Genomic DNA, 115,343 nt, shown 5'->3' with positions numbered 1-115,343 from the left:
AAATTATATAAGTGTTCAGACGAAAATTAATATTTTAAAATAAGAGCATAAAAAAAGGAGGTCATTTAAAGGACCTCCCATTGTAGATTCTGATTTACCATTATCAACTTTACTTCTCAGTATCGCTTATTATCTGAATACGCTTCTATTGTACAGAAGACCGCACCCAAGTGATGAATCAAAACCACACTCAAAGATACAATAAATTAACATTCAACTACCTGACATTTAATTTTTTAACTCTCATTTAACGTATTGATTTATACGTAGTAACAACATATTCACTTTCAATACCACTCAAGTTAATCGCTATCCATTCCTTACAAAATACCTAAAAAAATGTATCTTTGAAGATTCAAATTCAAAACCAAAAAAATGCAGCTTGTCTTCGCTTCCAATAACAAAAATAAAATCCTGGAAATTCAAAGTATACTTCCTGAAACAATCAAAATTCTAAGCTTGGAAGATATTGGTTGCTTAGAAGAAATTCCAGAAACTTCCGATACGATTGAAGGGAATGCCATCTTAAAAGCTAATTATGTAACCAGCAAGTATGGTTACGATTGTTTTGCCGATGATACTGGACTTGAAGTCGCGATTTTAAATGGCGAACCAGGCGTTTACTCGGCGAGATATGCAGGGGAACAACGCAGTTCCGATGACAACATGAACAAAGTACTGGAAGCCCTATCCGATAAAAACAATAGAAATGCACAGTTTAAAACGGTGATTGCATTGAATATGAATGGCAAACAAGTGTTATTCACCGGTATTGCTGAAGGCGAAATCACTTTAGAAAAAACAGGAAACAATGGTTTTGGTTACGATCCTATCTTTCAACCTTTTGGTTATAAAGAAACTTTCGCTGAATTGTCATTGGAAATAAAAAATGAAATCAGTCATAGAGGAAAAGCGACACAACAACTAATCACCTTTTTAACAAAGACTACTTAATTTTTGATTTCATTCAATTTTAGCAACAAAAAGTTGAGGTGAGAATCCAAATTTAATCTAAATTTCCTTAATTGCAAACCCAAAATTTCAAAGCAATTCTATAACTTTCTGACAGTCAAATGGTAATAAATCATTAAATCTTAAAATAGCATTAGTTTATATCGATTATTAACAGTAATTTTGCACCCTATTTTAAAAATACATATGAATAAATTTGAACAATTAGGATTGAGTGAATCGTTACTGAAGGCGATTTTAGATCTAGGATTTGAAAATCCGACCGAAGTACAGGAGAAAGCGATTCCCCTATTATTGGAAAAAGACACAGATATGGTTGCGTTGGCTCAGACAGGGACAGGGAAAACGGCAGCATTTGGATTTCCAGTTATTCAGAAAATTGATGCCAACAACAGAAATACACAAGCATTAATTTTATCTCCAACACGCGAACTTTGTTTGCAGATTACCAACGAAATTAAAAACTACTCTAAATACGAAAAAGGTATTAATGTGGTAGCAGTTTACGGTGGAGCTAGCATAACAGAACAAGCGAGAGACATAAAGAGAGGCGCACAAATTATTGTAGCAACTCCAGGAAGAATGCAAGACATGATTAATAGAGGTTTGGTAAACATCTCTCAAATCAACTATTGTATTCTTGACGAAGCTGACGAAATGTTGAACATGGGTTTCTACGAAGATATCGTAAACATCCTTTCTACTACGCCAGACGACAAAAACACATGGTTATTCTCTGCAACAATGCCTGCTGAAGTAGCACGTATTGGAAAACAATTCATGAAAGATCCAATCGAAATTACGGTTGGAGCTAAAAATTCAGGTTCAGCTACGGTTTCTCACGAATTTTACCTTGTAAATGCGCGTGACCGTTACGAAGCTTTGAAACGTTTAGCTGATGCTAATCCAGACATTTTCTCAGTAGTTTTTTGTCGTACCAAAAGAGATACGCAAGCTGTTGCTGAAAAATTGGTTGAAGATGGATACAGCGCTGCTGCATTGCACGGAGATTTATCTCAAGCGCAACGTGATGGCGTTATGAAATCTTTTAGAGGTCGCCAAATCCAAATGCTTGTAGCTACTGATGTTGCTGCACGTGGAATTGACGTGGATAATATTACTCACGTAGTAAATTATCAATTACCTGACGAAATCGAAACCTACAATCACCGTTCAGGTCGTACTGGTCGTGCTGGTAAATTAGGAACTTCTATCGTAATTGTTACTAAAAGTGAATTGCGTAAGATTTCTTCTATTGAAAGAATCATCAAACAAAAATTCGAAGAAAAAACAATCCCTTCTGGAATTGAAATCTGCGAAATCCAATTGTTACACTTAGCTAATAAAATTAAAGATGTAGAAGTTGATCACGAAATTGACAACTATCTTCCTGCAATTAACAGCGTTCTTGAAGATCTTTCGAAAGAAGAATTAATCAAGAAAATGGTATCGGTTGAATTTAACCGTTTTATCAATTACTACAAGAAAACTAGAGATCTTTCTAATCAAGCTTCAGGTTCTGAAAGACGTGAGCGTGATGATAGAGATGGTGCTCCAAGAGAAAATAACAATGGTGGTGCAACAAGATATTTCGTGAACATAGGTTCTAGAGACAACTTTGATTGGATGTCATTGAAAGATTACTTGAAAGAAACATTAGACTTAGGTCGTGATGACGTTTTCAAAGTTGATGTAAAAGAAGGTTTCTCTTTCTTTAACACTGATCCGGAACATACTGATAAAGTAATGGAAGTATTGAACAACGTACAATTAGAAGGACGTAGAATCAATGTTGAAATTTCTAAAAATGATGGTGGCGGAAGACGTGACCATAACGGAAGAAGTTCTGGTGGTGGTTTTGGCGGAGGTCGCTCTGGTGGCGAAAGAAGCTCAGCACCAAGAAGAGAAGGTAGTTTTGCACCAAGAAGAGAAGGTTCTGGCGGTGGTGGTTTCAGAAGCGATAGAGGTTCAGCTCCAAGAGAAGGTGGCTTTGGTGGAAGAAGTAGTTCTGCACCAAGAGAAGGTGGATTTGGAGGAAGAAGTTCAGCTCCTAGAGAAGGTGGTTTTTCTGACAGAGCACCAAGAAACGAAGGTAGTTCTGATAGAGCACCAAGACGTTCTGAAGGCTTTGGTGATTCACCAAGACCAAGAAGACCAAGAAAAGACTAACAATCATTGTTAATTTTCTTATAATTATAATAGGAAACTACAAAATATTCAATCGCCTTTATTACTTTTAAAGTTTTAAATGAGTTTATGAAATATTTTGTAGTTTTCTTTTTTTTAGTACTTTCCACAGCTGCTATCGCACAAGATATACAGCCCTCTCAAAAGGTTAATGGTATTATTATTAACAACAATACGAGACAACCTTTGTCTAATGTAAATATCATTAACATTAATAAAGTAAGAGGGGCTACAACGGATTCGAGAGGATATTTCGAAATTGATGTTCAGCCAAACGACACACTACATTTTACCATTCTAGGATTCCAATCTTTAAGAGTCCGAGTTACTAACGACTGGATAAAAAACAAAAGCACCAAAATTCAACTTACTGAAAAAGCCATTGCGTTGGAAGAAGTAATCATAAGACCTTTTAATTTAACTGGATATCTTGAAGTTGATTCAAAATTAATCCCTACTAAAGAGAATTACCGTTATAGCATTTCGGGTTTAACCCAAGGTTATGAAGCGGGAGAATATTCACCAAATGCCTTTGGAAGAGTATTGGGCTCCATTTTTAATCCTGCAGATATGCTTTATAATTTCTTTGGTAAAAATCCAAAAGAACTCAAAAAGCTAAAAGAAATGAAGAAGGACGATACCGTGCGAAATCTGTTAGAATCTAAATTCGACAGAGAAACCATATCAGTACTTCTTGGAGTTGATAAAAATGAATTAGCCGAAATTCTACAACGATGCAATTATTCTGAATCGTTTATACAGACAGCAAATGATTTACAAATTATGGATGCCATTAGCGGTTGCTATGAAGAATATAAAATTCTAAAGAAGAAATAAAAAAAAGTAAAAACCATATTCCAAATTCCAAAAATAGGATTCCTCAATTGCGAAAGCAACTGGGGATTTTTTGTATAAAAAAAATTACTTAAATTTGAATTGCAGTAAGGACTCCAATTAATCTAAAAACATCATGAGTAACATACCTTTCCAAGCCATTGACTGGGACAAAATAGAAAGAACGGAACATAAAGGCGAAACAGGAACGGCTTTTTGGCAAACGATCCAATTAGGCGGACTTAGAATTCGAAAAGTTATTTATTCTGCAGGTTATTTAGCAGATCATTGGTGCCAAAAAGGCCATATTGTACATTGCCTCGAAGGTGATTTCATCAGCGAAATGGTGAACGGAGAACACGTTCAACTTTCCAAAGGAATGACTTACGTTGTTTCAGATGATTTAAGTTCTCATCGGTCTATAGCAGCTAATGGAGTTGAATTGTTAATCATCGACGGGGATTTTTTGAAATAATATTAAAATAAATCAAAATATTATATACATTTACTTACACCAAAATTAAAAACAAAATTTAAATCAAATATCATGGCAAAAAGTCAAGACGCAAAGAAAACGGCAAAGAAAGAGCCTTTAAAAACGGCTAAAGAAAAGAAAGAAGAAAAAAGAGACAAGAAAAACACTCCAAAAAGAGACTAATTTTTTAAAAATTTTCAGTCACAGTCTCAGTTTTCAGTTACCCTTACTATCACAAGTAGAACTGAAAACTGCGACTGAAAATTGAATACTATTTCACTGGAATATTGGCTAAAATTTCCAATACAAATTTCCAGAATTTCTGAGAAGAAGAAACACTTGCTCTTTCATCAGGAGAATGCGCTCCATGGATAGTTGGTCCAAAAGAAATCATATCCATTTCAGGATAATTAGTTCCCAGAATTCCACATTCTAATCCTGCGTGACAAGCCACAACTTTAGGCTTTTCAACATTCTGTTTTTCGTAAATACCCACTAAAACATCTAAAATTTCCGATTTCACATTTGGCGTCCAGCCAGGATAAGAACCTGATAGTTCTACCTCACAACCCACTAATTCAAAAGCGGAACGCAATGAATTGGCCAAATCAAATTTGGAAGTTTCTACAGAAGAACGAGTTAGACAACCAACAGAAATTTCACCCTCTTTGATAATTACTCGAGCAATATTATTTGAAGTTTCCACTAAGTCTTCCATATTAGCACTCATGCGATACACTCCATTATGAGCAGCATAAATAGCTCTTATGATTCCTTCCTGAACTCCTAAATCCATCACTTTTTTCGGTAAATCGCATTTCACGATTTCGATAGTCAAGTTTGGTTCAGTCGTTTTATATTCTGCTTTGATATCACTGATGATTTCCTGCATATCAAAAATATAGGCTTCATCAAACATTTCAGAAATAATTACTTTGGCAAAGCTTTCTCTAGGAATCGCGTTACGCAAACTCCCTCCATTGATTTCTGACACTTGCAAACCGAAGTTTTCGAATGCGTCAAATAACAAACGATTCATGATTTTATTGGCATTACCCAAACCTTTATGAATATCCATTCCTGAATGCCCGCCTTTTAATCCTTTTACGGTAATAAGATGCCCCACAGAACCATCTGGAACTTCTTCTTCGCGATAACTTCTTGTAGCCGTTACATCAATTCCTCCTGCACAACCAATGTCGATTTCATCGTCTTCTTCAGTATCTAAATTCAAAAGAATTTGTCCTTGTAAAATCCCTCCTTTTAAATTCAAAGCTCCTGTCATTCCAGTTTCTTCATCAATGGTAAACAAAGCTTCAATTGCTGAATGCGGAATATCTTTGCTTTCCAGAATTGCCATAATCGTGGCTACTCCAAGACCGTTATCTGCACCTAGCGTAGTTCCTCTAGCACGAACCCAGTCTCCATCGACATACATGTCAATTCCCTGTGTGTCAAAATCAAAAACGGTATCGGCATTTTTTTGATGTACCATATCCAAATGTCCTTGAAGAACAATCGCTTTACGATTTTCCATTCCCGGAGTAGCCGGTTTGCGTATAATTACGTTACGGATTTCGTCTTCAAAAGTTTCCAATCCCAGACTGTTTCCGAAGTTTTTCATAAACTCAATCACACGTTCCTCTTTTTTAGAAGGACGTGGTACAGCATTTAAATCAGCAAACTTATTCCAAAGTGCTTTGGGTTCTAAATTTCTTATTTCTTGGCTCATTTATTTTAATTTGAAGTTTAAATTTTATCAAGTTCAAAGTTACAAAGTTTAAATTCTTTTTCAGTACTAATTGATATTGTAATTATCTTTACAATTCGAAAATACATACCGTGAAACGCAAATACATTCTTCCAATCTTTCTTTTGATACAAATAATTGTTCTTCAAATTATTCCCTATTATCCTGAAAATGTGGAACAATTTTACAGCAATGGATTGTATCCAATAATTAGTAAATCTTCACGAATTGCTTTTGGAAACATCCCCTTTTCTCTGGGTGATTTTATCTATTTCATTTTGATTTCATCTATGTTGCTCTGGTTTTGGAACAAAAGAAAAAACTGGAAGTCAGAATGGAAAAATAACACCCTAAGCTTATTAAGTTTTGTATCGGTATTTTATTTTTTCTTTCATTTGCTTTGGGCTTTTAATTATTATAGAGAACCGCTTTTTGAAAAAATGGAAATCAAAAAAGAGTATTCGGATGCTGATTTATTGAATTTTACCAAAAAATTAATCATAAAAACCAATACGATTCAAAGTCAGCTTACTAAAAATGACAGTTTGAAAGTTGTCTTCCCCTATTCTCAAGATCAGGTATTCGAAATGAATTTGAATGGTTATAAAAATCTGGCAGTCTTATATGATTATTTTAATTATTCCCATTTGAGCACTAAAAAATCATTGTTTAGTCTGCCTTTAACGTATATGGGTTTTAGCGGTTATTTGAATCCGTTTACCAATGAAGCACAGGTAAATTATTTGGGTCCAATGTACACTTTCCCAATGACCGCCAATCATGAAATGGCGCACCAAATGGGATATGCAAGTGAAAGTGAATGCAACTTTATTGGGTTTCTGGCTTCGGTAAAAAATGATAATTTATACGTTCAATATTCTGGTTATAGTTTGGCTTTACGCTATTGTTTAGGGAATTGGCAGGCTCGCAATGAAAAAATTCAAAAGCAACTATTAACAACTATTCATCCGGGAATTTTAAAAAACTACAAGGAAAGCACGGACTTTTGGAATGAGTACCAAACGCCAATCGAAACTGGTTTTCATGTTTTTTATGATAATTTCCTGAAAATGAATCAACAAAAAGATGGATTGGAGAGTTATAACAAATATGTGAATTTGATGGTGAATTATTACAAAAAAAATGAGTTATGAGTTTCAAATGTTTCCATTTTCAAAACTCATAACTCATTAATATTATTTAAACTGCTCGTCTATTTGAGAAGATTAATTTACTATTTCAAAGTGTTATTTAGAAAAATTATATTTTTTCAAGCAATAATCCGGTGGCCGTAAGACCTGGCCCAAAGGCCATTGCTACAATTTTAGTTCCTGAGGCGATGCTTGAATCATTAACAATTTCATTAAAGATATGTGGAACAGTAGCAGAAGACATGTTTCCCTGTTGGCGCAATATTTCATACGACCAACGTGCCTGATCTTTTGAAATTCCAACTGCATCCACTACATAATCAATAATTTTTGGTCCTCCGGGATGGATTGCAAAATGCATTTTGGATTTCTCCTCTTCCAGATCTACATCAACTTTAGCGCAAAGCGTTGTTAAAAAGGATTTGATGTTTTTACGAATAAAAACGGGAACCCTTTTAGAAAGCGTCATTAAAAAATTGTACTCTCCTATTTCCCAAGACATATCATCTAATGAATCCGGAATAATAACCTCATGTGAAGCTAAAATTCTGAGTCCTTTTTTATCTTCAATTGAATCATCATTCATGAAAGTATCTTCTTCATACAAAGAATATCCAATAAAACCATCTGCAAAAAGAGAGCAAATCATCGTGTTTGCCACAGAAAATTCGGTTAAATTTAAATGTGCCGATAATAACTCTGTATGAACTACATCTACTCTTCCATGATTTCTACTGCCGCTTATCAAGTGACTGGCAGTTCGTATAGCAGGAAAAGCCCCGTAGCACCCCATTTGGTAGGAATGAGTAACCTGAGTTGTTTCCCAGTCTCTATTTATTACGGCTTCTTGTGCAACACTTGGAGAAGAATAACCGGAGCATGTAACATGAACCAGGTTTTCAGGAGCAGAGTTTGTTGTTGAATAAAATTCATCAAAAACATATCCCATTTTTTCTTTAAACCATTGCATGCGGATTCCAATTTTAGGTCCAAACAAATCGCCTTTCCCAGATACTAAACTAGCCGGAAATTGATATTCAGAAGGTAAAGTTTCATCCATTTCATTTTCAATAAAATGTTCTACCTCTTCAAAAATTAAAATTTGTCTTTTATTAATATTTTCAGAAGGTACCGAATATTTATCAACCTGGTCTGAGATAACCTCAAAACTATTTGATTCTTCAAAAATTTCATCTTCTCCTGAAGCAACTAAACTTGGTTTAGTTTGAAAATGATGGTATAAAAACTTTGTATATTGGTTAAGTTTTTGTTGATCGATTAATTTCCCTACCAAAATAGGCTTGAAATTAGAAATAATAATGCTTTTCATTAATTTTGAAACTTTGTGTGAATTCCACAAACTTAAGGCATAACACTATTTATAAAAACAAGCCAAGTAAAAATAAAAAACATAAAAAACTCAACATCCTTATTATCAAGCATTTACAAAACTTATAGTTTTGTTAAAATATTGTAAATCAGCATATTGTAAGAATGGTATCACACTTGTTTAGAAGCTGATTATCAGCTATGTAAGAATGTAATTACATCACTAATAAAGCCAATTTTCTATACTTCATCACTCGTAAACGTAGTAAAACTTTTCTTTTTGAAAGGTCTGATAATCAAACGTCCTTCACGGTCAAAACGAATATAATTGTATACCCAATTTAAAAATACAACTGCTCTATTTTTGAATCCAATCAAAGAGAATAAATGCACAAACATCCACACGAACCACGCAAAAACGCCACTGAAATGGTATTTTGGCAAATCGACTACAGCTTTGTTTCTTCCTATTGTGGCCATTGAACCTTTGTCATTGTATTCAAAAGCTTCCATTGGTTGTTTTCTAATTAATTTTATGATGTTTTCGCCCAGTAATTTCCCTTGCTGCATGGCGGGCTGAGCCATCATGGGATGTCCTTCAGGATAGTTTTCGGTTTCCATGGAAGCGATGTCGCCTACGGCAAAAATGTTGTCGTATCCTATCACTTGGCTGTATTCATTTACTCGAATGCGTTCTACTCTTTGCACCAAAGATTTAGCATCTAGTCCGGCAACTATTGCTCCTTGTACACCTGCAGTCCAAATCACGGTTGCGGTTTCAAATGTCAAATCAGAATTGGTGATAATTGTTCGTCCATCATAATTTGTTACGCGAACATTTTTCCAGATTTTCACTCCCAAACTGTGAAGAAATTTTTCGGCGGCAATTGAAGATTTTTCACTCATTGTGTTTAGTATTCTGTCTCCGCTTTGAATAAGATTGATTTCCATTTTATCAATATCCAAATCGGGGTAATCTTTTTGAAGGATGGCTTTTTTCATTTCGGCCAAAGCACCGGCAAGCTCTACTCCTGTTGGCCCACCACCTACAAGCACAAAATTAATAAGACTGTTACGTTCGGCCAAATCAGTGGTAAGAACGGCTTGTTCAAAATTTTCGAGAATTAAACTTCTTATATTAAGCGATTGCGGTATGGTTTTCATTCCCATACTGTTGCGTTCTATTTCTTTGTTACCAAAATAATTGGTCTTGGATCCTGTGGCAATGATCAGATAATCATAACTTAATTCGCCTATTTCGGCAATGACTTTTTGGTTTTTTGTGTCTATTTCTTCTACAGAAGTAAGTCGGAAGTAGAAATCATCGTATTCCTGAATGACTTTGCGGATTGGGTATGCTATTGAACCTGCTTCGAGTCCTCCGGTGGCAACTTGATATAATAAAGGTTGAAATGTATGGTAGTTGTGTTTATCTAAAAGTACAACTTGTACATTTTTATTTTTTAATTGTTTGGCCAAAGCAATGCCTGCAAAACCTCCACCTATAATAACTATTCTGGGATTTTTCGATTGTGGAACGTTCATGTTTAAAAAAGTTCTGATTTGTTGATTCTCAAAGATACAATGTTTTTTAATGTTGCATTTCATCAAATAGTATCGAAATTTTTGTTTTTTTTGGAAAAGGTTTTAAGAAAACTAAAAGTGCAAATTAGCCCCGATGGAAATGGAAATCCTTTATTTTTCTGATTTTTACAGAAAATAAAGATTGCAATGTACAGCGGGACGAATGTTTATTATGGATTGAAGAGTTTATGCTCCTAAAAATTATTAATATTGTAACAAAATCCACCTTTGGATTACTAACGTATATATGAGTGACAATCTAGAACAGTCTTTTGTTAAGCAATTGCAGGAAAATCAGAATATAATCCACAAAATTTGTAGGTTATATACTAATGGCGATGATGCACACAAAGATTTGTTTCAGGAAATCACGATTCAATTGTGGAAAGCTTTTCCGAAATTTAGAGGAGACAGCAAATTTTCTACTTGGGCCTATCGTGTGGCGTTGAACACGGCAATCACATTATATAGAAAAAGTAAGCGCTCAGTAGCCACTATTGAGTTTGAAGGACGGCAACATTTCTTGAATGATGTCGAGTATAATTATGAAGAAGAGGAACAAATAAAGCTGATGTACAAAGCGGTTTATCAGCTGAATGATATTGAAAAAGCACTGGTTTTTATGTATCTTGAGGATAAAGATTATCAGGAAATAGCCGAAACATTAGGGATTAGCGAAGTGAATGCGAGGGTGAAGATGAATAGAATAAAAGGGAAATTAAAAAAAATATTAAATCCATTAGGAATATGAAAGAGCTGGATTTATTGAAAAAAGATTGGCAAAAGAACACGGATTCTTTTGAACAGGTTTCGGAAATTGAAATTTACAAAATGATCCATAAAAAATCGTCTTCGATAGTGAAGTGGATCTTAATTATTAGTGTTTTGGAGGTTTTATTGTGGACGTGTTTGAATTTTTGTTTTGACTCCGACGGATATTTAAAGCAAATTAAACAGCCTGAAATAATAACATTTATTGATGTCTTGAACTATTTTAATTATGGAGTTGTACTGGTTTTTATTCGTGTATTTTATAAAAACTATATCAATATTAGTACTACTGTTTCTACAAAACAATTAATGCAGGACATCCTAAAAACTAGGAAAACTGTTCAATATTATGTGTGGTACAATCTGGGGATGATTATAGTATATTGTATTATCGCATTTACAATTGCTTTTGTTTTTAATCCTGAAATGAGTGTTCTGAGAGACAAAATAGCAAATGACGGGCAAATAATGCTCATTACAGCGGGAGTTTTATTATTCACTATTGCTGTGTTTTTTGGTATATTTTGGCTTTTTTACAGATTGCTGTATGGCATTCTACTTAGAAGATTGTATGCAAATTATAAAGAATTAAAGAAGATAGATCTTTAAGTGGAAAGTAATTAATTGAACTATTGTTGATTTTTCCTCTTATGACTTTTCTCTAAATTAATATTCCCAACGACGGGTTTTATTTAGTTCTTCCGCTTCTTTTATTATTTCTGCAGGAATTACTTTTAGAAATGATGGATGTTGCTCGATGGCATATTCTACTTTTTCGACAATTTCATCAATGGTATCATTATCATAATCAATATCCAATGGTTCCTTGATAATAAAGGACTGAAGAATTCCTTTCTTTTTCATGCGTAATCCTTTTTTGTCGAAAGAACGACGAAAGCCGTCAATAACGATGGGGACAACTATAGGTCTTTGTTGCATAATGATGTGAGCTGTTCCTTTACGAACAGGCTTGAATGACTTAGTGGTTCCTTGCGGAAAAGTGATGACCCATCCGTCCTTTAACGCTATTCCAATTTTTTGAGTATCATCTGGGTTGATATTCTTCTTTTCTGTTACGTCCTCGCCTTTCGCTCGCCAAGTTCTCTCCACAGAAATTGCTCCTGCATAAGCCATGATTCGGGGCAATAAACCTGCTTGCATAGTCTCTTTGGCAGCAACATAATAGATATTCAATTTTGGTTGCCACATATAGCACACATTTTTGATAGTATCATCGCGCCCATTCAAACTGGCATTGAAAACGTGAAACATTGCCACAACATCGGCAAAATAGGTTTGGTGATTGGATACAAAAAGAACATTCGTATCTGGTAAATTTCTAATTATTTCAGAACCTTCAATTTGTAATTCATTGAAACCTCTATAACGTCTATGCGTAATTACTCCAAAAATTCGGATTAACCATTTTTTAATAAATAGTATGTGACCAAAAGGATTTCTCTTAAATAATCCCATAAAAATATGTATTTTTTATATTTATTTGGCGAATCTACGAAATTTATATTTGTAGTTCATTATCAATTTCATTCGTAAAATAAGATCATTTTCAGCTTTCTAAAACACCTTTCACAACATCTTTCAACTCACTTAACATCATTGCTGTAGCTCCCCAAACAATGTGTTCTTCAATTTTAAAAGCAGGAACACTAATTTCGTTAGCATACGAAGTAGTCATTTTCGCATCAGTGAGAATTGCGTCACTCAAAAAAACCATCAAAGGAAGTTCAATTATATTTGCGACTTCAGTAGGATCTGGTACAAAAATAATTTCTTGTTTGCAAATCCCTAAAAAAGGATGGACCATAAAATCACTTGGTGGGATATACATGGGTGTAAATGTCTTAATAATTTCCATATTATCTGGATGAACTCCCACTTCCTCATGCGTTTCCCTCAAAGCTGTATTCTCAAAAATTTCATCTTTAGACTCATATTTACCTCCGGGAAATGCAATCTGGGCAGAATGTACACCTTTATAGGAATTTCGGACAATAAGGACCAAATGCGTTTTTCCGTTTTTGGGATAAAGCAGCATCATAACGGCAGCAATTTTTGGTTTTTTGCTTTCAATATCAAAATTTTTCAAACTTTCGATTCTTTCTAACGGTGCCATTTTGATATGCGAAACCTGAGCAGGAAGTTCTGCTGTCATTAATTTAGGAACATATTCTAAAAACTCTTGAAAATCCATAATCAAAGTCTATTTTTGCACTTTAAAACATATATAAATATAGTTTAGAAATTAACGCAATGCAAATTTTCTAAATTAAAAGCCAATAAAATGTATAGTAAAGAAGAAACTCAAAAATTAAAGCGAGAATTCTGGGTCACATTCGCCGATAAATATCCTAGAAAATGGGTGCTTTATGATACAAAAATCAAAGATTTCTCCTTTAAATTTTATGTGGACAATAAAAAAGCACAAGTATTAATTGATATTGAGCATCGCAATGATGAAAAACGTATTGCTTATTTTGATAAAATAACAGCACTGAAAAACATCCTTGAAGAAGAATTTGTCAAAGATTTAGTATTTGAAAAAGAATATACTCTTGAAAACGGCAAAACTATTAGCCGAATTTGGGTTGAAAAATTAGGAGTAGGTGTTAGCAATCGAAAATACTGGGATGAAATCTTTGATTTTTACAACGAGAAAATGAATGCTTTAGAGTTATTCTATTTAGAATATGATGAATTTATTAAGGATATTGATTAGCAGTCACAACTTAAAAACTAATTATTTTCTTTCGAATTGTCATTAAAAAAAGTCATTCTTAGTGACTTTTTTCACATAATTACATATTGAAAATATTATAAACTATAATTCTATTATCATAATTCACATATAGCTGCTTTCTATTATCTTGCTTCTTTCTCGTGATAATAGACAGCGTGCAGTCCTCTCCATTATTATCTTTGCAAGTAAACGAATAAACTATATCTGTATCATTTTCTTCTGTTGGTTGATAATCTATAATTTCAAACAATTGAATGATTTGAGAATAGATTACAATTCTGTTTTTATTAGTGTCCAATGATACCAAAATATTGACCAAATCTAAATCAGACCATTTTCCCCACTTGCCTTTTTCGTTTTTTTGCAAAACACTAAAACCTGATGTTTTAAATTTATAATTTTGACCATACGACTGCTGCAAGCCTAAACCTAAAAAAAGCAAAATAATATATATTTTTGTTTTAGTCATTGTGTAAAAAATTAAAATCAAATTTAGTAACCTCTTTTCTGGCGTTTTGAAAGTCAGTTATCATTTCTAAAAGGATTTCTGCCGCAGGCTTAATTTCGTGAATTAATCCCGCAACTTGACCAATCTCCAACTCCCCTTCGATTAAATCGCCTTCAAACATCCCACGTTTAGCTCTTGCTCTGCCTAATAATTCCGTTAACTCTTCTTTTGTTGGACATGTCTCATACAAATCTTCAAGGTCCTGGTAAAACTTATTTTTTATCAATCGGACAGGAGCCAATTCTTTCAAGGTCAACTGCGTATCCCCTTCTTTGACATCGATGATAGTCTTCTTGAAATTTTCGTGTGCTGACGATTCCAGCGAAGCTGCAAATCTACTCCCTACCTGAACGCCGTCGGCACCTAAAACCATTGCCGCAAGCATTCCGCGACCAGTAGCAATACCTCCGGCAGCAATCAGCGGAATTTTGATATGTTCTTTTACCATGGGAATCAAGGTAAAAGTAGTAGTTTCGTCCCTTCCGTTGTGTCCTCCCGCTTCAAATCCTTCGGCAACAATAGCATCAACTCCAGCTGCTTCTGCTTTTAAAGCAAATACCGAACTACTGACCACATGAACAACTATTATACCATTTTCTTTTAAATAGGAAGTCCAAGTTTTTGGATTTCCAGCCGATGTAAAAACTATTTTCACTCCTTCATCGACTATAATTTTCATTATTTCTTCAACATTTGGATATAACATTGGAACATTAACACCAAAAGGTTTTTGCGTTGCTTTTTTGCATTTTTGAATATGTTCTCGTAAAACTTCGGGATACATAGAACCCGCACCTATTATTCCTAAACCACCCGCATTACTTACTGCACTCGCTAATTTATAACCACTATTCCAAATCATTCCAGCTTGAATAATAGGATATTGAATATTGAAGAGCTCTGTAATTCTATTCATCTGCTTTATTGTAGATTATTGCTTTATGATTTTTCCGGTTTTAGAAAAAATACCCGATTCTAATTTGTAAACGTATATTCCGTTGTCAAGAAATTTCAACGAAATATTCGATGTTTGACTTGTAATATTGTTTTCTAATATTTTTTGACCTAAAATAGTGTAAATAAAAATTGATCCTTTGTCATAGCCTTCTGGCAAAAAAACAGATATCGAATCATTTACTGGATTTGGATACACTATAAAATCATTTTTTGAAAAAGTATTTAAGGACAGTGCATTGGTCAAAGCCAAACTAAAATCCGGAATACCAAAACCATATTGATTGTTTGGCGTTGCGAATCTATCTGCTGATTTAATTATTAATTCTCTGATTTCTTTATTTGTTTTGAGTGGAAATGCCTGCCATAAACAAGCAACCATTCCTGACATAATTGGACTAGAAAATGAAGTCCCGTTTGCGGTCACTATATTTCCAAATTGATCAGACACAATATCAGATTGTCCTTGTGCCATAACATCCGGTTTTATTCTATTATCAAATGAAGGACCAATTGAGCTAAATGACGCTACTGATTTTGCTGAATTTACTGCTCCAACCGCAATTACGGAAACCGCATCGGCCGGCACTGCAATATGTGGATCTAATGAGTTTCCTGAGTTACCAGCTGCCGTCACTATAATCATCCCCCGACTAAACGCAATTTCGGCCCCACGAGACATGAAAGTTGTTGTACCATTCATTTCACTATAAGTATGACTGTACGCTTTGTTATCGTAATCAAAATAGCCCAACGAAGTATTTATGATATCCACTCCTAAACTATCTGATTTCTCTGCAGCTTCAACCCAAAGCGATTCCTCAATTGGATTTTCAGAAGTATCATCTTCGGTGATAAATAAATAGTAGGAAGCATCAGGCGCCGTGCCAACTAATGAATTATCTTTATAACCGCCCATAGTGGAAAGCACTGATGTTCCATGGGAATCGCCTCCATAAAAATCAGGATTTCTCAACACAAAATTATAACCTCCCAAAATTTGGTTGTTATCTCTTAATCTTTGAAAAGGCTGAGCTGTATTTACTCCTGGAAAACCGGCATCTAAAACTGCTATTATTTTACCTGAACCCGTGTAATTCTGTTGGTGCAATTTTTGTCCGTTGAGCATCTGAATTTGATTTGCCGAGGTTCCATAAGCATAATCAATTTTAGTTTTTGTACTCTTGCTTGTCTTTCTAATTCTTACCGCCTTTGCAATTTTACCAGCAACATTCAGCGATTTATCAGCAAAATCTATTTTATTGACGAAGGAAAATGTTTTTAGCGAATTTATCAATGCTTGTGTGCCTCGAACATGAATCGCGTTCAGCCATTTTGATTTGGCTAAAACAGAAACTCCCACAACGGATTTTACTTGGTTAATATAAGATTTCTCAACAGGAATATCTTTAGAATCTAAAGCAATATTTTGATTGGTCCTTCTATCCAAAGCTCGCTGTGAAAGCATTTGCAAAGGCGAGTCAAAATAAATTTGAGAATTCGGTTTTGAATTAAAGTAAACCCAAGCATCTTGTTCTTGAGAAAAAACAGTCGCTGTGGTAAATATCAAAAGAAATATATAGAGTTTTTTCATAGTTAATCTGTTATGGCTTCATAAAAAAAACAGTGAATAATCGAATTTGTGATTTTATTTCATTTAAGATAACGACACTATTTGTATGCTTGTTACAAATAAAATACTAAACTAAGAAATAACTCCCGAACCAACTAATTCATCAGCTAAATACCAAGCAACAAATTGCCCTTCAGTTATAGCGGATTGTGGTTCCTCAAAAGCAACATACATTCCATTTTCAAACTGATGTAAGGTGGCTTTTTGTAAAGGTTGTCTATAACGGATTCTTGCCATCACATCCATAGTTTCTCCATTGGCTAATGCCAAATCAGTACGAATCCAGTGTACTTCAGATTTTTCGACAAACAATGCTTTTTTAAACAATCCAGGATGCTGACTGCTTAATCCCGTATAAATAGTATTGGTTAAGACATTTGTTGAAATTATAAATAAAGGATCCGTTGTCCCTCCTACATTCAATCCTTTTCGCTGACCCGTTGTAAAATAATGAGCCCCTTGATGTTTCCCAACTACTTTTCCCATTTCTGGAGTGTAATCTATTTTTTTTGCTTCCAACAATAATCCATCTTCAAGAGACAAACCTTCTACTTCATCTAAAGTGTAAACTGGGTTGTTTTTATCGATTTGAATAATCAACCCGTCTTTAGGTTGCAATTTTTGTTGCAAAAATTCGGGTAAACGAACTTTTCCTATGAAACACAATCCTTGCGAATCTTTCTTTTCGGCTGTAACCAAATCCATTTGAGCCGCAATTTCGCGAACTTCCGGCTTTGTTAATTCACCAATTGGAAACAAAGATTTTGCCAATTGTTCTTGTGATAATTGACAAAGAAAATAAGATTGATCTTTGTTATTATCCGCACCGGCTAATAATTGATAAACAGGTTCTCCATTGACATCAATTTCACCTTTCCTGCAATAATGACCTGTTGCTACATAATCAGCGCCAAGACTCATTGCAATTTTCATAAAAACGTCAAATTTTATTTCGCGGTTACAAAGAACATCTGGGTTTGGAGTGCGTCCTTTTTCATATTCGTTGAACATGTAATCAACGATTTTCTCTTTGTATTCTTCGCTTAAATCAACCGTTTGAAAAGGAATCCCCAATTTTTCGGCTACCAAAAGTGCGTCATTACTATCTTCCAGCCATGGGCATTCATTGGAAATAGTAACAGAATCATCATGCCAATTTTTCATAAAAAGGCCTATGACCTCATATCCTTGTTGTTGCAATAAATAGGCAGCAACACTTGAATCTACACCTCCAGAAAGTCCTACAACAACTCGCTTCATCTTCAAAAAATTATAATTTTATAAGGGTGCAAAGTTACAAAAGATTTACAACAGTATTTGTTAAGTCTCTCGTTAATTGTTTTTGGATTTTGTAGCATTTTCAGGAACACTCATATTCACATTTTTAACTGGCTTCCCTTTTTCAAAAAACTGCCAAACACCTGATTTCTTACCGTTTGAAAACAATCCTTTGGAAACCGTATTACCATCCACATCTTTAAAAACAGCAATCCCATTATACTCGTTATTTTTAAAAATAGATTCTTCAAGTACAATTCCGTTTTCGGTATATTTTTTATAAACGCCTTCTTTCAAATTGTTTTTATAATTAATTTGTTCCGCTATTTTTCCGCTCGGGTAATAAACACTTCTCAAACCTTCTAGTTTTCCCGATTTATAATTTTCGGTTGACATGATGTTTTTTGAAGCGAGATGATAATATTTCCACTGCCCTTCAAATAATTTATTCACCACCTTTCCTTCGCTCACTTTATTTTTATTTTGATCATAAAAAATTGTGTACGCAGAATTATCCTTTGCGTTGAATTCTCGAGTGGCAATTATGGATTTTGCTTTAGTGTCATCATAAAAATTAAACACACCGGATTCTTTTCCATGAATAAAGCTTCCTTCATATCTTGTTCGCTTTGATTCCTCATAATACCCTTTCCATACCCCATGCTTTTTACCTTTTTCATCTAATTTATTGAAATCTGTTTGAGCTTGAATAAAAAACACATTGAAAAAAATCAATAGTAATAATCCTTTTTTATAAATGGTTCTCATAATTACTTTTATAGTTTAACGAATTCAAATAACAAAAATTGTACCTAAATAAAAAAGCTCCCAAAATATTCGGGAGCTTTTTTTCTATTTTTTATTTTTTTTATCCAATGCTTTTTGAGCCTCGGCTTGCTCCATAACTGCTTGCAGTTTTTGCTGAAACTTACCTTGTTTTTTCGGCTCTTTCAATTTATTCTCTTGAATTTGAGCATGAATTTTGTTGCTGTCAACAATATAATTTTTAATCACAAACATGATTCCAATCGTAATCAAGTTGGAAATAAAGTTATACAAACTTAATCCTGCACCATAACTATTGAAGAAAATCAACATCATTAACGGCGAAATATAAATCATATATTTCATCATTTTGGCCATATCTGGCATTCCTTCTTGTTGCGGCGCAGCCATTTGTTGATCTCCAGAAGTCATTTTCATATAAAAGAAAATCGCTATTGCAGCCAGTATTGGAAACAAACTAATATGATCTCCGTAAAGCGGTACATGGAAAGGCAATTTTACCACTTGGTCAAAAGAAGATAAATCATCTGCCCAAAGGAAGCTTTTTTGTCTTAATTCGAAAGCGGATGGGAAAAACTGAAACGAAGCATACATAAAAGGAAGCTGAATCAAGGCTGGAATACATCCTGCCATAGGATTCACACCTGCTTTATTGTATAATTTCATGGTTTCCTGTTGCTTCTTCATTGGATCTTTATTGAACTTCTCCCCTAATTCAGCAATTTCAGGTTTCAATACTTTCATTTTTGCCTGAGACAAAAATGATTTATAAGTAATAGGTGACATGGCGATTTTTATGATAATTGTAAAAACAATTATCGCAATACCATAAGCAATGTAAGAACTTAAAAAACCAAACAATGGAATAAATACGAATTTGTTAATCCATCCAAAAATCCCCCAACCTAAAGGAATAATTTTCTCTAAGTTTTTATTGTAATCATTTAAAGTCTTATAATCTGATGGTCCAAAATACCAGTTCATTTTGTAATCTAACTCCCCATTGGTGAAAGCCAAAGGTACTTTTGCATTAAATTGTTTAATAAAAGTAGTATCTACTTTTTCGTCAACAACTAATTTATGAGATTTCAATGTCGATTTTGCAAAAGGAGTGTCTGTCAACAAAATCGTGCTAAAGAAATGTTGCTTAAAAGCAATAAACTTCACGTTTTCTGGAGTTTCTTCTTTATCTTTTCCGTCACCTACGTAATTAAATTTCTCATCACCATACTCGTAATTCAATAATGTATAACGATCTTCATAGGCAATGCTTTTTTCAGTTCTATATGTTTTTAAATTCCATTCTAAATCCAAAGGTTTAGCAGTATTCAAAACTTTGTTCAAACCTTGCGAACGCAGGTCAAAACCAACCATATATTCCTTCGGTTTTAAAATGTATTTGTATTCCAGAAATTCATTAGCACCCGCTTTCAATTTCATAGAAAGGATTTGATCCGCACCCACTTTTGTAAGTGTTGGTTCAAAATACAAATCTTTGGTATTTAAAGTGCGGCTGTCACTTGTCAACAATTGAATATTTAAATCAGAATTATTATCTTTAATTAACTCCACTAATTGACCTGAACCTTTTTTAAATTTTTCAAAATTTTTCAAAGTGGCGCTAACAATATATCCTCCTTTATTCGCGATTTTTAATTTTACAAATTCATTTTCAATAGTAGTGTAAGTCGCTTTAGCGGAAGGAAGTGTAGCTGAATAAGCAAAATTCCCCAGTGTTTTTTGTATTTGCGCCAGTTGCGTAGAATCTCCTGTCGCAGCAACTGCAACAGTAGCCGTTGCTAAAGTTTTATCAGATAATTCTTTGGCTTTAGCCTCCTTGATTACTAATTCTTTTTGCGCTTTTTCAGCTGCAATAGCTTTTTCATCTGGTTTGTTTTGGTACATTATCCAAAGCAAAATTCCAAAAATCAATACAAAACCAATAATCGAATTGAGGTCTAATTTTTTTTCTTTCATTATTATATTTAAAAAAGTTTAATCTATTAGTCTATAGTTTGATGAATTGTTTCAAAAAACAAGAACTATTTTTTCTTTGTTTGAACTGTTGCTGCCACAAAATTCACAAATATTGGATGTGGATTTTCAACCGTACTTTTATATTCCGGATGGTATTGAACTCCGATAAAAAATGGATGATCTTCGATTTCTATAATCTCAACCAAACCTGTATCCGGATTTACACCAGAAGCTATCATTCCTGCATTTTGCAATTGTGCAACGTAATTACTGTTGTACTCATAACGGTGACGGTGACGCTCCGAAATTGTTTCTTTTCCGTAGATTCTATATGCTAATGAATCTTGTTTTAAATCACATTTCCAAGCTCCAAGACGCATTGTTCCACCTTTATCAGTAATGGTTTTTTGCTCTTCCATTAAATTAACAACTGGATGAGAGGTTTTATCATTCATTTCAGTTGAATTGGCATCAGCAAAACCAAGAACATTTCTTGAATATTCGATAATTGCCATTTGCATACCCAAACAAATTCCGAAAAACGGAACTTTATTTTCACGCGCATAACGAACTGCTTCAATTTTTCCTTCAATTCCTCTTTCTCCAAAACCTGGAGCTACAAGAATCCCTTCCAATCCAGCTAATTTCTCATTAATATTTGTTGCATCAATGTGCTCGGAATGAATCGAAATCACATTTACTTTGGTTTCATTCGCAGCACCAGCATGAATAAATGCCTCCAAAATAGATTTATAACAATCTTGCATTTCTACATATTTCCCAATCAATCCAATATTTACAACATGTTTAGGATGCTTTACTCTGCGTAAAAAAGTATTCCAGATTTTTAAATCCGGAGCTGCCTTTTTAGGTAAATCTAATTTCTTCAAGGCAACTATATCTAGTCCTTCTTCAAGCATTAAATTTGGCACTTCATATATCGTTGCAGCATCTATCGATTGAATAACAGCTTCTCGTTTTACATTACAAAACAAGGCTAGTTTATTACGTATTTCATCTGAAATTTCACGTTCTGTTCTACAAACTAAAATGTCCGCTTTTATACCGCTTTCCATCAAAGTTTTTACCGAGTGCTGGGTTGGTTTTGTTTTCAATTCTCCTGCAGCAGCCAAATAAGGCACTAAAGTTAAATGAATTACAATCGCATTCTTTTCGCCTAACGACCACACTAATTGACGAACGGATTCAATGTATGGCAATGATTCAATATCCCCAACAGTTCCTCCAATTTCAGTAATTACAATATCAAAATCACCTGATTGACCAAGCAACTGCATTCTTTCTTTAATTTCATTGGTAATATGAGGAACTACTTGAACCGTTTTCCCCAAGAATTCTCCTCTTCTTTCTTTTTCAATAACCGAAAGATAAATTCTACCAGTAGTCACATTATTCGCTTGTGAAGTAGGAACATTCAAGAAACGCTCATAATGTCCCAAATCCAAATCTGTTTCTGCACCATCATCAGTCACATAACATTCTCCATGTTCATATGGATTAAGTGTTCCTGGGTCAACATTTAAGTACGGGTCAAACTTTTGGATAGTTGTACGGTATCCCCTAGCTTGTAACAATTTTGCCAAAGATGCCGCAATAATCCCTTTTCCTAAAGAAGAAGTCACACCACCGGTAACAAAAATATATTTCGTTTGATTCATTCTGTTGTTATTGTTGTTGTTTGTATTGTAGTTATGTAAAAAAACTTGGCAAAAGTACAATTATAAATTGTCAATTTGAAAATTAAATCGGTTTTGGATACCGTTTTTTTATATTTCGAATTAACTCTTCAAGTCCATTGAGTTTTAATTCGTAAATCAACTGTAATTGTTCGCCTAACTCTCCCTTTGGGAAACCTTTATTGCTATACCAAACCACATAATACTCCGGTAAATCAATAAGAAACTTACCTTCGTATTTGCCAAAAGGCATTTTGGTATGAGCGAGCTTAATGAGTTTTATTTGGTTTTGGTCCATTTTAAAAAAAAGAAAAAAGAAGCAAGAAGAATGATTTTATCTATTCTATTGCTTCTTTTTTTTATGTATAAATATTATTTCCAGTTGAAAGTAATTCGTTTCTCAATTTCAGTATTCAAACTTAAGAAAACAGGACAAGTCATAGCCGTTCTTTCAAGAATAGTTTTGCTTTTTTGATCTGAAGTTCCAACCATTTCAAACACAATTTCTATCGCTCCAATTCTCCTTGGTTCGGCATTCATGATTTTGGTAACTGATGCATTAGAATTTCTTAAATCCAAATCCATTTCATTGGCTTTGATTCCCATTACGGTCATCATGCAACTTGCCAAGGCATTAGCAACAGTATCTGTTGGAGAGAAAGCCTCTCCTTTTCCTTTATTATCTACCGGAGCATCCGATATAATTTCAGTGCCGGACTGTAAATGTATTGATGAAGTTCTTAAATTTCCTAAATAGGTCACTTTTGATGTCATTATTTCGCCTCTTTTATGGTTAAATCAGTGTCGTAATACAAGATGTAAATTCCTTTATTGGTGTATCCTCCATCTGCTTTTTTATAATATTCAAATTTATTATCTACTTGTTGCGTTGCCATTGTATCAACAGTTTCTTGATATGTTTTACCTAGCGACAATCGCATCATGGTATCAAAAGTAATGTCAAAACCACGAGTTGCGAAGGCACTTGGCACTATTTTATTTACTTTTTTGAAGTTGTTTTCAAATTTAAAAGCCTCGGATGAATCGTTATCTCGAGACATTGAAGGATACATCATTTTTAATTTTGTCAAATTCACAAAACTAATTTCATCCGTGTCCAATGTTTCATTTGGCTCCAAAATAACCAACTGTACTTGATAAGTTGCCATGGAACTCAGCATGGTCGCTATAATTGATTTTATCATACTGGTATTTCCAGTTTCCATTACCACGTAATTTATTTTATCTTTTACGAACAAACTCTTCAAATTTTGAGCAGATAAGCTACCGTTATCATTTAGAGTTGAGAGTCGAACGTCATTTTGATTTTCTTTAAGATATTGTCTAATAGTTTCCTTTTTCTTATCGATTACAGCTATAACATTACCATTTTTTGACCTCATGTAATCAAACATTTCATTTTTAACGGCAGTTGCAGTTGGAATTGATTGATATAAATTACTAAATGGATTTCCAATATCTTTCGATAAAGGTGAAATTACAGGAACTTGATTAAAATTCAATAGCTCAGCAGTTTTTTCAATATTGCTTTGATAAAATGGTCCAATTATCGCATCTGCATTTTCGAGATTATTTGCTTTAATAATAGCGGGTACGCTTGATGAATTCTTTGTTTCTTGTGAATCAAAAATACTTACATCAATTGAAAGCCCTATTTGTTTAGCCGAATCTATCGCCATCAACGCTCCAGCATAAAAATCTAGAGTCATATTCAAAAATTTATCTTTTTTCAAGCGCATAGCCGTCGAATTGATAGTATCACCTTCAACATTGCTCATATTGAAAGGCATTAGTAACACTAATTTTTTTCGACCGTTATTATCTATTTTTTCAGATAAACTAGTGTATTCTTTTTTACTTTCCTTCGGCACTACAATTGTCGAAGGAATTTTTACCGAATTAGGCTTTGCAGTTTCCGTTTTAGATTCTACTATCTCTTTTTTAGATTCAATTATTGCGACAATCTTATCTGCTTTTGGGGCATTTCCTTTAATTACTAATTTAAATCCAATTGGCAAATTCGAGACAACTTCTGGATTTTTTTTCTCTAGTTCCGCAATGGTTATTCCATATTTTTTGGCAATAGAATACTTTGTTTCCTTAGCTAAAACTTCATGATAAACAACTGCTTCTTGTTTCGCAATTGTCGGTTTTACAATTGTATTTAAAGGTTTTGCTGTTGCTACTGAAGATTTTTTTACAGCATTTGAAGGAATAATCAACATTTGACCTATTTGCAATCCATCTTTTTCAAGAAACGGGTTTGCTTTTTTTAACGCCTCATCCGAAACACCGTATTTTTTTTCAATTCCGTAAAGCGTTTCTTTCGCTATGACCAAATGGTTTTGGGCTTGCGAATTAGTTTTAACCTGCACAGCTGAAGTTTTCTTTGATGAACTTTTAGGAATCAACAAAACACTATTTGGTTTTAAACCACTTTGCGCATCTGGGTTTAATTGATAGATCTCTAAAGGAGTAACATTATATTTTTGGGCAATCTGATTGATTGTTTCTCCCTTCGCTACCTTATGCGTATTATTTTTTTCTTGTGAGGAAACATTAAATGTAAAAACTAAACAAGCTAAACAAACGGTAATAAAATACTTCATCATTTTTATTTATAAAAAAATTATTCAATCATTAATAACAGAACGGTATCAAATTTTATTCCAAAATCTGATACCGTTTATGTAAAGTATATTAAAAAATAATAACTCTAAAAGGAAAAGGAATTATATTTAAACGTTTATTCCCATTCAATTGTTGCAGGCGGTTTTGAACTAATATCGTACACTACTCTATTAACTCCTTTTACTTTATTGATAATATCATTCGACACTTTCATCAAGAAATCATAAGGTAAATGAACCCAGTCAGCAGTCATACCGTCAGTAGATTCAACGGCACGAAGCGCAATTACTTTTTCATAAGTACGTTCATCACCCATAACACCTACACTATTTACCGGAAGCAAAATTGCTCCAGCTTGCCATACTTTATCATACAAGCCCCAAGATTTCAATCCGTCAATAAAAACGGCATCTACTTCTTGTAGAATTCTAACTTTTTCAGGAGTAATATCCCCTAAAATTCGGATAGACAATCCAGGACCGGGAAAAGGGTGTCTTCCCAACAATTCTGGATCAATTCCTAATGATGCTCCTACTCTTCGAACTTCATCTTTGAAAAGCATACGAAGTGGTTCAACAATTTTCAACTTCATATAATCAGGCAATCCACCTACATTATGATGTGATTTTATTGTTGCCGATGGTCCTTTTACAGAAACTGACTCAATAACATCAGGATAAATTGTTCCTTGTGCCAACCATTTTACATCTTCTATAAGGTGTGATTCATCATCAAAAACTTCGATGAAAACACGACCAATAATTTTACGTTTTGTTTCTGGATCGCTTACCCCTGCTAATTCAGATAAAAAACGATCTCCTGAATCTACTCCTTTTACGTTTAAACCCATTCCTTTGTACTGATCCAATACATTTTGGAATTCGTTTTTACGAAGTAATCCATTATTTACAAAAATGCAGTATAAATTTTTCCCAATAGCTTGATGCAATAAAACTGCTGCTACGGTTGAATCTACTCCACCTGAAAGTCCAAGAACCACTTTGTCATCTTGTAATTTCTCCTTTAATTCTGCTACCATTTCTTCAACGAAAGCATTTGGAGTAAAATTTTGAGGAACTTCAGCAATTTTTACCAAGAAATTTTCTAGCATTTGCTTACCATCTGTTGAATGAAAAACTTCTGGGTGGTATTGAATGGCGTAAGTAGTTTCACCTTCAATTTTATAGGCAGCAAATTCTACATCATTCGTACTTGCTAGTTTTACACCATTTGTTGGCAAAGCCTTCACACTATCACTATGACTCATCCAAACTTGACTGTTTTCAGAAACGTTGTCAAAAAAAGTTTCGTTTTCTTTAATGAAGGACAAATTAGCTCTACCATATTCTCTGGTATTTGAAGCTGTTACTTCACCACCACTAAAATGCGCTAAATATTGTGCTCCGTAACAAACAGCTAACAAAGGTAATTTACCTCTGATTTGAGATAAATCAGGATGTGGAGCGTCTTCTGCACGAACAGAAAATGGACTACCACCAAGAATTACTGCTTTATAACTGGATAAATCACTCGGGAAATGATTGTATGGGAAAATTTCGCAGAATATATTTAATTCGCGAACTCTACGCGCAATAAGCTGTGTATATTGCGATCCGAAATCTAAAATAAGTACGTTGTGTTGCATGCGCAAAAATACTTTTTATATTTTGAATTGAAAAATTGAATTTTGAAAATCTTCAATATATTTTATTTAGTTGACGTTTATGCTGCTGTTTTTAACAACTGCTATCACAATATTTAAAAACCAAAAGAGTTATACTATCGTAAATAGTAATACTTTTGCAAAAAAGCAGTAGTAAAAACTAAATTTTATAATCAATAAAAACACGAATTTAAATGAAGACAAAAACTTTCGCCTTAATGACCTTTCTCTCACTATTTTTATTTTCTTGCAATGTGGTAGATCAACTTTTAACCTTTACCATTTCTAATCAAACTTCTTTTTCCATTTCCAGCGGATTCCCGCTTAATGTTGCTTCTGAAGTACTTACACCAGATGTTACTACAAATTCAAGTGCTGAATTTCAAAACAATAATACTAAAGCCGATTTAGTAAAAGATGTAAGATTAAGAGAATTAAAATTAGCTATAACTAACCCTGCTGATAAAACATTCAGTTTTTTAAAATCAGTTCATTTATATATCTCTACTGATGCAAATGACGAAATAGAACTAGCGTATTTAGACAACATTAACTCTACTACTAACGTTCTAGATTTAATAGTTACAGCCGAAAAATTAGATAAATACATTAAGGCACCTAGCTACAAAATAAGAACTAAAGCGGTGATTAAAGAAACCCTAACGAAAGACATAACTGTAAAAGCGGATATGAAATTCAAAGTTACGGCTGACCCGTTTTAGAAAGAAATCGATTTTAAAATAAAAAACCGTCGGAGTAATTTTAAAATTACATCCGACGGTTTTTTTATTCTTTTACAAGTATAATAGTTGCTTTAAAACCCGTTCCAAGATTCCATTGACTGGAAGAAATCAGAGCCCCTTTATCATCAAAGACCTGAAATTGGGCGGTATTAGGTCCAGACATTCCTTGATTCAACGCTTCAAAATCTATTTTATTGAATCCTTTTTCCAATACAATTTCGAAACCTTTATATTCACTTTCTAAATTTACTTGATACTGGACTATTCTATCATTCAAATATACTCGTATCTGGTCGCCATCAACATCAGCAGCATCTCGATAAAGCACCTTTGCGGTAACCGAAGTAGTTTTAAAATCGCCTAAATTTTGATTTCTTCTATAAACCGTCTGTTCTTCATTAGCAACTTTTTTATTGAGTTTATCTCGGTAAACGTCTCCAGGATTAATAAACTCATTTTTAACTATCATTGAAAAATTGCTGGGTTGCGTCAGCACAGAGCTAGGCTTTGGATTTAAAAGATTACTTTTAAAAACATTTGGAGTTGTAATAGGAGGCAAAACTGATTCCGGTGGAATTACTTTTTTTACTTTTGGAGTTCTATTAAGCGGGGCAATCGCCTTAAACTTGTTAGAGCTAAACTCACTTTGAGCATAGCCATTCAGTGTAATACAAATCATAATAAGCAACAAAACCTGTTTCATATGCTATCAAAAGTTATTTAATCGTTTCTTTTAAGTCCAAAATTACTTCCACATTGTAAATCCAATAGGACATTTAAAGTAGTAGCAAATCAATTCAGAACCTCTAAATTATTCTTTCATTAAGATAATGGTTGCTTTAAAACCAAGCCCAATATTCCATTGGTTCGACGCAACAACAGTACCTTTATCATCATAAACTTGAAATTCCGCTGTATTAGGTGGAGCAAAACCTTCGTTTAATGCCTCAAAATCTATCTTATTTACTCCTTTTTCCAAAGTAATCTCAAAGCCTTGAAATTCACCATTTAAGAGAACCTCTGGCTGAATCATCTTATCGTTTAAGTACACTCTAATCTTATCGCCATCCACATAAGCAGCATCACGATAACGAACCTTGGCTGAAACTGAACTAGTATTGAAGCTCCCTAAATCCTGATTTTTTTTATAAACCTCATCCGGATTAATGACATCATTTTTCGGCACAATAAAATCATTTTTTGGTATCTCATCTGCCACATAAGGTTTAACTTTAGGCAAATTCACTTTTGGCGGAATTGCTTCCTTCTTTTTAGGCGGAACCGCTTTAAATTTGGTACTAATTTCATTCTGGGAATATCCATTTAAGGACAAACCGACAATAATAACTAAAAATAAAAATTTTTTCATCGTTTTGATATTAATTCATTAGTGATTATAATTTTTTTAAAAGTAAAAAAACCAATAGTAGTAAACTATAAATAGCGCGTAATTTAACATGCATTTATAACTCCGAATTATCGATTTTATTACACTTTAGCAAAAATATTTATCAATTCTTCCTGCATAAAAAAAGAGGTTTACAATTTAAAATTGATGATTTTCATTTCGTTATTTTTTATAAATTGCAAAAAATATACCAAATTTCATATTGCCTATTAAAATTTGGAAAGTAAATACTATTAACAACCAAAAATTAGTAAAAATGAAAAGAGAAAACATATTGACAGGTTCCCCTTGGGAAGACAAAATGGGCTATTGCAGAGCAGTTCGCATTGGAAATATCATTGAAGTTTCTGGAACGGTGGCGATAGTTGACGGTGAAAAAGTAAGAGCTGATGATGCACATGCACAAACATTAAACATTCTTGAACGAGTGGAAAAAGTTCTTGAGGATCTAGATGCAAGTATGAAAGATGTCATTCGTACTCGAATATTTACCACTGACATTACTACTTTTGATGCCGTTGCAACCGCTCACGCTAAATTTTTTAAAGACGTGAAACCAACCACTGGTTTTTATGAAATCAGCAAATTGGTTGCGCCAGAGTATTTAGTCGAAATAGAATTTACAGCTATTGCTGCTGAAAAACCATTAATTCAAGAAGGATTGTAATACTTTAGCCAAAAAAAAACGCCAAGTTACTTCTACTATTGAATCTAATGAATTTAGAAAAAATAAAAAAAATCATATTTCTCACCGTCAAATGGATTGCCATTTGCACAACAATAGGACTTTTTTCGGGCTCGGCTTCCGCGTTTTTTTTAGTCGCTTTAGAATGGGTTACACAAATTAGAGAACACAACAATTGGATCATTTGGCTTTTGCCAATTGGCGGTCTTATGATAGGATTGGGATATTACTATTTTGGACAAGAAGTTGTAAAAGGCAATAATTTATTGCTGGAAGAATACGAGAATCCGCAAAAAACCATTCCGCTAAAGATGGCACCTTTAGTATTGATAGGTACCTTAATTACTCATCTTTTTGGAGGCTCCGCTGGTCGTGAAGGAACAGTTGTACAAATGGGAGGAGCTATTGCCGATCAATTTACAAGCGTTTTTAACCTTGATAATTCTGAAAGAAAAACGATTGTAATTTTAGGAATCAGCGCGGGTTTTGCATCCATTTTTGGAACACCAGTGGCCGGAGCCTTATTTGCTTTGGAAGTTTTATATTTCAGCAAAATTAGTTTTAGAAGCATTCCATTATCTTTTTTGACTGCCTACATCGCCTATTTCACCGTCGAACTTTGGCAAGTAAAACACACGCAGTACAGCATTCCTATCATCCCTGAACTCACTTTCATCACGCTACTTTGGATGATTTTTGCAAGTCTGTTATTTGGCTTAGCTGCCATGTTATTTTCCCGAAGCACCCACTTCTGGGGAACTTTATTTTCGAAAACTATATCATTTCCTCCGCTTCGCCCTTTTATAGGAGGAATCATACTAGCAATAGCATTTTATTTCATTGGAACGACAAAATACACAGGTTTAGGAATTCCTGTAATTGTGGATGCATTTTCAATCCCTAATGCTCCTTTCGATTTCCTTTTCAAAATACTGTTTACTGGTTTTACACTTGGGGCAGGTTTCAAAGGCGGAGAAGTAACACCATTATTCTTTATTGGGGCCACTCTTGGAAGCGCTTTATCACTAATTGTCCCTTTGCCTACATCTATTTTGGCAGGAATGGGATTCGTCGCTGTTTTCGCCGGAGCTACCCATACTCCGATTGCCTGCACGGTAATGGGAATGGAACTTTTTGGAGTAGAAAGCGGCTTTTTTGTTGGCATCGCCTGTTTAATCGCTTATTTTTCTTCAGGGTCTGTTGGGATTTATCACTCACAGATTGTAAAAGGACCCAAATACCGTTTCTATCAAAATTTTAAAAGAAAAGAAACCAACCTTTTATAATAGGTGAAATTCGTGTTAATGATTTCAACATTAGATTAAAAAAATGTAATTTCGCAATCTATGAAAATACAAGACATTCAAGCGATACAGTTGTTATTATCAACGCCAAAAAAAATTGCCATAATCCCACACCGAGGTCCTGACGGAGATGCTATGGGTTCTACTTTAGGGTTGTATCATTTTTTATTAAAAAATCACCATCAACCTGTTGTGGTTTCGCCAAATGAATTTCCTGATTTCTTGGCTTGGATGCCGGGATCAGAAACGGTAAAAATTTACGAAAAAGATAAAGAAAACTGCACCAAAATCCTTGAAGAAGCAGAACTCATTTTTACATTAGATTTCAATGCTTTGCACCGCGTAGGTGAAATGGAAAACGTTTTGAACAAGTTAAAAGCGCCGTTCGTAATGATTGACCATCATCAAAAACCGGATGATTATGCTGCGTTCACCTATTCAGATACTTCTTTTGGCTCGACTTGTGAAATGCTTTACAAGTTCATTTCTCTTCTTGGAAAAAAATCAGATATTGATAAAACAATAGGTACCTGCATTTATACTGGAATTCTTACCGATTCAGGTTCTTTTAGATTTCCAAAAACAACTGGAAACACGCACAGAATCGTTGCCGAATTAATTGATTTAGGTGTCGAAAATACGGAGATTCCAACCTTACTTTTTGACAACAGTTCTTACGGACGTTTACAATTATTGGGAAGAGCGCTTCAAAACATGAAAGTGATTACGGAACATAAAACGGCTTACACTACGTTGACTCAGGACGAGTTGAACTCTTTTGATTATGTAAAAGGCGATACCGAAGGAATTGTAAATTATGGATTGAGCATAAAAGGAATTAACTTTACAGCTATTTTCATCGAAAATAAAGAAGAAAAAATTATTAAAATTTCGTTCCGCTCACAAGGTGATTTTGATGTCAATCAATTTGCAAGAGATTATTTCCATGGTGGCGGACATCGCAATGCTGCAGGTGGAAAATCAGAACTTTCGATGCAAGAAACAATAAATAAATTTGAAGATCTAGTACAAAAACTAACTCTATAATACATCATGAAAAATAGCCATGCCATCGCAATTGTATTATTTTTATTGCTGTTAGTTTCCAGCTGTAAACAACATCAGGAAGCCAGAAGACCGCTTTCCCAAGCCTCAGGAAGTTTCATGAAGAAATCGATAGAACGCAATAAAAAATTAATTTCTGTTGAAGAAGCACAAATTAATGCCGTAATCAAAAGAAATCCTAAAGTGAAATTCATCGCTTCTACAAAAGGATATTGGTATTCTTATACGACAAAAAACGAATTAGATACTCTTACTCCAAAAAAAGGAGATATCGCTTTCTTTGACTATGAAATAAAAGATTTGAAAGGAAATATCATTTATTCTGAATTGGAATTGAGACCTCAAACGTATTATGTTGACAAGCAAAATATCATGATGGGCTTGAGAGACGGAATAAAATTAATGCATAAAAAAGAGAAAGTAAATTTTCTTTTCAACTCTCACATGGGCTATGGTTATCATGGAGACAACAAGAAAATTGGAACCAATCAACCCTTACTCGTTATTGTGACTTTACGCGATTTCATGCCCGAAAAAGTCTATAAGAAGCAAAATGAAGTAAAACCACTTGCTCCCGCAGTTAAACCGGAAGTCGCTGCTGAAGCTCCGGTAAAAGATACACTAACCCAATAAATAATAAATTTAGAAATGAAAAAAAGCATCCTATTCGTATTCCTTGTAATTGCCACATTTTATTCATGTAAAGAAGAACACAACGATCTTCCTGATGGCTTGTATGCCAAAATTGAAACTAATAAAGGAGATATAACCGTACAATTAGACTTTCAAAAAGCACCTATTACAGTGGCTAACTTTGTTACTTTGGCAGAAGGAAAAAATGAATTCGTGACCAATGAAAATCTTAAAAAAAGACCGTTTTATGATGGACTAAAATTTCACAGAGTACTCAAAGATTTCATGATTCAAGGCGGAGATCCGCTAGGAACTGGATCTGGCGATACAGGATATAAATTTAAAGATGAGTTTTCTGATTTGAAATTTGACAACGGTGGTATTTTGGCCATGGCCAATAATGGTCCAATGACTAACAGCAGTCAGTTTTTTATCACTCATGTTGCAACGCCTTGGTTAGATGGCAAACACACCATTTTTGGGCATGTCGTAGGAAAAGGGATGGAAGTAGTCAACAAAATTGAAGAAAATGATTTCATGAATAAAGTGACTATTATCAGAAATGGTGAAGCAGCAAAAAAGTTTGATGCAATAAAAACATTTCATGATTATTTTGCAGTAGAATCGGAAAACCAAAAGAAACAATTGGCTATTGATACCGAAAACAAAAGACTGTACAATACAAAATACAAAGCAGTTCGCGATCAAAAAATAGCTTATTTCGCAGATCAAAAAGCCAAAGCAACTACTACTCCTTCTGGATTAAAATATGTTATCACTAAAAAAGGAAGTGGTAAAAAACCAGTAAATGGCGCTAGTGTTTTTATTCATTATGCCGGTTTTCTTGAAGACGGAGAATTGTTTGATTCCAGTATCGAAGGAGTTGCTAAAACTTTTGGGAAATACGATCCAAACAGAGCAGCTCAAAACGGATACCAACCTATCCCTTTTCAAGCTGGGAAAAAAGATGGCATGATTCCTGGTTTCATTGAGGGAATAGAACAATTATCTTTGGGAGATAAAGCAGTAATTTTTATCCCATCACGATTAGGCTATGGAGCAGCAGGCGCTGGCGGAGTTATTCCCCCAAATGCCAATATTATTTTTGAAATCGAATTATTGGATGCAATGCCAAAATAATATTTTTCAGTAAGGATGTAATCTAGAGAAACGTCGGTTCGAGTGGTTTTTGTGTAATGTAATGGAACAAACTTCTCGATACGCTACGCCACTCGAAGTGACGGTATCGAGAACTATTTTAAAATTACATCCAAAAAGTTATTTCACAAAAATTATAATTCAAAAATTTGTCCGACTTAAATTATTAGAAAATGAAATTTAAAATTCTATTTTTATTGTTTTTGGGAGTACTGAATGTACAAGCCCAAGTTAAAAAGAAACCAACTTCAGGTAAAAAACCTGCTACTACAGTTAAGGTAACTCCAAAAGTTCCTGTAGCAACAGACGGTATTTTTGCAACGATTTCAACTACCAAAGGAGATATTGTAGTTCAATTGGAATATCAAAAAACACCCGTTACTGTCGCCAGTTTTATTGCGCTTGCGGAAGGAAAAAACACTTTTGTAACAGATGAAAAACTAAAAGGAAAACCATTTTTTGATGGTTTAAAATTTCACAGAGTCATTAAAGATTTTATGATTCAAGGTGGAGATCCTTCTGGGAATGGGTCTGGTGGCGCAGGATATGCATATAAAGATGAATTCACCGATTTGAAATTTGACAAAGGCGGAATTTTGGCTATGGCCAATTCTGGTCCTGCTACAAATTCAAGTCAGTTTTTCATCACCCATAAAGACACTCCTTGGTTAAACGGGAAACACACCATTTTTGGTCATGTTACGCAAGGAATGAACATTGTAAACTTGATTGCTCAAGATGATGTCATGAAAAAAATTACGATTACCAGAAAAGGTACTTTAGCAAAACAATTTGATGCACCAAAAGTATTCTCAGATTATTATGGTAATAAAGCCGAAGATGCTAAAAAACAAACTTTGATTGATGCTGAAAACCAAAAAAAGCAAATGGCAATTCAAGCAGAAAGCAAAAGAGTGTACATGGAAAAATACAGTCCTGTTATTGCAGCAAAAGTGGCATATCTAGCAAAAACAAAAGCTACTGCCATTGCTACTCCTTCTGGTTTAGCGTATAAAATAGTCCAAAAAGGAAATGGTGTAAAACCTGTTAACGGTTCGACATTTTATTTTCATTACGCTGGTTATTTTGAAGACGGAACTTTATTTGACAGCAGTTATGAAGACGTTTCGAAAGCATACGGAAAATACGATGCTAACAGAGGCGCTCAAAACGGTTACCAAGCTTTTCCTTTTGAAGCAGGTAAAAAAGACGGAATGATTCCAGGATTTATGGAAGCATTGAGTTTAATGACTTACGGAGACAAAGCGGTGGTGTTTATCCCATCAAAATTAGCGTATGGAGAAAGAGGTGCTGGCGGAGTAATTCCACCAAATGCTAATCTTGTTTTTGAATTGGAAATGTTTGAAAAGCAACCTGTAACAACAAAATAAAACAGTCTTTATTAAACTATTTTTATAAAAAAACCCGATACATTTTTGAAATGTATCGGGTTTTGTGTTTAAGAGCTAAATTTAAAACTACTGCGAATTCGCAAATTTAAAATTGGGTTAATCCTTAGACCTATTTAAAACCAAAAATTAGCGAATTTGTGGTCAAAAATTCCCTTATTTCTTTCCAAATTTCCAATCAAATTCATCTTTTTCATTGATGATAGCACCAATTTCAAATTTCACCACTTCATCAAATTCTGTTTGAAAGATAATCCAATTTTCTTCGTTGAAATAGTTCTCAAAAGTATCAAATTCTTCTTGTGTGAATTTAATAAGTCCTTTTGGAGCCAAGTCTTTCTTGACATCACTGATTTTTCTATTGATAATTTTATTACCGAATAATTCTAAATCTGGACTAGAAGCCACGATATAACCTAATCTCAAATCTTCTTCAACATAGAACGTAATACGTATTTTCAGCACATTATAAGCGAAAATTACATTGTTGTCTTCGTCTTTATAATTCCTGTCCGGCTTACCGTAAATAGCGGTAACATCATTCTGTTTCATCCCGAAAAGGAGCTTATCGATTCCGTTTTTTAGGTTTATTTTCATATTCTTTTATTTTACCGCAAAGTTCGCAAAGTTTTTCGCAAAGTGCGCTATATTTTTTAGTTTATAATTATTTGTAACTCCTACATTAATCCACCTGCTACCATTTATAATTTGGGCGTGACCTCGTTGCAGAAAATAGGATTTCAAAACGCTGTTTTTTATAGCAACAAGGTCGGGCTATCCGTTACAATCTCTCTCGTCTCGTTTTAAGAACGAGACGAGAGAGGATTTTCACTGCTATCCCTCACGCAAGAAAGTGGTAATGACAACTAAAATAGTCCCGATGTAAATTCAAAAAGCATTCCGAAAATAAATGCTTGATTAATAGTTTATAAGATTATTATTATATATTTGAATAAAAATAAAGCGAAACAAACCTTCGCCAATCCACCCAGATTTGGGTGTATATACGAAGGTTTGTTTCGCCTATATACAAGTTAGCACCAATATTATGACCACACTACAAAACATAATCATCATCTTGACAATTACGACACTTTGTTCGTGTAACAACTCATCGACAAATAAAACGGAGACGAACCAAAATGGTAGTATTGTAAACGACACAACTAATATTTCTAATCAACCAAATAACTCAACGATAATTGCAAAAGACGATGAGGAAGCTGACACAATTACAACCATAAAATTTAATGAACTTTCTATTTCCATAAATCGCTTAATAATTTATGACGAAGAGAGAAAAATTGACCAAATTCAAAAAGATACAGTTGAAATCTATGCTGAACTTGGAGAAACTATAGAAGGTCAACTTATTTCTATTTCAAGTGACCAACTTACTAACTTGGTAATTGAACAACGCTACGAAACGAGTGTAACAATTATGAATGAAGGTCCACATTGCGACTTGACAGACTGGAAACATTTTTACTCGGACTGGAAACAGTTACAAGTAAACAACACAGGACAATTTACTTGCGACAAATACTCTGAAAAGGAAAATGAAAAATTTCCAAAAATATCAATTGACGATTTAAAGCAAAAAGTAAAAGAACAATGTGGAGACGAGTGGCTTAAACTGGTAGAAAAAGTAAAAACACCAACTGAATATCCAAGTGGTGTAGGAATTAGCCGTTATCATTTAAGAGTAACTGGAAAACGTAAAGACAACGGACAAACCGTTACGAAATTGATAGTTATTGAAACACCAATGGGATGCTAAGTGACAGAAGAAATACTGGTGCTAACAGCCGTTACACGAGATTTGGGTATTTGGCTTAATGTAAAAATGGTTTTGTACTTGGGAAATTTGTCCTTAACCGAAAAAATTTGCATCTTTAGTCCCAAACCTCGTGTAGCGCCGGGACGTCAAACTGTCTAATAACCTCTTTAGCTCTCGCTACCTTATTTGTATTAAAAATCTTTCAAAATATTTTGTAATACGATTGATTTTTTGTACATTTAAGTATGAAATTCATCAACGGAACCAATAGAAACCAACTGCCACTTTTTGCCTCATCAATTGATGATGCCATTGCGCAAGACAATGAAATTAGGCTCATCGACCTTTTTGTGGATAGTTTAAAATTGAGTGATTTTGGTTTTGCTTTCGACTTTGTCGAAAACGGAAGACCTGCCTATCACCCGTCGGATTTACTCAAACTTTTTATTTACGGTTATCTCAATCGCATGCGTTCGTCGCGAACTCTCGAAAAAGAATGTTCCCGCAACATCGAACTCATGTGGTTGCTAAAAGCACTTGTTCCAGATCACAACACCATCGCCAATTTCAGAAAAGACAATCCCAAAGCCATTGCGCGTGTCTTTCGAGCAACGGTGAAGATGGCTTCCCATTTTGAACTGATTGGCGGAAGCCTTGTCGCGGGTGACAGTACTAAACTTAGAGCCCAAAACTCTAAGAAAAACAATTTCAATCCCAGTAAAATAGAACGGCATATTGCTTATATCGATGCTAGATTAGAAGAATACAATCTGGCTTTAGCAAAAGCGGACGGCGATGAAACTGAAAAGAAAAAGATAGAAACAAAGGTTAGAAAACATACTATCCAAAAACAAAAATACATTCAATACAAGAATACAATTGAGACAACCGGTATTACCCAAATCTCTACTTCAGATCCCGATAGTCGCCAAATAATGACTCGAAATAACATCTCTGAAGTAGCCTATACTGTACAAACAACAGTAGATGCTTTGCACAATATCCCAATTGATTTTAAGGTCACTAATGAAAATGATTCTAAAGCTATGGGAGGCATGCTGCGCCGTAGTAAAGTCATTTTGGGACATAACAATTTTACCGCCATTTATGACAAAGGATACCACACCGGAAGCGAGTTTGAGTATGCTAATAAACTAGGCGTTGCTGTCTTGGTTGCCATTCCAGGGGTTGCCGCACATGCACCCGATACTGCTTTTGATGTAGAACATTTTAAATACAATAAAGACACTGATTCTTATACGTGTCCCGCTAATGAAATCCTAACCACTAATGGGAATTGGTATTCCAAAAAAAACGGGAAATCAATAACCCAAATGAAGCATTATAAAACTAGTGCCTGTTTGAATTGCGAACTCTTTAAGAAATGCACTAAAAATGTTAAAGGAAGACTCATAGAACGCTCCCAATATGCCGACTTAATTTACGAAAACAAAGTTCGAATCGAGAATAACTATGAAATCTATCGCAGGCGACAAGCCATTGTGGAGCATCCCTACGGAGTTATTAAACGGCAATGGGATTTTTATTTCATGACCAAGAAAACCATAAAACACGCCTCTGCCGATGTGGGATTGATTTTTACAGCCTATAATCTCAGGAGAATTTTCAACTTGATTGATCCAAATGAGTTAAAGCAGTATCTAAAAGTATTGACCGTGTTTTTCAACTCTATTAAAGCCTATTTAAAGGCCTTTTGCCACTTGAAATTATTGACGAATCATTGTCAGCCTCTTTTTAAAGAGACTTTCTTTTGTACGACAAATCAACTATATTTACAAACTCACAACGCAGTTTGAGAAACTTTGAAGGTTTTTAGACGAACTGACGTTGTGCGACAGCTTGTAAGAACGAGAAATAGAATAGAAAATAAAATTAAAAAACATATTGGTCAATATATTCATCAGGATATATTATTCTATAATTATCCAACTGTAGAACTGTTTTGGTATAAAAGCATATTTGAATTGCAGGTCTTAAATCTAAATATGCCCCTAATTGTAACTCAAACGGCATCCTATAAATATGGTCAGGATGTAGCTTTTCTCCAATAGAATTTATTCCATATGCTCTTGTAGCATCGTAATCAAAACTTTTAATATGAGTTCTTAAAAATTGAAAAACTTTTGAAACTGTCGTTACTTTGTCTTTTATAAACCCCTGTTTTCTTAAAAACTTTGAATATTCATCAAAATCTGCGCTATGTTGTGGATTTCCACCAGATAAGTCGAAAATTTTTTCATCATCAAATATATATTCCGCTTCACAAATTACATAATCTCCCTTTAAATGAGATTTACCCCACCAATGAGCGTTGCTAAGAAAATTTTCCCAAAAATAGTACCCAGTTCCCAACCAAGAATTTTCCCATCTACAAATAAAAGGACCATCCCTTTCTATTTCTATTGGGTTTCCTTTATTTTTAAGTGTTTGAAACACTATTACTTTACGACCCAAAATAAATTACAATGTAATTGTTTTATCTCTCAATGGAGCTTCAAGTTCACCTAAATTATATGTTGGAAGAATCATTGGAGTAATATTTGCTTGTGCAGTAAGAGAGGAAATAAAAGCTCTGATGTAAGGAAATAAAATAGCTATTGCATTTCTATAGAAAAAAGCAGGAATATCAGCAACTTTTTCAACATTTTCAAAAGAAAACGTTCCAATACAGCTAACTTGAATAAAAGGGTCTTCCCTATCACTGCCTTGAAAAGCAATAAAAACTAATTTTAAATCGAACGTTTTTTCTAATAAATGAAAAACACCTTCAGGCATAAAATCCACGTTTATTTCTTTAGGTTTTACTTCATTAACTGAGAGTTTAACTTCATTGAAAATGAAATTATCTAATTGAAATGTTGCTCTTTGACTCATAATTATATTTAAAAAGAAACCCGAAGGTTAAACTTCGGGTTTGCTAAGATATTACATTTTTTCCAACTTTCCGATAAAATATAATTATCGTAATTGAAAAAATATTGGGTAACTTTCTTGAACTCTTGAACACTTGGTCCAACTTTATCATATTTTTCTAATTCAGCCCAGTCATTCAATATTTTTTCCTGAGGTGTATCTTGAAAATATCTTTTCAGTTCTTCTAAAATATTGCTCATAACTTTAGTTTTATAAATAATTATATGGCAAATATACACCATAAAATGCCTTTTATTGTTAATAACTTCATATTTTTTGCGTTTATTTTTTATTTAAATTTGCACCCTTTTTTTTAAACCTAAAACGATACTATAATAAATTTCTATATTTGGCAAAAAATCCTTTTAGCATTGAATACTATTTTTTTATTAATCATTACGTTTACAAAACTATATCAAATTTTAGAATCTTTAATAATTTATTTTATCGTAATTGAAATTTGATGTTTTAACACTATTGTTAATTTTTACTATTTTTGAAAATTGGAATGGATAAAAAGCCGTCGCACAACAGCCGTTACACGAGATTTGGGTATTTGGCTGAATTTAAATATGGTTTTGTACTTGGGAGATTTGGCGAATCTGAAAGATTACGCATTTTTAATCCCAAACCTCGTGTAGCACCGGGACGTTACAGGCAAGTTGTGCCGAAATTACGCAGAAAAAAATCATTAGAAAATACGCATTTGTTTACGCAGAAAAATTTCAGAGCAGAAGTTTGAAAATTGGAATCTAAAAAGCAGAAAGTTGGATTTTGCCAGCAGAAACTCGAAAATCGATATGTGAAAAGCAGAACCGTGAAAATTGAAATTGAGATTAAAAGTTGAATACATCACTACACGAAAAATACAAACCTTCATAATAATTCAAAAAGGGAATGCAATCAAAACTTAACGTAACTGAATTCAAAGAAAAATTAAAAAAATCAATAAAAATTGGACATCCTCAACTCAAAATAAATACTCCATTTAATTTGTTTTTCTTCGATTCCTCAAAATCCTTTTACGGACGTTACGACGATTCAACATTTTATCTAACTTCAAATTTGAGAATTTCTCATAGTTATTACGTTATAAAAGGAAATTATAGTTTTGTGAATAAAAAACTTCAAATTAGATATGAAATTTTTCCAAAGTTTAAATATCAAAAATATTTTTTGTTATTTTGGTTAGTTTGTGGAATTGGTATGATAACTTATATTAATCTTACATTCGGAAACAAAAATGATGTAATGATACCAACTATTTTTATATTACTAATGTTAATCTTTGGAAGCTTACATTACAAGCTTAGCAAAAGAATTATAGAAAATAAATTCAGAAAAGCATTTGAAATTTATGAATAAAAAACAACCAGCCTGTAACAGCCATTTTGAGCTAGCTGGAATTTAGTGGAATTAACGTTTCTCATCGCGTTTACGTTAAGCCGAAAATTGAGCGGTTACGAACTTCCAGCCATCTCAAAGTGGCAAAACGTTAGTGGCTATGCGAAAAAAATATCGTAAATTCGATAACCAGTAGAAAATAGAATGGAATCATAACACTTAAAAAAAAATATGTCAAGAGTTGTAATGGTAATAGGTTTAACAATCTTTTTTATAGGCTGGATTTTGTACAGACTTTTTATTAAAAAAGATTTAAAGAAAAATTTAAATAGCTTATATCTTGGATTCTTTTTTATAGGAATATGGGTTTTATTTTATTTTTTCATTATTGAAGCCTTTTAAAAATTGTGCCTTAGTGGAGTAGTATAGTCAGAGGAATGGAGAAATAAAATAATAACTGACCATGACAACACAACCGAAAACAATTTACCTGCATTATTTAACCGCTGGAACTAATATAAACTTTAAAAAACATTAAATGAAAACATTTTGGATAAAATACATTGCTATCGGAATTCTTACATTAATTTTTATATCATGCGATAGTGGTAGCAGAATAGATTATAATTTAAAAACTAATTTTATTTATAAAAATTTGACTCCCGATAGTGTAGAAATTATTTTGTATGATAAAAATGGTGCGAGTTTTAAAAACTATATAATCGAACCTAGTAAAGAAATTAGTTTTTCATTAACACAAGAGGGAGATAAAACTGGTTTAGGGCAACCTTTTGCTTTTGAAAACGACACAAGGTTTATTGCAAAAAAAGTTGTTATTAAGTTTATTACATCAAACAAATGCTTATCGTTTTCAGAAGGCGAAGGTGTGCTTGATATAAAAAAATATGATAATTTTTCAGAATCTATGTACAGTACATCGAATAATACTTTAATTTACAACATTGACAGCGTTGAATTAAACAACGCAACAAATTGTTTGTAAAAAACAAATAGAACTTAAAACGGAAATTAGTTAATCAAATTTTTAAAATGATTACTAACTTTCGTTTTTGTTTTAACACAAGTACACTCAAGTAATAAATGCTAAAAATAGCCCGATCTGCCAACCGTCGTTTGGCAATATGGCGGGATTTGGCTTAATTTGAAATTCGTCTTGTACTTGGAAAATTAGTCATTAACCGAAAGTTTAGGCTTCCTTAATCCGCCACATCGCCAAGCGACCAAACGTTAGTGGCGATGCGAAAAAAATATCGTAAGTTCGATAACCAGTAGAAAATAGAATGGAATCATAACACTTAAAAAAAAAATATGTCAAGAGTTGTAATGGTAATAGGTTTAACAATCTTTTTTTTAGGCTGGATTTTGTACAGACTTTTTATTAAAAAAGATTTAAAGAAAAATTTAAATAGCTTATATCTTGGATTCTTTTTTATAGGAATATGGGTTTTATTTTATTTTTTCATTATTGAAGCCTTTTAAAAATTGTGCCTTAGTGGAGTAGTATAGCCCGATCACTCAGATATACACAATCGTTAGCGCATTCTATGTAAACTGTGCACACAATGATGAGCAACTAAACCAATAGATAGCTGGATGAGATTGCTTCGTTCCTCGCAATGACTTAACCCCTATGGCTCGGATATATCTACATTTTGATAGTGCGAATTTGCAATCCGTGCCCGGTCCAATTGGCTTCTTCTTGCTTTTACACAATAAAACCATCAAAAATATAGCGGTGAATGTACTGGGTTTTGTTTTACTCCAAAACAACAACTTATTTTACTGTCCTTATATTTCTACCTCTTTAAAAGCATTGCGGCATCACTTTACGGGCACGGATTGCACTCGGCGCAATCGGGTAATTAATGAATCGACCTATATTATAAATTTAACAAAATAAATACTATATTTGAAAGAGTCTAAAGCACAATAAACAATACAAAAAACATAATATATTTTAAAAACATGGTTGTATATATGGTTGTATACAAGTAAAACCAAACCGTATAAAAACTAATAAATGCAGATGTCGAAATTAATAAAATTACTTTTAACCATTACCCTGACAATACCTCTTTTTACATTTGGACAAATTAAATATGGTTCAAACAATGGACAATATGTAACCATAAAAGGAACCAAGGTTTATTATGAAGAATACGGGAAAGGAATCCCCTTGTTATTATTACATGGCGGACTTGGTAATGTTAGAGATTTCTCCAAGATTATTCCAAAACTATCAGAGAAATTTAGAGTTATCATCCCTGATGCGCCTGGATTAGGTCGTTCAGAATATGCCAAAAACCCATTAAGTTATCAACTATTAGCCGATTATCAATCTGAATTGATAGATAAACTCAAATTGGACAGTCTTTATGTAATGGGATGGAGCGATGGAGGAAACACCGCTTTATTACTTGCCCATAAACGCCCCGAAAAAGTAAAAAAGATGATTCCAGTTGGAGCTAACTATACTTTAAAAGGTACAACCGAGGGAGGAATGGTGGAAACTAAAAACATATCGGACATATTATGGGTAGAAAGCCATTTACAAAATTGGATTACCTATTATCAATCATTATCTAAAAAAGACTGGAAGCGATACATCACAGAAATAAAAACAATGTGGTTAGAAGAACAATATTTCCCTAAATCTGTTTTGGAATCAATCAAAATTTCCACATTAATTGTATATGGAGATCGCGATATGTACTCTTTAGAACACGGGATAGAAATTCGCAATGCAATAAAAAACAGCCAATTTTGTGTAATCCCCAATTGTTCTCATGATGTGTTTTATGAAAAACCCGAAATAATAACTAAAATAGCAATTGACTTTTTTGAGGGAAAATAAGATCCGAATGCACATTTTGATAGCACGGATTTGTAATCCGTGCGCAGTCCAATTGGCTTCTTCTTGCTATTAGACAATAAAACCATCAAAAATAAAGCGGTATGTAATGGATTTTGTTTTACTCCAAAACAACGACTTATTGTATTGTAGTTATATTTCTACCTCTTTAAAAACATTTCGTCATCACTTTATGGGCACGGATTGCAAATCCGCGCAAACAGGTTAACAATTTCAAAATAAAATCTTCTGCCAATCGAGTAGACGGCTCCGAACCCCAAATCTTATTACTTACCAAAAAACGCACCACAAATATCTCCCACTTTACACCCATTCCTATTAGCAATTTTTGAGATTTCTGTAATCCTACGACAGTTTTGGAATTAAATGCTTTTTTCATATCTTTATAGTAACCAATATACTCATATTCAAATATTTAATTCATTTCATTTGTCATCAATCTGCAAACGATGATTTAAACGTCAGCAAACTTCCGCAAAAAATACTTGAGAAGTTTGATTGACATTACAGCCCAATTTTTTGTTTCTAACATTAAATTATTAAAAATGGATTTCATAAAAGCAGCGTCCCTTTCTGAACTTCCCGAAGGAAGCAGTAAAATAGTGCAGGTGAAAAATTCTAAAGTAGCCTTGTTTCATTACAACGGAAAAATCACGGCCATAGGAAATGCCTGTTTGCATAAAGGAGGTCCGTTAGGCTTAGGCTGTGTTGAACAAAAATATGACGGTCTGTATGTTACTTGTCCTTGGCATGGCTGGGAATATAATATTGAAACAGGAAAAGCACCTTTGGATTACGGGGACCAGCAAACTGTTTATGAAATAAAAATGGATGGCGATGCCATTTTAATAAGCCAAGAACCAATTATTAAAGCAAAAAAAGCCACACACGATTTAAGTGCGTTGGATGATTTGATCCATTTAAAATACCAAACTACAGGAACCTCTTTAAACATATTGGGCATCTCAACCACAAATATGAATGACAATCTTACACGGTTCAGCACCTCTGAAAATGCTCTTGAAAAGGCGTTGGCGTATGCAACTGAAAAATATGGAGCAGCAACCAAAATGATAAAACTTCGAGAGTTGAAATTTCGCCATTGTGAGGGCTATTATTCCCAACACATGAATGCCTGTACTTGGCCCTGCAGCATTACCGAAATGGATGCCAAAGACGGCATGACACAAGTGTACCGGGAAACCGTATTGTGGGCAGATGTGGTTTTACTCGCCACTCCTATTAGATGGGGAAATGCCTCGTCATTGTATTATAAAATGGCAGAACGATTTAATACGGTGCAAAATCAAATTACGCTTCATAAAAATATTTTAATTAAAAATAAAGTAGCGGCTTTCATTATTACCGGCGGCCAGGACAATATTCAGTCGGTAGCGGGTCAATTAATGTGGTTTTTTACCGATTTGGGGTTTATCTTTCCTCCTTTCAGTTTCGTAGGATGGAGCAGAGGATGGACAGCAGAAGACATGGATAAAAATGTCATGCAATTTAAAAAAAGTGACTATATAAAACGCACCACCGAAGAATTGGTAGACAACTGCGTCGAAACTTTATCTCAAATAAAAAACACGAGCACCGTCAAAATAAGTGCGCCAAAACCACACCGACAAGATTCCCCGTCGGCAGGAATTGAAAATCCGGATATGAATATCTAAATTATTTTTTTTTTAATCTTATAAAATCAAAGGCGATCTTCTCAAACTTTACTCTTTTTTCCATAAACAATTCTTTGATTTAATTTTACCAACTAAACTTAGTAGAGCATATTCTGATATGAATTCATCAGATTTTGCACAAAAAATATTTATCGTTTATTCTATATCTTCGTAAATCAAAACATTCATCAATCAAATTAATCTTTACCATGAAAGATATCGAAAAACTGGACAATCCGGTTTGGTATTCATTATCCGAAAGCCATCAAAGTTTTGCGATTGAATACAATAATATAAAATTCTATCATCCGGATTATTGCCCGTTTGGTGGTTTTATAACAATCAGAAATACAGCTACTCCTATTGCTGAATATGCTAAATTGGTTGATAATTTTTTCATCGTGGGAGAAAAACCAACAGTTCCAAACACACTTAAATTGAACAAGGAATTAGTTTGTTTGCAAATGATCATTACTGATAGGATAGACTTGGAAATTAAAGAAATTATCGTAGAACTTGGTGAAGAACATATTGAGGAATTATTCCAATTGGTCACTTTGGTCCAACCAGGTTATTTCAAGAAGAAAACGGCTGTATTAGGCAGGTATTATGGGATTTTCAAAAACAACGAACTTATTGCCGCAACAGGAGAACGGATGAAAACAAATCAATTTACTGAAGTTAGCGCCGTAGTTACGCATCCCAATCATACCGGTCAGGGATATGCAAAACAGCTCGTTGCCCATACCGTAAATGCTGTTTTTGAGGAAAACAAAATGCCCTACTTACACGTCGCTGAAACGAATATTAATGCTATTACATTGTATGAAAAATTGGGTTTTACCACACGAAGAAAAATCAGTTTTTGGAATGTAATAACGTAAATTTTACTTTTACCAATTGAGTAGCGTTTCTTTGTTATAATTTCGTTTTTAGATTTTTTTCAGCACTTTTCAAAGCAACCGTCTCTTATTTTTTTATAAAATACTGACTTTCAGTTGTAAAATTCAAAATTTATTTATACATTAGCTTTAGCTGAGATTTTAAATTTTAGAATTTCACTGTCCCCAAAATCTTATTACTATTTACAAGTTAGAAAGAATTTAAAACTCGACTAACTTTTAGGTTAAATCAAATGTTTAAAAAATGATGGATAAAGGCAGTTTAGTGCACTTTATCAATCGTTTTGTTCTAAACATTTTCAATAACCCATTCCCATTAACCTACTTTAAAAACAATAATTGTTAATTCATATAAACTAAAACGTATGTGTTTTTCAGCTAGTATAAGTTTTGGGGCAGGTATTATTCTTGCAGCAGTAAGTGTTATTTCGATACAACAAGTACGAAAACCATATCAGATTTATTTCGCCTGTATTCCAATTATTTTTTGTGCGCAACAATTTGTTGAAGGTTTTCTATGGTTAGCATTAACGAAACCTTTTTTCGCTCCACTCCAACAAATCACGACCTATATCTTACTATTTATTAGTCAGTTTGTTTGGCCGATATGGATTCCTTATGCGGCATTAAAACTGGAGAAAGAACAGGAAAATATAATTTTTCAGCGAGTGCTGCTTGCCATTGGTGTTTTTATAGCTTTTTATATGGGGTATTGCTTAATGACGTATGCTGTTGAGGCAAAAATTAGTGGTTACACGATTTCCTTTTCACAAAACTATCCAATGAAATACAGTATTCCTGCCGACTTACTTTATATTATTGCAACAATTGCTCCTCCTTTATTTTTAAACATTAGAAAAGTTTGGTTATTGGCTGTCACAACCATCATTTCTTATACAATCACAACTCTCTATTATGAAAATTATATTGTCTCCGTTTGGAGCTTTTTTTCTTTGATTATTGCTGCATCCATACTGGTAATTATGGATGAAATTAGGTATCCAACTAAGAAAAATTCCAAATACTATTATTCGAGTGAGCGCAGTAAAAATGCCCGTATCTCAACTCCTGACATTTAAGCTTTATTTAATTTGGCTTTCAGATTTACTTTCACTTCATCAAACCATTCGTTTCTTAGGATACTCAGAACAATACTGTCACGGCGCAGTTCGCTGCCTAAAGTTGGCATTTGACTTCGTAAAACTCCTTCTACTTTGCAACCAATGCTTTTCATGGCGGCAATGCTTCGTTGATTATTATTATCTGCACGAAATTCTACGCGTTCCATTCCCAAAGTTTCGAAAGCATATTGCAGTAACAGAAATTTACAATTCTTGTTTAATCCTGTCCCTCTAAATTGTTTTCCGTACCAAGTATATCCTAATTGCAGTGTTTTGAATCCAATATTAACATCGTAAAAACGGGTACTTCCGGCATATTTTCCTGATTTTTTATCGAAAACTATAAAAGGAATTTCGGTTTTGTTTTCTCTGGCTTTTAGGGCGATTTGGATGTAGTTTTCCAAATTCTCTTTTCCGTTGGCTCGAACTAAGGAATATTCCCAAGTTTCGGGTTCGTTGACGGAAATTTCCAATAAGTTTTCGACATCGCTTTCCTGTAAAGGTCGAAGCAAAACGGTTTCATTTTCTAGGATGATATTTTGGGAGAAATCGAAAGTTGGAGTCATTATTCTTTTTAAGGCAATTTATAAAAAATAGAGCACGATTGATACCGATTTTACTGATTTCCATCGATTTTTTAGCCCAGATGGAAATGGAAAGCCCACAGTAAAAAAAAAATAATTTTTCTTGTTGTAAAAGAGCGACCGAAGGAAGCTCCTTTTAGGACTTAGAAAAATATTTTTTTTGCTGTGGGATTCAGCGCTGTCCCGAAGTGTCGGGATAGCTCCTAAAAGTACTATTCGCTCATTTCATCGTAACGCTCCGGAACCTGCGGGTCGTATAGCGGACATTTGAATTCGGCCATGGTATCGACCAAGAGATTCATGGTTTTCCCTTCGGTACCGTAGCAATCGATTTGGATACTTTTTGGTGTAATTTCTATTTGGAAAGCGCCTTTGCCATTTGGATTTTTCCAACTATTTTCATCTACTTTATCCCATTTAGAAAAAACGGAATTCATGCGATTGAGAATGACGGTGGTGGGAAGTTCCTCCAGACCGGCCACTTCCTGCTGCTCCATAAGAGCCTCGTAAACTAGTTGATGGTTTAGATAAATTCCTTCCTGATATTTCCAAAAAACTAATTCGTACATTTCTTTTGGTATTTGCTATGAAAAACTGGCATTAAAAAACTCGATAAAAATCTAACTGACAAAAAATATAAAAACACAAATTTCACAAATTCACACGAATTAATTAGTGAAAATTCGTGAAATTCGTGTTTGCTTTTTACTAATATTTGAAAGTTCCGTATTCGCTGGTGATAGTCAGTTTTTTAGTATCGGCAGCTTCTACTCTACCCACGATTTGGGCGTCAACATTAAACGATTTTGAAATCGCGATAATGTCTTGAGCGATCGCTTCCGGCACGTAAACTTCCATGCGATGTCCACAATTGAACACTTGGTACATTTCTTTCCAATCGGTTTTGGATTGCTCTTGTATCAATTGAAAAAGTGGCGGTACTGGAAATAAATTGTCTTTTATAATGTGCAGGTTTTGTACAAAATGCAAAATTTTTGTTTGTGCTCCTCCACTGCAATGTACCATTCCGTGAATTTCATTGGAACTGTATTTGTCTAAAATTTTCTTGATAATTGGCGCATAAGTTCTAGTTGGCGAAAGCACTAATTGTCCAGCGTCTATTGGTGAATTTTCAACTTTGTCTGTCAATTTTACTTGGCCGGAATAGATTAATTCTTCGGGCACCGCAGCATCAAAACTCTCAGGATATTTGGTGGCCAAATACTTCCCGAAAACATCATGACGCGCCGAGGTTAATCCGTTGCTTCCCATTCCGCCATTATAGCTTTTTTCGTAAGTAGCCTGACCAAAAGAGGCCATACCTACAATTACATCACCGGCTTTAATATTAGCATTATCGATTACGTCTGAACGTTTCATACGAGCCGTAACAGTAGAATCTACAATTATGGTACGCACGATATCACCCACATCTGCAGTCTCCCCGCCGGTGGAATGTATGGTCACGCCAAAAGAATCCAGTTCTTTGATTAATTCTTCCGTACCATTGATAATAGCTGACAATACTTCGCCTGGAATCAGATTTTTATTTCTCCCAATCGTGGAAGAAAGCATAATATTATCGGTTGCTCCCACGCACAATAAATCGTCGATATTCATAATCAAAGCATCTTGAGCAATGCCTTTCCACACCGAAATATCGCCTGTTTCTTTCCAATACATATAAGCTAGAGAAGATTTAGTTCCTGCTCCATCAGCATGCATGATCAAACAATACTCTTCATCTTGGGTTAAATAATCAGGAACAATTTTACAAAATGCTTGAGGAAATAAACCTTTGTCAATATTTTTTATGGCGTTATGAACATCTTCTTTGGATGCCGAAACACCACGTTGTGCATATCTTTTTGAAGTATCTGAACTCATGTAGTCTAGTTGTGTAAGCTGCTTTTGAGCAACGGGGTTGTGCGGCAAAGATAATTATTTTTTTGGGTTTTGCCTATGGGGTTTTCAACTGTTTCGTTAAATCTGTAATCTGTCTTTATAATATAAAATTATTTGACTAAATTTGTTGTAATGTTTTAATTGTTAGACTATTATGTATTAAAAACCATCATAAAATACTATATATTTAAATACTTATTATGCTAGTTTCACATTAGTTTTAAGTGAAATTTATCAATAAAAATCTTTAAAAGTTTAAGAAACTTTAAACTTAGAAAAGTGGAAACCAGCGACCACTAAAAAAACGGGGCCTTACCGAAAAGCCATACGAGTAGGAAATTAAAAAAACAAGATCATGCCTAAATACGTAATTGAAAGAGAGATTCCCGGCGCGGGTAAATTAAACGCAGAACAATTGAAAGCCATTTCGCAAACTTCTTGCGGAGTATTGGGAAAAATGGGCCCACAAATCCAGTGGGTTAACAGCCAAGTAACGGCTGACAAAATCTATTGCACGTACATTGCTCCAAACGAGGAAATGATTCGGGAACATGCTAAATTGGGTGGATTTCCCGCAAATTCCATCAGTCGAATATCCACAACCATTGATCCGACCACCGCAGAAGAAACGGTTTAGTTGGTAGCAACCAGCTTAAATAGCTGCTATAAAAATAAAAAGTGAAAGTTAAAAAAATGAACTTAAAATCTTTGTGTAGCATTTAACAGCAAAACAAAGTCTTAGAAAAGAGTAATTCAACCTTTGATAAACAAAAAAATTAGAAAATATGAAAAATGCAATTAACTGGTTTGAAATTCCAGTAAAAGATTTAAGCAGAGCACAAGCATTTTACGAAACAGTTTTAGGAGCAAAAATGCAGCCAATGGAAGCCATGGGGATGAAATCAGCTTTTTTCCCCGCAGACATGGAACATGGAATTGGCGGCAGCTTGGTGGAAAATGCAGCGTATCAACCTGCCGATAAAGGCACTTTAGTTTACCTCAACGGTGGTGATGATTTGAGTATTCCTCTTGCAAAGGTTGAAGAAGCAGGCGGAAAAGTTGTTTTACCTAAAACTTCAATAGGGCCTAATGGCTTTATGGCACACTTCACTGACACCGAAGGAAACAAAGTAGCATTTCATTCTATGAAATAAGAAAATAGTTCGTATAACAACCGATAGTAATTATCCTGAAAAGACCTTTGTAGTATCGAACCACAAATAGTTATAATTAAAATAGATCCATAAAAAAATGCCTATCCGTTTTGGATAGGCATTTTTAATGAAATAGTTTTTGTTATTATTTAGTAAACAACAATTCTCTGTATTTAGTTAATGTCCAAAGCTCGTTATCAACTAATAATTCTAATTTATCACAGTACTCACGGATTACTTCAAAATAATGCTTAACAGCATTACAATATGCTTCAGCCATTTCTTGGGCATCAGTCAGAACGTTTGCTTTCTTTCGTTCGTCATCTCTTCTACTTTAGATTTATTACACTAATTTTTGACAATAAGAATCTCAACTCTTCTATTTGCAATTCGCTCTGCTTCATTTTTTTCTGGTAACGCATATATGGGCCTATTACTACCATATCCTCTATACCCCAATCTGGATGTTGCGATTCCGTTTTTTATTAAATAATCAAAAACAAATTTTGATCTTCTGTAAGAAAGCTTAACATCATTTGGGTTGCTATTACAACAAATATGCCCATGTATATCAATTTTTAATCGAGGGTTCGTTTTCAAAACTTGAAGAAGATCTAAAAGAATGGGTTCTGATTCTAAAATAATTTTTTCGGAGTTGAAATAAAAATTTAAATTTTCCAGTTTTACTAAATCCCCCACTTTAGAATTATTAATTTTTTCAATTAGAGCCCCATTTTTTTGTGTTTCATTATTTACGACTTTTTTATCTTGATTATCTTCAATACTTAAACTTCCTCCTTTTATTTTTTTTGGACCAGAAGATTTTATGGCCAGCTTATCGTGATAATAAATTAAAACTTTTCGGTTTTCGCTTGCATTTTTTGATTGTTGAAAATCTTCTCCCAATCCTTTCAATTCAAAATTTTTATTTATTTGAACTTTATTCCGCTCTAAAAGAGCAAGCACATTATTCGCTCTTCGGAAGGATAAATCTTTATTGTAGGAATTCGAATCAATACTATCGCAGAAGCCTTGAATTTTTAAAATCTCTTTGTCTTTTGAATTTTCTATCCATTTACAAAATTCTTCATTTGATTTTTCATTCATTTCATCTTGATTAAAATCAAAAAACACCACCACTTTATTTTGAGCAGACAAAGCCATTATATTCAAAAACAAAATCAAAAAGAGTCTTATTTTCATGTGAAATAATTAATTATCATTTTTTAAATAACGTAAAAGTAAATAAAATCGCATAAAAAAACCCGATAAGTTTCGAAACCTATCGGGTGTAAAATTTTAGAGACTTGTGTTATTATTTTGTAAACAACAATTCTCTGTATTTAGTTAATGTCCAAAGCTCATTATCAACTAATAATTCTAATTTATCACAGTGCTCACGGATTACTTCAAAATAAGGTTTTACAGCATTACAATAAGCTTCAGCCATTTCTTGCGCATCAGTCAGAACGTTTGCTTTCTTTCTTTCGTTAGTCATCTCTTCTACTTTAGTATTGATTCCTTCGATATGACCAGAGATTTCTTTGATTAAAACAATTTGCTCTTTTGCAATTGATTCAAATTCAGCTCCAAAAATATCTTTCAATCCTTTTACGTTTTCAATCAAAGTATTTTGGTAACGAATAGCAGTAGGAATAACGTGATTTTTAGATATATCGCCTAAAACTCTACCTTCAATTTGAATTTTCTTAGTGTACTCTTCCAATTCAATTTCGTAACGCGCTTCCACTTCAATATGGTTCATGATACCCATTTCAGAAAACAAATCTAACGCTTGTTTAGAAGCTCTTGCTTTCAATGCTTCAGGAGTTGTTTTGAAGTTACTCAACCCTCTTTTTCCTGCTTCGATTTCCCAAGCTTCGCTGTAACCGTCTCCTTCGAAAAGGATATTTTTAGAAACTTTGATATATTCTCTCAATACATTGAAGATCGCATCGTCTTTCTTCATGTCTTTGGATTCAATTAAGGCATCCACTTCAATTTTGAAATCTTTCAATTGTTTAGCAACAATGGTATTCAAAGTAGTCATTGCATTGGAACAGTTCGCAGAAGATCCTACTGCTCTAAACTCAAATTTATTTCCTGTAAAAGCAAATGGTGAAGTTCTGTTTCTATCTGTATTATCTAAAAGAACGTCTGGAATTTTTCCAACTACATTTAATTTTAAATCTGTTTTTTCTTCCGGAGATAATTTCCCAGCAGTTACACCTTCTAATTCAGCTAATACTTTAGTCAATTGTTCTCCAATAAATACAGAGATAATTGCCGGTGGTGCTTCATTAGCTCCTAATCTGTGGTCATTACTTGCAGTTGCAATAGCTCCTCTAAGTAACGCTTCGTAATCATTAACCGCTTTAATAGTATTGATAAAGAAAGTTAAGAACTGTAAATTGCTCATTGGCGTTTTACTTGGGCTTAACAAATTCACTCCAGTATCTGTTGCCAATGACCAGTTGTTGTGCTTTCCTGAACCGTTTACTCCCTTGAAAGGTTTTTCATGGAATAATACTTTCAAATCATGACGTTCCGCCACTTTTTGCATTACATCCATCAACAAACAGTTATGATCTACCGCTAAATTTGTTTCTTCGAAAATAGGAGCCAACTCAAATTGATTTGGAGCTACTTCATTGTGACGTGTTTTAACCGGTATTCCAAGTAACATACATTCTTGCTCTAAATCTCTCATGTAAGTTAATGCACGAGTTGGGATAGAACCAAAATAATGGTCATCTAATTGTTGTCCTTTTGCAGAAGTATGTCCTAGCAACGTTCTTCCAGTCATGATAAGGTCAGGACGAGAATCTGCTAATGATTTATCGATTAAGAAATATTCTTGTTCCCATCCTAAAGTTGCCGTTACTTTCTTAACATTTTTGTCAAAATATTTACAAACTTCAGTTGCAGCAGAATCCATTGCAGATAATGCTCTTAATAATGGAATTTTGTTATCTAATGCTTCTCCCGTGTATGAGATAAAAACTGTTGGAATACATAAAGTAGTTCCGTATATAAATGCTGGAGAAGTTGGATCCCAAGCGGTATACCCTCTTGCTTCAAATGTATTTCTAATTCCACCATTAGGGAAACTAGATGCATCTGGTTCTTGTTGTACTAATTGTGCACCCCCAAATTTTTCTACCGGATCGCTACCGTCATAAGAGGTTTCGAAGAAAGCATCATGTTTCTCGGCAGTTGTCCCTGTAAGTGGTTGAAACCAGTGTGTATAATGAGTAACCCCTTTTGTTAAGGCCCATTCTTTCATACCCATTGCGATATAATCAGCTAATTTTCTGTCTATTTTAGTTCCATGCTGAACGGCACCTTGCACTCCTTTAAAAGCATCTGAAGTTAAAAATTGCTTCATTGCTCTATCATTAAATACATTTGAACCAAAAATAGTTGATTTTCTATCTGATTCTTCAAATTTAACTGGCTTTCTAGTCGATGCTTCTCTCAAAGCTTGAAAACGTAATGTAGACATAATTGTATGATTTTTATATTAAACCCCTTGAATTTCGATGCAAATATAATTTAAATATTACTTTCGTGAAAGTTTACCTCTGTTTTTTATGGGCATGCTCTTAATTTTATGAAATTCTTAAGAATGACCACAAATAATAACAAGCTGCTAATTTTTATCCTGTTTTTTATTAATATCAAATTTTCGAAAATAAATTGAGAATTTTAAAAACGATAAATTAATTGTCAAAGAAGTAAGATTTACTAGAATAAGCAGTACTGTTAAAAATCAAAAAGTATCTTTGTATCACTCAAATAACTCCCTGTATGATTGTCTGGATTTTATTCTTACTCGCTATTGTATTATTTCTTGCACTCGATTTGGGCGTTTTTAATAAAACGCCGCATATTATCAGTTCCAAAGAAGCAGGAAAATGGACTGCTGTTTGGGTGGCATTATCCTTTATGTTTTCGGGAGTTATTTACTGGCTTTACAAAAATAATTATGTTGCTAATCCAGATCATTTAAGACCTGCCGCAGCATCTATAAAATTCATTACCGGTTATTTGATTGAATTATCATTGAGTGTCGATAATATATTTGTTATCGCTGTTATTTTTTCCTCTTTTAAAATTCCAAAAAAATACCAGCACAGGGTTTTGTTTTGGGGCATATTGGGAGCAGTCGTTTTTAGAGGCGCAATGATTTATTTTGGTGTGTTGCTGATTAATAAATTTGCTTGGACCGCTTATGTTTTTGGTGCGTTCTTAATTTATACCGCGATGAGAATGCTATTTGACAAAGAAGACGAAAAATTTGAACCTAAAAAATCTTTCGTTTTTAAAAGTCTAAAGAAAGTTATGGCGATTTCTAATCATATCGACAAAGAACATTTCTTTGTAAAAAGACGCCATATTACTGCTGCTACTCCCCTTTTTGTCGCGTTAGTAGTTATCGAAGTAATGGATGTTGTATTTGCTCTTGATAGTGTTCCCGCTATTTTAGCAATAACTAAAGATCCTTTTATAGTTTTTAGTTCTAATATTTTTGCGATTTTAGGTTTGCGTTCCATGTATTTCTTTTTAGCGAATATGCTGGAACGATTCAGCTATTTAGAATACAGCCTAATCGCTATTTTAAGTTTTGTAGGTCTCAAAATGTTACTCCATGATTTTATCGAATTGCCGGAATGGGTATCACTGGCTTTTATTGCCATTTCGCTACTATTAGGAATCGCAGTCTCACTGAAAATGAATAAAAAGGAAGATTATAATAAAAATACGGAGTTCTAAAATATTTAAAATCCAATAATTTAAAAAGCATAAAAAAAAGCTGTCAAAATCAATTGATAGCTTTTTTTATGTTTAAATCGAATTAATTTAGCACTTTCACATTTGAATCATCAATATTATAGGCTTTGATTACCGCGTAGTAATTCGAGAAATCTGGTTTATTCGCTGATTTATTAGTTAAAATGCCTGGCACAATTACAATTCTAAACGTTTGACCATTAATGTAACTTGGCGTTAAAGCCAAATTATAAGTTCCTCCGGCAAAAATTGTAAAATCCTGTTTACTGAAATCGAAATCGTAATCCAATTCTCCCTCAGGCAAAAATAAAGTTCTAGGAATTTGTTGCCAAATTGGTGTACTGGAATTAATGGTCCCTGACAATCTGTAGATTAAAAGAACATCCGAAGAAGCAATTTGGGGATTTAAGGTTCTATAAATAGTATAACCGTCCGTTGCATTAAATCCAAAATTTATATTTCGAAGTTCAAACACTTCACTTAATAATCCATCTTGTCCATCTAAGCCAGGAGGCCCTTGTGGTCCTTCACAACTTGACAAAAACAACATACTAAAAATAGTCATAAGTATAATTCTCTTTTTCATAACATATAGTTTTAAAGTGTATATAAAGTTATGCCAAAAAGAATATTTATCTGACTTTTTTGTCTAAAACATTTCAACTATTTTTGAATTCGAAAAAGAAAAAATACACCAAAAGAACTCCTAATAGTCCTGAAAACAGAATAAATCTTTCAAAAAATATACTTTTCTTTCGAATCAAATTATTTACGCATAAAAAAAAGGAAATCGTAAGATTTCCTTTTTTATTGTAGTAAAAACAGTAGTTACATTTGAATTTTCTGAATTTGGCTTTTATCAACTTTTAAAGCTGACATTACCGCATTGATATTATTTTTATCTATTGCTTGAGAAAAACCAGCCGGAGTAATTACAATCCTTAAAACCTGATTCAATCTATAATTAGTAGAAACAGTTTGTAAATTATTACCCACCATATAAACGCTTATATCGGTAGTGGTATAATCAAAATCGTAACCAAAATCTAAAGTTCCATCAGTAAAATAATGTGTTTCAGGTAATAATTTCCAGATATCACCACCTTGTGAAGTGGTTCCAGATAATCGATATACTAACACAACATCCGAAGAATAAATACGTGGATTTAACGGTATCAATTTACTATAACCATTAGTTGAAGTAAATGAAGTACTCACTTCAAATATTTCACTTGTTGGAATGTCGCTCACAATAGATCCACTATCTGTTACGGTACAACTTTGTAAGCTAAATAATCCTACAATTGCCAAAAGGGTAATTATCTTTTTCATGATTTTATTTATTAAGGGGTTTTGTTTTTTTATGATAACCATAAATTGTGCCAAAAATTATTTTGTAAAAAGATGTAGCTTTACAAAATGGATATAGAACTTAAATTATACATGATAATACTGGGCTGCAAGCCCTTAGGAAGGTTTACGGAACAGCATGATATTTTTTTTGGAATCGGGAATTCCTTAAAAGAATTGGTTCCTCAAATGAAAGCTTTTTGGCCTGAAGCCAAAGGTAAAATTCATATTGATGCGTGGCGAGAAGTCGCTGTGGTAGATAATTTTTCGATAGAAATTATCGCTAAAAACGCTACATCAGATTCCACTTTGGATAAACTTTTTTTCATTAATCTGGGAGGATATAAAGAGAATGAATTTGAAGAATACCATTATAAAATTCTTACCGTTGCCAAAAGTGTAGGATTGGCCTCCAAAAAAGCCAGAAGATCCACTTTCTACAAACATTTTGGTTTCCAAGGAGCCATTTCTCATATCGACGATAAATACGGAATAGATGTGGATGATATTTACAATATAGGAGATATTTTGGATGAAAAATTTAAAAATCTCTATTCGCTAAAAATCTCAAAAAACGAAACTATTCTTGAAGAAGACACCTTGCATATTGGATATTTGAAATTGAGTAAAATCTAGATGTAAAAAGGTTCTCGATACCGTCATTTCGAGTAGCGTAGCGTATCGAGAAGTTTGTTCCATTGCATTACACAAAAAACACTCCACCTGACGACTGTTTATCATTACTCTTAACGTCACTTCGAGTGATTATGCGTTATTTAAACGCTAGTTTTAATACCGTATAATTGTTTAGAGAAACATTTAAACACAACTGTTCTCGATACTTCGTAGCAATTTTCTATCGCAAATTTCTACTCAACTCGAACTGACGACTATTTATCATTACTCCTAACGTCACTTCGAGTATTTCAAAATTTTTTATTTTGAAATGTATCGAGAAGCCCTTACACAAAAAACACTCGAACTGACGACTATATATCATTCCTCTTAACGTCACTTCGAGTGATTATACGTTATTCAAACGCTAGTTTTAATAACGTATAATTGTATCGAGAAACATTTAAACAGAACTGTTCTCGATACTTCGTAGCAATTTTCTATCGCAAATTTCTACTCAACTCGAACTGACGACTGTAACCTATTATTCCTGCGGTCACTTCGAGTATTTCAAAATTTTTTATTTTGAAATGTATCGAGAAGCCCTTACACAAAAAACACTCCAACTGACGACTATATATCATTCCTCCTCCCGTCACTTCGAGTATTTCAAAATTTTTTATTTTGAAATGTATCGAGAAGCCATTACACAAAAAACACTCCAACTGACGAAGCAATCCCCGTCTTATTTGTCATTCCGATGAAAGAGGAATCTCCGTCTCGTTTATCATTCCAACAAAAAGAAGATGAGGAATTGCACAAATTAGCCGATCAATCACCGTTACGTGAGTAGTTTGAAGAGATTCCTCTCTCGTTCCGAAAAACGAGACGGAATGACAAAATAATGGGGATTGTGATTAAAAGATTAAATTGTTTGGTGACAACCAATTTTAAGACAGGACAACACTAAAAAAGCATCCGTTTTAGGCGGATGCTTTTAGTTAAAATTAATTTTATAATACTATTTAGAAGACATTACTTTTTTGGTGCTGCTTCCACGATTCGTAGTTACTTTGACAACATAAACTTGCTCTTGTCCTTTATTCATTTTAAGGTCAAGCGAAACTTCTTTGTTTAGATAACTATTGGTATCCGCTTTGGAAAGTATTGCTTTTCCAAGTGAATTAAACACTTCAATTTTCACATCAGACACATAATCAAAATTGTATTTGATTGTAAGTACATCTTTGAAAGGAACCGGGTACGCATCAAATCCGGCTGGTTCAGTCGCAGTTGTAGTACTTGCAAGTACTTTTGTATCTGTTGGAGCTAATTTAGCAAGACATCCGCCGCCAGAAGGAGTTACTGAAGTATCTGAACAAGTACTGCTTGTATCAAGATCTACTTTACCTACACCTTCAAGACTTCCTCCGTTTATTTTCATCCCGATTGTCGAGTATGCTGGGGTTGATTTAATAATACTGGTAATTATAGATTTAACATCATATTTCACTGATACAATATATTTTTTGTCTTTTATCGCTTTAAATTCTATCGTAACATCCCCCATATTTGAAGTTTGTGTTCCAATTGTTATCGATATTGGCGTTACAGTTTGACAATCATCTACAAGCAGTCTTATGTTACTTGCGTTTTGAGGATCAAATGTACCGTTGAAACCAGTACTTGTTTGGTCAACAATAATTGTTGTCACATCAGTAGCATCAGTGATAACATTTGTTTTAGTAGCAGTAAAATCACCATAGTAGAAAAACACTCCCGGAATTGCATTGCCAATTGTCCCGGGTTTCCCTTTCGCGTATGTAACACAAATTTTCTTCAAGGTGAATGTATCCTTAGGTCCACACAAATAATTACTACAAGTAGTTTGTGTTGGGAAGATGTGAGCGCAATTTACAGTTGCTACATCGACGTTATTACTTGAACCTAGACAATTCGTTGGAGCTGCACCTGTTGAAACTACATTGTAGTTAGTACCTGTGTTAAGACCAGACCATAAAAGAGCTGCACCAGCACCTGTTTTTGCAGACTGTACATTAGTAGTACCAATTCGCAAATGATAGCTCACTCCTAACTGTGAGGTAGAAGAACTTACCGTACCAGTACCGGCATCACAAACAGAACTTCCTGTTAATACAAGTGCTGTTGGATTGGCAACTTCTACCACATTAACAGGATTGCTTTGAGAAGTACAGCTTGTTGGAGCAGCTCCTGTCGCAATCGCATAATATCCAGTTCCAGCCGCTACACTAGACCAGGTTAAACCTGCTCCTGTTCCTGCCTTGGCAGTCTGAACTGGTGCATTTGCACTATTGTATAACTGATAGTTAACGTTAAGAGCAGATGTACCAGATGTGATACTTCCTGTTCCTGTTACTGATGTACAGATAGAACTTCCTGTTAATACAAGTGCTGCTGGATTGGCAACTTCTACCACATTAACAGGATTGCTTTGAGAAGTACAGCTTGTTGGAGCAGCTCCTGTCGCAATCGCATAATATCCAGTTCCAGCCGCTACACTAGACCAGGTTAAACCTGCTCCCGTTCCTGCCTTGGCAGTCTGAACTGGTGCATTTGCACTATTGTATAACTGATAGTTAACGTTAAGAGCAGATGTACCAGATGTGATACTTCCTGTTCCTGTTACTGATGTACAGATAGAACTTCCTGTTAATACAAGTGCTGCTGGATTGGCAACTTCTACCACATTAACAGGATTGCTTTGAGAAGTACAGCTTGTTGGAGCAGCTCCTGTCGCAATCGCATAATATCCAGTTCCAGCCGTTACACTAGACCAGGTTAACCCTGCTCCTGTTCCTGCCTTGGCAGTCTGAACTGGTGCACTTGCACTATTGTATAACTGATAGTTAACGTTAAGAGCAGATGTACCAGATGTGATACTTCCTGTTCCTGTTACTGATGTACAGATAGAACTTCCTGTTAATACAAGTGCTGCTGGATTGGCAACTTCTACCACATTAACAGGATTGCTTTGAGAAGTACAGCTTGTTGGAGCAGCTCCTGTCGCAATCGCATAATATCCAGTTCCAGCCGCTACACTAGACCAGGTTAAACCTGCTCCTGTTCCTGGCTTGGCAGTCTGAACTGGTGCATTTGCACTATTGTATAACTGATAGTTAACGTTAAGAGCAGATGTACCAGATGTGATACTTCCTGTTCCTGTTACTGATGTACAGATAGAACTTCCTGTTAATACAAGTGCTGCTGGATTGGCAACTTCTACCACATTAACAGGATTGCTTTGAGAAGTACAGCTTGTTGGAGCAGCTCCTGTCGCAATCGCATAATATCCAGTTCCAGCCGCTACACTAGACCAGGTTAACCCTGCTCCCGTTCCTGCCTTGGCAGTCTGAACTGGTGCATTTGCACTATTGTATAACTGATAGTTAACGTTAAGAGCAGATGTACCAGATGTGATACTTCCTGTTCCTGTTACTGATGTACAGATAGAACTTCCTGTTAATACAAGTGCTGCTGGATTGGCAACTTCTACCACATTAACAGGATTGCTTTGAGAAGTACAGCTTGTTGGAGCAGCTCCTGTCGCAATCGCATAATATCCAGTTCCAGCCGCTACACTAGACCAGGTTAACCCTGCTCCTGTTCCTGCCTTGGCAGTCTGAACTGGTGCACTTGCACTATTGTATAACTGATAGTTAACGTTAAGAGCAGATGTACCAGATGTGATACTTCCTGTTCCTGTTACTGATGTACAGATAGAACTTCCTGTTAATACAAGTGCTGCTGGATTGGCAACTTCTACCACATTAACAGGATTGCTTTGAGAAGTACAGCTTGTTGGAGCAGCTCCTGTCGCAATCGCATAATATCCAGTTCCAGCCGCTACACTAGACCAGGTTAACCCTGCTCCTGTTCCTGCCTTGGCAGTCTGAACTGGTGCATTTGCACTATTGTATAACTGATAGTTAACGTTAAGAGCAGATGTACCAGATGTGATACTTCCTGTTCCTGTTACTGATGTACAGATAGAACTTCCTGTTAATACAAGTGCTGCTGGATTGGCAACTTCTACCACATTAACAGGATTGCTTTGAGAAGTACAGCTTGTTGGAGCAGCTCCTGTCGCAATCGCATAATATCCAGTTCCAGCCGCTACACTAGACCAGGTTAAACCTGCTCCCGTTCCTGCCTTGGCAGTCTGAACTGGTGCATTTGCACTATTGTATAACTGATAGTTAACGTTAAGAGCAGATGTACCAGATGTGATACTTCCTGTTCCTGTTACTGATGTACAGATAGAACTTCCTGTTAATACAAGTGCTGCTGGATTGGCAACTTCTACCACATTAACAGGATTGCTTTGAGAAGTACAGCTTGTTGGAGCAGCTCCTGTCGCAATCGCATAATATCCAGTTCCAGCCGTTACACTAGACCAGGTTAACCCTGCTCCTGTTCCTGCCTTGGCAGTCTGAACTGGTGCACTTGCACTATTGTATAACTGATAGTTAACGTTAAGAGCAGATGTACCAGATGTGATACTTCCTGTTCCTGTTACTGATGTACAGATAGAACTTCCTGTTAATACAAGTGCTGCTGGATTTGGATTTACAGTTACCTTAGCTGTAAAGGAAGCAGAACATGTTTTAGTAGGGTCAAAAGTAGATGGAGCGGTCACTGTAACAGTATATTCGGTATTTGACGCTGGTGAAACATCAATACTTGGAGATGTTTCGCCTGTACTCCATTTGTAACTGTAGGTACCATTGCCACCGGTTGCATTAGCCGTTAAAGTAGCTGTTTGTCCGTTACAAATACTAGGTTGGTTTACAGTTACATCAAGAGGTGTTTTAATTTCTATTTCAAGAAGAGTTCCACATTTTGGGGAGATATCCAGAACTTTCTTCGAATTTAATTTTGTAGTTAAATTGTCACAACTATTGGCACTGGTCTGATCTACAACCTTAGAGGCGTCAGTCCATGCAAGGAAAAGATTCGTTAATTTTAATGTAGTTCCGCATTTATAGGGAATTTCTAGAAATGTTAAGTCAGTTATTTCATTTGGCGGCAAACCTGTAATATCATTACAGCCAGAGATTGAAGATGTAGTTACTTTGTCCACACCACCCAAGCCAGCCCCAGGTTCTGTTACTTCAAGCGTTCCCCAAAATGCAAAGGTTGGTCTAAATGAACCTGTTTTATTATTGATACTTAGAATTAAATTAAATTTTACAGGTTGATCACCTATATTACATTGGAAACATTCACCAATGTCCAACCTAGCGCCAACAACTAATAAATCCTTTGAAACACAACTCTTCTCATCGGGCAAGGGTGGTGTTTGAGAGTATAAAGCAGATGGAATTATAAAAAATCCCGTTAAAAAAATCATCAAAACCAGTAAAGACCTGCATTTCAATTGATTTTTGAGGGTAAATAAAGTTTTTGTTAGCAGTAAGTCGATAAAATGTGATATATAATCTATTGGATTTCTCTCATTAGACTTAAAAAAATCTAATTTAGAAAGGGTGTTTTTCGGTATCGAGCAATTCATTAATTTGCTCGATAATGTTTCAGCCCCTTAAATAATCGGACACAATTATAAATAGAAATCTATAATTTTGTACGATGGAAAAGAGAAAATTTACCAAAGAAGAGAAGCTAAAGATCATAAAGGAAGCTTCAGAACAAGGTGTTAAACCTACATTAGAGAAATATTCGGTATTTCCTGCGAGTTATTACTCATGGAAGAAGAAGATGGATACTATGGGCGAAGAGGGCTTCGCACATGGAATGACCCCCGCGCAGCTTAAACGAATCAGAGAACTGGAAAAAGAAAACAAGCTACTCAAAGAAATTGTTATTCAAAAAGAGCTTGAAGGCAAGTTAAAAGACGAATTGCTAAAAAAGAAATTCGCCTTGGAGAAAAAAAGGAACTCGTGAGAGGCTACATTTTTCAGGGCTTGAAGAAAGAAGTAGCATTTCAAATTTCAGCAATAACCAAGCACCAGTATTATTATCAAAACAAGCGGACTAATCAAGGAAGAAGTCCTTCTACGACGACTTTTTACACTGACAAGTACGGGCAAAAATTTGAAGTTTCAAATGATGTGATTATTGAAGAAATAAAGCAAGCTCATCAAGATCTCGACACAGATTATGGTCATCGGAAAATGGAAACTAGATTACAACTGATGGGTTACGATATTAATCATAAGAAAGTATATCGATTGATGAAAGGCGCACAATTATTGAAGGAACAACATCAAAAGCCTAGTAAAACCAGGGTAAAATACCGTAAGGTTTTTCCAAGTCAGCCCTTTGAAGTTTTGGAAATGGACATTAAATTTGTGTGGGTCGAGGAGTATAAAATGCATAGCTATGTGCTAACAACTATTGACACTTTTACCAGACTTGTTTTGCATTGGACGGTTGCCTATTCCATCAAAAAAGAAGATGTTAAAAGGGCATGGGAACATATTATAATAAATCATTTACAACCAAATAATTGCCTAGAAAAAGGGATTCATATTGAGGTTCGCAATGATAATGACAGTCGATTTTCGGCAAAAATGATTCAAAATTTCTTCAAAGATAACTACCTGAATCAAGTCTTTACACATCCATATACCCCACAGGAAAATGGACATATTGAGAGTTTTCATGCTATTTTAGCAAAAAAACTAAGACCTTTTCATTTTTGGACAATCGATGAATTGGAAGGTGTTTTGACCATTTTTTATGAGAAATACAATAATGAACGTCTACATTCCTCAGTTTGTAATTTACCTCCAAATATCTTTTTAGAATGCTGGAATAAAGGGCTAATCGAACAAAAAAGAGATGAAATAAAACGAAAAATAACATTCAAACTCAAAATCCCATACCAACAAATATCGGGCAATACGAGTCTGAAGTGCAGTTCCTTGCAAAATTTAGAGATTCCGCCTTTTTTTGTGGGTGAACTAAATTTTAGTGAAATCGAAATGACCAGGCCTGAAACATTTCTACAAACATCGGTGTAAAACTCGCCTTCGTTTGTTCCTTGCAAGACAAAGATATTGACTAATTGCGTATGTTTGTAAAACTTAAAATGTTAAAGTCCGATTATTAGGGGGCTAAACCAATAAGTCTTCGAAAAACTCGAAAATTGTACTCTTTTTCATGATTAAAGTAGTTTAATACCATATATTAGTTATAAAAGGAAGTTTACAGATCTGGGATAGAAAAACGTTTAGAAAAACATAATCCATCTTCATATAAATCATGAAGTCACCATCATTAATGAGTGTCTTTATTTGTATCATAAAAACAACATTTCACTTACGGTAATAAAAATCAATTTGGGGGGAAATTTTACTATCAATCTAAGTATTTAATAGTACTAAAAACTGGAAGTTTACATCTTTAGGAAACTGCAACAACCATCAAAACAAGCCATCTCCATAAAAGTTGTATGAAGTGCACCATCATCAAAAGGATATTCATTTGTAGGGATTCTATACTAATATTCTTTATTAACCCAACGAGGTTATTTTAAAAAAACAACTTCGAACTCAATTAACAAAAGTAGAAATAAACCCCGAAAGTAAGACTTTCGAGGTTTAATCCCACTATCCAACCCTTCTCTATATTTTATAGGATTAGATTATTAATTCTACTATTTTGAAGACATTACTTTTTTCACACTACTTCCTCGATTCGTAGTTACTTTTACAACATATACTTGCTCTTGACCTCTATTCATTTTAAGGTTTAGCGCAACTTCTTCGTTTAAATAACTATTGCTATCTTCTTTGGTAAGCACTGTTCTTCCAGTTGCATTGATTACTTCAATTTTAACATCGGACACATAATCAAATTTATATTGAATGGTCAACACATCTTTGAATGGCACAGGATACGCATCAAAACCTGCTGGTTCCATTTTACTGGTAGTTGTTGGTGCGATTGTAAGAATAGGACATACTAATGGTTGAATATTATACCCTACGAATATTCTACATTCATCAAAAGCATTGTTGATTAAATCTACCGCACTTGCTATTTGTGAAAGTGTAAGACCATTGGTTGATCCTCCACCTAAAGCTTGGTTTGCTAAATTATACAATCCTTGTACGGTAGCATTAGCTCCTAAAGCGGTTACAATGTTACTAGGAATAGTGTAATATTTATATTCATTATTCACGGTTCCATCAGGATTACAAGAGCGTACTTTTGGAGTATCTGATCCACAACCACCTGCTGGCATGGCAATAGCGAAAGTTCCCGCTTGCAATGCAAAATCACCAAGAGCTCCATTTATACCTATGTTAAGACCTAAAGCAAGTGTCTGAGCCAACAAAGTATTATTGATTCTGCCTTGTTTAGACAAATAGCTAGAAGGTAAATTAGTGATAGAATAGTCTCCTGCAGATAGTACACGACTACCTCCACCTCCTGGCATTACATTGATAACAGCTTGTGCATTATTGACCAAAACAGAATGTCCAGTCAAACCAAGAGTCATTGTACCTCCATAATAAGCCAAAGCTTTTTCAATCAACCCAATAGTAGAGTATTTAATTCCGTCAGCACAGGAAGTTCCTCCAGCATTACCATAATACCCTTGAGTATAAGTACATAGCGCTTTTACGCAAATTTGAACAGTTACCAAAGCAAAATCGGTAGCGGTACAGCCGTTGGCCGGATTGGTAACGGTTAATGTATACGTACCTGCTGCATCAACTGTTGGTGTAGCTGTTGTTGCTCCGGAAACGATATTTCCTCCATTGCTGGCAACCCAAGAGAAAGTAGCTCCTACTGTTGTGGAAGAACCCGATAGAACTACACTAGTGGTACTGCATAATATCTGAGCATCAGCGCCTGCATTTGCGTTAGGTGCTGTATTGTTGAGGGTAACCAATGCTATATCTGTAGCAGTACAGCCGTTGGCTGGATTGGTAACAGTTAAAGTATAAGTACCTGCTGCATTAACGGTTGGTGTAGCTGTTGTTCCTCCGGAAACGATGAATCCTCCATTGCTGGCAGCCCAAGAGAAAGTAGCGCCCGCGGTTGTGGAAGATCCGCTTAAGGCAATTGAAGTAACGGTACAGGTCAACACTTTATCAGCTCCTGCATTAGCATTAGGTGCTATATTGTTTAGAGTAACCAATGCTATATCAGTAGCAGTACAGCCATTGGCTGGATTGGTAACGGTTAACGTATATGTACCTGCCGCATTAACGGTTGGTGTAGCTGTTGTTCCTCCGGAAACGATAAATCCTCCATTGCTGGCAGCCCAAGAATAAGTAGCTCCCGCTGTTGTGGAAGATCCGCTTAAGGCAATTGAAGTAACAGTACAAGTCAACACTTTGTCGGCTCCTGCATTCACATTAGGTAATGAACTGTCTAAAGTTACCAAAGCTATATCGGTAGCTGTACAGCCGTTGGCTGGATTGGTAACTGTTAACGTATAAGTACCTGCTGCATTAACGGTTGGCGTAGCTGTTGTTCCTCCGGAAACGATAAATCCTCCATTGCTGGCAGCCCAAGAGTAAGTAGCTCCCGCTGTTGTGGAAGATCCGCTTAAGGCAATTGAAGTAACAGTACAAGTTAACACTTTATCAGCTCCTGCACTAACATTAGGCGCTGTATTGTTAAGAGTAACCAATGCTATATCAGTAGCAGTACAGCCATTGGCTGGATCGGTAACGGTTAACGTATAAGTACCTGCTGCATTAACGGTTGGTGTAGCTGTTGTTCCTCCGGAAACGATAAATCCTCCATTGCTGGCTGCCCAAGAGAAAGTAGCTCCCGCAGTTGTGGAAGATCCGCTTAAGGCAATTGAAGTAACAGTACAAGTCAACACTTTATCTGCTCCTGCATTAACATTTGGTGTTGTATTGTTTAGAGTCACCAATGCTACATCAGTAGCGGTACAGCCGTTGGCTGGATTGGTAACAGTTAAAGTATACGTACCTGCTGCATTAACTGTTGGCGTAGCTGTTGTTCCTCCGGAAACGATAAATCCTCCATTGCTGGCTGCCCAAGAGAAAGTAGCTCCCGCTGTTGTGGAAGATCCACTTAAGGCAATTGAAGTAACAGTACAAGTCAACACTTTATCTGCTCCTGCATTAGCATTAGGTGCTGTATTGTTTAGAGTAACCAATGCTATATCGGTAGCAGTACAGCCGTTGGCTGGATTGGTAACAGTTAACGTATACGTACCTGCCGCATTAACTGTTGGCGTAGCTGTTGTTCCTCCGGAAACGATAAATCCTCCATTACTGGCAGCCCAAGAGTAAGTAGCTCCCGCTGTTGTGGAAGATCCGCTTAGGGCAATTGAAGTAACGGTACAGGTCAACACTTTGTCGGCTCCTGCATTAGCATTAGGTAATGAATTGTCTAAAGTTACCAATGCTATATCGGTAGCGGTACAGCCGTTGGCTGGATTGGTAACGGTTAACGTATAAGTACCTGCTGCATTAACGGTTGGTGTAGCTGTTGTCCCTCCGGAAACGATAAATCCTCCATTGCTGGCAGCCCAAGAGAAAGTAGCTCCCGCAGTTGTGGAAGATCCGCTTAAGGCAATTGAAGTAATAGTACAAGTCAACTCTTTATCTGCTCCTGCATTAACATTTGGTGTTGTATTGTTTAGAGTCACCAATGCTACATCAGTAGCGGTACAGCCGTTGGCTGGATTGGTAACGGTTAACGTATACGTACCTGCTGCATTAACTGTTGGCGTAGCTGTTGTTCCTCCGGAAACGATAAATCCTCCATTGCTGGCAGCCCAAGAGAAAGTAGCTCCCGCTGTTGTGGAAGATCCGCTTAAGGCAATTGAAGTAACAGTACAAGTCAACACTTTATCTGCTCCTGCATTAGCATTAGGTGCCGTGTTGTTTAGAGTCACCAAGGCTACATCGGTAGCGGTACAGCCGTTGGCTGGATTGGTAACGGTTAACGTATAAGTACCTGCTGCATTAACGGTTGGTGTAGCTGTTGTTCCTCCGGAAACGATAAATCCTCCATTGCTGGCAGCCCAAGAAAAAGTAGCTCCCGCTGTTGTGGAAGATCCGCTTAAGGCAATTGAAGTAACAGTACAAGTCAACACTTTGTCGGCTCCTGCATTCACATTAGGTAATGAACTGTCTAAAGTTACCAAAGCTATATCGGTAGCCGTACAGCCGTTAGCTGGATTGGTAACGGTTAACGTATACGTACCTGCTGCATTAACGGTTGGCGTAGCTGTTGTTCCTCCGGAAACGATATTTCCTCCATTGCTGGCAGCCCAAGAGTAAGTAGCTCCCGCTGTTGTGGAAGATCCGCTTAAGACAATTGAAGTAACAGTACAAGTCAACACTTTATCAGCTCCTGCATTAGCATTAGGTGCTGTATTGTTAAGAGTAACCAATGCTATATCAGTAGCAGTACAGCCGTTGGCTGGATTGGTAACGGTTAACGTATAAGTACCTGCTGCATTAACGGTTGGCGTAGCTGTTGTTCCTCCGGAAACGATATTTCCTCCATTGCTGGCAGCCCAAGAATAAGTAGCTCCCGCTGTTGTGGAAGATCCGCTTAAGGCAATTGAAGTAACAGTACAAGTCAACACTTTATCAGCTCCTGCATTAGCGTTTGGTGCTGTATTGTTAAGGGTAACCAATGCTATATCGGTAGCAGTACAGCCATTGGCCGGATCGGTAACGGTTAACGTATACGTACCTGCCGCATTAACGGTTGGCGTAGCTGTTGTTCCTCCCGAAACGATATTTCCTCCATTGCTGGCAGCCCAAGAGTAAGTAGCTCCCGCTGTTGTGGAAGATCCGCTTAGGGCAATTGAAGTAACAGTACAGTTTAACACCTTATCAGCTCCTGCATTAGCGTTAGGCGGAGTATTATTTAAGGTTACCAATGCGATATCAGTTCCTTTACACAAAGGATTCGATGGAATGGAAACACTTAACGTATAGGTACCTGCCATATCAACAATTGGCGTAGCTGTGTTAGCTCCCGAAACGATATGACCGCCATTACTGGCAACCCACGAGTAAGTTGCGCCTGCTGTTGTAGAAGACCCGCTTAGAGCAAGTGAAGTAGTGGTGCAAGTCAAAACTTTATCAGCTCCTGCATTAGCATTTGGAGTCAAATCCAAATTTAATTGTATTGGAGCGGAAGGGAAATCTTTCAATTCAGATTGAGATGAACTTCCTGAAGACCGTGTTCTAATAAACACAGTACTTAAGACGAAACATGGATTTTGATTCTGACTTGTTAAAAAAACTTGAGTAAGATTGATTGCACCCTCAGCGAATTGATTGGGCGCATATATCCCAGGATTCACTCCAAAAACATCAAAAGGCACCGGGGTATATGAGTCGTTATTGGTAATAAAGATTTGATTTGGAAAAGAAGTATTCGGAATAACAACATATTCGTAAACCCCACCTAATAATGACCATTTTCGAATCACAACGGTTGCATCACCACCTCCTTGTGTAAATTCGATAGTAACTAAAATATCACCTGGTGTTCGTCCACCTGTTGAAGCGGGTGCTCTAGTAACAAATCCACCACTACCACCGGTAATTGGAGCCACGTTGCTAAAGGGATCAGGGGAGCCATAAACAGCACCTGTGATTGTTAATGGTGCTTGTAAAAACTCGAAATCAATGTAACTACTTCCATTGATTGTCTGACGGTCACCGGCAAAAAGGCACCACAAATCTGTAGAAGATCCTCTTACACCACCAGGAGTAACAAAGCTTATTCCGTCAGTACTTGTCCCTCCTATTTTATCAGGATCACCATAACTAAAATGAACTCCACAATTTTGGATTTCATTTTTGGGTGGTGAGCTTCCAGCGCCCCAAGTATAAGTACCAGGATTATCATTTATTTTATTGGAAGAAGTAAAGATGGTTGGATCATTTTGATAAGGATCCTTCAACTGATAGGTTACAGGAATTGATTGAGATCCTGTAAGACTGGGTTTGTAAAAAACTTCACCAGTAAGAGGATTAATCAAACCATGCCCAGCAATAGTGGGATGAAGATTGTCAAACAAGTCTCCTGTATTAATGTAAAGAGAATTAGTAAAATCAGGTGTATGAGCAAAGGCATCGCCATCCACTCCAGAACCGGTAAGGGGATATTTTACGGGAACAACACCTTGAATATTCTGAGCATTAATTGTGTAGCCCATCAGCATAACTGCCAAACATAATAGAGGCTTAGCAATTGACTGGCGCCAATGACTGGTCCATAATCTCGATAAAAAATCGATTGAAGTTCTCTCATTAAATTTTGGAAAATTTAATTTAGAAAGAGCATTTTTCGTCAAAAGGCTATTGGTTATTTTGCCATATAAATTAACGAAAAACTGTAGAAGTGTACTCTTTTTCATAATAAAAGTATTTTAGCACCATACATTAGATATAAAAGGAAGTTTACAGACTTGGGATAGAAAAACTTTAAGATAACATCAACTCTCTTCATTCAAAATAATGAAGTCACCGTCATTAATGAATGTTTTTATTTGCTCAATAAAAACAACATTTCTTTTACCAAATAAAATCGATTTGCGAAAAAATTCAGACTGTTAATTTTAAGTAATTAACATTAAATAGTAATTAGGAAAAAACTGGAATCTTACATTTTTTGGAAATGTAACTAACAGCAAATAAGCCATCTTCATTTAAAATTAATGAAGTTAACCTTCATAATCAGGATATAATAATGTGGAGAAACACATCCCTATCCACAAACTTTTTTAAAAGCTGTTTAATTAAAAAACAACTTAATTATTTACTGAGATTAAAATTAATCATTAAATCAAAAAGAGACAGAAAAACAAAATTATACTCGATTAAATCACCATTTATATCGACAAAGAACATCATTAAATAAGAAAATTAAGATAGAAATAAAAATTAACAAAAACGTAATGTATTGATTGTTAGTGTATTACGTGTTAAAAATAACGACAAATTAAACACAATTTTTCTTACTTACCGTACTTTATTTTTTTCGTTGGAATCGTCACATAAAAAAAGATAAAATGTGATAAATTCTAATCCTATTATCTAAATTATTTTTTATCCAATTTTGGAATTTTTTGGTTTATAAATCAGTGGAGAAATGGGCGAATTTAATTCTTACAATCTAGCTCACTATCGCTTTAGACTTAAAAAGAAAGCTTTAATTCAATTAAATATAAATTAACCTTATAGATTATGGATTCATAAAAAAGACATCTGAAATGGTGTTTAATGAACTAGTATAAAAGATCTTAAAATGGTGTTATTTCTTATAACCATAATGGTATTTTTATAGCGTCCTATTAACAGGTATTTTGTCTATTTCCTTCAACGTATTTAGTGTTTTATGTTTAAAATCCTCTTTTTTTTGGAAATGATTTTATTATCCCACAAATCAGTTTTATCCTTGATTATTTAAAGTACAACTCCATTTTTCAAAAGTCCCTTACGGCCAAAATTTGAAATATGCTGATTTCAGTGCGAGAAAAAAGTCAAAAAAAAACCTCGAAAGTATAACTTTCGAGGTTTAATCTTAAACTCCAATCCTTCTCTATATTTTATAGGATTAGTTAATTATTTAAAATTATTTAGAAGACATTACTTTTTTAACGCTACTTCCTCTATCAGTAGTTACTTTGACAAGATAAACTTGCTCTTGACCTTGATATGTATGAAGGTGTAGCATAATTTCTTTGCCTAAATAACTATTAGTATCAGTTTTTGAAAGTATAGGCATTCCTTGTGAATTTAATACTTCAATTGTGACGTCAGATTGGTAATCAAAATCGTATCTGATTGTAAGAACATCTTTAAAAGGAACTGGATATGCTGTAAAACTAGCAGTCACAGTTGGCGCAGCTGGTTTAGCAAGTGGATCAGTTGGGTTACGTAAAGTAACCGTACCGCTTATAACACAGTTGTTCGCATCTTTCACAATCCAATTGTACACTCCCGCAGTTAAACTACCAAAGAAATTAGATGTTTGGTACGTAGTTCCACCATTGATGGAATACATGAATGCACCCGTTCCGCCAGAAGCGTTCAATGTGATTGAACCATCTTTTAAAGCTTCACAACATGAAGGGTTTACTGCCGCTACAGATACCGAAATTAATATCGGATTCACTAAGTTAACAGTTCCACTCATCATACATCCATTGGCATCTTTTACCACCCATTTGTATTCCCCAGCCTTAAGAGCAGCAAATACATTAGAAGTTTGGTAATTTGCTCCATTATCTGCAGAGTACATCAATACCCCTGTTCCTCCTGTTGCTGTGATGGTAAATGAACCGTCGGCTCCTCCATTACATTTAGGATTTGTAGGTGTTGCTGATGCAACTATCATTACAGGATTAATTAAATTAACCGTACCTCTGGAAATACAACCATTGTTCTCTTTAACCGCCCATTGATATTGTCCAGCTGCTAAAGCAGTAAACACATTAGACGATTGGTAAGTAGCACCATCATTTAGAGAGTACATCAAAGGAGCAGTTCCTCCCGTAGCATTAACAGTAATCGAACCGTCAGTTCCTCCATTACATTTAGGATTCACAAGAGTTGCTGTTACTGTCACCGCTGGTGGAGTGGTCAAGATAAACGTACCTTTCAATAAGCAGCCATTGGCATCTTTCACTCTCCATTTGTATTCTCCTGCCGCAAGGCCTGTAAACACATTGGATGATTGATAAGTAAGACCTTGATCAATGGAGTACGTTAATGTACCAGTACCTCCTGAAGCGATAATCGTAATCGAACCGTCTGTTCCTCCATTACATTTAGGATTCACAAGAATTGATGTTGCGACAATCAATGGAGGATTGGTTAAAGTAACCGTACCTCTCAAGATGCAATTATTAGCATCTTTTACCACCCAGTTATATGTTCCAGCAAGTAATCCGCTAAATACATTAGATGTTTGGTAAGATGTTCCATTATTGATGGAATACATCAGTGTTCCTGTACCTCCAGTAGCAGAAATGGTTATTGAACCGTCAGGATCATAACAACATTTAGGATTTATTGGAGTAACATTAGCCACAAGCAATGCTGGCTGTGCAATAGTTTCGGAACCTTGCATAATACATCCGTTGGCATCTTTAACAATCCAAGTGTATGTACCGGCGGTAAGACCTGTGTACGATTTTGGAGACGTTTGAGCCAAGTAGCCTGCACCGTTGAAGTTCACCATATAAGGACTTGTTCCGCCGCTGAATGTTACGGTTACTGAACCATCAGTTCCTCCGTTACATTTCACATCAGAATGTCCATCTGTTGCTACCAAAATAGTTGGTTGTGCAATAGTTTCGGAACCTTCCATAATACATCCGTTGGCATCTTTAACAATCCAAGTGTACGTACCGGCGGTAAGACCTGTGTACGATTTTGGAGAGGTTTGAGCCAAGTAGCCTGCACCGTTGAAGTTCACCATATAAGGACTTGTTCCTCCGCTGAATGTTACGGTTACTGAACCATCAGTTCCTCCGTTACATTTCACATCAGAATGTCCATCTGTTGCTACCAAAATAGTTGGTTGTGCAATAGTTTCGGAACCTTCCATAATACATCCGTTGGCATCTTTAACAATCCAAGTGTACGTACCGGCTGTAAGACCTGTGTACGATTTTGGAGAGGTTTGAGCCAAGTAGCCTGCACCGTTGAAGTTCACCATATAAGGACTTGTTCCTCCGCTGAATGTTACGGTTACGGAACCATCAGTTCCTCCGTTACATTTCACATCAGAATGTCCATCTGTTGCCACCAAAATAGTCGGTTGTGCAATAGTTTCGGAACCTTCCATAATACATCCGTTGGCATCTTTTACAACCCAAGTGTACGTACCGGCTGTAAGACCTGTATACGATTTTGGAGAAGTTTGAGCCAAGTAGCCTGCACCATTAAAGTTCACCATATAAGGACTTGTTCCTCCGCTGAATGTTACGGTTACGGAACCATCAGTTCCTCCGTTACATTTCACATCAGAATGTCCATCTGTTGCTACCAAAATAGTTGGTTGTGCAATAGTTTCTGAACCTTCCATAATACATCCGTTGGCATCTTTTACAATCCAAGTGTACGTACCGGCGGTAAGACCTGTGTACGATTTTGGAGAGGTTTGAGCCAAGTAGCCTGCACCGTTGAAGTTCACCATATAAGGACTTGTTCCTCCGCTGAATGTTACGGTAACTGAACCATCAGTTCCTCCGTTACATTTCACATCAGAATGTCCATCTGTTGCTACCAAAATAGTTGGTTGTGAAATAGTTTCGGAACCTTGCATAATACATCCGTTGGCATCTTTAACAATCCAAGTGTACGTACCGGCGGTAAGACCTGTGTACGATTTTGGAGAGGTTTGAGCCAAGTAGCCTGCACCGTTGAAGTTCACCATATAAGGACTTGTTCCTCCGCTGAATGTCACGGTTACGGAACCATCAGTTCCTCCGTTACATTTCACATCAGAATGGGCATCTGTTGCTACCAAAATAGTTGGTTGTGCAATAGTTTCTGAACCTTGCATAGTACATCCGTTGGCATCTTTTACAATCCAAGTATACGTACCGGCGGTAAGACCTGTGTACGCTTTTGGAGAAGTTTGAGCCAAGTAGCCTGCGCCATTGAAGTTCACCATATAAGGAGCTGTTCCACCTGAGAATGTTACGGTTACGGAACCATCAGTTCCTCCGTTACATTTCACATCAGTATGAGCATCTGTTGCTACCAAAATAGTTGGTTGTGCAATAGTTTCGGAACCAGATTGTTCACATCCATACGCATCTTTAACAATCCAAGTGTACGTACCTGCGGTAAGACCTGTGTACGATTTTGGAGAAGTTTGAGCCACGAAGCCTGCACCATTGAAGTTCACCATATAAGGAGCTGTTCCACCTGAGAATGTTACGGTAACTGAACCATCAGTTCCACCGTTACATTTCACATCAGAATGTCCATCTGTTGCTACCAAAATAGTTGGTTGTGCAATAGTTTCTGAACCTTGCATGATACATCCGTTGGCATCTTTAACAATCCAAGTGTACGTACCGGCGGTAAGACCTGTATACGATTTTGGAGAAGTTTGAGCCAAGTAGCCTGCACCATTAAAGTTCACCATATAAGGACTTGTTCCTCCGCTGAATGTTACGGTTACTGAACCATCAGTTCCTCCGTTACATTTCACATCAGAATGTCCATCTGTTGCTACCAAAATAGTTGGTTGAGTGATCGTAACAGATCCTTTCAACACACAATTGTTGGCATCTTTTACCGCCCATAGATACGTTCCAGCAGTTAATCCGCTGAAGACATTAGAGGCTTGGTAAGTCGTGCCATCATTGGCTGAATACATCAAAGTTCCTGTTCCTCCTGTAGCGGTAATCGTGATTGAACCATCGGTTCCACCATTACATTTAGGACTTACAAGTACCGCTGATACAGCGATTGCAGTTGGTTGAGTGATCGTAACTGATCCTTTCAATACACAATTGTTGGCATCTTTTACCGCCCATAGATACGTTCCAGCAGTTAATCCGCTGAAGACATTAGAGGCTTGGTAAGTTGATCCATCATTGGCTGAATACATCAGTGTTCCTGTTCCGCCTGTAGCCGTAATCGTGATTGAACCATCGGTTCCTCCATTACATTTAGGACTTACAAGTACAGCTGATACAGCGATTGCGGTTGGTTGAGTGATCGTAACGGATCCTTTCAACACACAATTGTTGGCATCTTTCACCGCCCATAAATACGTTCCAGCAGTTAATCCGCTGAAGACATTAGAGGCTTGGTAAGTTGATCCATCATTGGCTGAATACATCAAAGTTCCTGTTCCGCCTGTAGCAGTAATCGTGATTGAACCATCGGTTCCTCCATTACATTTAGGACTTACAAGTACCGCTGATACAGCGATTGCGGTTGGTTGAGTGATCGTAACGGATCCTTTCAACACACAATTGTTGGCATCTTTTACCGCCCATAAATACGTTCCAGCAGTTAATCCGCTGAAGACATTAGAGGCTTGGTAAGTTGATCCATCATTGGCTGAATACATCAGTGTTCCTGTTCCTCCTGAAGCGGTAATCGTGATTGAACCATCGGTTCCACCATTACATTTAGGACTTACAAGTACTGCTGATACAGCGATTGCGGTTGGTTGAGTGATCGTAACAGATCCTTTCAACACACAATTGTTGGCATCTTTTACCGCCCATAGATAGGTTCCAGCAGTTAATCCGCTGAAGACATTAGAGGCTTGGTAAGTAGAGCCATCATTGGCTGAATACATCAGTGTTCCTGTTCCGCCTGTAGCAGTAATCGTGATTGAACCATCGGTTCCACCATTACATTTAGGACTTACAAGTACCGCTGATACAGCGATTGCGGTTGGTTGAGTGATCGTAACGGATCCTTTCAACACACAATTGTTGGCATCTTTTACCGCCCATAAATACGTTCCAGCAGTTAATCCGCTGAAGACATTAGAGGCTTGGTAAGTTGATCCATCATTGGCTGAATACATCAGTGTTCCTGTTCCTCCTGTAGCGGTAATCGTGATTGAACCATCGGTTCCACCATTACATTTAGGACTTACAAGTACAGCTGATACAGCGATTGCAGTTGGTTGAGTGATCGTAACGGATCCTTTCAATACACAATTGTTGGCATCTTTTACCGCCCATAGATACGTTCCAGCAGTTAATCCGCTGAAGACATTAGAGGCTTGGTAAGTTGAGCCATCATTGGCTGAATACATCAGTGTTCCTGTTCCGCCTGTAGCAGTAATCGTGATTGAACCATCGGTTCCACCATTACATTTAGGACTTACAAGTACCGCTGATACAGCGATTGCGGTTGGTTGAGTGATCGTAACGGATCCTTTTAATACACAATTGTTGGCATCTTTTACCGCCCATTGATACGTTCCAGCAGTTAATCCGCTGAAGACATTAGAGGCTTGGTAAGTTGAGCCATCATTGGCTGAATACATCAAAGTTCCTGTTCCGCCTGTAGCAGTAATCGTGATTGAACCATCGGTTCCTCCATTACATTTAGGACTTACAAGTACCGCTGATACAGCGATTGCGGTTGGTTGAGTGATCGTAACGGATCCTTTCAACACACAATTGTTGGCATCTTTCACCGCCCATAAATACGTTCCAGCAGTTAATCCGCTGAAGACATTAGAGGCTTGGTAAGTAGAGCCATCATTGGCTGAATACATCAGTGTTCCTGTTCCTCCTGTAGCCGTAATCGTGATTGAACCATCGGTTCCACCATTACATTTAGGACTTACAAGTACCGCTGATACAGCGATTGCAGTTGGTTGAGTGATCGTAACGGATCCTTTCAATACACAATTGTTGGCATCTTTCACCGCCCATAAATACGTTCCAGCAGTTAATCCGCTGAAGACATTAGAGGCTTGGTAAGTAGATCCATCATTAGCTGAATACATTAGTGTTCCTGTTCCTCCTGAAGCCGTAATCGTGATTGAACCATCGGTTCCACCATTACATTTAGGACTTACAAGTACCGCTGATACAGCGATTGCAGTTGGTTGAGTGATCGTAACGGATCCTTTCAACACACAATTGTTGGCATCTTTTACCGCCCATAAATACGTTCCAGCAGTTAATCCGCTGAAGATATTAGAGGCTTGGTAAGTCGTGCCATTATTGGCTGAATACATCAAAGTTCCTGTTCCGCCTGTAGCAGTAATCGTGATTGAACCATCGGTTCCACCATTACATTTAGGACTTACTAACACTGCAGAAGAGACTACAATCGCTGGCGGTTGAGAAACAACAACTGATCCCGATGATTTGCATCCTTTGGAATCCGTAATTTGCCATTGATAGGTACCGGCTAATACATTACTGATATCTTGTGTGGATGCAGTAAAATTATTTGGACCAGTCCAAGAATACGTAAATCCAGCAGTCCCCCCAGTAACGGTAAGGTCTATAGAACCAAATCCACCATTACAAGCTGGATTTGTTGCCACTGCAACTCCTTTTGGTCTTCCATCCACAGTGAATTGAATAGGAGCGCCAGGGAAATCTTTTAATTCTGACTGTTGTGAACTTCCAGAAGATCTTGTTCTAATAAAAACCGTGCTTATTGAAAAACAAGGATCTTTAAACGCATTTTTAAATACCTGCGTAAGATTAATGGCTCCTTCGGCCCATTGATTCGGAGCATAATCCCCACCTACACCGGTTCCATTTGGATCACTACCGTAAACATCAAAGGGAACGTGAGTTACGGTGTCATTATTAGTGATGAATATTTTACCAAGAAACTCTGAATTGGGATGAATGACATATTCAAATCCTCCTCCAGCCTTAGCTGACCACACCCGAATCACGGCATTAGCATCGCCACCACCGTTAGTAAACTCGATAGTGATCAGAATGTCACCTAGTGTACGACCACCATCGGTACCCAAACTGGTAAAACCCCCACTACCTCCGGTAATAGAGCCATTGGAAGCCATAGTAGCACCAGTGATGGTCATTGATTTTTGCAAAAACTCGAAATCAATATAGCTGCTACCGTTGGTAACTTGTCGGTCACCCGCAAATAAACACCATAAATCGGTTGCTACACCTCCCGGTAAATTAGGATCACCGTATGAGAAATGGGCTCCAGCGTTTTGGATTTCATTTTTGTTGGGCGAGTTGCCCGGCCCCCAAGTATAAGTATTGGGATTGTCATTTATTTTATTAGATGAAGTAAAGATGGTTAAATCATTTTCATATCTATCCTGCAGAAAAAAAGATTGTCCAGGATACAATAACTCCCCAGTAAAGGGATTAATGACTCCATGACCATTTATGTCAGGATGTTGAGCGTCAAATAAATCACCCACATTTTCGTACCCGGCGGGCATATGGGCATATGCATCTCCATCAACTCCAGATCCTGACTTAGGAGCTAAAACAGGCACAAATCCTTTAATGGAGCCTTGTGCTTGAATAGTTGTATTTGATAGCAAAAACACTATCAATAAAAGGGACGTTGCGACCCATTGTCGCCATTGAAACTGCTCCAATCTTGATAAATAATTGACAGTAGGTCTCTTATTAAATTTCTTGAAATTTAATTTAGACGTGGAGTTTTTCGTTAAAAAGCAACTCATTATTTTGTTGTATAAGAAATCGAAAAACTTAAAAATTGTATTCTTTTTCATAATAATAGTATTTTAACACCATATATAGGATTTAATAGGAAGTTTACAGACTGGGGGTGAATCCTAATCTTCAAATGAAATAATGAAGCTAACCATCTTAAAAGGATATTTTTATCAGAACAATAAAAAACACCTCTATCATACCAGAAATCGATTTGTAAAAATTTATTAGATTAATTTCAAAACGACCAAATTAAAACAGGTAAATAGGTTATCACGGGAAATTACACATTGGGGAAATGCAAGTAACCTTTACTAACTAATCTCCAATTAAACATAATTGAAGTGAATTCTCAAACATAGGAATCTAATATGCGGGGAACAAAATAGGAATCCTAATACTAACCGACAGTCGTATACATACAACTTAATTCTTTTCTTACATAAAATTAAGCATTATACTAAATGCATCTAAAAAAAGTAGGAATAAACTCGACAAGATGCCCATTTAATCGACAATTAGCATTGGTAGGTAAGAAAATAATTATGTAAATTAAAAATAAATCAATTTTCAATTTATTGATTAACAGTTACTTACGTGTTAAAATAATATTAAAAATTACAAATGATTTTCTTAGGTACTGCAATACTTTTATTAGAAGATGTTTTTATAAAAAAAACAGAAATTTCAGTAAAAAGAACATTACAACATGATAAAAAACCAATTTAATAGCTAGTGTACATACTTTATTAAAAAAAAGGCATGAATATGTAAAAAAAATATTCTACTAATTAATTGATTACCAAATATCTAAATGTTAAATTAATTGATTGTAATTATGAATAGATTTCCTACTTCAAAAAATTTAATGTCTTTACTTATTATATTAAATTCAACATCTGGAAATCGGATAATTTGGATATCATTTTAATAAGCTCATTTGAAGGTTAGGTATCACCAAAAAAAAGGAAAAAAATTATACCTTAAATAGACAATATTCCATTTTTATTGATAGGAAGCAGAGTCCGCTAAGAAACCCATTACACAAATAAAAAATTAATAAAAAAAAGATCCTGTTAATGTATTGTTTTCAAACTTTTTAGGCATTATGCTACATAAATTTTATTAATTAAAATATGGAATTACGAAAACCAGCTTTATGTTCCTTTAAATTTGATATCGAGATATTATATCTTCTTTGTTTCAATATATAAAAAAAAATGGGTCCATTATTCGTAGCATTATTGCACAATATTCCAAAAATAAAATAGCCTTCGCATCTTCTTCCTCTGAATCCTTTTTATGCCGCTTAATAGTTTATTACTGATTAATTCGAAAACTATGTAGTTTCTAAAAAACGAAGCTAGACAGGGCATTATTAATTAAAAACAAAAAATAGATTGTACCAATATGTTGATGCTTCGTCAACTTAACATACAATGGTTCGAACACCCTATTTTTGACCGACGATCTTAAAAATATTCAAAAAAAAAGCATCCGCGAAAACGGATGCTTTTACATTAAGGTTATTAATTTTTTCTATTTTCCAGACATCACTTTTTTAGTGGCGTATCCTTTGTCAGTAGTCACTTTCACAATATAAACCTGTTCCTGCTCAATGGTAGAGCTAGGTATTAACATGATTTCTTTATTATAGTAACTATTTGTGTCCAATTTAGTAAGTATCACTCTTCCTAGTGCGTCAAACATTTCTATTTTCACATCAGAGATGTAATCAAAATCGTATCTGATTGTAAGAACATCTTTAAAAGGAACTGGATATGCTGTAAAGTCTGCTGTAGTTTTAGCAGCTGGTCGCGCTAGTGGATCACTTGGGATACGTAAAGTAACGATTCCAGTGATTTGACAATTATTAGCATCTTTCACTATCCAATTGTAGACTCCTGCAGTTAAGGTAGCAAAGAAGTTTGATGTTTGGAATGTACTTCCATTATCAATTGAATACATCAATAAACCTGTTCCGCCCGTTGCGTTTAATGTAATTGAACCATCTTTCAATGCTACACAGCAAGAAGGGTTTACAGCAGATACAGACACTGCAATTAATTGTGGATTAACTAAAGTAACTGATCCTTTCAAAATACATCCGTTAGCATCTTTCACCGCCCAATCATAAACTCCCGCAGCAAGTCCGCTAAATATGTTTGATGATTGGTAAGTTAATCCGTCATCTTTAGAGTACGTTAGTATACCTGTACCTCCTGAAGCTGTAATTGTGAATGAACCATCGGCTCCTCCAGTACATTTAGGATTTGTAGGTGTTGCTGACGCAACTATTAATGCAGGATTGCTAAGATTAACAGTTCCTTTTGTAACACATCCATTTGATTCTTTTACCGCCCATTGATATTGTCCAGCTGCTAAAGCAGTAAACACATTAGACGATTGGAAAGTAGCACCATCATTTAGAGAGTACATCAAAGGAGCATTTCCTCCCGTAGCATTAACAGTAATCGAACCGTCAGTTCCTCCATTACATTTAGGATTCACAAGAGTTGCTGTTACTGTCACCGCTGGTGGAGTGGTCAAGATAAACGTACCTTTCAATAAGCAGCCATTGGCATCTTTCACTCTCCATTTGTATTCTCCTGCCGCAAGGCCTGTAAACACATTGGATGATTGATAAGTAAGACCTTGATCAATGGAGTACGTTAATGTACCAGTACCGCCTGAAGCGATAATCGTAATCGAACCGTCTGTTCCTCCATTGCATTTAGGATTCACAAGAATTGATGATGCGACAATCAATGGAGGATTGGTTAAAGTAACCGTACCTCTCAAGATGCAATTATTAGCATCTTTCACCACCCAGTTATATGTTCCAGCAAGTAATCCGCTAAATACATTAGAGGCTTGGTAAGTTGTTCCATTATTGATGGAATACATCAGTGTTCCTGTACCTCCAGTAGCAGAAATGGTTATTGAACCGTCAGGATCATAACAACATTTAGGATTTATTGGAGTAACATTAGCCACAAGCAATGCTGGTTGTGCAATAGTTTCTGAACCTTGCATTATACATCCGTTAGCATCTTTAACAATCCAAGTATACGTACCGGCGGTAAGACCTGTATACGATTTTGGAGAGGTTTGAGCCAAGTAGCCGCCGCCGTTGAAGTTCACCATATAAGGACTTGTTCCTCCGCTGAATGTTACGGTTACGGAACCATCAGTTCCTCCGTTACATTTCACATCAGAATGTGCGTCTGTTGCTACCAAAATAGTTGGTTGTGCAATAGTTTCTGAACCTTCCATTATACATCCGTTGGCATCTTTAACAATCCAAGTGTACGTACCGGCGGTAAGACCTGTGTACGATTTTGGAGAAGTTTGAGCCAAGTAGCCTGCACCATTAAAGTTCACCATATAAGGACTTGTTCCTCCGCTGAATGTTACGGTTACTGAACCATCAGTTCCTCCGTTACATTTCACATCAGAATGTCCATCTGTTGCTACCAAAATAGTTGGTTGTGCAATAGTTTCGGAACCTTGCATAATACATCCGTTGGCATCTTTTACAATCCAAGTGTAGGTACCGGCGGTAAGACCTGTGTACGATTTTGGAGAGGTTTGAGCCAAGTAGCCTGCACCGTTGAAGTTCACCATATAAGGACTTGTTCCTCCGCTGAATGTTACGGTTACTGAACCATCAGTTCCTCCGTTACATTTCACATCAGAATGTCCATCTGTCGCTACCAAAATAGTTGGTTGTGCAATAGTTTCGGAACCTTGCATAATACATCCGTTGGCATCTTTAACAATCCAAGTATATGTACCGGCTGTAAGACCTGTGTACGATTTTGGAGAGGTTTGAGCCAAGTAGCCTGCACCATTAAAGTTCACCATATAAGGACTTGTTCCTCCGCTGAATGTTACGGTTACTGAACCATCAGTTCCTCCGTTACATTTCACATCAGAATGTCCATCTGTTGCTACCAAAATAGTCGGTTGTGCAATAGTTTCGGAACCTTCCATTATACATCCGTTGGCATCTTTAACAATCCAAGTGTACGTACCGGCTGTAAGACCTGTGTACGATTTTGGAGAAGTTTGAGCCAAGTAGCCTGCACCGTTGAAGTTCACCATATAAGGACTTGTTCCTCCGCTGAATGTTACGGTAACTGAACCATCAGTTCCACCGTTACATTTCACATCAGAATGTCCATCTGTTGCTACCAAAATAGTTGGTTGTGCAATAGTTTCTGAACCTTGCATGATACATCCGTTGGCATCTTTAACAATCCAAGTGTACGTACCGGCGGTAAGACCTGTATACGATTTTGGAGAGGTTTGAGCCAAGTAGCCTGCACCGTTGAAGTTCACCATATAAGGACTTGTTCCTCCGCTGAATGTTACGGTTACGGAACCATCAGTTCCTCCGTTACATTTAACATCAGAATGTCCATCTGTTGCTACCAAAATAGTCGGTTGTGCAATAGTTTCGGAACCTTGCATAATACATCCGTTGGCATCTTTAACAATCCAAGTGTACGTACCGGCGGTAAGACCTGTGTACGATTTTGGAGAGGTTTGAGCCAAGTAGCCTGCACCGTTGAAGTTCACCATATAAGGACTTGTTCCTCCGCTGAATGTTACGGTAACTGAACCATCAGTTCCACCGTTACATTTCACATCAGAATGTCCATCTGTTGCTACCAAAATAGTTGGTTGTGCAATAGTTTCTGAACCTTCCATAATACATCCGTTGGCATCTTTAACAATCCAAGTGTACGTACCGGCGGTAAGACCTGTGTACGATTTTGGAGAGGTTTGAGCCAAGTAGCCTGCACCGTTGAAGTTCACCATATAAGGACTTGTTCCTCCGCTGAATGTCACGGTTACGGAACCATCAGTTCCTCCGTTACATTTCACATCAGAATGGGCATCTGTTGCTACCAAAATAGTTGGTTGTGCAATAGTTTCTGAACCTTGCATAGTACATCCGTTGGCATCTTTTACAATCCAAGTATACGTACCGGCGGTAAGACCTGTGTACGCTTTTGGAGAAGTTTGAGCCAAGTAGCCTGCGCCATTGAAGTTCACCATATAAGGAGCTGTTCCACCTGAGAATGTTACGGTTACGGAACCATCAGTTCCTCCGTTACATTTCACATCAGTATGAGCATCTGTTGCTACCAAGATACTTGGTTGTGCAATAGTTTCAGAACCAGATTGTTCACATCCATACGCATCTTGAACTATCCAAGTATATGTACCGGCTGCAAGACCTGTATACACTTTTGGAGAGGTTTGAGCTACGAATCCTGCGCCATTGAAGTTCACCATATAACCGCTTACTCCACCGCTGAATGTTACGGTTACGGAACCATCAGTTCCTCCGTTACATTTCACATCAGTATGGGCATCTGTCACAACAACTGCACTAGGTTGTCGAATCACTTTTGAACCTGATTGTATACATCCGTTGGCATCTTTAACTACCCAAGAGTACGTACCGGCGGTAAGATCTGTATAAGCGATTGGAGAAGTTTGTGCCAAGAAACCAGCGCCATTGAAGTTCACCATATAAGGACCGGTTCCACCGCTGAATGCTAGCGTTACATGACCATCGTTTCCTCCATTACATTTCACATCGCACTGAGTATCTACTACTACCAAAATAGTTGGTTGTGCAATAGTTTCGGAACCTTCTATTATACATCCGTTGGCATCTTTAACAATCCAAGTGTACGTACCGGCGGTAAGACCTGTGTACGATTTTGGAGAGGCTTGAGCCAAGTAGCCTGCACCGTTGAAGTTCACCATATAAGGACTTGTTCCTCCGCTGAATGTTACGGTTACTGAACCATCAGTTCCTCCGTTACATTTTACATCAGCATGTGCATCTGTTGCTACCAAAATAGTTGGCTGTGCAATAGTTTCGGAACCTTGCATAATACATCCATTCGCATCTTTAACAATCCAAGTGTATGTACCGGCGGTAAGACCTGTGTACGATTTTGGAGAGGTTTGAGCCAAGTAGCCTGCACCGTTGAAGTTCACCATATAAGGACTTGTTCCTCCGCTGAATGTTACGGTTACTGAACCATCAGTTCCTCCGTTACATTTCACATCAGAATGTCCATCTGTCGCTACCAAAATAGTTGGTTGTGCAATAGTTTCTGAACCTTCCATAATACATCCGTTGGCATCTTTAACAATCCAAGTATATGTACCGGCTGTAAGACCTGTGTACGATTTTGGAGAGGTTTGAGCCAAGTAGCCTGCACCATTAAAGTTCACCATATAAGGACTTCTTCCTCCGCTGAATGTTACGGTTACTGAACCATCAGTTCCTCCGTTACATTTCACATCAGAATGTCCATCTGTTGCTACCAAAATAGTCGGTTGTGCAATAGTTTCGGAACCTTGCATAATACATCCGTTGGCATCTTTTACAATCCAAGTGTACGTACCGGCTGTAAGACCTGTGTACGATTTTGGAGAAGTTTGAGCCAAGTAGCCTGCACCGTTGAAGTTCACCATATAAGGACTTGTTCCTCCGCTGAATGTTACGGTTACTGAACCATCAGTTCCACCGTTACATTTCACATCAGAATGTCCATCTGTTGCTACCAAAATAGTTGGTTGTGCAATAGTTTCGGAACCTTCCATAATACATCCGTTGGCATCTTTAACAATCCAAGTGTAGGTACCGGCGGTAAGACCTGTATACGATTTTGGAGAAGTTTGAGCCAAGTAGCCTGCACCGTTGAAGTTCACCATATAAGGACTTGTTCCTCCGCTGAATGTTACGGTTACTGAACCATCAGTTCCTCCGTTACATTTCACATCAGAATGTCCATCTGTCGCTACCAAAATAGTTGGTTGTGCAATAGTTTCGGAGCCTTGCATAATACATCCGTTGGCATCTTTTACAATCCAAGTGTACGTACCGGCTGCAAGACCTGTATATGCATTTGGAGAAGTTTGAGTCACGAAGCCTGCGCCATTGAAGTTCACCATATAAGGACTTGTTCCTCCACTGAATGTTACGTTTATTGATCCATCTCTTCCACCGTTACATTTTACATCAGCATGTGCGTCTGTTGCTACCAAAATAGTTGGTTGCGCAATAGTTTCTGAACCTTGAACAATACATCCGTTCGCATCTTTAACGATCCAAGTGTACGTACCGGCTGTAAGACCTGTATACGCATTTGGAGAAGTTTGAGCCACGAAGCCTGCACCATTAAAGTTCACCATATAAGGACTAGTTCCGCCACTGAATGTTACGGTTACAGAGCCATCTCTTCCACCGTTACATTTTACATCAGCATGTGCATCTGTTGCTACCAAAATACTTGGTTGTGCAATAGTTTCTGAACCTTCTACAATACATCCGTTCGCATCTTTTACTATCCAAGTGTAAGTACCGGCTGTAAGACCTGTATACGCATTTGGAGAAGTTTGAGCCACGAAGCCTGCACCATTAAAGTTCACCATATAAGGACTAGTTCCGCCACTGAATGTTACGGTTACAGAGCCATCTCTTCCACCGTTACATTTTACATCAGCATGTGCATCTGTTGCTACCAAAATACTTGGTTGTGCAATAGTTTCTGAACCTTCTACAATACATCCGTTCGCATCTTTTACTATCCAAGTGTAGGTACCGGCTGTAAGACCTGTATACGCACTTGGAGAAGTTTGAGTCACGAAGCCTGCACCATTGAAGTTCACCATATAAGGGCTTGTTCCGCCAATGTACGTAAGTGTTACAGAGCCATCTTTGCCTCCGTTACATTTCACATCAACATGAGCATCACTAGAAGCCAAAATAGTTGGTTGGGTGAGCGTCACCGTACCTTTCAAGATACAATCATTGGCATCTTTTACCGCCCATAAATAGGTTCCAGCAGCTAATCCGCTGAAGACATTAGAGGCTTGGTAAGTTGCACCATTATCTTTGGAATACATCAATGTGCCTGTTCCTCCTGAAGCGGTAATCGTAAGCGAACCATCGGTTCCACCATTACATTTAGGATTCGCCCCAGTTGCTGATGATACTACTATTGCCGGTGGATCGGAAATAACTACTGGTACTGTTGATGTACATCCTAAGCCGTTACTCTGGCTATCACCCATGACGGTAACTGTATAATTACCAGCTACAAGATTATCAAAGAAAACCGTTGTGAACGGCGTGAAGTCTTTGACTATATCAGGAAATCCAGCACGACTCAGCGTATATTTATAAGCCCGAATACCACTTGAAGTTGCATTAACTTGAAGAGTAGTAGTCCCTCCAATACATTTAATAGGAGGCGATGTTGTTGTAATATTTACATCTGTTATTACGATAGAGGCACTACATTCACAACTACCTCCAGGAGCATTAACGGTTAAAACACCCAGAATTTTTCCTGTCGTTGTTCCCGGAAATAACTCTGCTGTTAAAGTTCCTGAATTTGTAACAGGATCATAAGCAAATGGAGTATTCGATACAATCATTGGTCCATTTGTAGTGTTATCTGGCCCCGGGGGGAATGATATGAGAAGCTCCGGAACTAGCGGTGTTGAACTCGGATTATAACCACTATTTGCAATTTCTACTTGATACGTGAGATTATTACCAAAACACGCTTTCAACGGACCCACTATGTTACATGATGGGGGTGGTAAAAATATAAAGTTAATGATTTCAGCAGTTCCTGCAGCAGTAGTTACAAAAATCCTACCGCTCTCACCTGATGAAGACACTACAGCTGTTATAGTAGTGGAATTGACAACGGTAAATGAAGCGGCCGCTTCTGTCCCAAATTTAACTGAAGTAGCACCAGTAAAATTGGTTCCTATAATGGTAACCGTTGCTCCCCCTTTGGCAGAAGTCGGTGAAAAACTTGTAATAGTAGGAACTTGCGCATAAACCATCTGAACTGATGTCATCAGTAAAAACAGCACTATCGAAAAGTATCCTAATTTCTTATTCTTTTTTTTATTTGAATGACCGGAACTATGGCAACAGTCACCCAATTCTTCAATAGTATTTGAAATTTTCATAATGTAAATTTTTATCATTTATAATTTAAATACGACCTACGGTGACCGATTTAGTGCAGGTGCTAGATTCACTTGGACCTCCATTTAAACCTGGATTTGTGACGGTAAGCTTTATCTTAAAGCTTCCTCCTTTAGTACCTGCTTTTACCTGAATACTCGACGTACCCTTACCTGAAACTATAGTAGCCCCCGGTATGTTTTTATCGATTATCCAAGAATAAGTAGTGTTGGGGCCTGTGTTATAAACATCTGAAATGATGGTTATTGTGCTGCCTCCTCCAGAATCAAAATACCCTTTCAACGGACCTGAAAGATTACAGGAAGGTTGTTGAGCATACAGAACCCCTGTAAAAAGAAAAAATACAACAAGTAAAAACGTACTTGAAATAAAATTTTTATTCTTAGAAGTTTCCTTGACTAAATATTTACTCGTTTTAGTCCGTGAATAATTCACTCGACTTAAACCCATTTTAAATTCGTTTTCATCCCCAACCAAGACTTTATCCCGGTTACTGAAAAACGTTAAAAAATTTAATAAAACATGTTTTTTCATAATAATAGTATTTTAAAACCATATGTTTTTTTTTAATTGCAGGTTTAAAGACTCAGGGCGAATTTTTAATCTTCAAATAAAATAATGAAGCTAACCGTCTCAAAAGGATATTTTTATCAGGAGAATAAAAACACCTTTATCATACCAGAAATCGATTTGTAAAAATTTATTATATTAATTTCAAACCGACTAAATTAAAACAGGGAAATAGGTTATTACGGGAAATTGACACATTGGGGAAATGCAACTAACCTCTACTAACTAATCTTCAATTACATATAATTGAAGTGAATTCTCAAACATAGGAATATAATATGCGGGGAACAATATATGACTCCTAATACTAACCTAAAGTCGTATAAATACAACTTAATTCTTTTCTTACATAAAATTAAGGATTTTAAAGAATGCATCTAAAAAAAGTAGGAATAAACTCGACAAGATGCCCGTTAAATCGGCAATCAACATTGGTATGTAAGAAAATAATTATGTAATCTAAAAAAACTAAAGTTTAGTTAATTGATTAACAGTTAGTTACGTGTTAAAATAATTTTAAAAAATTACAAATGATTTTCCTACGTAATGCAATTCATTTAATAGAAGATGCTTTAGTAAAAACCCAAAAATTTCAGAAAAAAGAACATTACAACATGATGAACAACCAATTTAAAAGATAAAGTACATACTTTATTAAAAAAAAGGCATCAACATGTAAAAAAAATATCCTACTAATTAATTGATTAACAGACATTTTCATGTTAAATTAATTGATTTTAATTATGAATAAATTTCCTACTTTTAATATTATGTTTTGTTTTACGGAAGACATTTACTAAAACAATCGCTTATCTAAATAAATTAAATTCATTTTCAAGCACATTATTTAAGTTTCACCTTCACTGAAAAATAGTGTAAAATGGAATTCTTCTACTCCTATTCGTAAACCTGTATTTTATTAATAATTGAACAAAATAATTGTTTCCGATTAGCTTATAAGTGTTAAGCTCAAACTTCAATAAAATATAAAAGACATAAAAAAAGACCTTTCATCACTGAAAGATCTTTTTTAAATACCTGGAAATAAGTCCCGCTAAAAAGCGGGATAAACTATTCACACACTTTTTTTGCTACGAAAAAATGGTGAATGAGATTTCGTAAATGAGATCCCGCTAAAAAGCGGGATAAGCGATTCACACACTTTTTTGCAAAGCAAAAAAGTGGTTCTCTGCTTACATATTTCTTCTATATTGTCCGCCTACTTCAAACAAAGCCGAAGTTATTTGTCCCAAAGAACAAACCTTCGTCGCTTCCATCAAATGTTCGAATAAGTTTTCGTTTTTAATCGCTGCTTCTTGAATGTCGTTCAATTGTTCCTTTACTTTATCCTGATTTGATTGATGCAAATGGTGCAACATAGTGATTTGATATTGTTTTTCGTCTTCGGTAGCACGAATAACCTCAGCTGGAATAACCGTTGGAGAACCTTTAGAACTCAAGAATGTATTAACCCCAATAATAGGAAAATCACCGTTATGTTTCAAGGTTTCGTAATACAAACTTTCTTCTTGAATTTTTGAACGTTGGTACATCGTTTCCATAGCACCAAGAACACCTCCACGTTCTGTAATTCGATCAAATTCGGCTAAAACCGCAGCTTCTACCAAGTCTGTTAATTCTTCGATGATAAAAGCACCTTGAATTGGATTTTCGTTTTTGGCTAGACCTAATTCTTTATTGATAATCAGCTGAATCGCCATGGCACGACGAACAGATTCTTCGGTTGGCGTTGTGATAGCTTCATCATACGCATTGGTATGCAACGAATTACAGTTGTCATAAATCGCATACAAAGCTTGTAAAGTCGTACGAATATCATTGAAATCAATTTCCTGTGCGTGCAAAGAACGACCTGATGTTTGAATATGATATTTCAACATTTGAGCACGTTCATTGGCGCCGTATTTAATTTTCATAGCTTTCGCCCAAATTTTACGCGCTACACGACCAATTACTGCATATTCAGGATCAACTCCATTCGAGAAAAAGAATGATAAGTTAGGTCCAAAATCATTGATGTCCATCCCACGGCTCAAATAATATTCCACGTAAGTGAAACCATTAGAAAGTGTGAAAGCCAATTGTGTAATTGGATTAGCACCCGCTTCGGCAATGTGGTAACCAGAAATAGAAACCGAATAAAAATTTCTTACATTCTTAGTAATAAAATATTCCTGTACGTCACCCATCAATCGCAACGCAAATTCAGTAGAGAAAATGCAGGTATTTTGCGCTTGATCTTCTTTTAAAATATCAGCTTGAACGGTTCCACGAACTTGTGATAAGGTTCTTGCTTTGATTTCATTATAAATTTCAAAAGGTAAAACCTGATCTCCGGTAACCCCCAAAAGCATCAATCCCAAACCATTATTTCCCTCCGGTAAATCGCCTTGGTAATGTGGTCTTTCGACACCTTTTTCTTTATATATTTTGTTGATTTTTGCTTCAACTTCTTTTTCGAGATTGTTCTCTTTAATGTAAAACTCACATTGTTGGTCAATCGCTGCATTCATGAAAAAGCCTAATAACATCGGTGCCGGACCATTAATAGTCATACTTACCGAAGTCATAGCATGCACCAAATCAAAACCAGAATACAATTTTTTAGCGTCATCTAAACAGCAAATAGAAACTCCGGCATTCCCGATTTTTCCGTAAATATCAGGACGAACATGTGGATCATTTCCGTATAAAGTTACACTGTCAAAAGCTGTTGACAAACGTTTTGCAGGCAATCCTGCGCTCACATAATGAAAACGTTTGTTGGTTCTTTCTGGTCCACCTTCACCTGCAAACATACGGGAAGGATCTTCCCCTTCGCGCTTGAATGGATATAAACCAGCGGTAAAAGGAAATTCTCCAGGAACATTTTCCTGCAAACACCAACGTAAAATATCGCCCCAAGCTTGATACTTTGGCAAAGCTATTTTTGGAATTTGCGAATGGGAAAGCGATTCGGTATGCGTCGCCATCTTGATTTCTCTATCACGAACTTTGAACGTATAAACCGGATTTTTATATTTGTTTACTTTTTCATCCCAATTCAATATAATTTCCCAATTGTAGGCATCCAAATCCATTTTTACTTTGTCAAATTGATTGAGTAAAAGATTTAGGAAAATTTTATTTTCAGCAACTCCTTGTTTTTCATTTTCTAAAGCTGTTGGTAAAACCGAATCGTCATCAATTCCAGCTTTATTAATTACTGGTAATTTTCCTGAAACACTTTCCAGCGTTTTGAAAATCCCGTATAATTTCTGAGCAACTTGTTCTTGACTTACCGCCGTAACATCATATTTTCTGTTGCTTTCGGCTATTTCAGATAAATAACGCGTTCTGTGTGGCGGAATGACAAAAATCTTCTCGCTCATTTCGCGAGTGATTTTAAATGTAGATTTTAGATCAGAATTTGTTTTCTCATGGACTTTGTCCATAATCGCTTTGTAAAGCGTATTCATTCCCGGGTCGTTGAACTGCGAAGCAATTGTCCCGAAAACAGGAAGTGTATCTAAATCCGCATCCCAAAGATTGTGGTTGCGTTGGTATTGTTTTTTTACGTCTCTCAAAGCATCAAGAGAACCGCGTTTGTCAAATTTATTGATGGCCACCAAATCAGCAAAATCAAGCATGTCGATTTTTTCCAATTGAGTCGCAGCTCCAAATTCTGGTGTCATTACATATAAGGAAACATCAGAATGGTCCATAATCTCCGTATCCGATTGCCCTATTCCGGAAGTCTCCAGGATAATAATGTCATAATCGGCAGCTTTGATTACTTGAATCGCTTCGGCTACATATTTTGACAAAGCTAAATTTGATTGACGAGTGGCTAGTGAACGCATGTAAACGCGAGGATTATTGATAGCGTTCATTCGGATTCTATCACCAAGAAGTGCTCCTCCCGTTTTTCTTTTTGATGGATCTACAGAGATTAATCCAATGGTTTTTTCTGGGAAGTCTATTAAAAAACGACGCACTAATTCATCAACCAAAGATGATTTTCCTGCCCCACCCGTTCCTGTGATTCCAAGAACTGGAGTTTTACATTCAGCATTTTTTTTATGAATCGCGTCTAAAGTCTGTTTTGCAACTTCAGGATGATTCTCTGCAGATGAAATGATTCGGGCAATAGCTTTTGGATTTTTCTCTGCCAAATGATCCATTTCATCCGTCAATTTATCTCCAATAGGATAATCAGATTGTTGGACTAAATCATTTATCATCCCTTGTAATCCCATGGCACGACCATCATCCGGCGCATAAATTCTGGTGATTCCGTAGGCTTGCAATTCGGCTATTTCGGTAGGCAAAATTACACCACCGCCGCCGCCAAATATTTTAATTTGCCCTGCTCCTTTTTCCTGAAGCAAGTCATACATATATTTGAAATATTCGTTATGTCCACCTTGGTAAGAAGTAATTGCAATGGCATTAGCATCTTCTTGAATAGCGGTATTCACTACTTCTTCCACGCTTCTGTCATGGCCCAAATGAATGACCTCAACGCCTGTAGACTGAATAATTCTACGCATGATATTAATTGCTGCATCATGACCATCAAAAAGGGCTGCTGCGGTTACAATTCTTACTTTATTCTTAGGAATATATGGTTTTGCTTGTTCCATTTTTATTTAAATGTTCATTTTAGGTCTGCAATTTACGAAAATAATAAAAATCTTTGGTTTAAAAACTGAAAATTTAAGACTGTTATTTTGATTTTTCAAACGCTCATGTATAATTATAACCGTGCTTGTTTTTGGACAAACCTATTTTTTAGAGTACAAGTCGCATAAATAAAATCATGTGCGTTTGTTTGCTTTATCTACATTACAAAGCACAGCTTAAATTTATCATTAAATTTCACTCTATTATTTCTGAAAAAATACGCTTAAATAGAATCTAACTTTTTACGAGCAATCTATTCCCATCGTTTTTTCACTTTTGAACAAAGTCATCTATTATATTTTTTATAAAAAATTCATAGATTAATTTTCGATTGATTTATTTATTGTTAACTGCAATTTCATAGTCTAAAAAAACACTTTTTATACTGTAAACCACATATTTACACTTATTTAAAATATTTTTTTTGTAATTTTGATAGCGGGTAGCAAATCGAATTTAGGGTATCCAAAATTTCTAAATTATAAAATTAAGTCATCTATAAATAAGCCAACATTCGATGCATTAATGAAAAATTTTGGCAAAACATTTTTTTACAAATTTAAATCACATGGTCTTTTTTAGTACCTACTTCGCGAATGCGTCGACATCATTTTAGCTGGTTTAAAAACAGAATCAATTTAAGAAATAAAATTATTGAGAATATGTTCCAAACAAATAGCTCACTTTTGGAATAATCCAACAGTAGAACTACCGATGAGCTAATAATAAAACGACTTTTCATTACAAAAACGCAAATGTATTATTCCATTTTAAAAATTAATCTATGCGAGTTCCTGTTATTCGAAAAAACATAAAATTCATGCCTGATTGCAGTAGAGTTGTTGCCCGGTATTTTATGAATGGTGATCTACGAACCCAAAAAATGGTAAGCAATATTATGGTTTTGACTGAAAAACAAGTCCAAGAAACCTTAGAGCATACACTTCGTGAATTTGCTAGAAGACATCGTAATATTTCACAAACATTTTTTAGGCATTGTGAAAAGATAAGAGGTTTGATAGAAGCAATGCAGATCAATTATGACCAGTTGTCTGATGAGAGAAAAATGCTCATCGGTTCCTATTGTACAATGGAATATGCGATAGAATCTGCCGCCTTTTTTAATCCTTCTATTGTCGAAGATTTTGACCAATCAGATCTTCACAATGGAGAAAAGCGAATCATCATATCCTTTCGTGCAACAGGTGAAGGTCATATTTCTTCGATCGTTTTTAGAAGAGGAATTTTAGACAAAAATAATGATCTCCAAGTGATGAAAATTGGGAGAAATATTGACAAAGCAGAAATTGGATATAAAACCTTATACAACAAGGAACGATTTCTCATTAAATTAGCAGAAATGCATACTTCAGACAAATGCTCTGCCCACATTATGCGAGAACTGCCTGATCAATTCGAGTATGCAGCTTTAAAAAATTTGATAAATAAAGCGCTAAACAACCCGATACTTAGCCACGAAAATAGAACGGCAATGGAGGAAATGCTTTGGTTAGCGGATTCCTTTTATGATTTACAATTCAAACACGATTCGGATATCACCGAACGTGTTATATTTCCGATATCAGAATCTGAAAGTCGCGGTATTGAAGATGCACGTTTTGTGCGCTTTCTGGATGATGATGGAGCAGACAGAATAATTGCCACTTATACTGCTTATAATGGTCATGCCATACTACCAAAACTTATTTCTACTACAGACTTTTATAACTTCCGCGTAGTACCCTTGTATGGAGCCGGTGCTCAAAATAAAAATTTGGCATTGTTTCCCAGAAAAATAAAAGGCAAGTACGCTATGCTTTCCAGAATTGATGGCGTTAACAATTATCTTATGTATTCTGATAGACGCACACAATGGGATAATCCCGTTATTCTTCAAGAGCCTCGTTTTTCATGGGAATTTACACAAATTGGAAATTGCGGATCTCCTCTTTGGACCGAAGAAGGCTGGTTGGTAATTACTCACGGAGTAGGCGCCATGAGACGTTATTGCTTAGGTGCTTCGCTGTTTGATCTTGATGACCCTTCTAAGGAAATAGGAAGATTAAAAGAGCCCTTACTTTCACCATTAGAAGTTGAACGAGAAGGATATGTACCTAATGTAGTGTATTCTTGCGGTTCGATTATTCATAACAACAGCCTTATATTGCCCTATGCTGTATCGGATTATTCTTCTACCTATGGTGTGGTAAATATGGAGGAATTGATCGATGCTTTGAAGAAAAGCAAATAATGAATATCTCCCTTAAATGCAAATTACAAAACAGAAATACAAAGTTTAATAAAACCATGTAGCAATATTAGCCAACAAATAAAAACACTGCAATTCAATCGTTTAATAATCAAATTGAGATTGAAGCATAACATTACTAACTAACATCATATACGCCGTAAAAAACATTTCCAAACAAGGTCGTTCTTTTCGCTTGTTAATCTGAAATCTCCATTTCTCTTTTTATCCCATTATTATAAAATACAACTTTGGTCCAGAATGATTTTGATTTTATAGAAGTTGGATACCAATCCCGATTTTCATCCACAAGAATAAAAAGTCCTGTATCGGTGCCTAAAACAATAAATTTATCTCTTTTTGGTTGTTTCGAAAACACGGAGAGATTATACTTCGCACACATCTCATCGCTTAATTTTTCAATATTTTTTGACACAAAACCAATTTCACTAACTGAGAGAATTGAATCTCCATCAAACGGTTTCTCTGATGTATTATCTAAACTATAACGGGCTATGAATTCCACAATATTTCCATTGTTGTCATAAAAATAAAAAGACTTTGCATTCCAATTATAAAAATCTGCAATCTTATCCGGAGGAATCACCACTAAGATTTCTACATTTTTTTCCATCCAGGCAAAAGCTTCCTGCAGTTTGTTATTTGGTATATCAAAAGCAAAATGATAAACAGGTTTCACATTTTCAGAAGGCCTGAACGTTAATTTTGTTGAACCTGCAGCGAATGAAATCCCATATTTATCTCTCGAAATAATTTTCAATCCCATTATTTCATTATAAAAAATCGCCGTATTATTGACGTCATCTGTTAATAAATCAAGTTCTATTATTTTCATCTTGTTTTATAGGAATGATTTTAACACTCTAATATATTGATTTTAAACCATTTATTTCATTAAAAACAATGGTTATTATCCTCTTTTTAATATTTATACTACTAAAAGGCATAGTGTTTGCTTATCTTTGAAAAAATCAATTAAATATAAAGTTATGAAAAAAATTGTATTGTTTTTAATTGCCTTCTCCTTATTTGGATGTAGCGAAATGCAACAAGTTCTTAATCAATTGCCGCAAACCCAAGGAATGGGAGGTATTGATATTGCAGGCGGATTGAGGGAAGCCTTGAACAATGGGATCTCGAAACAAGTGACGAAATTGACCGCGGTAGATGGCTTTTACAGAAATGAAGCGGTGAAAATTTTATTGCCGGAAGAATTGAGAAAAGTGGATGCCGGCTTGAGAAAAATTGGTTTGAACTCATTAGCTGATGAAGGTTTGAGAGTTTTGAATCGTGCTGCCGAAGATGCGGTAAAAGAAGCTACGCCAATATTTGTTGATGCGGTTAGAAACATGACTTTTTACGATGCTAAAACAATCTTGCTGGGAAATGAAAGTTCTGCAACTAATTATTTACAAAATAGCACTTCAACGGCTTTGTACGGAAAATTCAACCCCGTTATTAAAAATTCGTTTGCCAAAGTAGGTGCTGACAAAGTATGGGCAAACATTATCACTAAATACAATAGCATTCCGTTGATCAACAAAGTAAATCCTGATTTGACTGATTATGTGACTAATCAAGCCATGAATGGCGTTTTTAAAATGGTTGCAGTGGAAGAAAAAAATATCAGAACAAATTTGGCTTCCAGAACTTCTCTTTTATTGCAAAAAGTTTTTGCTTTACAGGACAAAAACTAGTGTAAAAACATTTCTATTTTTAGAACATTAAACCGCTAAATTCAATTTTTTTTATAAAAGATATACCGTTATTTTTGAAAAAAATTATTGATAAACGCAATGCCCTATCCCTGATAGAAGCGGTATCCTTTCCTTGTCTCGTCTGGTCCCAAAAGACGAGACGAGACAAGGAAAGATTTAGCGGATAGCAGGAAACAGCTCCTGAAATACATCACGATAAACACTAAAAATACTAAAATGCAAAAAATTACCATACTCATACATTGTGAAGATCAGAAGGCGATTATTGCCTCTGTGACTCATTATATTGCTTCGATTGACGGGAATATTATTTATTTAGACCAACATGTTGACGCGGACGAGAATGTTTTTTTTATGCGTTTGGAATGCGAATTCAGTGCTAAAAACTGGGATATTGAAACTATAAAAAAGGATTTCCAGACCAATTTAGCGACTCCGTTTAATATGTTTTGGGAAATTTACACTCAGGAACACAAACCCAAAATGGCCTTGTTTGTATCTAAATATGATCATTGTTTATATGACATTTTAGGACGATATAGCGCGGGAGAATTACCGCTTGAAATTCCTTTAATCATTAGTAATCACGAAGATTTAAGACCAGTTGCAGAACGTTTTGATATTCCGTTTCGTTATGTTCCTTTTACCAAAGAAATTAAGGCTCAAGGAGAACAACAGCAAATGGATTTATTGAAAGAATATAATATTGATTTTATAGTTTTGGCGCGTTATATGCAAATTGTAACTCCAGAATTAATTGCACTTTATAAAAATCAAATTATCAATATTCACCATTCGTTTTTACCTGCATTTCCTGGGGCTAAGCCCTATCATTCGGCTTTTAAAAGAGGGGTTAAAATTATTGGGGCAACCAGTCATTATGTTACGGAGGGATTAGACGAAGGACCAATTATTGAGCAAGATATTGCGAGAGTTTCACACAGTCATTCCATAGATGATTTTATTATGAAAGGGCGTGATTTAGAACGCATGGTTCTGGCTAGAGCTATTAAGTTGCATGCGGAACGAAAAACGATGGTTTACAACAATAAAACGGTGGTATTTTCTTAAAAATTACAATTGGTCCCTAAACGTATAAATCTACCTAGATTATGTTGTTTTGAAAATGCGGAAGACTATGGTTTTCACTATTTCATTTCGTATAGAATACTTTTTCATGTGATTTCCGATTACTACAATTTACTAGTTTACAATAAAATCGGTCTGATTACTACCACATAAATAAAAAATTGATAGCTTTTATATTCCAATAGTAATGAACAATTATAACACTTTATATTTGCAACGAACAGAAAAAATTAAAGGCGCGAAATCAATTAGTTTAAAGTGGAGGACGTAGGTTAGATGCCTGAAATTAAAATATATAGCTACAGTTAAAAATCTTAACTTATATACAACAAAGTAATAACAAAATCTTAACAGCAAAACATATAGTAATATATGATCTTTGCAGAGTAATAAACTGGTTATTTATTATTTTGGTTTTGGTTAGTTAAAGAACTGCCTGTATCTCTGTGATACAGGCATTTTTTATTTAGCCGCATTGAGAAAAGAAAGGACTGCATCATTGAAAGCGATAGGCTGCTCCACATTTACAACATGTCCGCATTTTTCGATTACAAATAATTTAGAAGATCTGTAATGGTTCTCCACAACTTTCCGAACGGAAGGTAAAAACATGTAATCCTCCTCCCCCATAACGTAAAGGGTTGGGATATTTAATTCTACTTGGCGAAACCATCTTAGCACCGGATTTATTTCGGCGGTGAGTTTAAACCATTTTATAAATTCTTTTTGGTATAATTTTTTAGCCTCGTTTATAAAAAGCAATCGAGATTGTTTGTGACTTTTTTTAGGCATAATCACAAAGGCAAAAAATTTATATAAAACTAAGTAAGGCAACACATATTTGAACATATTCCCCAATCGCATTAGAACCTGCGAGCGGAAATTCATTTTTAAGATTGCACCGCCAAGTATCATACTCTGTACTCGTTCCGGATACATTTCTGCCAATTGTCTAATCAAAATTGTACCTAACGAAATCCCCACAAAATGAGACTTCTCGATTTGAAGATGATTTAAAACTTCGAGAATATCATTGGCCAGAGCCGAAAAAGTATATTTCTGCTTGAAAGCTGTTTTTAACGTAGGTTTTGATTCTCCGTGACCTCTTAAATCCAATAACAATACATTATACTGTTTCTGAAAATCCCGAATCTGTTTGAACCATATAGACGAACTCCCACCAGCACCATGGACAAAGGTTACCCATTCCTTGCTGTTTTTGTTCTCATATATGGAGTAATTGATCACGCCTTTTTTTTGCAAAAATAGAACAATAATTTTAAATTCAATTCTTAACAAATAATAATGCGGAATTATTATTTACAAAACGTAAATTTGTAAAAAATTACACCCATGACTGGATTACTGAAAGAGAAAAGTGAAATAGAAAAGCTCCAAAAAGAATACCAAACACTTTTTGAGCAAAATTTTAATATTGAAAAAACGCCTACTGAAACTGTTATAGAGGAATTAGTCCTGGAAGAATGTGAATCATAATTTTAGATGCAATTTCTTGAAATACTCAAACGCTTTTAGCAATCTGCTTCCATACCAAGAAAACATTTCACCGTCAACAAACACCGTTTTGGCATGATGGGTATGTCGCCCTATCTCAAAAGCATCATCTTCTTTGAAAGGAAAGGGTTCTGAAGACAAGAAAACCAAATCCGGATCGCCTTCTAAACGCATTTTTTTGAGTTCAATTTCCGGATAGCGTCCCTTGTTTTGGTAGATATTTTGAAAGTGATTCAGTTTCAATAATTCATCGATAAAATTGTCTGAACCAGCTACCATATAAGGATTTTTCCAAATAAAATAAGCCGCTTTCAGTACCGGTTTATCTTTGACGAAGTTTTTAAAATCGCTCAAGGCAAAAGCCAATTTATCGTTCCATTTTTGTGCTTCGGTTCTACAATTGAATAGCTGACCAAAATCAGAAATCATTTGGAAATTATCTTCAATGGTGATGATATTAGTAACCCAAACTGGACAAATCTTGCGTAATTGCTCAACTATTTCTTGTGTATTTTCTTCTTTATTGCAAATGATAATATCAGGTTGTAACAATTTGATTTTCTCAAAATGCACTTTTTTGGTCCCGCCAACTATTTTCTTGGTGGACTTAAAATGATACGGATGCACGCAGAATTTAGTGATTCCAATAATTCTATCTTCCAAACCTAAATCATACAACAATTCCGTTTGTGATGGAACAAGAGAAATGATTCGCATAGGCGAAGTTTCAAATGTGTGGGAGGTTCCAAGTTGATCTATTAGATTTTTTTGTTTCAAGTTTCTAGTTGATAATATTGATGAGTAAGTTGAAAGCTTTTTCACCATTAAGAAATTAAGAAAAATTAAGGATTATAAAGTTTAAACATAATGTCTGCAAATTGTTTCCATTTTAAGATTTAACCATTAAGAAAAATAGAAAAATTAAGGCACAAAATTTTCTATTCTAATCTTTGGGCAAGCTTAATGATACTTAATTTCTTAATGGTTTAAAATTAAGTCCCATTGAATTCAAAAAATTTTATAAAAAAACTTTAAACTTTAAACTTTAAACTAATTAATCCTTCCATTTCCTGTTGCATTTTCAACGCTTCTTCTCTTGCTTTTTCGGCAAAATCAGTTCCGTTTGAAGCGTAAATAATCCCACGAGATGAATTGATAAGCAATCCTACATTGTCATTCATTCCGTATTTACAAACTTCGGATAAGCTTCCGCCCTGTGCTCCCACTCCAGGAACAAGCAAGAAACTGTCTGGCACAATTTTACGAATATCAGTGAAATACTCCGCTTTTGTAGCCCCGACAACGTACATCAGGTTTTCAGCGCTTTTCCAAGTTTTAGAGGTCTCCAGCACTTGTTTGTATAATTCCTTACCATTAATATTCAAGGTTTGGAAATCGAATGCGCCTTCGTTTGACGTTAAAGCCAACATTATGGTATGTTTATTTTCGAAAGCCAGAAAAGGCTCCACTGAATCTTTCCCCATATAAGGCGCCACCGTAACACTATCGAAGTTTAAATCTTCAAAAAAAGCTTTGGCATACATGGAAGACGTATTCCCTATATCACCCCGTTTTGCATCGGCAATCGTGAAAATATCGGGATAATTTTCGTTGATGTAATTGATCGTTTTTTGCAACGACATCCACCCTTTTATTCCGTAAGCTTCATAAAAAGCAGTATTGGGTTTATATGAAACTACCAAATCATGAGTGGCATCGATTATGGCTTTATTGAATTCGAAAATTGGATCTTCCAGTTCTAATAAATGCTGCGGAATTTTATTCAAATCAACATCGAGTCCTACGCACAGGAACGATTTTTTGGTTTGAATTTGGTCTATTAGTTGTTGTGTTGTCATTGTTTAAATTGTGAACAGCAAATTTATAAAAAAAACCCCGAAAGGGTTAGAGGATTTACAACTTAAAAAAAATCAGTGATAATATATATATTATTCAATCTTTTTTATTCTGAATCCTTACTTGCAATTATTGCAAATGCTGACATAGATACAGGAAAGACTCCGAAATATTTTAGATTAAAAGCATTTGATTTTCAAATAAATAAGAGCTAATTATGTAAGAAAATTAAAAATTTATATAACAAAAAAAATCCAAACCTGCCACACCTTTGCACCGTTAATCTAACAAAGTAAAAATAAAAAACATGAAAAACTTTATCTTATCAGCAGCATTAATTGCAACAACAGTTTTGTTCGCAAATCCAATCGAAAAAACGGAGGCAACTACCATTTCAAAACAAAAAAGAAGTGAGATTATCAAAAAAACAGACAAAACTGTTTACTTCTGGGAAATAAATACAGCAACTGGATACGCAAGTGGTTACACTATTTCTCAAGCTCAAGCTAAAAAAACAATAAAATTAATGGCTGATAATGACTTCGTAAGCTATAAAATTATTGAAGCCTATAAATAGTTTTCAAAACTAAATATAGGCTTCAATAGCTTATTTTTATAAAAATACATTTCCCCTTTAAGGTCCCGAGGAATACAAAAAAAGTGAAACGAATTTCACTTTTTTTTATTTAAAATACCTCGCTGGCTTCTTTGAGTTTCTCCATGTTATTGACTAGCGCTAACTCGTCAACGATTTTCTGAATGTCCCCATTCATGATATTTCCTAAATCGTACAAAGTCAGTCCTACTCTATGATCCGTTACACGACCTTGTGCATAATTGTAAGTACGTATTTTAGCGGAACGGTCACCAGAACTTACCTGAGAAGTTCTTTTAGTGGCATCTGCTTCTTGTTTTTTGGCTAATTCCTGTTCGTATAAACGGGAACGCAAAACACCCATCGCTTTATCTTTATTCTTATGTTGCGATTTTTGATCCTGACATTGCGCCACCAATCCTGTTGGAATGTGCGTCAATCGAACAGCGGATTTTGTTGTATTTACTGATTGTCCGCCTGGTCCAGAGGAACAGAAAAAATCCACACGAACATCGTTCATATCGATTTGCACATCAAATTCTTCAGCTTCCGGAAGCACCATTACGGTCGCTGCCGATGTATGAACACGACCTTGAGTTTCCGTTTGTGGCACGCGTTGTACACGGTGTACTCCAGCTTCAAATTTCAAAGTTCCGTAAACGTCTTCTCCTGTAACTTCAAAAATCACCTCTTTAAAACCACCCGAAGTTCCTTCATTCATATCCACAACCGAGGTTCTCCAACCGCGATTCTCACAATATTTAGTGTACATACGAAATAAATCTCCGGCAAAAATACTGGCTTCATCTCCACCTGTTCCCGCACGAATTTCTACCATAACATTCTTGGCGTCTTCTTCATCTTTTGGAATCAACATGAATTTTATTTCATCTTCTAATTCTGGCAATCTTTCTTTTGCTTCGTCTAGCTGCATTTTGGCCATTTCGGTCATATCTGCATCACTATTATCAGCTATTATTTCATTTGCTTCTTCGATATTCGCCATCAAAATTACATATTCATCGCGTTTTTCTGCCAAAGCTTTTAAACTCTTGTACTCTTGATTCAATTGCACATAACGCTTCTGATCCGAAATAACATCTGGCTGGATGATTAAATCCGAAATCTCATCGAAACGTTGTTTTACTATTTGAAGTCTATCTAACATATTCTTAGTCCTTATATTTGGAGTGCAAAATTACGAAAAATAGTTTATAGTTAAGTCTAGTTTCCCGACAGTTTTTTTTGGAGCTATTTCCAGCTATCCGCTATATCTTTTTAGGGTTAAATTCCTCTGTCATTCAACCCTAAAAAGGATACCGCTTTTATCTGGGCTAGTTGCAGTCTTTTTCATAATTTTGCATTGTTTTCAATAAACCCTTTAGTTACAATTCACATGAAAAATAAAGCCACGGTTATCTTATTATTTTTATCTTTTTTCGCTTGCAAAAATTCTGATTCCAATGAAAAAGATAAAATCAAATTATCCCGTTGGCTTCTGGGAAACTGGGAAAATAAAACACTAGATGGAAATCTCTCGGAAAATTGGAAAAAAGTAAATGACAGTACTTTCCACGCAAACTCTTATTTTATAAAAGGAAAAGACACCGTTCATTTTGAATCCATACTACTGAACCAAAAAGGAGAACAATTAACTTACAACGCAACTGTAAAAGGACAAAATAACAACAAACCGGTTACTTTCAAACTCACCAATTCAACCGAAAAACAATTATTTTTTGAGAACCCAAAACATGATTACCCTAAAAAAATCATTTACACCCAAATCGCCGATGACAGTTTAGTAACCGAAATCTCTGGGATACTACAAGGAAAACCAAGCACAGAGAAATATATAATGCTACGAACTAAATAAAAAAAATAATTACTACACTTCATAGAAACGACCTTGCTTGAATAAAGCAAAGTCGTTTTGTATTTGGAATAATAATGATTCAAAAAAAGTAAAAAACGCTACTCAAAAAAGCTGATTTTATTATTCCCATCTGGAGCTCGTTCATAACTCCATAAAATTTCTCTTTATTACCAATTTCTAAATTCCTAATTTGCGGTCTCAAATCAGTAGGATAAAATGAAGGTCTGTATTGCAGAAAAACCAAGTGTAGCACGCGAAATCGCATCCGTTTTGGGCGCTAATACCAAACATGACGGTTATTACGAAGGCAATGGCTATATTGTAACCTACACCTTTGGTCATTTATGTACCTTGAAAGAGCCTAATGATTATAAACCGCATTGGAAAAGTTGGGATTTGAACAACCTACCCATGCTTCCCGAAAAATTCGAAACCAAAGTGGTAGAGAATTCCGGTATTCAAAAGCAATTTAAAATTATAAAAAGTTTATTTGACAAAGCTGATTTGGTCATCAACTGCGGGGATGCTGGTCAAGAAGGAGAATTGATACAACGCTGGGTCATGAATGAAGCCAATTATAAGGGCGAAGTGAAACGCTTATGGATTTCTTCCTTAACTACCGAAGCCATCAAAGAGGGTTTTGAAAACTTAAAGCCATCATCCAACTATGATAATTTGTACTATGCGGGATTTTGCAGAGCCATTGGCGACTGGTTATTGGGTATGAATGCTACGCGCTTGTACACCGTAAAACATGGCGGCTATAAACAAGTATTATCTATTGGAAGGGTACAAACCCCAACATTAGCCATGGTTGTGGATCGTTTTAAGGAAATTGAAAATTTTAAACCGCAACCATATTGGGAGCTGCAGACTTTGTATAGAGAGACGCTTTTTAGTTATGAAGAAGGACGTTTTTTGAAAAAAGAAGACGGAGAAATTTTAGCCAATAAAGTCAAGGAAAGTGATTTTGAAATTGTTTCTATCGAAAAAAAGAAAGGCAATGAGTTTGCCCCAAAGCTGTTTGATTTAACCGGCTTACAAGTATATTGCAATACGAAGTTTGGGTTTACGGCAGATGAAACTTTGAAAATTGCTCAAACTTTGTACGAACAAAAAGTAGTCACCTACCCTAGAGTTGACACCACTTTTTTACCAAACGATGTTTACCCAAAAGTAGCCGGTATTCTTCAAAAGCTAACCAATTATTCCTCATTAACGGAACCGCTATTAGGGAAAAAAATTATAAAATCGACTAAAGTTTTCAACGATAAAAAAGTAACGGATCACCATGCGATTATTCCAACGGGGATTCAAACTAATTTACAATACAATCAGCAACTGGTATATGACATTATTACCAAGCGATTTATTGCCGTTTTTTATGATGATTGTTTGGTAGCCAATACTACAGTAATAGGAAAAGCAGCCGATGTAGTTTTCAAAACCACAGGAAAAGAAATCTTAAAAAAAGGATGGCGAGTTGTTTTTGAAGACCCAAATGCCAAAGAAAAAGAAGCCGATCTTTTGCCGAGTTTTGTCGAAGGCGAAAAAGGACCACACCAACCCTCGTTTTTAGAAAAAGAAACCAAACCACCCAATCAGTTCACGGAGGCGACTTTATTACGTGCCATGGAAACTGCAGGAAAACAAGTGGATGATGAAGATTTACGCGAATTGATGAAAGAAAATGGTATTGGGCGTCCATCAACACGGGCTAATATCATTGAAACACTTTTCAAACGCCAATACATTGTTAGAAATAAAAAACAGGTATTACCAACGCCAACCGGAATTCGGCTTATTGATACCATTCAAAATGATTTGGTAAAATCAGCTGAACTGACGGGATCTTGGGAAAAGCAATTGAAAGATATTGAAAAAGGGACGTATAGCGCCGCTGGATTTATTAACAATATGAAACGCATGGTCGAAGCTTTGGTATATGAAGTACGAAGCGAAACCACGCGCGCCAATATTTCGCATGCAGGAAGTATTCAAAAACAAGAGGCAACCGTTGAGAAAAAGAAAGCAGCAGGAATTATGGCCGAAGTTTGTCCAAAATGTAAAAAAGGGACACTTGTAAAGGGGAAATCGGCCTACGGATGTGGAAATTATAAAGCAGGCTGCGATTTTGTATTGCCCTTTACATTTGCAGGAAAAAAAATATCAGAGATTCAATACTTGCGATTACTTCAAAAAGGGTCTACGGTAAATTTAAAAGATTTTAAAACCGATGGAGGCATTGTGGAAGGTCTACTTCGTTTTGATGAAAACTTCAAACTCAAATTAGAACCTAAGAAAACAGCACCTCCTACTCCATCAACAGAAAATAAAGCCCCTTCAGATGCTTTGCCTTGTCCAAAATGTCAAAACGGAACGGTTATCAAAGGGAAAACCGCTTATGGTTGCAGCCATTATAAATCGGGCTGCGATTTTAAAGTAACTTTTGATGTGGTCAGAGAAAAATTAAAAGATCAAAAACCCACTAAGGAATTGGTTTATAAAATTTTGAACGACCATGTTTAATTAAGTTTATCGCTATTTTGGAATTTGCAAACTACAATTCAAGCTTGACTAAAAAGATGTGTGGCAAACGCATGGAAGAATATTTTTAAAAGTTCAAACCACATAAATACACTTCAAGTATTTAGAATAGAAAGAAATTTAATTTTGTACAAAATCCATATTTATCGGTAAAAACCATTTCTTTTTAAAACTCTTATTTCAATATTTTTTGGATTAATCTTTCCGTTTAGAAATAATGATTTCACGCGGTAAAAAAATATTATGAATTCAAAAAATATTTAGCATTCAGCATCTAAGCTACAAAAAACTGGTCTTAATTGGAATCGTCTAACAGTGCTTCTAATTCGACACAATTTGCTCAAAAAAATTAAGACACCTCTTTAAAATCGAATTAAAAAAGAAAGTTTTACTTAACATTTCTACATTGGAAACTATAAAAGCGTTTCAAAATCATTGTCATATACTTGGATTAAATCAAAATTTCAATTCATAAAAAATTGATTTTCAATTCAATAAAAATTAGTTTAAATTATTATTCATATTTAATCTAAATAAGTTTTTTTAATTCAAATGTGGGTTTTATATTTGCACCGTTATTTTTAATTATTCCAAATAAACGACATGAAATATATTTTATTCCCCACATTAACTTTACTATTCTGCCTTTCTACACAAGCACAAGAAACAGCAAACGCTTCTGAAAACTCAAATATTATTGAAAATATTGATACCGTTTCTGATACCGTTAAAAACAAAAAAGGAGGAATACTCAAAGAAGTTATTATAACACAAAATCAACAAAAAAAACCGGTTTCTGCTTTGCGATCAGGTTTAAAACCAATGGAGATCCCACAAAGTGTACAAATAATTGGTGCTGAAATTATAGAGCAACAACAAAGTATACGATTGAGCGATGTGATAAAAAATGTAAATGGAGTTTACGTTGGTTCCGCTCGTGGTGGAGCACAAGAAACATTTTGGTCTAGAGGATACGATATGTCATCGAACAATATGTTTAAAAATGGCTTTCGTTTAAATGGCGGCTCAGTTCCAGAAGTTTCTTCTTTAGAAAAAGTAGAAATACTAAAAGGTAGTGCAGCCTTATTATATGGAAATGTCGCTCCAGGAGGTATTTTAAACATGGTAACAAAATCACCTTCCTTCAAGAAAGGCGGAGAAATAGGAATGCAAATGGGAAGCTATTCCTTTTACAAACCATCAATCGATATTTATGGTCCTCTAAATAAAATTATCGCCTACCGCTTTACAGGTTCTTATGAAAATTCAGAAAGCTTTAGAGATATAGTAAAAAAAGAACGTTATTATATCAACCCCTCTTTTCTTTTCAAAGTGAGTGATAAAACAGAAATTACGTTACAAGGAGATTATTTAAAAGACAATTGGACACCCGATTTTGGTACAGGATTAATTGGTAAAGAAATTGCAAATCTTCCTCGCAATCTATATTTAGGAGCGACTTGGTCTAACGGACAAACCAAACAAGCTAGTGTTTCAGGATTGGTAAGCCATGATTTCAATAAAAACTGGGAATTAAATTTCAATTCTTCTTTCCAAGATTACAACAGAACTTCTAAAGCAACGGAACGTATTCAACCTGCAGCTAATGGAGATTGGAAACGACCATTGGGACAAAACAATAACTTGGAACAAATTATTGGAGAACAAATAAGTTTGCAAGGAAATTTCACAACAGGGAAAGTAAAACACCAATTATTCACAGGTGTGGATCTAGAAAACTCATTTTTACAAGCCTATAACTTTATATTTAATCCTACGACTTATGGTAGTGGTAATATTTTTGATTTTGATAATTTCAATCAAGGAGGAGCAATCCCAGATGGTAAGAATACTAAAATAGTAAAAACAGACACGAACCGTTTTGGAGTTTACGCCCAAGATCTAATCTCAGTTACCGAAAAATTCAAGGTTTTAGCTGGAATACGTTGGTCTTGGCAAGAAGCGCAAGTTAACACATATGATTTAACTAAGAGTCCTGTTATAATCATAGAAGCTCCAAAACGTGCAGACCAAGCATTCTCACCAAAAATAGGACTTGTGTTTCAGCCGACAAAAGAAATGTCATTATTTGCAAGCTATGCAAACTCTTTTACTCCAAATTCAGGAACAACTGTTGATTTAAAAGCAATTAAACCTTCCGTTATAGATCAATATGAAGTGGGTGTTAAAAAAGATTTCTGGAAAGGACTCTTAAGCACAAACGTAACTCTTTATCAGATTACCAATAGTAATTTGGCACAAACAGCCGAATTTAAAGCCGATGGATCAAACAATACAGATGCAGCAGTAAAAGTTTTAAGCGGCGAAACTAAAAGTAAAGGAGTAGAAATAGATATTACTGCAAAACCAGTTGAAGGTTTGAATATTATGGCTGGTTATAGTTATAATGACATGCGTTTTACCAAAACTTCTGGTTTAAAAGGAAGCTTTATAGAAGGAGATCGTCTAGCAAGAACGCCTGCAAACACCGCTAATTTAAGCTTTTTCTACACCTTGCCGGCAGGCGCATTAAAAGGGGTTTCCCTTGGAGCCATAGGAAACTATATCGGAGAAAGAGTGGCTGGATGGAACAATCAAATTGACGCATCGTTACCTAATGGTATTTATGACAGAGAAATTCCAATGGAAGGATACACCACAATAGATTTATCAGCAGGTTATACTTGGAAACAATTTTCAATATTATGTAAATTATCTAATATAACTAACGAATTGAATTATACCGTTCATGAAAATTATAGTGTGAATCCAATTGCGCCACGCCAAGTAATGACGAGTTTAAAATACAAATTCTAATAAAAATTAAAATTTTGGAATGGCAACAAAATCAAGTAGTATTGTAAACGAATTGATATACCTCATTTAAAATTAAACCTTTTACTTTTAAATAAGTCCTAAAGGCAAAAAACCCAAAATAAATTCAGCTTTCAAAAAATGAAAAAGAAAACCTTCAGAAATTTACATCGTGACTTAGGCTATTTCTATATTGGATTAATCGTTTCCTTTGCATTATCAGGACTTATGATGAATCACAGAGATTCATGGCATCCCGAAAAATATACTACTGAAACTAAAGTCATTCAAGTACAACTTCCAGACGTAAGTAAAATAGACGATAAATTTGTTGAAGATTTAGGAAAAAAGTTAGACATCGAAGATAAAATGAGACGTCAAACGGTTAAAAAAGGAAATTTAAAGATTTCTTTTGAAAACAATGATGTAGAAATTGATGTAAAAACCGGAAAAGGAGAAATTGTCTCTTTTCTGAAAACCCCAATTATCAGTCAAACCATGAAATTACATAAAAACGAGTCCAATTTCTGGATCTATTATTCAGATATTTTTGCTTTGAGTTTAATAACAATAGCATTAACCGGAACAATAATGATAAAAGGAGGAAAATTCAGTTTCAAACAACGTGGCTGGAAACTGGCTTTAGCTGGAGTTATTTTCCCAATTTTATTCTTGATTTTATTTGGATAATCTTTTGAAATTTAAAAACATACAAACCCGACAGACTTTTGAAATCTGCCGGGTTTATTTTTTTTAGGACTAGATATAAAAAATAGCGTTATATTTTATGGACCGATTTTTTGTATATTTGTATTATTGAAAATTAATTATTATGACAACAATAACCATAAATGAGCGTACCAAAGCAGGTAAAACATTGCTTGAATTGGCAAGGTTATTATCGCTTACCAATAAAGGGGTAGAAATAAATGAGGAAAGTCTATATAATCCTGAATTTGTTGAAAAAATACTAAAGGCAGAAAAAAATATAAAGGAGGGAAAGACTAAAACTATTGATCCACATGATATATGGGGAAGTTTAGGATTGAAATAACCCATGAAGCTGAAAAGGATTTTGCTAAACATTATAAATCAGGCAATAAATCAAACATTAGTATTATTCAAAAAATACTACTTGAACTTGAAAATACACCCTACCAAGGAATTGGCAAACCCGAAAAACTAAAATATCAATTTAACAGTTTTTGGTCAAGAAGAATAAATCAAAAAGACCGATTGGTATACAAAGTTGACGAAGATATTGTTACCATTTTTGTAGTTTCAGCAATGGGACATTACTTAGATAAATAAGAAAATCCCAATCCTGAAAATTTCAGCATTGGGATTTTGTTAAATTAAAAAGAATCTAAACTTATTTCAGTCCCGCCAAACTATGCTCGATGGTTTCAATTTTTGCCAAAGCATCAGCTTCTTTCTGTTTTTCGTTTGCCAAAACTTTCTCCGGTGCTCCGGCTACGAATTTCACATTAGACAATTTTGCCTGGACTGATTTCAAGAAACCTTTGGTATAAACCAATTCGGCGTTCAATTTTGCAATTTCCTCTTCCACATTGATATTTCCAGTAATCGGAATAAAATATTCGTTTGATTTTACTCTAAATGATAAAGCGCCATCCACTTTTTCAGAAACATATTCTAAGGAAGTGATGTTTCCTAATTTGGTTACAACCGAATCAAAATAAGTTGAAGCTTTATCATTATTGACGATTTTCAATTCAATCGTATCTTTGAACGGAATATTTTTGTCTTTACGAATCGTTCTTATTGCTGAAATTACATCAATCGTATTATCAAAATCAGTAATTAAACTTACATTGAATGGTTTCATTTCTGGCCAAGTAGAAACGATTAAAGCTTCCTCTGTCGTTCTTTCGGCAAGAATTTGCCAAATTTCTTCTGTCAAGAATGGCATAAACGGATGCAATAATTTCAAGTTATTTTCTAGCATTTCTATTGCTTTCGCAAAAGTAACGTTGTCAATTGGTTGTTGGTATGCCGGTTTTATCATTTCCAGGAACCAAGAACAGAAATCGTCCCAAACCAGTTTGTAAATTGCCATTAACGCATCGGAGATTCTGTATTTTTCAAAATTGTCTTCGATTTCCAAAAGGGTTTGTTGCAACTTGGCTTCGTACCATTCAATCGCTACTTTAGAAGATTCCGGTTGCGGAATTGAATCTGAAACTTCCCATCCTTTTATTAGTTTGAACGCATTCCAAATTTTATTTGTAAATCCCTTTCCTTGGTTACACAATTCTTCGTCAAACATAATATCGTTTCCTGCGGAAGCGCTCAAAAGCAATCCTACACGAACGCCATCAGCACCAAATTTTTCAATCAAATCCAACGGATCTGGAGAATTACCTAATGATTTAGACATTTTACGTCTTTGTTTATCACGAACTAAACCGGTCAAATATACATTTGTAAACGGTTTTTTACCAGTATATTCATATCCTGCAATAATCATTCGTGCTACCCAGAAAAACAAAATATCCGGACCAGTAACTAAATCATTGGTTGGGTAATAGTATTTAAAATCCTCATTATCAGGATCCATTATTCCGCCAAAAACCGACATTGGCCAAAGCCAAGAAGAAAACCACGTGTCAAGAGCATCAACATCTTGTCGTAAATCTTTTGTTTCCAATTTAGGATTTGCCGATTTTTCCTGTGCTAATTTCAATGCTTCATCGATAGATTCAGCAACCACAAAATCTTCTTTACCATCTCCGAAGAAATAAGCAGGAATTTGTTGTCCCCACCACAATTGACGGGAAATATTCCAGTCACGGATATTATTTAACCAATGAGCGTACGTATTATTAAAACGAGCGGGATGCAATTTAATTTCGCCATCCACTAAAACCGATTTAATGGCTGGCTTAACTAAATCTTCCATTTTTAGGAACCATTGGTCGGATAAACGAGGCTCAATTACCGCTTTGGTTCTTTCCGAGGTTCCCACTTTATTCAGGTGAATTTCTGTTTTTGTTAAAGCACCAATAGTTTCTAATTCTTTAGAAATTTCTTCGCGAACAACAAAACGATCTTTTCCTTGATACTGTAATCCAAAACTATTCAACGTTGCATCTTCATTGAAAATATCAATAATTTCAAGATTATGCTTCTCTCCTAGCGCTTTGTCATTCATATCATGAGCAGGAGTCACTTTTAGACAACCTGTTCCAAATTCGATATCTACATATTCATCTTCGATAATAGGAATAATTCTTCCGCATATTGGGACAATTGCTTTTTTACCTTTTAAATGTGCAAAACGTTCGTCATTTGGATTAATACAAATAGCAGTATCTCCAAAAATAGTTTCCGGACGCGTTGTAGCAATAGTTAGGAAATCTTCACTTCCTTCGATTTTATATTTTAGAAAATACAATTTCCCTTCTTGTTCTTCATAAATTACTTCTTCGTCAGACAAAGTAGTTTTTGCTTCGGGATCCCAATTTACCATTCGGTATCCTCTATAAATCAATCCTTTGTTATATAAATCTACAAAAGAACGAATTACTGAAGCTGACATATCTGGATCCATCGTGAATTTTGTTCTTTCCCAGTCGCAAGAAGCACCCAGTTTTTTCAATTGGTCCAAAATTACGCCACCATATTTATCAGTCCATTCCCATGCATGTGCAAGAAACTCCTCGCGTGTCAAATCATTTTTATTGATTCCTTGCGCTTTTAATTTGGCAACAACCTTAGCTTCAGTAGCAATGGAAGCGTGATCAGTTCCAGGAACCCAACATGCATTGAAACCTTTCAAACGTGCTCTTCTTATCAAAACATCCTGAATCGTATTGTTCAACATGTGTCCCATGTGCAAAACTCCAGTTACGTTAGGCGGAGGAATAACAATGGTATATGGTGTTCTATGATCTGGCTCTGAGTGAAAATAATTATTCTTCATCCAGTAGTCATACCACTTATTCTCAATAGTTCTAGCGTCAAATTGTGCAGGAATTGTCATAAAAAGCAACTGTTAAAACCAAAATTAAACTTTGGTCTGATATTTGTAATTGATATAGGGAACAAAAGTAAATAATTAAGTAGACTATAAAAAGAGAAATAAATATTTGTACGTTAATTAAAACAAAGTATATTTACTCAAATGATTTTAAAAAAATTTAAAATGAAAAAAATAATTACGTTAATCGCAATC

At 35.4% G+C, this 115,343-nt stretch carries 83 protein-coding genes (1 of these 83 running past the window's edge); 41 read left to right on the top strand and 42 right to left on the bottom strand.

What is annotated here, in order from left to right; all coding sequences use genetic code 11:
* Positions 1–375: 375 nt before the first annotated feature.
* The 4 genes from H4V97_RS14280 to H4V97_RS14265 all read left to right on the top strand — a co-directional run bounded on the left by H4V97_RS14280 (position 376) and on the right by H4V97_RS14265 (position 4,468).
* Positions 376–954, top strand: coding sequence for a non-canonical purine NTP diphosphatase (locus tag H4V97_RS14280; RefSeq protein ID WP_209550055.1), 579 nt, complete (start codon positions 376–378; stop codon positions 952–954).
* Between the two features lie 204 nt (positions 955–1,158).
* Positions 1,159–3,141, top strand: coding sequence for a DEAD/DEAH box helicase (locus H4V97_RS14275; protein WP_209550054.1), 1,983 nt, complete (start codon positions 1,159–1,161; stop codon positions 3,139–3,141).
* An 87-nt stretch (positions 3,142–3,228) separates the two neighbouring features.
* Entirely contained in the window at positions 3,229–3,996 is a 768-nt protein-coding gene (locus H4V97_RS14270; protein WP_196849047.1) for a carboxypeptidase-like regulatory domain-containing protein, read from the top strand.
* A gap of 133 nt (positions 3,997–4,129) precedes the next feature.
* Positions 4,130–4,468, top strand: coding sequence for a DHCW motif cupin fold protein (locus H4V97_RS14265; protein WP_209550053.1), 339 nt, complete (start codon positions 4,130–4,132; stop codon positions 4,466–4,468).
* A gap of 271 nt (positions 4,469–4,739) precedes the next feature.
* On the opposite strand, the gene H4V97_RS14260 is transcribed toward H4V97_RS14265, so the two are convergent.
* The gene (locus H4V97_RS14260; RefSeq protein ID WP_209550052.1) at positions 4,740–6,200 is read right to left on the bottom strand and encodes an aminoacyl-histidine dipeptidase; all 1,461 of its coding nucleotides are present in this window, start codon (positions 6,198–6,200) and stop codon (positions 4,740–4,742) included.
* 110 nt (positions 6,201–6,310) lie between these two features.
* On the opposite strand from H4V97_RS14260, the gene H4V97_RS14255 reads away from it, so the two are divergent.
* On the top strand, positions 6,311–7,372 hold the full coding sequence (locus H4V97_RS14255) for a DUF3810 domain-containing protein (RefSeq protein ID WP_209550051.1): 1,062 nt from the start codon (positions 6,311–6,313) through the stop codon (positions 7,370–7,372).
* Between the two features lie 106 nt (positions 7,373–7,478).
* On the opposite strand, the gene H4V97_RS14250 is transcribed toward H4V97_RS14255, so the two are convergent.
* On the bottom strand, positions 7,479–8,699 hold the full coding sequence (locus H4V97_RS14250; protein WP_209550050.1) for a 3-oxoacyl-[acyl-carrier-protein] synthase III C-terminal domain-containing protein: 1,221 nt from the start codon (positions 8,697–8,699) through the stop codon (positions 7,479–7,481).
* Positions 8,700–8,938: 239 nt separating this feature from the next.
* Positions 8,939–10,243, bottom strand: a complete 1,305-nt coding sequence (locus H4V97_RS14245; protein ID WP_209550049.1) for an NAD(P)/FAD-dependent oxidoreductase — start codon at positions 10,241–10,243, stop codon at positions 8,939–8,941.
* Positions 10,244–10,529: 286 nt separating this feature from the next.
* On the opposite strand from H4V97_RS14245, the gene H4V97_RS14240 reads away from it, so the two are divergent.
* The gene (locus tag H4V97_RS14240; protein ID WP_196849041.1) at positions 10,530–11,033 is read left to right on the top strand and encodes an RNA polymerase sigma factor; all 504 of its coding nucleotides are present in this window, start codon (positions 10,530–10,532) and stop codon (positions 11,031–11,033) included.
* Positions 11,030–11,662, top strand: coding sequence for a hypothetical protein (locus H4V97_RS14235; protein ID WP_196849040.1), 633 nt, complete (start codon positions 11,030–11,032; stop codon positions 11,660–11,662). Before H4V97_RS14240 ends, H4V97_RS14235 begins: the two co-directional genes overlap by 4 nt.
* Positions 11,663–11,719: 57 nt before the next feature.
* Here H4V97_RS14235 and H4V97_RS14230 read toward each other — a convergent pair whose 3' ends face one another.
* Positions 11,720–12,529 (bottom strand): lysophospholipid acyltransferase family protein, encoded by an 810-nt coding sequence (locus H4V97_RS14230; protein WP_196849039.1) that lies wholly within the window; start codon positions 12,527–12,529, stop codon positions 11,720–11,722.
* Between the two features lie 91 nt (positions 12,530–12,620).
* Positions 12,621–13,265 (bottom strand): NUDIX hydrolase, encoded by a 645-nt coding sequence (locus H4V97_RS14225; RefSeq protein WP_196849038.1) that lies wholly within the window; start codon positions 13,263–13,265, stop codon positions 12,621–12,623.
* A gap of 90 nt (positions 13,266–13,355) precedes the next feature.
* Here H4V97_RS14225 and H4V97_RS14220 point away from each other — a divergent pair, with 90 nt between their 5' ends.
* Positions 13,356–13,790, top strand: coding sequence for a DUF4268 domain-containing protein (locus tag H4V97_RS14220; RefSeq protein ID WP_196849037.1), 435 nt, complete (start codon positions 13,356–13,358; stop codon positions 13,788–13,790).
* Between the two features lie 79 nt (positions 13,791–13,869).
* On the opposite strand, the gene H4V97_RS14215 is transcribed toward H4V97_RS14220, so the two are convergent.
* From H4V97_RS14215 to guaA, 11 genes are all read right to left on the bottom strand, one after another.
* A complete protein-coding gene (locus H4V97_RS14215; protein WP_196849036.1) occupies positions 13,870–14,280 on the bottom strand; it encodes a hypothetical protein in 411 nt (136 codons plus the stop codon).
* A complete protein-coding gene (locus H4V97_RS14210; protein ID WP_196849035.1) occupies positions 14,273–15,235 on the bottom strand; it encodes an NAD(P)H-dependent flavin oxidoreductase in 963 nt (320 codons plus the stop codon). The genes H4V97_RS14215 and H4V97_RS14210 overlap by 8 nt, the downstream gene beginning before the upstream one ends.
* 15 nt (positions 15,236–15,250) lie before the next feature.
* Complete coding sequence (locus H4V97_RS14205; protein WP_196849034.1) at positions 15,251–16,867, bottom strand: S8 family peptidase; 1,617 nt, start codon at positions 16,865–16,867, stop codon at positions 15,251–15,253.
* 111 nt (positions 16,868–16,978) lie between these two features.
* A complete protein-coding gene (mnmA, locus tag H4V97_RS14200; protein ID WP_209550048.1) occupies positions 16,979–18,166 on the bottom strand; it encodes a tRNA 2-thiouridine(34) synthase MnmA in 1,188 nt (395 codons plus the stop codon).
* A gap of 72 nt (positions 18,167–18,238) precedes the next feature.
* Complete coding sequence (locus H4V97_RS14195; RefSeq protein ID WP_209550047.1) at positions 18,239–18,952, bottom strand: toxin-antitoxin system YwqK family antitoxin; 714 nt, start codon at positions 18,950–18,952, stop codon at positions 18,239–18,241.
* 84 nt (positions 18,953–19,036) lie between these two features.
* Complete coding sequence (gene yidC / locus H4V97_RS14190) at positions 19,037–20,947, bottom strand: membrane protein insertase YidC (protein WP_209550046.1); 1,911 nt, start codon at positions 20,945–20,947, stop codon at positions 19,037–19,039.
* 65 nt (positions 20,948–21,012) lie between these two features.
* A complete protein-coding gene (locus H4V97_RS14185; protein ID WP_209550045.1) occupies positions 21,013–22,626 on the bottom strand; it encodes a CTP synthase in 1,614 nt (537 codons plus the stop codon).
* An 82-nt stretch (positions 22,627–22,708) separates the two neighbouring features.
* Positions 22,709–22,942, bottom strand: coding sequence for a DUF3820 family protein (locus H4V97_RS14180; protein ID WP_196849028.1), 234 nt, complete (start codon positions 22,940–22,942; stop codon positions 22,709–22,711).
* Positions 22,943–23,016: 74 nt separating this feature from the next.
* Positions 23,017–23,418: an OsmC family protein gene (locus tag H4V97_RS14175; protein ID WP_209550044.1), complete on the bottom strand. Its 402-nt coding sequence runs from the start codon at positions 23,416–23,418 to the stop codon at positions 23,017–23,019.
* The gene (locus tag H4V97_RS14170) at positions 23,418–25,277 is read right to left on the bottom strand and encodes a LysM peptidoglycan-binding domain-containing protein (RefSeq protein ID WP_245345242.1); all 1,860 of its coding nucleotides are present in this window, start codon (positions 25,275–25,277) and stop codon (positions 23,418–23,420) included. Before H4V97_RS14170 ends, H4V97_RS14175 begins: the two co-directional genes overlap by 1 nt.
* A 134-nt stretch (positions 25,278–25,411) precedes the next feature.
* Positions 25,412–26,941: a glutamine-hydrolyzing GMP synthase gene (gene guaA / locus H4V97_RS14165; RefSeq protein WP_209550043.1), complete on the bottom strand. Its 1,530-nt coding sequence runs from the start codon at positions 26,939–26,941 to the stop codon at positions 25,412–25,414.
* Positions 26,942–27,153: 212 nt separating this feature from the next.
* Between guaA and H4V97_RS14160 the strand changes: the two genes are divergently transcribed.
* A complete protein-coding gene (locus H4V97_RS14160; protein ID WP_209550042.1) occupies positions 27,154–27,681 on the top strand; it encodes a hypothetical protein in 528 nt (175 codons plus the stop codon).
* 64 nt (positions 27,682–27,745) lie between these two features.
* Here the strand turns inward: H4V97_RS14160 and H4V97_RS14155 are convergent, their stop codons facing one another.
* Together H4V97_RS14155 and H4V97_RS14150 are read right to left on the bottom strand one after the other, a co-directional pair.
* Positions 27,746–28,405, bottom strand: a complete 660-nt coding sequence (locus H4V97_RS14155; RefSeq protein ID WP_209550041.1) for a hypothetical protein — start codon at positions 28,403–28,405, stop codon at positions 27,746–27,748.
* 108 nt (positions 28,406–28,513) lie between these two features.
* Positions 28,514–29,071, bottom strand: a complete 558-nt coding sequence (locus H4V97_RS14150) for a hypothetical protein (RefSeq protein WP_209550040.1) — start codon at positions 29,069–29,071, stop codon at positions 28,514–28,516.
* Positions 29,072–29,366: 295 nt separating this feature from the next.
* On the opposite strand from H4V97_RS14150, the gene H4V97_RS14145 reads away from it, so the two are divergent.
* The 6 genes from H4V97_RS14145 to H4V97_RS14120 all read left to right on the top strand — a co-directional run bounded on the left by H4V97_RS14145 (position 29,367) and on the right by H4V97_RS14120 (position 35,346).
* The gene (locus H4V97_RS14145) at positions 29,367–29,777 is read left to right on the top strand and encodes a RidA family protein (RefSeq protein WP_209550039.1); all 411 of its coding nucleotides are present in this window, start codon (positions 29,367–29,369) and stop codon (positions 29,775–29,777) included.
* A gap of 47 nt (positions 29,778–29,824) precedes the next feature.
* Positions 29,825–31,081: a voltage-gated chloride channel family protein gene (locus H4V97_RS14140; protein ID WP_209550038.1), complete on the top strand. Its 1,257-nt coding sequence runs from the start codon at positions 29,825–29,827 to the stop codon at positions 31,079–31,081.
* A gap of 60 nt (positions 31,082–31,141) precedes the next feature.
* Complete coding sequence (locus tag H4V97_RS14135) at positions 31,142–32,146, top strand: DHH family phosphoesterase (RefSeq protein ID WP_209550037.1); 1,005 nt, start codon at positions 31,142–31,144, stop codon at positions 32,144–32,146.
* 6 nt (positions 32,147–32,152) lie between these two features.
* Positions 32,153–32,797: a gliding motility-associated peptidyl-prolyl isomerase GldI gene (gene gldI, locus H4V97_RS14130; protein WP_196849019.1), complete on the top strand. Its 645-nt coding sequence runs from the start codon at positions 32,153–32,155 to the stop codon at positions 32,795–32,797.
* Positions 32,798–32,812: 15 nt separating this feature from the next.
* A complete protein-coding gene (locus tag H4V97_RS14125; RefSeq protein WP_196849018.1) occupies positions 32,813–33,937 on the top strand; it encodes a peptidylprolyl isomerase in 1,125 nt (374 codons plus the stop codon).
* Positions 33,938–34,128: 191 nt separating this feature from the next.
* On the top strand, positions 34,129–35,346 hold the full coding sequence (locus H4V97_RS14120; RefSeq protein ID WP_209550036.1) for a peptidylprolyl isomerase: 1,218 nt from the start codon (positions 34,129–34,131) through the stop codon (positions 35,344–35,346).
* Between the two features lie 174 nt (positions 35,347–35,520).
* Here H4V97_RS14120 and H4V97_RS14115 read toward each other — a convergent pair whose 3' ends face one another.
* On the bottom strand, positions 35,521–35,961 hold the full coding sequence (locus H4V97_RS14115) for a hypothetical protein (protein ID WP_196849016.1): 441 nt from the start codon (positions 35,959–35,961) through the stop codon (positions 35,521–35,523).
* A 451-nt stretch (positions 35,962–36,412) separates the two neighbouring features.
* On the opposite strand from H4V97_RS14115, the gene H4V97_RS14110 reads away from it, so the two are divergent.
* Both H4V97_RS14110 and H4V97_RS14105 read left to right on the top strand, forming a co-directional pair.
* Entirely contained in the window at positions 36,413–37,144 is a 732-nt protein-coding gene (locus tag H4V97_RS14110; protein ID WP_196849015.1) for a hypothetical protein, read from the top strand.
* A gap of 245 nt (positions 37,145–37,389) precedes the next feature.
* Positions 37,390–38,961: an IS1182 family transposase gene (locus H4V97_RS14105; protein WP_245345195.1), complete on the top strand. Its 1,572-nt coding sequence runs from the start codon at positions 37,390–37,392 to the stop codon at positions 38,959–38,961.
* 76 nt (positions 38,962–39,037) lie between these two features.
* On the opposite strand, the gene H4V97_RS14100 is transcribed toward H4V97_RS14105, so the two are convergent.
* From H4V97_RS14100 to H4V97_RS14090, 3 genes are read right to left on the bottom strand one after another with little or no spacing between them, the layout of a single operon-like run.
* The gene (locus H4V97_RS14100; protein WP_196851618.1) at positions 39,038–39,619 is read right to left on the bottom strand and encodes a hypothetical protein; all 582 of its coding nucleotides are present in this window, start codon (positions 39,617–39,619) and stop codon (positions 39,038–39,040) included.
* A 6-nt stretch (positions 39,620–39,625) separates the two neighbouring features.
* Positions 39,626–40,039, bottom strand: coding sequence for a protein-export chaperone SecB (locus H4V97_RS14095; protein WP_196851619.1), 414 nt, complete (start codon positions 40,037–40,039; stop codon positions 39,626–39,628).
* 8 nt (positions 40,040–40,047) lie between these two features.
* Entirely contained in the window at positions 40,048–40,278 is a 231-nt protein-coding gene (locus H4V97_RS14090; protein ID WP_196851620.1) for a hypothetical protein, read from the bottom strand.
* Positions 40,279–40,975: 697 nt separating this feature from the next.
* On the opposite strand from H4V97_RS14090, the gene H4V97_RS14085 reads away from it, so the two are divergent.
* The 3 genes from H4V97_RS14085 (at position 40,976) to H4V97_RS14075 (ending at position 44,297) form a co-directional block, all read left to right on the top strand.
* Positions 40,976–41,443, top strand: coding sequence for a hypothetical protein (locus tag H4V97_RS14085; RefSeq protein WP_196851560.1), 468 nt, complete (start codon positions 40,976–40,978; stop codon positions 41,441–41,443).
* Positions 41,444–41,960: 517 nt separating this feature from the next.
* Entirely contained in the window at positions 41,961–42,425 is a 465-nt protein-coding gene (locus tag H4V97_RS14080) for a hypothetical protein (RefSeq protein WP_196851561.1), read from the top strand.
* A gap of 1,044 nt (positions 42,426–43,469) precedes the next feature.
* Entirely contained in the window at positions 43,470–44,297 is an 828-nt protein-coding gene (locus H4V97_RS14075; protein WP_196851562.1) for an alpha/beta fold hydrolase, read from the top strand.
* Between the two features lie 166 nt (positions 44,298–44,463).
* Here H4V97_RS14075 and H4V97_RS14070 read toward each other — a convergent pair whose 3' ends face one another.
* Complete coding sequence (locus H4V97_RS14070; RefSeq protein ID WP_196851563.1) at positions 44,464–44,694, bottom strand: hypothetical protein; 231 nt, start codon at positions 44,692–44,694, stop codon at positions 44,464–44,466.
* A 166-nt stretch (positions 44,695–44,860) separates the two neighbouring features.
* Here H4V97_RS14070 and H4V97_RS14065 point away from each other — a divergent pair, with 166 nt between their 5' ends.
* The 3 genes from H4V97_RS14065 to H4V97_RS14055 all read left to right on the top strand — a co-directional run bounded on the left by H4V97_RS14065 (position 44,861) and on the right by H4V97_RS14055 (position 47,972).
* Positions 44,861–45,991 carry a Rieske 2Fe-2S domain-containing protein gene (locus H4V97_RS14065; RefSeq protein ID WP_196851564.1) on the top strand — a complete coding sequence of 377 codons (1,131 nt, stop codon included), beginning with the start codon at positions 44,861–44,863 and terminating at the stop codon, positions 45,989–45,991.
* Between the two features lie 209 nt (positions 45,992–46,200).
* Positions 46,201–46,875 (top strand): GNAT family N-acetyltransferase, encoded by a 675-nt coding sequence (locus H4V97_RS14060; protein ID WP_209550035.1) that lies wholly within the window; start codon positions 46,201–46,203, stop codon positions 46,873–46,875.
* A gap of 383 nt (positions 46,876–47,258) precedes the next feature.
* Positions 47,259–47,972: a DUF6629 family protein gene (locus H4V97_RS14055; protein ID WP_209550034.1), complete on the top strand. Its 714-nt coding sequence runs from the start codon at positions 47,259–47,261 to the stop codon at positions 47,970–47,972.
* Here the strand turns inward: H4V97_RS14055 and H4V97_RS14050 are convergent.
* The 3 genes from H4V97_RS14050 to H4V97_RS14040 all read right to left on the bottom strand — a co-directional run bounded on the left by H4V97_RS14050 (position 47,969) and on the right by H4V97_RS14040 (position 50,485).
* On the bottom strand, positions 47,969–48,580 hold the full coding sequence (locus tag H4V97_RS14050; RefSeq protein WP_209550033.1) for a GNAT family N-acetyltransferase: 612 nt from the start codon (positions 48,578–48,580) through the stop codon (positions 47,969–47,971). The two genes, H4V97_RS14055 and H4V97_RS14050, sit on opposite strands and share 4 nt — an antisense overlap.
* Positions 48,581–48,810: 230 nt before the next feature.
* Entirely contained in the window at positions 48,811–49,167 is a 357-nt protein-coding gene (locus tag H4V97_RS14045) for a hypothetical protein (RefSeq protein WP_209550032.1), read from the bottom strand.
* Between the two features lie 139 nt (positions 49,168–49,306).
* Entirely contained in the window at positions 49,307–50,485 is a 1,179-nt protein-coding gene (locus H4V97_RS14040; protein ID WP_209550313.1) for an AIR synthase related protein, read from the bottom strand.
* Positions 50,486–50,858: 373 nt separating this feature from the next.
* Here H4V97_RS14040 and H4V97_RS14035 point away from each other — a divergent pair, with 373 nt between their 5' ends.
* Both H4V97_RS14035 and H4V97_RS14030 read left to right on the top strand, forming a co-directional pair.
* Positions 50,859–51,140, top strand: a complete 282-nt coding sequence (locus H4V97_RS14035) for a DUF4242 domain-containing protein (RefSeq protein ID WP_209550031.1) — start codon at positions 50,859–50,861, stop codon at positions 51,138–51,140.
* A 148-nt stretch (positions 51,141–51,288) separates the two neighbouring features.
* Entirely contained in the window at positions 51,289–51,657 is a 369-nt protein-coding gene (locus tag H4V97_RS14030; RefSeq protein ID WP_209550030.1) for a VOC family protein, read from the top strand.
* Between the two features lie 348 nt (positions 51,658–52,005).
* Here the strand turns inward: H4V97_RS14030 and H4V97_RS14025 are convergent, their stop codons facing one another.
* The gene (locus H4V97_RS14025; RefSeq protein WP_209550029.1) at positions 52,006–52,860 is read right to left on the bottom strand and encodes an OmpA family protein; all 855 of its coding nucleotides are present in this window, start codon (positions 52,858–52,860) and stop codon (positions 52,006–52,008) included.
* Positions 52,861–52,972: 112 nt separating this feature from the next.
* Entirely contained in the window at positions 52,973–55,162 is a 2,190-nt protein-coding gene (locus tag H4V97_RS14020; protein WP_196851573.1) for a glutamine synthetase III, read from the bottom strand.
* Positions 55,163–55,467: 305 nt separating this feature from the next.
* Here H4V97_RS14020 and H4V97_RS14015 point away from each other — a divergent pair, with 305 nt between their 5' ends.
* Positions 55,468–56,433, top strand: a complete 966-nt coding sequence (locus H4V97_RS14015; protein WP_209550028.1) for a TerC family protein — start codon at positions 55,468–55,470, stop codon at positions 56,431–56,433.
* A gap of 82 nt (positions 56,434–56,515) precedes the next feature.
* Here H4V97_RS14015 and H4V97_RS14010 read toward each other — a convergent pair whose 3' ends face one another.
* Both H4V97_RS14010 and H4V97_RS14005 read right to left on the bottom strand, forming a co-directional pair.
* Entirely contained in the window at positions 56,516–57,037 is a 522-nt protein-coding gene (locus H4V97_RS14010; RefSeq protein WP_245345241.1) for a hypothetical protein, read from the bottom strand.
* 242 nt (positions 57,038–57,279) lie between these two features.
* Complete coding sequence (locus H4V97_RS14005; RefSeq protein ID WP_209550027.1) at positions 57,280–57,783, bottom strand: hypothetical protein; 504 nt, start codon at positions 57,781–57,783, stop codon at positions 57,280–57,282.
* Positions 57,784–57,870: 87 nt separating this feature from the next.
* On the opposite strand from H4V97_RS14005, the gene H4V97_RS14000 reads away from it, so the two are divergent.
* A complete protein-coding gene (locus H4V97_RS14000) occupies positions 57,871–58,437 on the top strand; it encodes a DUF1543 domain-containing protein (RefSeq protein WP_209550026.1) in 567 nt (188 codons plus the stop codon).
* Between the two features lie 1,000 nt (positions 58,438–59,437).
* Here the strand turns inward: H4V97_RS14000 and H4V97_RS13995 are convergent.
* On the bottom strand, positions 59,438–63,808 hold the full coding sequence (locus tag H4V97_RS13995) for a T9SS type A sorting domain-containing protein (RefSeq protein ID WP_209550025.1): 4,371 nt from the start codon (positions 63,806–63,808) through the stop codon (positions 59,438–59,440).
* 236 nt (positions 63,809–64,044) lie between these two features.
* On the opposite strand from H4V97_RS13995, the gene H4V97_RS13990 reads away from it, so the two are divergent.
* Positions 64,045–64,359: a transposase gene (locus H4V97_RS13990; RefSeq protein ID WP_196851622.1), complete on the top strand. Its 315-nt coding sequence runs from the start codon at positions 64,045–64,047 to the stop codon at positions 64,357–64,359.
* Positions 64,356–65,441: a DDE-type integrase/transposase/recombinase gene (locus tag H4V97_RS13985; protein WP_196851621.1), complete on the top strand. Its 1,086-nt coding sequence runs from the start codon at positions 64,356–64,358 to the stop codon at positions 65,439–65,441. The genes H4V97_RS13990 and H4V97_RS13985 overlap by 4 nt, the downstream gene beginning before the upstream one ends.
* A 635-nt stretch (positions 65,442–66,076) precedes the next feature.
* Here the strand turns inward: H4V97_RS13985 and H4V97_RS13980 are convergent.
* The 5 genes from H4V97_RS13980 to H4V97_RS13955 form a co-directional block, all read right to left on the bottom strand.
* Positions 66,077–71,800 (bottom strand): T9SS type A sorting domain-containing protein, encoded by a 5,724-nt coding sequence (locus H4V97_RS13980; protein WP_196851608.1) that lies wholly within the window; start codon positions 71,798–71,800, stop codon positions 66,077–66,079.
* A gap of 1,217 nt (positions 71,801–73,017) precedes the next feature.
* Positions 73,018–80,625 carry a T9SS type A sorting domain-containing protein gene (locus H4V97_RS13970; protein WP_209550024.1) on the bottom strand — a complete coding sequence of 2,536 codons (7,608 nt, stop codon included), beginning with the start codon at positions 80,623–80,625 and terminating at the stop codon, positions 73,018–73,020.
* A 1,480-nt stretch (positions 80,626–82,105) separates the two neighbouring features.
* On the bottom strand, positions 82,106–89,590 hold the full coding sequence (locus H4V97_RS13965; RefSeq protein WP_209550023.1) for a T9SS type A sorting domain-containing protein: 7,485 nt from the start codon (positions 89,588–89,590) through the stop codon (positions 82,106–82,108).
* A 25-nt stretch (positions 89,591–89,615) separates the two neighbouring features.
* Positions 89,616–90,143 (bottom strand): hypothetical protein, encoded by a 528-nt coding sequence (locus H4V97_RS13960; RefSeq protein ID WP_196850706.1) that lies wholly within the window; start codon positions 90,141–90,143, stop codon positions 89,616–89,618.
* A 1,229-nt stretch (positions 90,144–91,372) separates the two neighbouring features.
* On the bottom strand, positions 91,373–94,825 hold the full coding sequence (locus tag H4V97_RS13955; RefSeq protein WP_209550022.1) for a methylmalonyl-CoA mutase family protein: 3,453 nt from the start codon (positions 94,823–94,825) through the stop codon (positions 91,373–91,375).
* A gap of 824 nt (positions 94,826–95,649) precedes the next feature.
* Between H4V97_RS13955 and H4V97_RS13950 the strand changes: the two genes are divergently transcribed.
* Positions 95,650–97,116, top strand: a complete 1,467-nt coding sequence (locus H4V97_RS13950; protein WP_209550021.1) for a glycoside hydrolase family 130 protein — start codon at positions 95,650–95,652, stop codon at positions 97,114–97,116.
* Between the two features lie 196 nt (positions 97,117–97,312).
* Here the strand turns inward: H4V97_RS13950 and H4V97_RS13945 are convergent, their stop codons facing one another.
* Entirely contained in the window at positions 97,313–97,969 is a 657-nt protein-coding gene (locus H4V97_RS13945) for a VOC family protein (protein WP_209550020.1), read from the bottom strand.
* Positions 97,970–98,123: 154 nt separating this feature from the next.
* Here H4V97_RS13945 and H4V97_RS13940 point away from each other — a divergent pair, with 154 nt between their 5' ends.
* Both H4V97_RS13940 and purU read left to right on the top strand, forming a co-directional pair.
* Positions 98,124–98,831 (top strand): DUF4197 domain-containing protein, encoded by a 708-nt coding sequence (locus H4V97_RS13940; RefSeq protein WP_196850702.1) that lies wholly within the window; start codon positions 98,124–98,126, stop codon positions 98,829–98,831.
* Positions 98,832–99,068: 237 nt separating this feature from the next.
* Positions 99,069–99,923, top strand: coding sequence for a formyltetrahydrofolate deformylase (purU, locus tag H4V97_RS13935; RefSeq protein WP_209550019.1), 855 nt, complete (start codon positions 99,069–99,071; stop codon positions 99,921–99,923).
* A gap of 480 nt (positions 99,924–100,403) precedes the next feature.
* On the opposite strand, the gene H4V97_RS13930 is transcribed toward purU, so the two are convergent.
* A complete protein-coding gene (locus H4V97_RS13930) occupies positions 100,404–101,189 on the bottom strand; it encodes an alpha/beta fold hydrolase (RefSeq protein WP_209550311.1) in 786 nt (261 codons plus the stop codon).
* 105 nt (positions 101,190–101,294) lie between these two features.
* On the opposite strand from H4V97_RS13930, the gene H4V97_RS13925 reads away from it, so the two are divergent.
* Positions 101,295–101,438 (top strand): hypothetical protein, encoded by a 144-nt coding sequence (locus H4V97_RS13925; protein WP_196850700.1) that lies wholly within the window; start codon positions 101,295–101,297, stop codon positions 101,436–101,438.
* On the opposite strand, the gene H4V97_RS13920 is transcribed toward H4V97_RS13925, so the two are convergent.
* Positions 101,433–102,173, bottom strand: a complete 741-nt coding sequence (locus H4V97_RS13920; protein WP_245345239.1) for an ABC transporter substrate-binding protein — start codon at positions 102,171–102,173, stop codon at positions 101,433–101,435. The genes H4V97_RS13925 and H4V97_RS13920 overlap by 6 nt on opposite strands.
* 314 nt (positions 102,174–102,487) lie before the next feature.
* Positions 102,488–103,315, bottom strand: a complete 828-nt coding sequence (gene pyrF / locus H4V97_RS13915) for an orotidine-5'-phosphate decarboxylase (RefSeq protein WP_196850699.1) — start codon at positions 103,313–103,315, stop codon at positions 102,488–102,490.
* 305 nt (positions 103,316–103,620) lie between these two features.
* Between pyrF and H4V97_RS13910 the strand changes: the two genes are divergently transcribed.
* Positions 103,621–103,890 (top strand): hypothetical protein, encoded by a 270-nt coding sequence (locus tag H4V97_RS13910; RefSeq protein WP_209550017.1) that lies wholly within the window; start codon positions 103,621–103,623, stop codon positions 103,888–103,890.
* Positions 103,891–103,999: 109 nt separating this feature from the next.
* Here H4V97_RS13910 and prfA read toward each other — a convergent pair whose 3' ends face one another.
* The gene (prfA, locus tag H4V97_RS13905; RefSeq protein ID WP_196850697.1) at positions 104,000–105,076 is read right to left on the bottom strand and encodes a peptide chain release factor 1; all 1,077 of its coding nucleotides are present in this window, start codon (positions 105,074–105,076) and stop codon (positions 104,000–104,002) included.
* 228 nt (positions 105,077–105,304) lie between these two features.
* Here prfA and H4V97_RS13900 point away from each other — a divergent pair, with 228 nt between their 5' ends.
* The 6 genes from H4V97_RS13900 (at position 105,305) to H4V97_RS13875 (ending at position 112,456) form a co-directional block, all read left to right on the top strand.
* Positions 105,305–105,784 (top strand): DUF6265 family protein, encoded by a 480-nt coding sequence (locus H4V97_RS13900; RefSeq protein WP_209550016.1) that lies wholly within the window; start codon positions 105,305–105,307, stop codon positions 105,782–105,784.
* Between the two features lie 216 nt (positions 105,785–106,000).
* Positions 106,001–108,313, top strand: a complete 2,313-nt coding sequence (locus H4V97_RS13895; RefSeq protein WP_209550015.1) for a type IA DNA topoisomerase — start codon at positions 106,001–106,003, stop codon at positions 108,311–108,313.
* Positions 108,314–108,934: 621 nt separating this feature from the next.
* A complete protein-coding gene (locus H4V97_RS13890) occupies positions 108,935–111,148 on the top strand; it encodes a TonB-dependent siderophore receptor (protein WP_209550014.1) in 2,214 nt (737 codons plus the stop codon).
* Positions 111,149–111,286: 138 nt separating this feature from the next.
* Entirely contained in the window at positions 111,287–111,835 is a 549-nt protein-coding gene (locus tag H4V97_RS13885; RefSeq protein WP_209550013.1) for a PepSY-associated TM helix domain-containing protein, read from the top strand.
* A gap of 142 nt (positions 111,836–111,977) precedes the next feature.
* Positions 111,978–112,199, top strand: a complete 222-nt coding sequence (locus H4V97_RS13880) for a DUF2683 family protein (RefSeq protein WP_209550012.1) — start codon at positions 111,978–111,980, stop codon at positions 112,197–112,199.
* Complete coding sequence (locus tag H4V97_RS13875) at positions 112,175–112,456, top strand: Txe/YoeB family addiction module toxin (RefSeq protein WP_209550011.1); 282 nt, start codon at positions 112,175–112,177, stop codon at positions 112,454–112,456. Before H4V97_RS13880 ends, H4V97_RS13875 begins: the two co-directional genes overlap by 25 nt.
* Positions 112,457–112,517: 61 nt before the next feature.
* Here the strand turns inward: H4V97_RS13875 and H4V97_RS13870 are convergent, their stop codons facing one another.
* Positions 112,518–115,151: a valine--tRNA ligase gene (locus H4V97_RS13870; protein ID WP_209550010.1), complete on the bottom strand. Its 2,634-nt coding sequence runs from the start codon at positions 115,149–115,151 to the stop codon at positions 112,518–112,520.
* 162 nt (positions 115,152–115,313) lie between these two features.
* Between H4V97_RS13870 and H4V97_RS13865 the strand changes: the two genes are divergently transcribed.
* A protein-coding gene (locus tag H4V97_RS13865) for a DUF1573 domain-containing protein (protein ID WP_196850691.1) crosses the window boundary here: on the top strand, positions 115,314–115,343 show its 5' portion. The gene runs 360 nt beyond the window's last position; 30 of the gene's 390 nt are visible here — the first part of the coding sequence; its start codon is at positions 115,314–115,316; the stop codon falls past the right edge of the window.

It is taken from the genome of Flavobacterium sp. CG_23.5 (genome assembly GCF_017875765.1).
Lineage (GTDB): Bacteria > Bacteroidota > Bacteroidia > Flavobacteriales > Flavobacteriaceae > Flavobacterium.
This window is presented reverse-complemented; position numbering and strand designations above follow the sequence as displayed.

Bases quoted from the DNA above. Each gene is read 5' to 3' on its own strand.
- H4V97_RS13990 (WP_196851622.1), top strand. From the start codon at position 64,045: ATGGAAAAGAGAAAATTTACCAAAGAAGAGAAGCTAAAGATCATAAAG.
- H4V97_RS14245 (WP_209550049.1), bottom strand. From the start codon at position 10,243: ATGAACGTTCCACAATCGAAAAATCCCAGAATAGTTATTATAGGTGGA.
- H4V97_RS14095 (WP_196851619.1), bottom strand. From the start codon at position 40,039: ATGAGTCAAAGAGCAACATTTCAATTAGATAATTTCATTTTCAATGAA.
- H4V97_RS13940 (WP_196850702.1), top strand. From the start codon at position 98,124: ATGAAAAAAATTGTATTGTTTTTAATTGCCTTCTCCTTATTTGGATGT.
- H4V97_RS14090 (WP_196851620.1), bottom strand. From the start codon at position 40,278: ATGAGCAATATTTTAGAAGAACTGAAAAGATATTTTCAAGATACACCT.
- H4V97_RS13870 (WP_209550010.1), bottom strand. From the start codon at position 115,151: ATGACAATTCCTGCACAATTTGACGCTAGAACTATTGAGAATAAGTGG.
- H4V97_RS13980 (WP_196851608.1), bottom strand. From the start codon at position 71,800: ATGAAAAAGAGTACACTTCTACAGTTTTTCGTTAATTTATATGGCAAA.
- H4V97_RS14220 (WP_196849037.1), top strand. From the start codon at position 13,356: ATGTATAGTAAAGAAGAAACTCAAAAATTAAAGCGAGAATTCTGGGTC.
- H4V97_RS14280 (WP_209550055.1), top strand. From the start codon at position 376: ATGCAGCTTGTCTTCGCTTCCAATAACAAAAATAAAATCCTGGAAATT.
- H4V97_RS14025 (WP_209550029.1), bottom strand. From the start codon at position 52,860: ATGAAAATAAGACTCTTTTTGATTTTGTTTTTGAATATAATGGCTTTG.
- H4V97_RS14065 (WP_196851564.1), top strand. From the start codon at position 44,861: ATGGATTTCATAAAAGCAGCGTCCCTTTCTGAACTTCCCGAAGGAAGC.
- H4V97_RS14230 (WP_196849039.1), bottom strand. From the start codon at position 12,529: ATGGGATTATTTAAGAGAAATCCTTTTGGTCACATACTATTTATTAAA.
- H4V97_RS14210 (WP_196849035.1), bottom strand. From the start codon at position 15,235: ATGAATAGAATTACAGAGCTCTTCAATATTCAATATCCTATTATTCAA.
- H4V97_RS14240 (WP_196849041.1), top strand. From the start codon at position 10,530: ATGAGTGACAATCTAGAACAGTCTTTTGTTAAGCAATTGCAGGAAAAT.
- H4V97_RS14170 (WP_245345242.1), bottom strand. From the start codon at position 25,277: ATGATGAAGTATTTTATTACCGTTTGTTTAGCTTGTTTAGTTTTTACA.
- H4V97_RS13970 (WP_209550024.1), bottom strand. From the start codon at position 80,625: ATGAAAAAGAATACAATTTTTAAGTTTTTCGATTTCTTATACAACAAA.
- prfA (WP_196850697.1), bottom strand. From the start codon at position 105,076: ATGTTAGATAGACTTCAAATAGTAAAACAACGTTTCGATGAGATTTCG.
- H4V97_RS14085 (WP_196851560.1), top strand. From the start codon at position 40,976: ATGCAATCAAAACTTAACGTAACTGAATTCAAAGAAAAATTAAAAAAA.
- H4V97_RS14010 (WP_245345241.1), bottom strand. From the start codon at position 57,037: ATGAAAAAGAGAATTATACTTATGACTATTTTTAGTATGTTGTTTTTG.
- H4V97_RS13945 (WP_209550020.1), bottom strand. From the start codon at position 97,969: ATGAAAATAATAGAACTTGATTTATTAACAGATGACGTCAATAATACG.
- H4V97_RS14005 (WP_209550027.1), bottom strand. From the start codon at position 57,783: ATGAAAAAGATAATTACCCTTTTGGCAATTGTAGGATTATTTAGCTTA.
- H4V97_RS14030 (WP_209550030.1), top strand. From the start codon at position 51,289: ATGAAAAATGCAATTAACTGGTTTGAAATTCCAGTAAAAGATTTAAGC.
- H4V97_RS14175 (WP_209550044.1), bottom strand. From the start codon at position 23,418: ATGACATCAAAAGTGACCTATTTAGGAAATTTAAGAACTTCATCAATA.
- H4V97_RS14195 (WP_209550047.1), bottom strand. From the start codon at position 18,952: ATGAGAACCATTTATAAAAAAGGATTATTACTATTGATTTTTTTCAAT.
- H4V97_RS13920 (WP_245345239.1), bottom strand. From the start codon at position 102,173: ATGCGAATCATTTCTCTTGTTCCATCACAAACGGAATTGTTGTATGAT.
- H4V97_RS14040 (WP_209550313.1), bottom strand. From the start codon at position 50,485: ATGAGTTCAGATACTTCAAAAAGATATGCACAACGTGGTGTTTCGGCA.
- mnmA (WP_209550048.1), bottom strand. From the start codon at position 18,166: ATGAAGCGAGTTGTTGTAGGACTTTCTGGAGGTGTAGATTCAAGTGTT.
- H4V97_RS14225 (WP_196849038.1), bottom strand. From the start codon at position 13,265: ATGGATTTTCAAGAGTTTTTAGAATATGTTCCTAAATTAATGACAGCA.
- H4V97_RS14055 (WP_209550034.1), top strand. From the start codon at position 47,259: ATGTGTTTTTCAGCTAGTATAAGTTTTGGGGCAGGTATTATTCTTGCA.
- gldI (WP_196849019.1), top strand. From the start codon at position 32,153: ATGAAAAATAGCCATGCCATCGCAATTGTATTATTTTTATTGCTGTTA.
- H4V97_RS14260 (WP_209550052.1), bottom strand. From the start codon at position 6,200: ATGAGCCAAGAAATAAGAAATTTAGAACCCAAAGCACTTTGGAATAAG.
- H4V97_RS13895 (WP_209550015.1), top strand. From the start codon at position 106,001: ATGAAGGTCTGTATTGCAGAAAAACCAAGTGTAGCACGCGAAATCGCA.
- H4V97_RS13900 (WP_209550016.1), top strand. From the start codon at position 105,305: ATGAAAAATAAAGCCACGGTTATCTTATTATTTTTATCTTTTTTCGCT.
- H4V97_RS14070 (WP_196851563.1), bottom strand. From the start codon at position 44,694: ATGAAAAAAGCATTTAATTCCAAAACTGTCGTAGGATTACAGAAATCT.
- H4V97_RS13880 (WP_209550012.1), top strand. From the start codon at position 111,978: ATGACAACAATAACCATAAATGAGCGTACCAAAGCAGGTAAAACATTG.
- H4V97_RS13910 (WP_209550017.1), top strand. From the start codon at position 103,621: ATGAAAAACTTTATCTTATCAGCAGCATTAATTGCAACAACAGTTTTG.
- H4V97_RS14015 (WP_209550028.1), top strand. From the start codon at position 55,468: ATGATTGTCTGGATTTTATTCTTACTCGCTATTGTATTATTTCTTGCA.
- H4V97_RS14125 (WP_196849018.1), top strand. From the start codon at position 32,813: ATGAAAAAAAGCATCCTATTCGTATTCCTTGTAATTGCCACATTTTAT.
- H4V97_RS13890 (WP_209550014.1), top strand. From the start codon at position 108,935: ATGAAATATATTTTATTCCCCACATTAACTTTACTATTCTGCCTTTCT.
- H4V97_RS14155 (WP_209550041.1), bottom strand. From the start codon at position 28,405: ATGAAACAGGTTTTGTTGCTTATTATGATTTGTATTACACTGAATGGC.
- H4V97_RS13885 (WP_209550013.1), top strand. From the start codon at position 111,287: ATGAAAAAGAAAACCTTCAGAAATTTACATCGTGACTTAGGCTATTTC.
- H4V97_RS14105 (WP_245345195.1), top strand. From the start codon at position 37,390: ATGAAATTCATCAACGGAACCAATAGAAACCAACTGCCACTTTTTGCC.
- H4V97_RS14275 (WP_209550054.1), top strand. From the start codon at position 1,159: ATGAATAAATTTGAACAATTAGGATTGAGTGAATCGTTACTGAAGGCG.
- H4V97_RS14115 (WP_196849016.1), bottom strand. From the start codon at position 35,961: ATGAAAATAAACCTAAAAAACGGAATCGATAAGCTCCTTTTCGGGATG.
- H4V97_RS14205 (WP_196849034.1), bottom strand. From the start codon at position 16,867: ATGAAAAAACTCTATATATTTCTTTTGATATTTACCACAGCGACTGTT.
- H4V97_RS14145 (WP_209550039.1), top strand. From the start codon at position 29,367: ATGAAAAGAGAAAACATATTGACAGGTTCCCCTTGGGAAGACAAAATG.
- H4V97_RS13875 (WP_209550011.1), top strand. From the start codon at position 112,175: ATGGGGAAGTTTAGGATTGAAATAACCCATGAAGCTGAAAAGGATTTT.
- H4V97_RS13995 (WP_209550025.1), bottom strand. From the start codon at position 63,808: ATGATTTTTTTAACGGGATTTTTTATAATTCCATCTGCTTTATACTCT.
- H4V97_RS14135 (WP_209550037.1), top strand. From the start codon at position 31,142: ATGAAAATACAAGACATTCAAGCGATACAGTTGTTATTATCAACGCCA.
- purU (WP_209550019.1), top strand. From the start codon at position 99,069: ATGCAAAAAATTACCATACTCATACATTGTGAAGATCAGAAGGCGATT.
- H4V97_RS14140 (WP_209550038.1), top strand. From the start codon at position 29,825: ATGAATTTAGAAAAAATAAAAAAAATCATATTTCTCACCGTCAAATGG.
- H4V97_RS13960 (WP_196850706.1), bottom strand. From the start codon at position 90,143: ATGAAAAAACATGTTTTATTAAATTTTTTAACGTTTTTCAGTAACCGG.
- H4V97_RS14185 (WP_209550045.1), bottom strand. From the start codon at position 22,626: ATGAATCAAACGAAATATATTTTTGTTACCGGTGGTGTGACTTCTTCT.
- H4V97_RS14120 (WP_209550036.1), top strand. From the start codon at position 34,129: ATGAAATTTAAAATTCTATTTTTATTGTTTTTGGGAGTACTGAATGTA.
- H4V97_RS14035 (WP_209550031.1), top strand. From the start codon at position 50,859: ATGCCTAAATACGTAATTGAAAGAGAGATTCCCGGCGCGGGTAAATTA.
- H4V97_RS14270 (WP_196849047.1), top strand. From the start codon at position 3,229: ATGAAATATTTTGTAGTTTTCTTTTTTTTAGTACTTTCCACAGCTGCT.
- H4V97_RS13955 (WP_209550022.1), bottom strand. From the start codon at position 94,825: ATGGAACAAGCAAAACCATATATTCCTAAGAATAAAGTAAGAATTGTA.
- yidC (WP_209550046.1), bottom strand. From the start codon at position 20,947: ATGAAAGAAAAAAAATTAGACCTCAATTCGATTATTGGTTTTGTATTG.
- H4V97_RS14080 (WP_196851561.1), top strand. From the start codon at position 41,961: ATGAAAACATTTTGGATAAAATACATTGCTATCGGAATTCTTACATTA.
- H4V97_RS14235 (WP_196849040.1), top strand. From the start codon at position 11,030: ATGAAAGAGCTGGATTTATTGAAAAAAGATTGGCAAAAGAACACGGAT.
- H4V97_RS14160 (WP_209550042.1), top strand. From the start codon at position 27,154: ATGAAGACAAAAACTTTCGCCTTAATGACCTTTCTCTCACTATTTTTA.
- H4V97_RS14075 (WP_196851562.1), top strand. From the start codon at position 43,470: ATGTCGAAATTAATAAAATTACTTTTAACCATTACCCTGACAATACCT.
- H4V97_RS14050 (WP_209550033.1), bottom strand. From the start codon at position 48,580: ATGACTCCAACTTTCGATTTCTCCCAAAATATCATCCTAGAAAATGAA.
- H4V97_RS14000 (WP_209550026.1), top strand. From the start codon at position 57,871: ATGGATATAGAACTTAAATTATACATGATAATACTGGGCTGCAAGCCC.
- H4V97_RS14180 (WP_196849028.1), bottom strand. From the start codon at position 22,942: ATGGACCAAAACCAAATAAAACTCATTAAGCTCGCTCATACCAAAATG.
- H4V97_RS14265 (WP_209550053.1), top strand. From the start codon at position 4,130: ATGAGTAACATACCTTTCCAAGCCATTGACTGGGACAAAATAGAAAGA.
- H4V97_RS13925 (WP_196850700.1), top strand. From the start codon at position 101,295: ATGACTGGATTACTGAAAGAGAAAAGTGAAATAGAAAAGCTCCAAAAA.
- H4V97_RS14020 (WP_196851573.1), bottom strand. From the start codon at position 55,162: ATGTCTACATTACGTTTTCAAGCTTTGAGAGAAGCATCGACTAGAAAG.
- H4V97_RS14215 (WP_196849036.1), bottom strand. From the start codon at position 14,280: ATGACTAAAACAAAAATATATATTATTTTGCTTTTTTTAGGTTTAGGC.
- H4V97_RS14060 (WP_209550035.1), top strand. From the start codon at position 46,201: ATGAAAGATATCGAAAAACTGGACAATCCGGTTTGGTATTCATTATCC.
- H4V97_RS14150 (WP_209550040.1), bottom strand. From the start codon at position 29,071: ATGAAAAAATTTTTATTTTTAGTTATTATTGTCGGTTTGTCCTTAAAT.
- H4V97_RS13965 (WP_209550023.1), bottom strand. From the start codon at position 89,590: ATGAAAATTTCAAATACTATTGAAGAATTGGGTGACTGTTGCCATAGT.
- H4V97_RS14045 (WP_209550032.1), bottom strand. From the start codon at position 49,167: ATGTACGAATTAGTTTTTTGGAAATATCAGGAAGGAATTTATCTAAAC.
- pyrF (WP_196850699.1), bottom strand. From the start codon at position 103,315: ATGACAACACAACAACTAATAGACCAAATTCAAACCAAAAAATCGTTC.
- H4V97_RS13950 (WP_209550021.1), top strand. From the start codon at position 95,650: ATGCGAGTTCCTGTTATTCGAAAAAACATAAAATTCATGCCTGATTGC.
- H4V97_RS14250 (WP_209550050.1), bottom strand. From the start codon at position 8,699: ATGAAAAGCATTATTATTTCTAATTTCAAGCCTATTTTGGTAGGGAAA.
- guaA (WP_209550043.1), bottom strand. From the start codon at position 26,941: ATGCAACACAACGTACTTATTTTAGATTTCGGATCGCAATATACACAG.
- H4V97_RS14110 (WP_196849015.1), top strand. From the start codon at position 36,413: ATGACCACACTACAAAACATAATCATCATCTTGACAATTACGACACTT.